Origin of the sequence: Streptomyces sp. BK79, assembly GCF_044142145.1 — a bacterium.
Lineage (GTDB): Bacteria > Actinomycetota > Actinomycetes > Streptomycetales > Streptomycetaceae > Streptomyces.
Window position 1 is genome coordinate 167,644 of record NZ_JBHVOC010000001.1, and the last position, 113,020, is coordinate 280,663.

Here is a 113,020-nt window from a genome sequence, read left to right on the forward strand (position 1 = left end):
CGAGGTACAGCGGATGTACTTCCAGTGCGACCCGGACGCGGACACCGAGGCGTACTCCGAGGACCGGCTGTGGGAGATCCTGCAGGCCCGGGTCCCCGGCACCACCCTCGCGGAGGGCCCCGTCTTCCAGCGCGACGTGCTGCGCTTCCGCAGTTTCGTCGCCCACGAGATGCGCCGCGGCCGGGTCGTCATCGTCGGGGACGCCGCCCACACCGTGCCGCCCACCGGCGCCAAGGGCATGAACCTCGCCGTCGCCGACGTCGTCCTGCTGACCGACGCCCTGCGCGCGCTGCTCCACGACAGGGACGAGACGCTGCTCGACGCCTTCCCCGACACCGCCCGCAAGCGCATCTGGAAGGCCCAGCACTTCTCCTGGTGGATGACGAGCATGCTGCACGTGCAGCCCGGGGCGAGCGACTTCGACCGGATGCGGCAGATCGGCGAACTCCGCACGGTCGTCGAGTCGGAAGCCGGCCGCACGTACCTCGCCGAGGCGTACACCGGCTGGCCGCTCGGCCGCACGTTCTGAGCCACCGGAACGCCTGTCGCAAACCGCTGATCTTGGCCGGTTTCATCCACTACAGTTCCCGCATGGACGTTCGAAGTGAACGTTCGGGAGGGGATACAGACATGGCGTTTCGCAAGTTCCTCAGCTCGCTGGGCATCAACGCGCCGAGCGTGGAGACCGTGCTGGGCAGCACCTCGGTGCGTCCGGGCGACAAGCTGCCGGCCAAGGTGACCGTGCAGGGCGGTGGGGCGGACGTGCAGATCGACCGCTTCGCGCTCGACGTCGTGACGCGGTTCGAGGACGACGAGAGCTCCGAGACCGGGTGGAACAACCCGGGGGTGCTGCTCACCTGGAAGCCCGGCAGCGGCGCGTTCACCCTGCACGCGGGGGAGACCCTCACTTGGGACGTGGAGTTCGACCTGCCCTGGGAGATGCCGCTGACCCACGCCCTGGGCAGCCCCGTCAAGGGCGGCCGGGCCGCGGTCCGCACCGAGCTGGCGGTCGACAACGCGGTGGACAAGGGGGACTTCGACGAGTTCGAGGTCCACGCGCTGCCGGCCCAGGACAGCATTCTGCGGGCCTACCTCGACCTCGGCTACCGGCTGGACGAGGCGGAGGTCAAGCACGGGGTGGTCAAGGGAGGGGACAACTCGAAGGCGAACCACTGGCAGGAGTTCGAGCTGTGGTTCCCGGTGGAGTCCGGCCGCAGCGGGCAGCTGGAGACCGCCTTCATCGCCCGGGAGGACTCGCTGGACCTCGTCATCGGCAGCACCGGGCCGCACGCCTTCTCCTACGCGCAGGCGGGCGACCAGGCTCAGGTCACCGCCTGGCTGAAGGCGCTGCTCAAGGCCCACGGCCTGTAGGACCGAAGTGACGGGGCGGGGACGCGGACTGCCGCGTCCCCGCCGCCGCGCCAGGTACCGAAGTACGCGGCAGGCGCGGACGTGAGCGGCGAAGTCGCCCCTAGTTCACGGCAGTCGGCCGCCCGGGGCCCGACTTCATGTGAAGCTTTCCCCATGACTCACCCGCGTGAAGACGTCAGGGCCCGGCTGCAGACCGATCGCCCGCACTCCGCCCGTGTCTGGAACTACCTGCTGGGCGGCAAGGACAACTACCCCGTCGACAGCGAGGCGGGTGAGGTGATCCTGAAGACGTTCCCGGAGTTCGCCGCCGTCGCGCGGCTGCAGCGGCGGTTCCTCGCGCGCGCCGTGCGCTTCCTCGCGGGCGAGGCCGGGATCCGTCAGTTCCTCGACATCGGCACCGGCCTGCCCACCGCCGACAACACGCACGAACTGGCCCAGCGCATCGCGCCGGAGAGCCGCATCGTGTACGTCGACAACGACCCGCTCGTCCTGGTGCACGCCCAGGCTCTGCTCACCAGCAGCGCCGAGGGCGCCTGCGCCTACGTCGACGCCGACGTCAGGGACCCGGAGCGGATCCTGTCCGAGGCCGCCGCGACCCTCGACCTCACCCGCCCGGTCGCCCTCACCATGCTGGGCATCATGGGGCAGCTCTCCGACGCCGACCGCCCCGCCGACCTGGTGAGCACGCTGATGTCGGCCCTGCCCCCGGGCAGTTACCTGGCCCTGAGCGACGGCACGAACACCAACGAGGCGCTCAACACGGCGGTCGGGGTCTACAACGGGCAGTCGGCCCACACCTACCACCTGCGCTCGCCGCAGGACATCGCCTCCTTCTTCGCCGGCCTGGATCTGGTGGAGCCGGGGGTCGTGCCCACGGCCACCTGGCGCCCGGACGCCGACCAGCCCGGGGAAGCCACGGCCGACGTCTCCGTCTGCGGGGTCGCGGTCAAGAAGTGACCTCCCGGTCCTCGTACGCGCTGAGGCTGTCGTCGGTGAAGGAGTACGGCGGCCAGGGACCCAGGAAGCGGATGCGGACGGCGGGCTCGCGGTTCTGCAGGTCGCTCAGCAGACCGCCCACCGTGTCGATGTCCTCGGTACGTACGAGCAGGGCGGCGGACAGGACACCCGTCTCGTCCGGCCCGGTGCGGGCGTGGCCGCGGTCGCGGAAGTCCTCGGCGACGGACAGCAGGGAGTGCCGCACCTGGGCGTGCAGGGCGTCGGCGAGCTGTCCCGTCACGTTCTTGGCCTGCTGTTCGCGCTGCTTGGCGAGCAGCCGGCGCATGCCGGCGGACCGGCCTTCCGCCATGCGCTCCTCGGCGGGTGCCCTCGGCTCGCGCGCCATGACGGCCGACCGGTCGACGGCGATCTCGACCCTGAGTTCGCCGCGCCCGTCCAGGGCCTCGAGCCGGGTGGTGATCTCCGGTGCCCGTTGCGTGATCCAGTGCGTCAGGCGCTGTTCGGCGGTCCGCCCGCCGGACGTGTCCGCGGGCGGTGCGCCGGAGAAGTCGCCGGCGGGGTCGTCGGAGGGCGGCTCGTCGGCGACCAGCACGTTGAAGGTCAGGGGCAGGAGACTGCCGGTGCGTTCCCACACCGTGGTCACGGCCTCGCTCTGCTCGCCGACCCAGCGGCGCACCTGTTCGTCACCGCCCTCGAAGGGCACGGGCGAGGCCTCGTGCACCAGGGCGGCGATCTCCGTACCGGGCGCGTGCAGCAGGCGGAGGGGACGGCCGTCGAGGCCGGTGACGCCGTCCGCCGCCCCCTCCCGGTGCGGGACGAGCGCGTAGACGTACAGTGCCGTGCCGTCGGTCATCCGCGTGTCTCCTCCGCCCAGCGCCGCGGGTTGATCAGCTTGTCCACGACGTCGTCCACCACCTCGTCCAGGCCCCGGTGCAGGTCGGCCACCGAGGAGGTGATGCCGTGGTCCTCCTTGATCTGCTCCATCGCCTCGTCCAGTTCCAGCAGAGCGTCCGCCAGGCGCTCCATCTCCTCCACGGTGAGGTCCTGGCCGTTCATGCGGCGCATGGCCTGGCGTTCCAGGGCCTCCTGGATGACCTCCACCAACGTGACCACGAGGGACAGCACCCCGTGCTTCAGGCTCTTCTCGTCAACGGTCAACGGCATGGTGCTCACCCCTCCACTCGCTGGGTCCGGACGGTCGTCCGGCCGGCTCCGCGGTCCCGGCCGCGCTCAGCGTCCGCGCCCAGGCCGCCGGGTCCTCGGCGGCCAGTCTCACCTCGCCGTGCGCGGCGGTCCGCAGCACCAGCACGCGGCCGTCGCCCGCCGGGCCCGGCTCGGGCGCCTGCCGCACCTCGGCGATGTCGGCCGTCGGCAGCACCAGAGCGGGCCGGGCGTCCATCGGCGACTTCCACGTCAGGCGGCCGGCGGTCAGCCGCCCCTGGCCGCCGCGCCACAACGCGTCGCTGCGGCGGGTCTCCTGGTACCAGAGATGCCCCTCGGCCAGGGGCTCCTCCTCGTCGGCGCCGTCGAACGGGTAGGGCCTGACGAAGCGTCCGCCGCACACGTCGTCGATCAGGTCCCTCAGCCTGGCCGGCTCCCGGGCCGACAGACGCGCCTCCTGACCGTCGGTGGTGGCCACCCGCAGCCGCAGCCGCTCCTCGCCGCCCACGGTGCGCTCGGACTCCAGTCGTACGGCCGCGACGGAATCGAGGTCGGCCTGCCAGAGGATCTCCCGTGGCTCCTCCCGCAGGACGACCAGACGCCGGTCCGTGAGGCAGACGGTGCCGGGGCGCCAGCCGGTGTAGACGCCCCCGGTCAGCAGATGGCCGCCGCTCATGCGGGAGACGACGGTCTCTCCGTCGCGCAGCTCCAGCGCGCGGCGTACGGCGGAACGCTCGGCCCACGCCCGGGTCGCCTCGTCCCAGTCGCGCATCATGCCGTACTCCAGCATCGTCTCCATCCCCGCGATCGCGGCCCGGACGCTGACACCGATCAGCGGGATGTCGGCCACGGCGACGATGAGGTCGAGGTGCAGGACGGCGCCCTTGTTGAGCAGTACTTCCACCAGGTCGTCCAAGGTGACACGCGGATCCCTGGTGGGCCGCATCGCCGGTTGTCCGGCCGTCATTCCCGACCGCTCCGCCGGGTGCGGTCCGCTTCCCGCGCGTCGAGCCCGGCGACGCGGTCGGCGTCGCCGAGCGCCTCGTCCTGCCCGTGCCGGAGGCGTGCCTGGGCGCTGCGCCAGCCGCACCAGGGGCACCATCGGTTCAGCAGTTGGTCGACGGGGGCCCGCTTGCCGCACTCCGGGCAGGTCTCCTTCTCCTCGCGGGCCTGCCGCCATGCGGCGGTCTCGGTGTCGGTGCCGGACGGGAACTCCAGTCCGTAGCGCGCGGCCGTCTCGAAGGAGGCGAGCGCCGCCCGCAGCCTGATGCCCAGCAGCTCCACGCCGGCCACGGAGACCATGATGTCGGCGTTGAGGACGAGACCCTTGTCGAGCAGGGTCTCGACCACGTGCGCCAGGCTGCCCTCACCGTCCCGGCTGGGCCGCAGCGGCGCCGGCCCGGTGGCCGACAGGGCGGGCGTCGCCGACCCGCGCCGCACGGCCGGAGGCGGGGCCGCGTTCCCGGCCGGTGTGCTCCCTTCCGAAAAGCTGCTCATGCCATGCGTGTGTCCGCTCCCCCGGCTCTCACACACCCCGGGGGCCCGGCACGCCCCGTCACGCCGGCGGTGCGGCCGGCGTCATCTGCGCCAGAACAGGTGGTGCGTCACGCCGCTCGGGCTGGGCACGACCTCCAGACGGAACCGGTCGAGCAGCTCGTCGGGGGTCTCCCAGAGCCGCAGTCCGGACCCGAGGGTCACCGGCGAGACCACCACGTGCAGGGTGTCGACGAGGTCGGCTTCGAGGAACTGACGGATGGTGGTGACGCCGCCGCCGAGCCGCACGTCCTTGCCCCGCGCCGCTTCCCTGGCTCGTGCGAGGACGGCGGCCGGGTCCCCGCCGACGAAGTGGAACGTGGTGTCGGAGAGCGTGACCGGCGGACGGGTGTGGTGGGTCATGACGAACACCGGCGTGCGGAACGGGGGCTCCTCCCCCCACCAGCCCTGCCACTCGTGGTCCTGCCAGGGTCCGCGCTGCGGTCCGAACTTGTTGCGGCCCATGATCTCGGCACCGATGTGGCGGGCGAAGTCCCGCGTGAAGTAGTCGTCGAGGCCCCGGCTTCCCCCGGGCTCCGTCCGCATGGGCCAGCTCGCCGTCGCTCCGGCCCACGCGAACAGCCGCTCGGCGTGGTCGAGGCCGAAGGGCCGCTCGAGGCTCTGGTGCTCGCCGGCGGCGATTCCGTCGCGCGAGACGTTGAAGTTCATGACTCTCAGCAGTTGGTCCACGGGGGTGTCCTCGCCTGGTCGTGTCGCATCGTCGTGCGGCGGGCGCCGCACACCCTTGCGTCGAACGAGGCGTGCCCGGATCGACACCGGCCGGCGTCGGGCTAGCGCACGAGACAGGGCCGCTTGGCGTCGAACTCCCAGTCCGGCACCAGGTACCGCATGCCGGCGGCGTCGTCCCGTGCGCCCAGAGCCTTCGTCCGGTAGAGCTCGTGGGCGGCCAGGAGCCGGTCCATGTCGAGTCGTACGCCGAGGCCGGGCGCCTTCGGGACGGCGATCTCGCCGCCGACGATGCGGGGCGGGTCGACGGTCAGGCGCTCCAGGCCCTCCTGCCATATCCAGTGCGTGTCCAGGGCGTTGTACGCGCCGGGGGCCGCGGCTCCGCAGTGCGTGACCATGGCGAGGGAGATGTCGAAGTGGTTGTTGGAGTGGCATCCCCAGGTCAGCCCCATCGCGTTGCACAGCTGTGCCACGCGGACCGAACCCTGCATCGTCCAGAAGTGGGGGTCGGCCAGCGGGATGGAGACCGACTGCAGGGCGAGCGCGTGGGTGAGCTGCCGCCAGTCGGTCGCGATCATGTTGGTCGCGGTGGGCAGGCCGGTGGCGCGGCGGAACTCGGCGAGCACCTCGCGCCCGGAGTAGCCGCCCTCGGCCCCGCAGGGGTCCTCGGCGTAGGCGAGCGTGCCGGCCAGCGGCGCGCAGAGTTCGACGGCTTCCCGCAGCGACCAGGCGCCGTTGGGGTCGAGGGTGATCCGGGCGTCGGGGAAGCGGTCCTTGAGCGCGCGTACGGCCCTGACCTCCTCGGCACCGTCCAGGACCCCGCCCTTCAGCTTGAAGTCCCGGAAGCCGTAGAGGTCGTAGGTGGCCTCCGCCTGCCGGACGATCGCCTCGGGGGTGAGCGCCTCCTCGTGCCGGATGCGGTACCAGTCGGTGTCCGCGTCGGGTTCGCGGACGTACTCCAGGTCGGTGCGGTCGGGGTCGCCGACGTAGAAGAGGTAGCCCAGCACCCGCACCGAGTCGCGCTGCCGGCCGTCGCCGAGGAGCGCGGCGACCGGTACGTCGAGGTGCTGGCCCAGGAGGTCCAGGAGCGCCGACTCGACGGCGGTGACCGCGTGGACGGTGGTGCGCAGGTCGAAGGTCTGGGCGCCGCGCCCGCCGGCGTCGCGGTCGGCGAAGCGGTCCCCGATCTCGCGCAGGACGCGCTTGTAGTCGCCGACCTTCGCGCCGGTCACGAGGGGCGCCGCGTCCCGCAGGGTCTGTGTGATCTTCTCGCCGCCCGGCACCTCGCCGAGGCCGGTGCGTCCCTCCGAGTCGGTCAGGACGACGACGTTGCGCGTGAAGTAGGGGCCGTGGGCGCCGGAGAGGTTCAGCTCCATGCAGTCCCGGCCCGCCACGGGATAGACGGAGAACGCGGTGACGGTCGGCTGGCTCGTGCTCATGTGTCCTTCTGACTCCTTGTACGGGGGGGGGTGAGGTCTACGTGTACGGAGGGACGAGGTCGGGGTCGACGGCGGTCACAGGCTGAGGATGTCCAGGGCCCACTCGGCCACCAGGACCCCGCCGAGGCCCAGGATCGCCAGCACGGTGGTGTAGGTGGTCCGGACCTTGATCGCTTGGATGACCGAGAGGTTGAAGTACTCCTTGAACAGCCAGAAACCGGGATCGTTGACGTGCGAGAAGGCGATCGAACCGCAGGAGACGGCGAGCACCATCATCTCCGGGTGCGCACCGCTGTCGGCGAGCAGGGGCAGCACCACCCCCGAGGCCGTGACGACGGCGACCGTCGCCGAGCCGAGGGCCACGCGGAGGATGGCCGCGATGAGCCACGCGAGTACGAGGGCGGATATGGACCAGGATTCGGTGGCGTCCTTGATGTAGTCGGAGATCCCGCCTTCGACCAGGACGTTCTTGAAGGCGCCGCCGGCCCCGATGACGAGCAGGATCATCGCCATGGACTTGACCGCCGAGGAGCAGGAGTCGCTGACCTCCGCGAGGCTCCGCCCCACCCGCGGTCCGAAGGCCCAGATGGCCAGGAGCAGCGCCAGCAGCAGCGCGATCGGGGCCGATCCGACGAACGCGACGGTGTTGAGCAGCGTGCTGTCGCCGGACGTGGCCATGTCGGTCACCGCCGCCCCCGCGATCAGGACGACGGGGAACAGCGCCACGCACAGCGACCAGCCGAGGCCGGGCATCTCCTCGTCGGTGAACTCGCGCTCGCTGACCAGGCCCTGGGGAATGGCGGGGTTCATCGCCCTGATGAAGGGCAGCCGCGGCCAGAGCAGCGCGACGAGGGCGCCGGCCGGCACGGCGATGAACAGACCGTAGAAGAGCGTCAGTCCGACGGAGGCGTCGAAGGTGGCCGCGACGGCGGTGGGGCCCGGGTGCGGCGGCAGGAAGCTGTGCATCGTGGACAGGGCGATGGACATGGGCAGTCCGACCCACAGCAGGTTCGCCCCGGTGACCCTGACCAGGGTGAAGGCGATGGGCACGACGATGATGAAGGCGACCTCGTAGAACATCGTCACGCCGATGAGCATCGAGGTGACGACCATCGCCACCTGGACCCAGCGCGGCCCGAAGGCGTCGAGGAGTTTGCCGGCTATGCGCTGGGCGGCGCCGGAGTCCCCCATGACGCGGCCGACCATGGCACCGAGGCCGATGGTGAGCATCGTGTCACCGATCTGGTCCCCGATGCCCTCGGCCAGGACGTCCGGGATGTCCGTCGCCGGGATGCCCTGGACCACGGCGACACCGACGGCCACCAGCAGCAGGGCGGCGAAGCCGTTCAGCTTCAGTCTGGTCATCAGGAGCAGCAGAACCAGGACGCTGATTCCCACTACGACAAGCGGCATGCAGTTCCCCTTTGAACTGTGGAACGAGGAGCCGACCCCGCACGCCGGGGAGGTGGCACGGCGCTCGTACGGGGCGGAGGCCGGGCCCAGTGGCCCGCCGGGTCGCACGCCCTTGTGTTCCTCGGGCGGTGGCTGCCTTGACCGTAGAGACGGTTCCGATGCACGTCCATGTCGAATTTTGTTGCTTGTCATACCTTTCTTGTATGGCGGTGCGGTGACGCCGACTTGTCAGGCGGATGTCACAGGTGCCGCAGCAACGCCTCGAGCGCCGGATTGTCGTTGTCCGGGCGCCATACGAGGCTCAGTTCGACCGGCTGCGGGTCGGGCAGGGCCACTTCGCGGAAGACGACCCCGCCGTAGCGCATCCGTGCCGCGGCCTCGGGCACGAGCGCGATGCCCCACCCACCGTCGACCAGGGCCAGGATGCTGTGCACCTGGGTGAGGTACTGGGCGAACAGGGGGCGGGTCCGCGCGGCCCGGAAGATGCTGATCAGCAGTTCGTGGAAGTAACGGGCCTCGATGGGCGAGTACATGAGGAACTCCTCGCCGTCGAAGTCCTCGACGCGCATCGGCCCGTCACCGGCGGCCAGCGGGTGCGCGGCGGGGAGGGCGGCCAGCAGTCCTTCGCGCAGTGCCGTGCGGGAGGAGAGGTCCGCGCCCGTGGTGGTCGGCCGGATCAGCCCGAGATCGAGCGAACCGTCGCTGAGCGCCTTCAACTGGTCGCGGGTGACGAGTTCCTGGAGCAGGATCTCCACACCGGGCAGCGCCGTCCGCGCGGTCTCCAGCAGGCCCCCCAGGGCGGAGTGGGCGCTGGCGGCCGTGAACCCGACGGCGATGGCCCCCGCCTCTCCGGTGGAGACCCGGCGGACGGCGAGCGTCGCGTGCTCGGACTGGCGCAGGATGCGGCGCGCCTCTCCCAGGAAGGCCCGACCGGCCGGGGTGAGTCGCACTCTGCGGTTGGTGCGGTCCAGCAACTGCACGCGCAGCTCGCTCTCCAGGAGCTGGATCTGCCGGCTCAGGGGCGGCTGCGTCATGTTCAGCCGCTCCGCGGCGCGGGTGAAGTGCAGTTCTTCGGCGACGGCCACGAAGCTCGTCAGCTGGGCGAGAGTGAACAACGATGCTCTCCAGGTATCGCGAGATCCAGAATCTGTGTTGGACGTGAATCATTCGCGACCGTAGCGTCGTCCACGAACGGACGTGAAGCGAGGGCTTCCCCGACCCGGCGCGGGCGGCGTCGACGACGGACAGCCGCGCCGCCCGCGCCGGCACCACCGCACCGCCCGTCCCGGACCTCGGAGCGACGGTGGCGGCACCGGCGCGCCCCGGGCGTCGTCCGTCGCGCCTCACCACGACCTCCAGGAGCACTCCATGACGTCCTTCACCCCGGAAGAACTCGGCCGCCGCATCGGCTCCGGTCTGCTGTCCTTCCCCGTGACCCACTTCCGCGACGACCTGTCCTTCGACGAGGACGCCTACCGGGAGAACATCGTCCGGCTGGCCGGGTACGACGTCGGCGGCCTCTTCGCCGCCGGCGGCACGGGCGAGTTCTTCTCCCTCACCCCCGCCGAGGTCGAACGCGTCGTGGCCGCCGCCGCCGGCAGCGCGCCCGACGGCACCCCGATCCTGGCCCCGGCCGGCTACGGAACGGCCACCGCCGTCGAGTTCGCCGCCGCCGCCGAGCGGGCCGGGGCCGACGGCGTCCTGCTGTTCCCGCCCTACCTCACCGAAGCCGGTCAGGAAGGGCTGGCCCGGCACGTCGAAGCCGTCTGCCGCGCCACCTCCCTCGGCGTCGTCGTCTACAGCCGTGCCAACGCGGTCTACTCCGCGGACACCGTCGCCCGGCTCGCCGACACCTGCCCCAACCTGGTGGGCTACAAGGACGGCGTCGGCGACATCGACACCATGACCCGCATCCACGCCCGTCTCGGCGCGCGCCTCACCTACATCGGCGGCCTGCCCACCGCCGAGACCTTCGCCCTGCCCTACCTCCAGCTCGGCGTGACGACCTACTCCTCGGCGATCTTCAACTTCCTGCCCCGGTTCGCCCTCGACTTCTACGCCGCCGTCCGCGAGCGCCGGCAGCCGGACGTCACGCGGATGCTGTCGGACTTCGTCCTCCCCTACACCGAGATCCGCAACCGTCAGGCCGGGTACGCGGTCAGCATCGTCAAGGCCGGTATGACGGCCACCGGTCACAGCGCGGGCCCGGTACGCCCCCCGCTGACCGACCTGAACCCCGCCGAGTTCGACGAACTCCGTGCGCTGATCGCCGCCCTGCCCGCCACCGCGGTCTGACCCGCCCTCACCGGCCGCCCGGTGGAGCGTAGGGCTGCAGGAGCTGGTCGACGGGCGCGTAGTCGTCGGTGAGCACCTGGGCGTCGCCGGTCCAGGAGGTGAGGTCGTCGTCGCCGGCGATCCTCCAGCCGGTGTCCCGGGCGTTCAGCGCCTCCTGGACCGCGCGCAGGTCGACCGGTCGCCGGGAGGCCAGCACCACCATGTTGCCGCCCTCGGGAGCGTTCGTCCGGTCGAGTCCGAGGTCGGCGGGGTCCCCGAGGAGGGCCACGTGCTCGAAGGTCTCGCCGAGGGTGGCCACTTCGGCGCGTGCGAAGGACAGGGCGCCGTGGTCGATGAGGTTGGCGACGTACAGGCCGTCCTCGTCGAGCACCCGCCGTACGTCGGTCATCGCCTCCGCCGTGGTCAGGTGCCACGGGACGCTGACGCCCCCGAAGGCGTCGCCGACGACGAGGTCACGGCTGCCGGCGTCCAGCCGCCGCAGGGCGAGCCTCCCGTCCTCGGCGCGCACGTCGATGCCGGCTCCGGGCCGCAGACCGAGCTGGTCGCGGTTGACGCGCACGACGCCGCTGTCGATCTCGGACACGAGGCTGCGCGTGCCGGGGCGCGTGGCGGCGAGGTAGCGGGGAAAGGTGAGCCCGCCGCCGCCCACGTGGTACGCGGTGAGCGGCTCCCCTTCGGCGAACGCGGTGTCGACCACCGACGCGAGGGCGCGTACGTACGTGAACTCCAGGTGGGTCGGGTCGTCGAGGTCGACGTAGGAGTGCCGCAGGCCGTCCAGTACGAGGGTGCGGCCGCCGCTCCGGTCGGGGTCCGCGACGACGCGTGCGCAGTGGTACCTGGTCTCCGTGTCGCAGGCACCCGGCGCGACCGTGGTGGCGAGGCCGCCTGCGACGACCGCGAGGACGAGGGCGGAGCTTCGCACGCGCCTGCGCGTCCGCCACTCGACCAGTGCGGAAGCGACCACCAGCAGGGCACCGAGGCCGATCAGGATGCCGCTGACCGGCAGCCGCGACACGAGGACGAAGCCGGTGAGGACGGTGCCGGCGATGGCACCGACGGTGCCGACGCCGGACAGCCGTCCGACCACCGTTCCGGTCTCGGCGAGGCTGGTGAGATGCAGCTTGGTCACCATGGGCGTCACCGCCGAGAGCAGCGCGCCCGGCAGCAGGATGGTCAGGGACGCGATCAGCAGGAGCATCACCGGCGCCCACTCGGCGGTGGCGCGCAGCACGGCGGGAGTGAGCGCCACGACCGCCCCGGACACGCCGAGCGAGGGGCCCAGGAGCCGGCGTGGGTCGACCTGGTCGGCGACACGTCCGCCCAGCCAGGAACCGAGGGCGATCGCGGTGAGGGCGATGCCGATCACCGTGGTGCTGGTCTCCAGGGTCAGGCCGAGGTAGGGCGCCAGGAGACGCAGCGCGACGATCTCGACCACCAGGACCGCCGCCGAGGAACCGAACACGAGCACGGCAGCCGTGCGGGGACCCATTCCGTGCGCGCTGGGCGGGCTTTCGGCGGGCGGCGAGGAAGACGGTCCGGTCACGGGCGACATCCTCGCACGCGGGCCGACCACCGACGGGAGTCGGGAGAATCCGGTCCCGGCGCCGGGCCACCGCCGCCCGGTCGCTCACGAGGGCTCATCCCTCGCCGCGTGACCTCATCACCGCCTTGTTCAGCGCCCACAGCGCGATGCCGATGGCCAGCAGCACTCCCGCCCGGACGTAGACGTGCGCGGGCCGGTCGGACAACGGACTGGCGAGGACCAGACTGGTGAGCGCGCCCAGCACCGGCAGCACGGTCGGCGTCCGGAAGTGCCGGTGCTCGACGCGGTCGCGGCGCAGGACCAGGACGGCGACGTTGACGACGGCGAAGACGCACAGGAGCAGGAACGCCGTGGTGTCGCCGAGGCCGGCGATCTCACCGGTGGACACCAGTCCGATGGCGAGGAGCGAGACGAAGACGATGCCGACGACCGGGGTGCGGCGCCGGGGAAGCACCCGCCCCAGAGCGCGCGGCAGGATGCGTTCGTTCGCCATGCCGTAGCAGAGGCGGGACGCCATCATGATGTTGATCAGTGCCGAGTTGGTGACCGCGAACAGGGCGATCAGGGCGAACAGCTTCGGCGGGAAGTCCAGCCCGCCGGCCTTGACGACCTCCAGCAGCGGCCCGCTGGAACCCTCCAGCACGCGGTGGTCGACGAGCAGTGAGGACACCAGGGCGACCAGGACGTAGATGGTCCCGGTCACCGCGACGCCGATGAAGATGGCACGCGGAAACGTGCGCGACGGGTCCTTCGTCTCCTCGGCCATGTTGACGGAGTCCTCGAAGCCCACGAAGGCGAAGAAGCCGAGAGCCGTCGCCCCCAGCACACTCGTGAGGAGCGCGTAGCCGCTGCCGTCCGCCTGGAACTCGGTGAGCCGGGCGGGCTCGCCCTCCCCCGTCAGGACGGCCCAGGCACCGACGGCGAGGATGATGAACAGGCCGGTCAGCTCGACCAAGGTGAGGACCACGTTGGTCTTCACCGACTCGGACACCCCGCGCAGGTTGAGGGCGGCCAGGGCGAGGATGAACAGGATCGCGACCAGCGTGGGCGGGAACAGCCCGGTGAACTCGGCGAGGTAGTCACCGCTGAAGGCGCGGGCCGCCGCGCTCGCCGAGGACAGGCCAGAGCACATGACCATGAAGGCGACGATGAAGGTGAGGAACGGCACCTTGAAGGCCTTCTGCGTGTACAGCGCCGCCCCCGCCGCCTGCGGGTACTTGCCGACGAGTTCGACGTACGAGGCCGCGGTCAGGACGGCCACCACGAACCCGATGACGAACGGCAGCCACAGCGCCCCGCCCACCTTGCCGGCGACCTGGCCGGTGGTGGCGTAGATGCCGGTCCCGAGGATGTCGCCGATGACGAAGAGGATCAGCAGCTTGGGACCGATGGCTCGCCGCAACGGGGTGTCGTCCGCGCCTCCCGGCGAGGCGGTGGCGTCTCTTTCGCCTGTGGTCACGAGTGCACTCCCTGAGGTGTTCGGCAGCTGAACAACGTCCTCCCTGCCCCCGGACCAGTGAGTCATGCCCCGGCGTCCCGCGGCCGGATACCCGCCTACGGGGCCTGTCCCGCCTCGGCGCCCGGGCGACGCCGCTCAGGGCCGGCGCCGCAGCGGCGGGGGCGGGGCGGGCGGCTGTCCGGACACACCGGTCAGCAGACGCGCGCAGACGTCACGGAGCTTCAGGTTGGTCTCCTGGGACAGGCGGCGCAGCAGGTCGAAGGCCTCCTGCGCGGTGCACTGGTGTTCCTGCATGACGGTGCCGACGGCCTGGTCGATCACGCTGCGGGAGGCCAGCGCCTCCTGCACCTCGTGGGCGAAGTCCTCCGCGTCCGCCAGTCGCTGAGCCAGCGCGATCCCGCCGCCGGCCTGGGCGGCGAACAGCGCCAGCGCGTGCCGGTCCTCGTCGGTGAAGGCGTCCGGGCCGACGGCGTAGAAGTTCAGCGCTCCGGCGGTGTGGGAGGCCGCCGGGATCGGCAGGGACAGCGAGGACCGGATGCCCAGGCCGGCCGCGAACCGCGGGTAGGCACCCCAGCGGGTCTCCGCGAGCGTGTCCGGGACGTGGACGGCCTCGCCCGTGCGCAGGGCCTGGAGGCAGGGGCCGTCGTCCTGGCCGTACTGCTTCTCGTCCAGCTTGTCCGCCACTCCCCCGGTGCTGACCACGGTCGTCGGCCGACGGCTCCGTTGCAGCGTCACCCCGCAGCCGTCGGCGCCCGAGGTGCTCACGGCGTCGTCCACCAGGTGCTTGAGGAACTCGTGTACGGAGGACGTCTCCAGCAGCCAGTCGATCATCCCGGCGCCCTGTTGGCGGCGTTCGGGCCGGTCCATCGTCCGTCACCTCCCACGGCGTCCGTCCAGCCGGCCGGTCACACCGTCCTGTTACCCGCTCAGGCCGGGATATGACATGCGAAGTCCCTTGCTAGGGTGGGCGGATGTCACCGGTCAGGCAGTTCCAGGTCACCTTCGACTGCGCGGAACCCGAGCGCGTCGCCCGCTTCTGGTGCGAGGCGCTGGGGTATGTCGTACCGCCGCCCCCGGAGGGTTTCGCCACGTGGGACGCCTACACTCACTCGCTGCCGCCCGAGGACAGGGGCAAGTGGTCCGTGTGCGTCGATCCCTCGGGCGTGGGGCCGCGGCTGTTTTTCCAGCGCGTTCCCGAGGGGAAAGCCGTCAAGAACCGGCTCCACCTCGACGTCCGGGTCGGCACCGGGCTCGTGGGTGAGGAGCGCCTGGCCACGCTCGAGGCCGAGTGCGCGCGGCTGGTGGCGCTCGGAGCGCGCCGCGTGCGGCTGCTGGTCGCCGACGAGGAGAACGAGTCGTGCCTGGTGATGCAGGACGTCGAGGGCAACGAGTTCTGTCTCGACTGAGTGGTCCCGCGGCCGCCCGGCTCGTGGTCGCGCTCCTCGAAGTCGACCCGTGTGGGTGAGCCTGTCCAGGGGGCGGTGGGGCAGGCGCCCCCGATGAGATTTCTCGGAACCAGTGAACGCCTCATGGAACAGTGGGCGGCCACCGTGTGGGACCGCGTCCTGCCGGCCAGGCCGACGCACGGCGAGGCCCTGACCACGCTGCTGCGGCAGTGCGACGACAACACGTTGATCGTCGGCCGGCAACGCGTCGTGGCGCCCAACGCGTTCGTGATCGAACTACTGCCCCCGATCCACCGGCGGATCGCGGCCAGCCCCCTGCCCGTGGCACCCGCCGTCGCCGACCACGTGCGTCGCCACGCCGCCGAACAGGGGTACACCTTCGCCGGCCCCGTCACGGTCGACCTGTGCCCCGCACCGGACGACGCGACCGACCGCTTCCGCGTCCGCAGCCGTATCGCTCCGGCCGAAGGACGGTGAGCGGTGAGCGGTGGGGCCAATCCTCCTCCGGCCGGCCGGGCCGTCGCGCCGCGGTGAGGGAACCGGCGCCCGGTCGAACAGCTCGCGGGGCTGTTCGACCGGGTCGTCCCGCTGTCAGGTCTGCGGCTGGAGGGCGGGGCCGAGTGAGGAGAACTTCTCCTTGCTGACGATCCGCCGGGGCGGCCACGTGATGTTCTTCGGCGGCCAGCTCTGCCCCGTCCGCTTCAGGAACCAGGCGGGCGGCTGGTACATCGGCGGCTCGTAGCCCTCCGGGAGAGCGGTCTTCCACTCCACGCCCTCGCGGCGCTTGTCGAACTCCTCCTTGAGGGCGCGCAGCAGTTCCGGTTTCACCAGCAGGTCGACGGCCGTCGCCGCCAGGTACTTGGCCGCCGCCCGGAGCGCGGCGTGTCCGGGCGCGGAACCGGCGCACGAAGCGGTGGACCAGGTGTGCATCTTCGTGCCGATGGGCGCCAGTGCCGCGCCCATGGAGACGGTGGGCACCTGCCAGCTGATGTCGGCGACGTCGGTGGACCCGCCGCCGAGGAAGACCGGGTTGGGCGGAGTCAGCTCGCTGATCGTGGCGTGCAGGCCCGACTCCGGAAGCCCCAGCGACTTCTGCAGCTCCTTGGCCAGCCGCTGGGCGTCGGCGGAGAACTCCGGCGGGCCGATCTGCCGCATGTTGTCGTACATCAGCTCGGCGAAGGCCTTGGAGGGGAGCTGGTTCCAGCAGGCGGACGTGATCCTGTGCTGCACCGAGGTGCGGCTGGCCTTGGCGGCGGCCTCGGAGACGGCGATCACCTTGTCCAGCAGGGAGTTGACCCGCTCGACGCTGCCCTCGCGGACGTAGTACGAGATCTGCGCGATCTCCGGGGTGACGTTCGGTATGTCCCCGCCGTTGTTGATGACCCAGTGCAGCCGGGCGGACGGGCCCATGCTCTCCTCGCGGAGGAACTCCGACATGGACGCCATCATGACGGCCGCGTCCAGCGCGCTCTTGTTGCCGAGCGGGGTGCCGCCGTGGCCCGCGACACCGAGGAACGTGAAGGTGACGGCGGTCATCGCGTTGGAGGTGCCCCAGCCGGTGGCGTTGCCGGTGGAGGGGTGCCAGTCGAGGAACGCGTCCAGGCCGTCGTACACGCCCCGGCTGACCGCGTACGTCTTGCCGATGAGCTGTTCCTCGGCGGTGGAGCCGAAGAACTTGACGGTCACGTCGAGGCGGTGGCGCCGGGCCGCCTCGGCGACGGCGGCGGCAGCGGCCGCGGCGGCGGTCCCGAGGGCGCAGTGGCCGCAGCCGTGGCCGGGGCCGTAGCCCGGCGCGAAGGGGTCGTGGACGTACTCCCGCGGGTCGTGCTCCCCGGCGCCGGCCTTCTGCGAGAGGCCGGGCAGGGCGTCGTACTCACCGCTGAACCCGATGACCGGGCCGCCCTTGCCCCGCCGGTAGGTCGCGGTGAAGGCGGTCGGGAAGCCCGCCGTGCCGAACTCGATGTCGAACCCCGCCTCGCGCAGGAAGTCGGCCTGCGCGAGGGAGGAGTTCCACTCCCTGAGGCTGAGTTCGGCCTGTTCCCAGATCTCGTCGTTGAGGCCCGTGATCCGTGCGGCGTTCCGGTCGATCCAGGCGAGCGCGGTCCGCTTGGCCGCCGAGTCCTCGGCCAGGCCCTCGGGGGGCGTGTACGCCGCCGCCTGTGCCTCGGTGACGCCCACGGTGCTGTCGGCGGTGGCCGCCATCGCCGGATCGGCCGTCGCGGTCACCGCCGTGGTGGCGATTCCGGCGGCGCCGAGCAGCTGCACGATCTGACGCCGGCTGAGACCCGCCGCGGCGGTGGCTTCGTGACTGTGCTCGTTGGGATCGTGCAGGTCGCACACGGGCGCCTCCGGTTCGGTTGGTGTGTACACGTACGGAAGGTGGCCCCGCGTACGATCCACTCCCCGCGTTACGGAGTCAAGAGGTCCGGATATCCGTGGCGTTACGCGTGTCACCCGAGGTCGAAGGGCCATCGGCCGGAGTGCCGGTCGCCCGCCGGGAGCGCATCGGGTCGAACCGGACGTCCCGCCACAGGGCGCGGTCGTGGGCGTCGGGGACGCCGCCGATGAGGAAGTCGGGAAGGGGGCTGCGGCCGCCCGAGGGCAGCCGCAGCGCGAACTGCCGCTCCGAGGGGTGGAGCACGTCGTCTATCGAGGCCCGCGCCGAGGCCACGGTGCCCCGTCCCCGTCCCCGTCCAGCATGCGGCGCGTGTGCGCGAGGAACGCCTCCAGGGCGAGTTCGAACGCGCGGTCCGACCGGTTCTCGCCGACCGCGTCCAGCGCCTCGGCCAGTCTTGGCGTCGCGGCGCCGTCGGCCACGTCCCACATCGTCTCGGGCGCGGCGAGGTCCAGGGCCGAGCCGAGGACGATGTCCTCCAGCGCGATGATGACCGGCATCACGTCGGCCACCGGGAACCCGGTGTCCAGGAGCAGCGTGACGGCTCGCTCGTACTGCTCCAGCACACGCGGAGCCCGCACGGGGGACGTCATCAGCAGCGGGATGGCCCTCGGGTGCGCGGCGAAGGCGGCCCGGTAGGAGCGGGCCCAGGCGGCGAGCGCCTCGTCCCAGGGCCGGACGTCCAGGGTGGTGATGTCCATGGCCTCCGCGACCCGCTCGCGCAGCAGCTCGACGATTCCGTCCCGGCCGTCCACATGGTGATACACCGACCCCGTCTGCACCCCCAGTCGGCGCGCGATCTGCGGCACGCTGAACTCGCCCCGCGCGTCCACGAGTTCGAGCGCCGTGGTGGTGATGCGCTCCCGGTCGAGCAGGGGCGTGCGCGGCCGTCCCATGGTGTCCCGTTCCCCCTCAAGGGTCTTCCCAGCTGTCTGAAGGAGAGGTTACATTGCGGAAACCGAAAGCCTTTAGGTTTATGGGCGCCGGACATCCCGCACGCCCGAACCCCCGTCCCGGCCCGCAGACAGAAGGGCTTCCGCCATGCCCGCCCACAACTCCAGCCCCGGCCCCGCCAACAGCCCCGGCCTCGCCCCCGGTCCCGGCCCCGGCCCCGTTCCCGCCGACAGCCCCGCGCCCTCCTCCGGAGTCCTGCGCTCCGGGTCGCTCGGCACCGCCGACATCGCCTTCTTCGTCGTCTCCGCCGCCGCCCCGCTGACCGTCATGGCGGGAGTCGCGCCGCTGGCGATCCTGCTCGGCGGGATCGGCGCCCCGGTGGGTTACCTCCTCGCCGGAATCACCCTCGCCGTCTTCGCCGTCGGGTTCACCACCATGAGCCGCCATGTCCGCGGCGGCGGCGCCTTCTACGCGTACATCACCCGCGGCCTGGGCCGGGGCGCCGGCGTCGGTGCCGCGATGCTCGCCCTCATCGGGTACAACGGCATGGAGATCGGCGTCTACGGCCTCCTGGGCTCCGCCGGCCAGGACACCGCCCACGCGCTGTTCGGCACCGACATCCCCTGGCTGCCCGTCTCCCTGGCCGGCCTCGTGCTGATCGCCTACGGCGGCTACCGCTCCATCGACTTCGGCGCCAAGCTCCTCGGCGTCCTGCTCGCCGCCGAGACCGGCATCCTCGTCCTGCTCGCCGCCGGGGTGCTCCTCGAAGGCGGCGCCCAAGGCCTCTCCCTCGACTCCTTCGCCCCGGACAACGTGCTGGTGCCGGGCACGGCGGCGGTCCTGGCCTTCGCCTTCGCCGCGTTCACCGGCTTCGAGTCGACCGTCATCTACCGGCGCGAAGCCCGCGACCCGGCCCGCACGGTGCCGCGCGCCACCTACCTCGCCGTCGGCTTCCTCGGCCTGTTCTACGCGTTCATCGTCTGGACGACGATCCAGGCGTTCGGCGACGCGGAGGTCGTGGAGGCCGCCGGAACCGACCCGACGGGGCTGTTCTTCTCCGCCATCACGACGTACGTGGGCGGGTGGGCGGCCGACGCGATGCACGTCCTCATCGTCACCAGCGTCCTGGCCTCCCTGCTCGCGTTCCACAACGCCATCAACCGCTACGGCCTCGCCCTGGCCGAGGAGGGCGTCCTGCCCAAGGCGCTGGCCCGCGTCCACCCGCGCCACAACTCGCCCTACGTCGTGGGCCTGTGGCAGACCGTCCTCGGTGCCGTCGTCGTCCTCGGCTTCGCCGCCGCGGGAGCCGACCCGTACGCGCAACTGCTGCTGTGGGTCAACACGCCGGGCATGCTCGGCCTGCTGGCGCTGCAACTGCTGGCCGCGCTCGCCGTCTTCTTCTACTTCCGGCGCGTCAGCCACCGCGAGGGCGTGCTGCGGACGGTGGTGGCACCCGTCGCCGCGGCCCTCCTCCTGGCGACCGCCATCGTTCTGGTGATCACCCACCTCGACCTGTTCACCGGCGCCTCCGCGACCGTGAACACCGTCCTCGCCGCGACGGTCCCCGCCGTCTTCGTGACCGGTCTGGGACTGGCCCGGTGGCTGCGCCGCGGCAGGCCGGAGGTCTACGCCCGCTTCGCCGCGGAACCCGCGGACGACACAGGGGACGACCACGCGGACGACCCCGCCGCCGAGGCCGCGCGGGCGACCGAGCGGACCGGCGTGACCGGCGCACGGGCGTCCCGGCCCCTCGGCTGACCCGCGGCCCGCACCGCCCCGAGCGGCCGGCGGGCCGGACCACCACCGCCACCGCCACCACCACCGCGCCCCACCGCACCCCACCTCCAGGAGAGCCCATGCCCACCGCCGACCTCGTCATCACCGGGGCCCGTGTCCGCACCCTCGACCCGGACCGCCCGTACGCCACCTCCGTGGCGGTCCGCGACGGGCTGATCGCCGCCGTGGGCGACGAGGACGACGTACACCCCTGGCGCGGAGCCGGCACCGAGACCGTGCACCTGGCCGGTGCCTGTCTCGTTCCGGGGCTGGTGGACGGTCACAGCCACCCCGTCTGGGGTCTGGAGATGACGACCGGCCTCGATCTGTCCGCGGTCGTGGACCTCGGCGGGCTGCGGGCCGCGCTCGCCGCCGCCGAGCGCGTCGACGGCTGGGTCATCGGCTTCGGCCTGGACCACAACGTCTTCGGCGGGCGCCCCGTCGACCGGGCGCTGATCGAGGACGTCCTCCCCGGGACGCCCGCCTTCCTGCGCCTGTACGACGGGCACTCGGCCCTGGTCACCGGGCCCGCCCTCGCGGCCGCCGGCGTCACCGGGCCGCGCACGTTCGCGCAGCGCGCGCACCTGGCCGCCGACGACGAGGGGCGGCTGACCGGGCATCTGGTCGAGCACGCCGCGATGGACCTGGTGGCCGCGGTGATGCCCCGGCCCTCCCACGCGGCCCGGCGGGCCCGGCTGACCGGGCTGCTGTCGGCCATGGCGGCCACCGGTCTCACCGGCGCCCATGTCATGGACGGGGGCGACCTCGACCTCGTCGGCTCCCTGGCCCGGGAGACCGTACTCCCGCTGCGGCTGCGCTTCGCGCCCTGGTGCATGCCGGGCGCGCGCCGGGAGGACCTGGAGGAACTCGTCGCCGTGCAGCGGCACTCCGGGCGCCACTGGCGGGTCGGCGGCGTCAAGTTCTTCATGGACGGCACCGTCGAGGGCGGCACCGCCTGGCTGGAGCACCCGGACTGCCACGGGCAGGGCACCGAGGCGTTCTGGCCCGACCCCTCGGCGTACGGCGACGCCGTGCGGTTCCTGCACCGCGCCGGCGTGCGGACCGCGACCCACGCGATCGGCGACGCCGCGGTGCGCCATGTCCTCGACACCGTGGAGGCCCTGGGACCGGACGCACGCTTCGTCCACCGCGTCGAACACCTCGAGACGGTGCCCGACGACACCGTCTCGCGCCTGGCCCGGCTGGGGGTCGTCGCCTCGATGCAGCCCCCGCACACCGGCTACACCCGGGCCGACCGGTCCGACGAGTGGTCGGTGCGGCTGGGCGAGGCGCGGGCCGCGCGCGCCTGGCGGCTGCGGGACCTGCGGGACGCGGGCGCCGTCGTCGCGCTCGGCTCGGACTGGCCCATCGCGCACCACGACGTACGTACCGTCCTGGCGACCGCGCGGGCACCGCGCGGCGCGGCCTCCTCCCGCGCCGGGCTCACCGGGCTCCAGGCACTGGAGGGCTGCACCACCCACGCGGCGCTCGCGGCCGGCGAGGCCGCCGTGGCCGGCCGCGTCGCCGAGGGGTTCCGGGCCGACCTGACCGCCCTGGGCCTCGATCCCGTCGAGGCGCCGGCCGACGAGGTCGCCGAGGCGCCGGTCCGCCTCACCGTGACCGGCGGGCACATCGTCCACCGGGGCGTCTGACGGCGAGCGTGCTCACGGCCGGGGGCCACCGCCCCCGGCCCGGCACGCGCGGCCGGCGTGCGCGGCGGAGGCGTCAGGTACCTCGGTGGTCCGGGAACGACACCCCGGTCAGCTCCTCGGACAGGCGCCAGACGCGCCGCGCGTCCTCGGTGCCGCGCAGGCGGGAGTACAGCCGCTGTTCGCCGGGAGGGCCGCCGAGGTGTCCGAGTCCGCTCAGCCCGAAGAGCAGGGCGCCCCGGGCGCCGGCGGCCGTCGCGGCGTGCAGGGCGGGCAGCTTCGCGGTCTCGACCGTCCCGAGGAGGATGCCGCGGGCGGACAGGGCGCTGATGAGCTTCCTGCCCACGGTCTCCCGGTCGCGGCCGACCTCGGGACGCGCGGCGAGCAGGTTCGTCGGGGCGACCCCGGGGTGGGCGAGGTTGCTGGTGACGCCCCAGCCGCCGGCCCGGCTGCGACGGTCCAGTTCGAGACCGAAGAGGCCCAGCGCGATCTTCGACTGGCTGTACGCCTTCATCCCGTCGTAGGAGCGTTCCCAGTTCGGGTCCTGCCAGTTGATGGCGTTCTGGTTCGCCGCGACGCTGATCTGCGACGTCACCCGGGCGCGGCCGGCGCGCAGCAGGGGCAGCAGGTGGGCGGTCAGCGCGAAGTGGCCGAGGTGGTTGGTGCCGAACTGCAGCTCGAACCCGTCGGCGGTCGTCCGCCGGTCGGGCGGGGTCATGACGCCGGCGTTGTTGATGAGGATGTGGATCGGGCCGCCCTGGGCCCGCAGGGTCTCGCCGAGGGCGGCGACGGAGGCGAGCGAGGACAGGTCGAGGGCGTGGAGCGACACCTTCGCGTGCGGGGTCGTCCGGCGGATCGCGGCGATCGCGGCCTCGCCCTTGGCGGGGTTGCGGACGGGCAGGAGCACTTCGGCCCCGGCCGCGGCGAGCCTGGTGGCGAGGCCGAGCCCGATGCCGTCGCTCGCTCCGGTGACGACGGCCCGCCTGCCGGACAGGTCGGGGACGGTGATGTCGATGGGCCCTCGTGGCATGTGCGTACTCCTTGGCAGTCGTGTCGTCGTCGCTTCCACCGTCGTGGACGACGGCACCCGCATCCAGGGCCGCTCGATCCACTGATACGTCACTCGAACGATCACCTGACGACCCCCTCCCGCCCGCGCGGCGACACGCTCGCCAAGGGGGGACCGGCAGGGCGTGGATACGCGGATCCGCGAGCGGTAGAAAGGGCGGTAGAAAGGGGGGCGGGGCAAGGGAGGCACGCATGGTGATCGACCGGGGCGGACTGGCGGAGTTCCTCCGGCGCCGCCGGGAGGCGCTGCAGCCGGAGGACGTCGGCCTCCCGCGCGGCCGACGCCGCAGGACGAGCGGGCTGCGGCGGGAGGAGGTGGCCGCGCTCTGCCACATGTCGACCGACTACTACGCGCGGCTCGAACGGGCCCGTGGTCCCCAGCCGTCCGAGCAGATGATCGCCTCCATCGCGCAGGGACTCCACCTCTCCCTCGACGAGCGCGACCACGTGTTCCGGCTCGCCGGCCACCACCCTCCCCCGCGGGGGGAGGCCGGCGAGCACATCAGCCCCGGCCTGCTGCGCATCCTCGACCGCCTGCAGGACACTCCCGCCGAGGTCGTCACCGAACTCGGCGAGACGCTGCGGCAGACCCCGCTGGGCGTCGCGCTCACCGGGGACCTGACGGCCTACACGGGCCCGGCCCGCAGCCTCGGCTACCGCTGGTTCACCGACCCCGCCGCGCGGCGGCTGTACGCCGCCGAGGAGCACCCGTTCCTCACCCGTATGTTCGCCTCGGGTCTGCGCGGGGTGGTCACCCTGCGCGGTCCCGGTTCCCGGGCGGCGCACCTCGCCGACCTGCTCCTCGCTCGGAGTCAGGAGTTCCGGGAGGTGTGGGACGACCACGAGGTCGGCATCCGCCCCAGGGAGGTGAAGCACTTCGAGCATCCCGAGCTGGGTGCGCTGGAACTGACCTGCCAGACCCTGCTCGACCCGGGCCCGGGGCACCACCTGCTCGTCTACACCGCCGTGCCCGGCAGCGAGAGCTACGAGAAGCTCCAGCTGCTGTCCGTCATCGGACCGCGGGCGCTCGGCCGGTGACCGGAGCTACTTGCTCCGCACCTCTCCCAGCGGGTCGGGGTCTTCCTCCAGGGCGGTGACCGCCGCCTTCCAGCCGGTCTCGTCGGCGTTGAGCGTGCTGTGCAGGTAGGCCGAGGTGAGCCGCTGGACCAGCGCGACGCGCGCGGGATTCTCGTCCGTCGTCTCGGCGACCTCGTACCCGCTGACGCCGCCGAGCGAGTGCTCCGCCCCGAACAGGGTGAGCAGGCTCTTGCTGCCCGGGCTGTGGGTGTAGCCGTCGGTGAACCAGTCCGGCCCGCGCGTGGACAGGTGGGACCGGTCGTGGTCTCCGGCGACGACGAGCGCGGGCGCGGTCATGGTGTCGAAGGACGGCCTCATGAAGGGGAAGTGCTCGGCGGCGAACGGGGTCAGGTCGTCGCCCAGGCCGGTCAGGGCGAGCAGCACGCCCGCCGTGACCCGGGGGTCGGACAGGTCCTCGCCGGGCGCGCCGTCCGCGCCGAGGACGCGGGCGCCCAGCAGCGTGCTGGCCGTCTGGGCTCCCCAGGAGTGGCCGGCCACGGCGACCCGGCTGTGGTCGAGGCGCCCCTGGAGTCCCGGAACCGATGCCTCCAGGACGTCGAGACCGTCCAGTACGCGCGTGAGGTCCTCTATGCGGGTACGCCAGATCCGCGGCGTACGGGGATCGTCGGCGGGCAGGCCGAGCGTCCTTGAGTCGAGGTGGGTGGGCTGCACGACCGCGAAGCCCTGAGCGGACCAGTGGTCGGCCAGAGGCGCGTAGCCGTTCATCGACCAGCCGAAGCCGTGCGAGAAGACGATGACGGGCACGTCACCGCCGGTCGCGGGGGCGGACACGCGGACCTGGAGATCCTCACCGCGGCCCGGGGCGGCCAGGACGACCGGCTTCGCGGACACCACCAGGGCGGGGGCACCTCCCGCGGTCTGCTGCGCGCTCGGGGTGTTCGAGTAGGACATGGACGTGCCTTTCCGTCAGGTGCTCCCTCGAAAGGAAACGGAACACTGTCCCACTTACGATACGGAACCGTGTTCCGCTTCGCAAGCCGGTCCCGGCCGGCCCCGCCCCCCGATCCGACCCCTTGACCTGAGTGGCCCGGGCCACTACTTTGCGATGAACTCCGGCCCAGGACTCGCGAAGGGGGGCGACCCACCGATGTACACCGTCTCCGACCTCGGTCGCCTCGCCCACTGCACGGTCTGGGTTCCCGGTCGAATCGCTCACGGCTGCTGAACCCGCCGTTCCGACGTGCCCGTCGAGGCACGTCCCTGGCTCCGCGCCCCCCTCTCCCCCGCCGCGTCGCTGCCGCGTGCCGTTGTGCGCCCGCTTCCTCGACGTGGCGCGTCCGAACACAGAAAGCTGCCTGGAATTGGCGAACATGATGAAGCGATCCGTCACGCACCGTAACGAGGGCCTGTCATGGTGACGGCGCGGGTCACGGTCAACGGAACGGACGCACCGATCTCACCGGCCGCGCCCCACACCACGGCGCTGGACTTCCTGCGCGAGCGCGGCCTCACCGGCACCAAGGAGGGCTGCGCGGAAGGCGAATGCGGTGCCTGTTCGGTACTCGTGGCCCGTCCCGGGACGGACAAGCCCACCGACTGGGTGGCCGTCAACGCCTGTCTGATCCCGGTCGCGGCGCTCGACGGCCAGGAGGTCGTCACCTCCGAAGGTCTCGCCACCCCCGGACGCCCCGGGACGCCGCCCGCCCTGCACCCGGTGCAGGAGGAGATGGCGGTCCGCGGCGGCTCCCAATGCGGTTACTGCACACCGGGATTCGTGTGCAGCATGGCCGCCGAGTACTACCGGCCCGACCGCTGCGCGCACGGGTCTCCGGCGGACACTGCCGCCCCTGACGCGGACGCGGGCACGGGCACGGGCGCGGGCGCGGGCGCGGGGACCGGCACCGGCACCGGCACCGGCACCGAGCACGGTCCCAACGGTTTTGACCTGCACGCGCTGAGCGGGAACCTGTGCCGCTGCACCGGCTACCGCCCGATCCGCGACGCCGCGTTCGCCGTCGGCACGCCCACCGACGACGACCCGCTGGCGCGGCGCCGCGAGCAGGCGCCGCCCGCACCGGTCGCCACCGAGTACACCGGGGCCGACAGCGCGTTCGTACGCAGGAGCACCTTGGCCGAGACGCTACGGTTGCTGCGCGAGCGGCCCGACGCGAAGGTGATCGCCGGCGCCACCGACTGGGGCGTCGAGGTGAACCTTCGGGCCAGGCGCGAGCGGTGCGTGGTGGCGGTCGACCGCCTGGCCGAGCTGCGAGAGCTGCGCGTCGAAACCGGCTTCCTCGAGATCGGGGCCGCGCTCACCCTCACCGAGATCGAACGCCGCCTCGACGGCGGGGTTCCCCTGCTGGCGGACCTCTTCCCCCAGTTCGCCTCCCGGCTGATCCGCAACAGCGCGACTCTCGGCGGCAACCTAGGCACCGGCTCTCCCATCGGTGACAGCCCGCCCGCGCTGCTCGCGCTGGAGGCGTCGGTGGTGCTCGCCGACGCCGACGGTGAGCGGGAGATCCCGCTGGCGGAGTACTTCACCGGCTACCGGCGAAGCGTGCGCCGGCCCGGCGAGCTGATCCGCGCGGTGCGTGTCCCGTTGCCACTCTCCCCGGTCACGGCCTTCCACAAGATCGCCAAGCGGCGCTTCGACGACATCTCCAGCGTGGCCGTCGCCTTCGCGCTCGACATCGAGGACGGCGTCGTCCGCAAGGCGCGCATCGGACTCGGCGGCGTGGCCGCCACCCCGGTCCGGGCCCTCGCCACCGAGGTGGCACTGGAGGGCGAGCCGTGGTCGGAGGCAACCGTCGAGGCCGCCGCGCGCGTGCTGCGGGGTGAGGGCACGCCGATGGACGACCACCGAGCCAGCTCCCTGTACCGCAGCGCGATGCTCGGCCAGAGCCTGAAGAAGCTGTACGCACGGACCATGAAGGGGGCCTGAGCCATGAGCAGGCTGTCCGAACGCCCCGAGAAGCCCGTCGTCGGTGTGTCGCTGCCGCACGAGAGCGCGTACCAGCACGTCACCGGGACCGCCCTCTACACCGACGACCTGGTGCAGCGCACCAAGGACGTGCTGCACGCCTACCCGGTGCAGGTCATGAGGGCCCACGGCCGGATCACCGCGATCCGTACCGCGCCCGCGCTCGAAGTACCGGGCGTGGTACGGGTGTTGACCGGCGCGGACGTGCCCGGCGTCAACGACGCCGGCATGAAGCACGACGAACCGCTCTTCCCCGACGAGGTCATGTTCCACGGCCACGCGGTCGCGTGGGTGCTCGGTGAGACCCTGGAGGCGGCCAGGCTCGGGGCCGCGGCCGTCGAGGTGGACCTGGAGGAGCTGCCCTCCCTGATCACGCTCCAGGAGGCGATCGCGGCCGGGAGCTTCCACGGCGCTCGGCCCGTGCTGCTGACCGGCGACGTCGACACCGGCTTCGCCGACTCGGCGCACGTGTTCAGCGGCGAGTTGCAGTTCTCCGACCAGGAGCACTTCTACCTCGAGACGCACGCGGCCCTGGCTCATGTCGACGAGGCCGGGCAGGTGTTCGTCCAGAGCAGCACCCAGCACCCTTCGGAGACGCAGGAGATCGTCGCGCACGTACTCGGCCTGCACAGTCACGAGGTGACCGTGCAGTGCCTGCGGATGGGCGGCGGCTTCGGCGGCAAGGAGATGCAGCCGCACGGCTTCGCGGCCGTCGCCGCACTGGGCGCCAGGCTCACCGGCCGGCCCGTGCGCGTCCGCCTCAACCGCACGCAGGACCTCACGATGTCCGGCAAGCGGCACGGCTTCCACGCCGGTTGGCGGATCGGCTTCGACGCGGAGGGCCGCATCCAGGCCCTGGACGCCACACTGACCGCGGACGGCGGCTGGAGCCTCGACCTGTCCGAACCGGTCGTGGCCCGTGCGCTCTGCCACATCGACAACACGTACTGGATCCCCAACGCCCGCGTCGCCGGCCGGATCGCACAGACCAACAAGGTCTCCAACACCGCCTTCCGCGGCTTCGGCGGACCGCAGGGCATGCTCGTGATCGAGGACATCATGGGCCGCTGCGCACCCCTGCTCGGCCTCGATCCGATGGAACTGCGCGAGCGCAACTTCTACCGGGAGGGTCACCACACGCCGTACGGGCAGAAGGTCACCCACCCCGAGCGGATCTCCGCGGTCTGGGCCCAGGTCAAGGAGGACGCGCACCTCGCCGACCGGCAGCGCGAGATCGCCGCCTTCAACGCCGCGCACCCGCACACCAAGCGCGGCCTGGCGCTCACCGGCATCAAGTTCGGCATCTCCTTCAACCTCACCGCCTTCAACCAGGGCGGCGCCCTCGTGCTGATCTACAAGGACGGCTCCGTCCTGATCAACCACGGCGGCACCGAGATGGGCCAGGGACTGCACACCAAGATGCTCCAGGTGGCCGCGACCACCCTGGGCATTCCGCTGCACAAGGTGCGCCTCGCCCCGACCCGCACCGACAAGGTCCCCAACACCTCGGCCACCGCGGCCAGTGCGGGCGCCGATCTGAACGGCGCCGCGGTGAAGAACGCCTGCGAGCAGCTGCGCGAGCGGCTTCTCCAGGTCGCGGCCACACAACTCGACGGGAACCCCTCGGACGTACGGATCACCGAAGGCGTCGCCCGCCGCCTCGGCAGCGACAAGGAGCTGGCCTGGGACGACCTGGTGCGCACCGCGTACCTCCAGCGGGTGCAGCTGTCCGCCGCCGGGTTCTACCGGACCGAGGGCCTGCACTGGGACGCGAAGGCCTTCCAGGGCTCGCCGTTCAAGTACTTCTCGTACGGCGCCGCCGCGACCGAGGTGGAGGTCGACGGGTTCACCGGCGCGTACCGGGTCCGGCGCGTGGACATCGTGCACGACGTCGGCGACAGCCTCTCGCCGATGATCGACATCGGCCAGGTGGAGGGCGGCTTCGTGCAGGGCGCGGGCTGGCTGACCCTGGAGGACATGCGCTGGGACGCGGGCGAGGGACCGCACCGGGGCCGGCTGCTCACCCAGGCCGCGAGCACGTACAAGCTGCCGAGTTTCTCGGAGATGCCCGAGGAGTTCCACGTCACGCTCATGGAGAACGCGACCGAAGAGGGCGCGGTCTACGGCTCCAAGGCGGTGGGGGAGCCTCCGCTGATGCTCGCCTTCTCGGTGCGGGAGGCGCTGCGGCAGGCCGCGGCCGCCTTCGGTCCGGGCGGTGTGAGCGTGGAACTGGCCTCGCCCGCGACACCGGAAGCGGTGTACTGGGCCGTCGAGTCGGTCCGCGGTGACGCGGCCGGTGAGGCCCGCACCGGCGTGGCAGCGCTGAGCGGTGCCTGACATGACGTGGATCGCCGCGGTCGCACGGCTTCGGGAACGCCGGGAACCGGGCGTGCTCGTGACCGTCGCGACCGTGCGCGGTCACGCCCCGCGCGAGGCCGGCGCGAAGCTCGTCGTGGGGCGCGGTGAGACCTGGGGGTCGATCGGCGGCGGCAACGTGGAGGCCGTGTCGATCGACCGCGCCCGGGAGTTGATCGCCGCGGGCACGGCGGAGCCGGAGCTGATGGACTTCGCCCTCAACGACAAGGTGACCAACCAGCACGGTGTGCAGTGCTGCGGCGGCACGGTCTCGGTGCTGTTCGAACCCCTTCCGGTGGTGCGGGCCGTGGCGGTCTTCGGCGTGGGCCACGTGGGGCTGGAGCTGGCGCGCGTTCTGGCGCGCCAGGATCTCGACCTCCATCTGATCGACAGCCGGTCCGACGTCCTCGCCGAGGAGCGGCTCGGTGTACTGGCGGACGCGGTCGCGCGGGTGCGGGTGCATCTCACGCCGCTGCTGCCCGAGGAGGTGCTGGCGGAACTGCCGCGCGGCACCCACGTGCTGATCATGACCCACGACCACGCCGAGGACGCCGCCCTGTGCGACGCCGCCTTGCGTACGCCCCATCTCGGCTCGATCGGCCTCATCGGGTCGGCGGCCAAGTGGGTACGGTTCCGCAAGCTCCTCGCCGCCGAGGGCGGACACGACGAAGCGGCCATCGCGCGGATCAGGACCCCGATCGGGCTGGCCGGTATCACCGGGAAGGAACCCGCGACCATTGCGGTGAGCGTCGCCGCCGACCTGCTGCGCGCCTTCGAGGCCGAGGGGAGCTGAACGGCCGGCACCCGCGCCGCGCGCCTCCGCCGTGCCGACATGCCAACATGCCGACACAGCGGCCCCCGCTCGGCGGTGGCCCCGGCCCACGGCGCCATGACCGATCGTCCCCCGGTGGACGGTCGGTCTCGTCGTTCGTCCGCAACTCCTGACCACCCCTTGCAACTTCGCGGCACGACGACAATGCTTACACGTGTAACCACGCAAGCCTTCTCCTCCCGATCACCACCTGAAGGGTTCCGTCCCGATGAAACTCCACGTCCACGAGCGCGGCTCCGGCGACAAGCTGGCCATACTCATACACGGCGCCATGTCCGACCACCGCACCTGGCACGCGGTCGAGGACCACCTCGTCGGCCTCGGCTACCGCGTCCTCGCCCCCGACCTGCGCGGACACGGCCGCAGCCCGCGCGGCGCGTACCGCCCCGAGCTGCTCGCCGACGACCTGGTGGAGTCACTGCCGACGGGTGCCGACGTGGCGATCGGCCACTCGATGGGCGGGCTGTCCCTCGCCCTCGCCGTCGCCCGCCTGCGGCCCGCCCGCGCCGTCTACTCCGACCCGGGGTTCCAGCTGAGCAACGTACCGGCCGGGGCGACGACGGGCATGCGGCAGATGGTCGCGTCCGCGACGGCCGAGAGCGTGCGGACGATGAACCCGCGCTGGTCGGACGAGGACGTGGCCGCCGAACTCGCGGGCTTCTCCCTCTTCGACCCCGCCTTCCTGGAGGCGACGCGCCGGTTCGAGCAGGACTACCTGCCCCCGTCCGCCGTCGTGCCGTCCCTGGTACAACTGGCCGATCCGAGCCTGTGCGTCGACGACCGGGCCGCGGCGCTGCTCGAGAAGCGCGGCTTCCAGGTGTGCGTGGTGCCGCGGACGGGGCACTGCGTCCACCGTGACGACCCGCAGGCCTTCCTCGACTCCCTGGACGGCTGGATCTGACGCCTCCGCAACGAGGACAGGGCCCCGTCGCCTCCCCCGGTACCGGGCGACGGGGCCCTTGCCATGGATGGGCGGCGGCGCCCGAGGGTGCGCCGCCCGCCGACGGTCCGCCTCAGCGTCCCCCGCGGACGAACCGCTCGAGCCGCCCGCTGTCCCGGCCGGCGTACGTACGGTCCGGGCCGACCGGGGTGACCGTCACGTGGCCCCGCTGGAGCAGGTCGAAGTCCGGCCGGCGCTTGGTCTCGGGACGACACGGGGGCGTGCCCTGCGCGCAGAGTTCACCGCCGATGGTGAAGGTGTCCCCCTGCGCCGCGTAACGGAACCTCACGAGCTTGCGCGTGCCCACCGAAGTCCACTCGGTGCTCTTGGGACGCTGTCCCTCCTCGTGGTGGGGGTAGTTGACGTTGACGACGAACTCCGTGGTGAGCAGGCCGCGTTCGCTCAGCTCACCGATGAACTTCGCCCCGAAACCGGCCGTGTCGCGGTACGTGTGGTCGGCGACATGGAGGGAGTCCGTGACGGCGGGGTCGTACGAGCTGTTCAGGGCGATCGCGGGCACGCCCTCGTCGATCGCGGCGAGCGCGGCGCCGACCGTGCCCGACTCGTTGACGACCGAGGCGACGTTCGGGCCGTAGTTGCTGCCGGTGACCACCAGGTCGGGGCCGTCCGTCCATCCGGCCTCGGCCGCCAGCCCGCCGCCGATGCCCAGGCGCACGGTGTCGGCGGGCGTCGCGCTCGGCGTGGCCGGCCCGCAGGGTGTGCTGCCCTTGCAGACTCCGTACACCGCGCCGCCGCCCGGCGCTCCCGAGCAGTCGTTCTGGTAGCCGGTCGGCAGTGTCGTCCGGCGCTGGACGGTCAGCCGGCCGCTGCCGGTGGCACTGGTGCCGGCGCCGCTCTGATTGGCCCAGGGCGCCATGACGACCACGTCCGCACCGGCCGCGCACAGGGCACGGCGAGCCTCGTAGAGACCCTTGCCGTCGGAGGCGTCGGGGCGGGCCATCTGCATGGAGTCGTCATTGCTGAGCAGGACGCGCAGCCCCGCCAGAGGGCGCCGGTCACGGTCGGCCTCGCGCCCGGGCGGGTCCTGGACGGCCTGTGCCTGGGCGCAGGTGAGCAGCACGGTGCCGGTGGCGGCGAGCGCGGTCAGAGTTCTGAGGCGGTTCATGTGGTCCTCCTGCGGACGGGGGGGGGTGGTTGGGTGGTGCGGTTCGGGGCGGCGCGGACTGGGCGGGCCGGGCTTGCGCGGGGTGCGGGGGGGCGTGCGGCGCGGACAGCGGCGGGCCGGGCGTGCGGGGGGGGGCGCGGGGAGGCGTGCGGGGCGGGCCGGGCGTGCGGGCGGCGGCGGACCGCTCAGCGCACCTTCCGCACCGGCAGTACGCCCAGCGCACCGATGAGGGAGATGGCCGCCGCGACGGGGAACAGCGCCCCGTAGCCGCCCGCGGCGACGATCCATCCGGCGACGGTGGGAGCCAGGATCTGGGGGCCGGCATTGGCGATGTTGATGACGCCCATGTCCTTGCCCGCGTCCGCCGTACGCGGCAGCACCTTGGTGATCAGCGCCATGTCCACGGCCATGTACACACCGAACGCCAGGCCGCCGACGATGTTGTAAGCGAGCATGCCCGCCTCGGTCGGCCACGCCATCGGCAGTCCCAACGCGAGTGCCGCCGCGATCCCGGAGGTGAGCACGAAGGGCTTGACCCTCCCGACCCGGTCCGCGATCGGACCGACCAGCAGGGCGGCGACGACCGTGCACAGCGCGTTGACGACCATCAGGAAGCCCTGGGTCGGCAGCAGGTCCTGCGGCGGGATCCCGATGTGCTCGGCGAGCAGATACATGTTGTACGTGAGCACGATCATGTAGCCGAGCATCACCCCGAGCCGCGACAGGAACGCCCAGCCGAAATCGGGGTGCCCCTTGGGACTGACCCAGAAGTTGCCGAGGAAGCCCTTGAGGGAGAAACGTTCCCTCGGCAGGGCGCGCGCGTCCCGGTCGGGTGAGACGACCACGAACACCAGGGCCGCCACGACGACGATCGCCGCGATCAGGTAGTAGCCCCTCTCACCGGCGAACCGGCCGCCGAAGCCGCCGATGACCCCGTCCAGACCGAACTTCTCGCCGGGCACCCCGCCGATGACCAGCGCGGCGGTGATCGTCCCGAGCGGCACGCCGAGCCCGACCAGCGCCGAGAAGGTGCCGTACCTGCCGACCGGTACGCGGTCGGGCATCGCGGCGGTCAGGGCGGCCTGGTAGCCGTTCATGATGAACTGCACCACGCCCCAGCTCAGCCCGAGCATGGCGATGCTCGCCGCGTGGGCCTGCATGACCAGCGCGAGTGCGCCGAGCAGCGCGCAGAACACGATCCACGGGGCGCGGCGCCCGAACCGGGAGCGGGTGCGGTCGGAGAGCTGGCCGAACACCGGGTTGCCGATGGTCGCGAGTACGGCGCCGGCGGTGCTGGCGGTGGACAGGGCGGTGGTGTCGTTCGTGCCGGTGATGTGCGCGACCTGGAGGGGGAGCAGGAAACCGCCCACCCCCATCCACAGCAGGTACAGCGCGACGTTGGCCAAGGGCAGGGTGAGGTGGAGCCGCCCGAGTCCGGGGTGACCGTCGGGCGCGCCGGCCTCGGCGGCCTGATCACCGGCCTCGGCGGCGTAGTCACCGGTTTTGACGGCGTCGTCACCGGCCGCGGCGGTCGCCGACGGGTTTTCAGGAAGTGAATGAGTCATGTGGGGCCCCTAGGAAGGCGGTGCCGGAGAAGCGGGACGCGGGTGGGGCTCGCGTTCGGCAGGAGCGTAGGTGACACGTGTAAGCATGGCTAGATGTCGTGCACCCCGCGATGATTTCGTTACTTGACGCCGAGAGGGTCGTGCGGAGGAGCCAGATGCCGCCGAGTGTTGAGAAGTCGAAGGCCCGTTGAGAAGTCGAAGGCCCGGCGCGCGGAACGGAGCGGCGCTCAGGCCGATTCGCGCGGGACGAGCGCCGTACGGAGCATCTCGTGCGTCTGGGGCGGCGTGCCGGGGGCACCGATCAGGCGGTCGAGCAGCCCGGCGATCTCCCGGGGCGGCAGGTAGTCCAACCGCACGGTCGTGAGCCGGGGCCGGAGCAGCCGGCCGATCAGCAGGTCGTCGGCGCCGACGACGGCGACGTCGGCCGGTACACGCCGCCCGCTGTCCTGCAAGGCGCGCACGGTGAGCGCGGCGAACTCGTCGTTGTACGCGAACAGCCCGTCGATCCCGGCCTCGGCGCACTCCCCCGCCCACCTCGTCGCCGCGTCCTCGTCGAGCGCGAGGTCCTGCCGTACGACGGTGGCGTCCCCCGCCCGCGCGGCCTTCTCGGCGCCCGCCAGCCGGGCCTCGGCGAACGCGCGCAGGGAGGTGTCGGCGGGGACGATGACGCCGAGGGTGCGGCGGCCGGCCGCGAGGAGGTGCTCCGCCGCGCGGAACCCGACCTGTTCCTCGTCGGTCACCAGCGCGTGCGCGCCGGGGACGGGCACCGGGCCGGCGCTGAGCACCACCTCGACGCCGGCCTTGTGCAGCACGGCGACGGCGTCCTCGTCCATGCTGTCGTCCATCAGCGACAGCACGGCGTCGGGCCGCAGTTCCGCCCAGCGCCGGCCGGCCTCGGCCCCCCGCGCCCCGGTGGGCCCGTAGAGCACGGCGGTGTGGCCCAGTTCGGCGAGCGCCTGCTGGAGTTGGGCGTAGGCCTGCGCGAACAGCGGGCCGACGGTGACCGCGGGCGCGGTGAGCAGGACGATGCCGCTGCGGCCGGCCCGCAGGGCCCGCGCCACGGCGTGCGGTACGTAACCGAGCTGCCGGGCCGCTTCGCGCACCCTCTCCCGGGTGGCCTCGCTGACCCGTCCGCCCTCGGTGTTGTTGAGGACGTACGAGACGGTGGCCCGGGAGACCCCCGCGACCCGTGCCACGTCACCGCTGGTGGGCGGGGTGCCGGCGGCGCGGGACGAGGATGCGGAGGCCATGGCGGTCATCATCGCAGACGAGCCGTGCACCGGGAGGTGCCGGGCGGGCCGGTCCGGTGTTGGCGGGCCGGGGCGGTGTTGCGCGAGCCGGGGCGGTGTTGGGCGGGCCGGTCCGGTGCCGGGCGGGCCGGTCCGGTGCGTCCTCGCGTACGACCGTCCCGCCGGGCGGCCTCAGGCCGGCTTGCGCCACACGGAGATGTGCTTCGCGGAGTCCTGGGTGAACGGCGACCCGTCCCAGTCCGCGACGCGGCGCTCCAGTTCCAGTCCGGCGATCCGTGCCATCAGGTCGAGTTCCGCCGGCCAGGCGTACCGGTGCCGGGACCGGTCGCGGCGGTAGTCGCCGTCGCCGCCGTCGCGGGTGAAGTGGTGCGAGACGAGGATCTGTTCGACCAGGTCGAAGGTGTCGAAGCCAAGGTGCCCGTCCGAGACGTCGAACGGCACCGCGACCTGTCCCGGCGGCAGGAACCTCAGCGGCGGCACGCCCAGCTCGATCACGAATCTGCCCCCGGGCACCAGATGACGTGCGGCGTTGCGGAAGCACTCGACCTGCTCGTCCTGTGTCAGCAGGTTGGAGATGGTGTTGTAGACGAGGTACACGAGGGTGAACTCGCCGGGGACGACGGTGGTGGCCATGTCCCCGAGGGTGACCGGGAGGGTCTCCTCGTCGATCTTGCGCCGCAGGACCGCCAGCATGTGCTCGGACAGTTCGATGCCCGCCACCGGCACGCCCCGCTGCCGAAGCGGGACGCCCACGCGTCCCGTGCCGATGGCGAACTCCAGGGCCCGGCCGTCCGCGGCGAGGCCGGCGAGGAAGGCGAGGGCGGGTTCCAGGACGCCGGGCGAGAACATCTCGGCATCCTCGGCGTCGTAGCGTTCGGCGGTCGCACGTGTCCACAGTTCGCTGCTCGTCACAGGCGCCCACTGTGCCGGGTACGAAGGCCGCTGTCGACGCGTTTTCCGCGCGCGGAACGGAGCGGGTTCACGTCCCGGTGCGCGGAGCGGGTTCACGTCCCGGTGCGCGGGGCCGCGACCGCGGTCCGGCGGCTCGCGGTCGTGTTGCCCCCGTACTGGCGCGGCGTACGGGCGGCGTCGTCAGACGGACCGTTCGGGAATGTCCGCCAGAACCTCTTCGGCGATGCCGACCAGGGCGCTGTCGTCGGGGAGGGCGCCGGACTCGCTCCAGACGGTGATGTCGTAGTAACCGCCCCGGTCGTCCCGCCCGAGGGCCACGGACAGCGTCCTGGCGAGGGGGCCCTGTTCGACCGGTCCGCCGGATCCGCCGCCGCTCGGACCGATGGTCAGCTTCATGGTGTGGTCCGAGGAGAGGAATGCGGGCCGGCCGAGCACCGTGAAGGGCTCGAACTCACCCTGGCCGCCCGTCCTCAGCAGCTTCACGTACTGGCCGATCGACAGTTCGTTGTACGTGGCCGAGACGTTGACGGTGTAGGTGGCGAAGGTGACCTCGGCCTCCGGCTGGGCCACCTTCCCGTCCGTCAGGGGCGCGGTGCCGCTGCTGCCGGACGCCGAGATCGCCCGCTCCCCGGGCGTTCCGAGGAGCTGTGCCAGATCGGGCCGGTACAGTGCCCGGCACAGCTCGGGACCGGTCACGGCCCCGGACGTCTTCGCGTAGGCCTTCGGCATTTCCTCCTCCTCCGCGCCCGGACACGAGGCGGGCCGTGGCGTGTGGTCGTCGGAGGGCAGCACCCTCGGGGCCACCCACACCGCGCCGGCGATGGCCGCGAACACGGCCACGGCCGCGAACGCCTGGCCCCACGCGTTGGGTTCCTTCCGCGAGGAGGCAGGAGCGGGACGCTGCGGGGGCAGGGCCTGCGCCGCCGCTCCGTCCGCGGAGGCGGACCCGCCCGGGTCCCGGCGGGCCCGCAGGGCGCGGACCACCGACCGGACGCGTACCGCGGTGAACACGAGGAACACCGCTCCGATGGCGGCGGCGATCCACTCGTCGTCGTGGAGGGCGAGATACAGGATGCGTACGCCGAGAACGGACCCGACCACGATCAACAGGGGCTCACGCACCCAGAACGGCAGGATGCGGAGGAGGAAACCGAGCACTCGGTGATCTCACCAGACCAAGATCGCGTCCGCCGTGATGGAGGCCATAATTCCGCCGCGCAGCCGGGTCGCTCGGCCACGACGAGCGACCCGGCCCGCCGCACATCGGCCGATGACAGGGCCGTCTTCCGCTCGGGGCGGGCGGGCGCTAATGTCCGCATTCCGCGAGTTGACCCACGAGGAGTTGAACGCATGGTCGGTCTGCCGAGCGCGCGTTGACGTAGTAGGCCGATCGGCCTGTCATCGCGTGCTGCCCCTGACGTCGCGGCACAGCGAGCCTTCTCCTGCCCGAACCGTCGGCGCGCCCTTGCGTGCGTCCGGTGGCGGGCCTCGTTGTCGGCAACCCGAGGGGTCCCCGTGCCGTCCGCTTCTTCCGCCGTATCCGATTCCGGTCGGCCCGTTCCGTCGAGCCTGTGGCGGAACAGCGACTTCCGCAGGCTCTGGGTGGGGCAGACCGCCTCCCAGCTCGGGGAGCACGCGGGCCTGGTCGTCCTTCCGCTCCTGGCCGTTGTGACGCTCCACGCCGGCCCCGCCGAACTGGGCGTCCTGCGCGCCGCGGGCCAGGCGCCGCTTCTGCTGCTCGCGCTCTTCGCCGGCGCGTGGGTGGACGGATGGCGTACGCGCACCGTCATGGTGCTGACCGACTTCGGCCGGTCCCTCGCTCTGGGTGCGGCCGCCGTGGCCGGCTTCTCCGGCTGGCTCGGCCTGCCCGCGCTCTTCGTGATCGCCTTCACCGTCGGGGCCCTCTCCGTGTTCTTCGACGTGGCCTACCAGGCGTCCCTGGTGCGTCTGGTGCGCCGTGATCAGCTGGTACGGGGCAACAGCGCGCTCGAGGGCAGCCGGTCCGCGGCTCAGATCGGCGGACCCGCGCTCGGCGGTGCGCTGGTGTCCCTGCTGTCGGCGCCGATCGCCGTCGCCTCCGGCGCGCTGTTCTTCGCGCTGTCGTTCCTGTCGATCCGACGGATGCGCCGGGCCGCCCCGGCCCCCGAGTCCCCTGAGCGCCAGGCGCACCCGGAGCACCCGGAGCACCGGAAGCACCCGGAATGTCACGGCAGTGTCTGGCGGCGGATCCAGGCGGGCTTCCGCTTCGTCGCCGGCGACTCCGCGCTGCGGACCGTGTGCGTGGCCTCGGCCGCCTTCCAGTTCTGCTTCGCGGCCGTGATGACCGTCTACCTGCTCTTCCTGCCGCGCGAACTGCACCTGTCCGGCGCCGCCGTCGGGCTGGCGCTCGCGGCGACGGGACCGGGCGCGCTCCTGGGGTCGGTGCTGGCCGCCCGCCTGCCGCGGCGGTTCGGGTACGGCCCCGTACTGGTGGCCGCGGCGGCGGTCGGCGACGGCGTCTTCCTGTGCGTACCCGCACTGCACGGCTCGCCCGCGGTGACCGTCCCGGTGCTGCTCGCCGTCAACTTCGTGTTCGGGACCGGAGGCCAACTGGTGAACGTGACGGTCATGGCGGTCCGGCAGACGGTCACCCCGGACGGCATGCAGGCCCGCGCGGCGGCGACGATCACGTTCGCCGGCATGGGGCTGTCCCCGCTCGGCTCCCTGCTCGGCGGGTTCCTCGCCGAGGAGTGGGGGGCGCGCGCCAGTCTCCTGGCGATGTCCGCGGGCATGCTGCTGTCACCGCTGGTGCTGGCGCTGTCCCCGCTCGCCCGCCTCGGGAGGACGCTCCCGGCCCCGCCCGGGACGCGCCGCTAACGGACCCCGCAGCTCCGAGAACCGGGACCCGGCAGCCGTCCATCAGGTGCCGCCGGGTGACTCGGAACCACCGCCGTCGAGGTCAGTCCGCGTACACGACGATGAGACACAGCACCGCGAACGGTACGACGGACGCGCCGAGCAGCGTCAGCGCCGCCGGGACCGCCGCCGTCAGCCGCTGTGTGCCCTTGCGCCGGCGGGAGAGGAACACCAGGCGGGCCGCGAGCGGCGGCAAGGCCACGACGGCGAGGAGGACGAGCATCGCCAGGAGGCTGCCGAGCGTGGTGGTGCCCGGGTCGGTGACCAGGCGCCAGGCGGTGCCGCCGAACACGACGGCTACCGCGGCCAGGAGAACGGACGCGAGCAGCGTCGCCACGGCGGCCGTCAGTCCTTCGGTCAGTCGCTCCGCACGCGTGTGCTTCCCGGACGCTTCCATGGCCCCCTCTCCCTCGTGCCCGTCGCGATGATCTCACGCGCGGGACCGGTGGACCCCGCCCGGCGGCCGGGCCCTCGCAGAGGTGAGCCGGAACAGCGGATTGGCGGCCGTGCGCGATGGGCAGGGACGCAGTGGTGTCATGCACACGACTGCCCGCACACGACTGCCCTTCCCCCACAAGGAGGTCGACCATGAACGTGCGAACCTCGACCGGCGGCCTGGCCGCGGCCCTGCTGTTGGCCCTCCCCCTGCTCGGCGGCCACGCCGTGGCCGCCGAACCGTCCACCGGCGCCACGCTCCCCCTGCCCGCCGCCCGGGTGCTCACCTACGACGCGAGCGGCTCCGCCGAGTTCGCCTCCGCGGTCGCCCGGGGCGCGGCCATCTGGAACGAGAGCGTCGACGGCGTGGAACTGCGCCCCGCCGCCTCCGGACAGCGCGCCAACATTCGGATCCTCGCCGACAACGGCTGGCCGCGCGCCCTGCCCACCTCCCTGGGCAACGGCACCGTCTACATCGGACGCCAGGCCGTGAACCAGGGCTACAGCACGGTGCGCATCTCCTCCCACGAGCTCGGTCACATCCTGGGCCTGCCGGACCGCAAGCCCGGCCCCTGCTCCAGCCTGATGTCGGGCTCCAGCGCGGGAGTCTCGTGCACCAATCCCTACCCGGACGCGGCCGAGAAGGCCGAGGTGGAGGACAACTTCCCGGCAGCGTCCCGAGCGCTCGCGCCCGTGCCCCGGGGGGTCGCGGCCGGGAACTGACCGGGAACACCATGTCGCCGCCGCTCCCCCGCCGCGCTCACGACGAGGGTGAGACGAAGACGCAGAACGGATGACCCGAGGGGTCCGCGAAGACGTACAACGGCTCCTCCGGGTCGTCGAAGCGGTCGAGCAGGAGTTCCGCGCCCAGCGACTCCGCCCGAAGACGCTGCCGGGTCAGCACCTCGACGCTGGGCACGGTGAGGTCGAGGTGCGCCTGCATCGGTACGTCGTGGGCCGGCCAGGTCGTGCGGGGGAGGCGCTCCACGAGCTGGAAGGCGAGGCGGTTCACTCCGTCGGGCGTGCGCAGCACGAGCCAGTCGGGCGCCTCGGACGCGCCGTCCGCCGGCGGCTCGTCCCCCGGCCGGTACGTGAGACCGAGCAGCTTCCGGTAGAACTCGGCCAGTTGCCGTGGATCGGTGGTGTCCAGCACGGTCTGCAGCAGCCGGGGGTACTCGTCCATGGGTCCTCCGCACGTCGCCGGTGTCTTCCGTCCCTCCGCCCCGTTCCCCCTGGGAGCGGATCCCCACCCGCGCCGGGCGGTCGGACACGGACCGGGTGCCGATCACCGAGGCCCGGTGGGCTGTCCGCGGGTCGCGCACTGGGGCGCCGTGGGCCCCGGGCCTAGGATCGGCGGCGTGGACATTCCCGAGGACCTGATCCTCCTTGAGCGGGCGGCGGAAGAGCAGCGGGCCCGGCTCGCCGGACTCGACGGCGAGGAGTTCGAGGCGCAGCACCGCGCCTGGCAGGAGGCCGCCCAGGCGGCGCAGGCGGCGATCGCCGACCACGCCACGGTCAGCGGCCAGTCGACGGAGGCCGTCGAGAGGGCGGTGAAGCACGCCGTCCGGCAGACGGAGGAGGACCCCGCCGGGTAGTCCGCGCGCACGGCACCGCGCCGTGGCGCGGGCCGTGTGTCCGGGTGGCTGCGTGCCGTGCCGTCCCCGGCGCGGCCGGCGGGGCCCCTTCGGTTCAGTGGTCGGAGTAGCTGAAGTCGCCCACGGTCCAGGCGCTGACGTCCTCGATCGCCACGCGGTACATCCCACCCGTCTCCGGGATCCCCACCGTGCCCTGGAGGATCCGGGCGACGTGGAAGTGCAGGTGCGTGGGCGGTCCGTCCTTCTTCACGGGGGTGTCGAAGACGGCGGAGAACGCGCTCAGCTGGGCGGAATCCGTCAGGACCTCCGACACCCGCTGCCGCCACACGGCTTCGGGAGCCAGGCGGCCGGTGATGACCGCGCCACCCGTGACCACGGTTAGGGACATCTGACTGCTGTGCCCGGACTCCACGAGGGCAGCGATGTCGATGATGAGCTCGTCAGGCTTCGGCATGGAACCGGATTCTATGCACCGGGCCGGCCCGGCGGCTCGGCCGAGGGCCCCGCACGGTGCGCGGACCCGCACAGGCCGGGGCACGCACGGGCGGTGTCCGCATAGAGTTCCCTCGGCACTGACACGGCTCGTGGGGGAGCGCATGAAGGCGGAGACGGTTCCGAGGTGGGCGTCGGCACTCGACTCGGTGGTGGTGTACGCGCAGGGCGCCCTCTGCCGTCGGCTCGCCCGTGGCGACGTGCCCGTGGACGGGCGGGTGCGGGTGACCGGTCTGCCGCGTTCGATGGACCCGGGTTCCCTGCGGGTGCGGGCCCTCGGCGCCACCGGGGTACGGGTCACCGAGGCCAGGGTGGAGGCCGAGGCCGTACCGCCGGGCAGCCGCCCGCTCGGCGCACTCCGGCGTGAGGTGGAACGGCTCAGCGATGCCCGGGAGGCCGTCCGGGCCCGCCGGGACCGGCAGCAGGGGCTGATCGACGAGGTGGCCGCGCTGCGCCCGGCGCCGCCTCCCCGCGACGACGAGGCTCCGCACCGCCGCACCCCCGTCGACGCGTGGCTGGCCCTCGCCGAGTTCGTCGACGACCGGCTGACCGCACTGCACACGCGCCTGCGCGAGGTGGAGGAGGAACTCCGGCGGATCGAGCACGACCTGGACGTCGCCGCGGACCGGCTCGCCCGCGCCTCCACCGACGCGCCCTCCGCGCGGGTCGAAACCACGCTGTGCGCGGCCGTGACCGTCACGGGGAGCGGTGGCACACCCGTCGAACTGGAGGTGGAGTACGGCGTTCCCGGCGCCGTGTGGGTGCCGGCCTACCGCCTCACCCACCGCCGGGGCGGAAGCGACGGGCGGCTGCTGCTGCGGGCGGCGATCGCGCAGCGCACCGGCGAGGACTGGAAGGACGTCCGCGTCTCGCTGGCCACGGCCGATCTGCGACGCCGCACCGAGGTCCCCCGGCTCCGTTCGATCCGCGTCGGGCGGGGCGAGCCCGCGCCCGCGTCGTCGGGGTGGCGTGAGCCGCCTCGCGGGCTGGCCGACCTCTTCCGCGGCTATGACGCGGCGGGACCACGTCCCGGCGCCGGTCGCTCCGCCATGGCTGTCCCGGACACCGTGACCGGCCCCGACACCGCGACCGTCCCGGACGGCATGGCCGCCGGGGCCGCTCGTCCCGCCGGTCTCCTTCCGCCCCCGCCCCCACCGGCGGCGGCGGGCTACGGTGCGCCTCCCTCCCCCGGCGCGCCCGCCGGCCCCGTGCTCGCGGCGTACGGCGGCCCGGCCCCCGGCCAGCCGCACCCGGCCGCCCGCCGGAAACAGGGTGCTCCCCGCACCGGTGACGGGCCCGGCGCGGCCGTTCCCGCGGCCCCGGCGGCCCCCGGACGTTCCGCGCCGCCCCCCGCAGCCGCCCCCGCCCCGCCGCCCGCCCCCGTGTCCGGGCCCCCGCGCCCCAGTGGCACCGAACTCGACTACGCGGCGCTGGTCCTGCAGGGCCCCGACGCCCCGCAGGACCGTCGCGGGCGGCTGTTCCCCGCCCCGGCCTCCGACCCGGCGACAGCCGATCACCGCCGCCGGGCCGAGACCGTCGCCGCGCTGCCCCTGCCCGGGAACGCCGTACGCCCCCGGGAATCGGCCGGTTCCTTCGACCACCGCTACGACGCCGCCGCCCGCGCCGACGTCCCCTCGGACGGCACGTGGCACACGATCACCGTCGGCGAGATGCCCGTCGGCCTGCGCACGGAGTACGTGTGCGTCCCGTCGGTGGAACAGACCGTCTACGCCACACTGGTCCTCTCCAACGCCACCGACCAGGCGCTGTTGGCCGGTCCGCTGGAGGTCGCGGCCGAGGGGGACTTCCTGCTGACCACCTCCCTGCCCACGCTCGCTCCGGGCGGCGAGCGCCGTGTGGGGCTCGGTCCCGACGAGGCCCTCGGTGTCACCCGTCGTACGAATGTGCACGAGTCCACCTCGGGGCTGCGCAACAACGTGACCGTGCTCGACCACCGCGTCCACGTGGAACTGGCCAACCGGCTCTCGGTTCCCGTGACCGTGGAGGTGCGCGAGCGCGTGCCGGTCACCTCCGACGCGGACGTCAGGATCGAGGAGAGGGCCGACTGGCAGGCGCCCGCGGACGGGCCCGAGTCCGGGCGGCACCCGTCCGGCACCCGCCTGTGGCGGGTCGAGCTGCCGGCCCGCGCCACCACCGCCCTCGACGGCGGCTACGTCATCCGCATCCCGTCCGGCAAGGCCCTGACCGGCGGAAACCGCAGGAGCTGACCCCTGATGACCACGATCCCGGACCCGATCGCCCTGCCCGTCACCGCCGTCACCTGCCTGGAGGACCGGGCGCAGGTCGAGCGGACCGCCGTGCTCGACCTCGCGGCCGGCACCCAGCGCCTGCGTCTCGGCCCGGTCAGCGCCCTCGCCGTCGACCACAGCCTGCACGCCGAACTGTCCGGCGACGCCCCGGCGACCGTGCTCGACGCCCGGGTCGTGCGCGCGTGGACACCACGGGGGCCGGAGCCCGCCGACGACGACTCCGCCCTCCGTCACCGTGTCAGGGACCTCGAAGAGGAGCAGCACGCGCTGGGGCAGCGGCGCGAGCGGCTGCACGCCCGCGTCGACCTCCTGGACCGTCTCGCCGCCGATCTGCTGCGGGAGATCAGCGAGGGCGCGGGCCTCGGCGAGGCCGACAGCGCCCGATGGGCCCGCGAACTGGACCGGGTCGACGAGGAACGCCACACCTCCGGCGAGCGACTGCGCGAGGCCGACACCCGGCTGTCCACGCTCGCCGCCGAACTCTCCGACGCCCGGCAGGCCCTGGAGCACGCGGAGACCGAAGCCGCCGAACTGGTCGGTCACATCGAACTGACCGTCCGGGCGGCCGCCGCCGGGACGGCCGGGCTGCGGGTCACCCACCTGGTCCCCTGCGCGCTGTGGCGGCCCGCCTACCGGGCCGTGCTCGACGGGGACTCGCTCACCCTGGACACGGACGCCATGGTCTGGCAGCGCACCGGCGAGGACTGGCCGGGCGTACGGCTGACCCTCTCGACGGCCCGCAGCGCGCTCGCCACCGACCCTCCCCGGCTCGCCGAGGACAGACTGACGCTCCGGGAGCGCTCCGCGGAGGAGCGCCGCACGGTCCAGGTCGAGCTGCGCGAGGAGGAGATCGCGGACCTCGGTCCCGCACCGGTCCAGGGCCTGCCGGGAGTCGAGGACGGCGGTGAGGTCCGGGTCCTGCGCTGCGACGCCCCGGTCTCGGTACCGTCCGACGGACGGGCCCACCGTGTGCCGCTCTCCTCCTTCGAGGCACCCGCGCGCAGCGAGTACGCCTGCTCCCCCGAGCTGTCCCCGCTGGTCGGCCGGCTGGTCGGGTTCGACAACCGCTCCGGCCACGCGCTGCTCGCCGGGCCGGTGGACCTGGTCAGCGGCAGTGGCTTCCTCGGTCGCGGCACGCTGGACTTCACCGCCCCCGGTGCCCGTGTCTCCCTCGCCTTCGGCAGCCGCGACGACCACCGGGTGGTGCGGCGGACCGAGGAGCGCCGCGACACGGCGGGGCTCACCCAGCGGACCGTGCTCACCCGCACCGTCCGGCTGCACCTCTCACGGTTCTCGGCGCCCGCCGAGCACGACGAGCACCTGGTCGTCGTCCGGGAGCGCGTCCCGGTCTCGGAGACGTCCGCGGTCCAGGTGAGCCTGGTCCGGGACGCCTGCTCCCCCGCTCCCGACGACGTCGACGCGGACGGCATCGTCCGCTGGAACGTCCCGCTCCCGCCGGGAGGCCGGCGCACCGTCGAACTGGTCTACGAGATCTCGGCGAACGCCAAGGTGCAGGGCCTGTGAACCGATGCCCGGTCAGCCTCGGGAGGCCGGGGTGAGCACGACGAAGTCCGCGTTCGACGGATCGAGGCAGACGGCCAGCCGGCCGACGCCCTCCGCGTCCTCCGGGCCCATCTGCACGCTGCCGCCGTGCTCGGTGACCGCGGCGACCGCGGCGTCGCAGTCGGCGACGGCGAAGACCGGATGCCAGTACGGCCGGCCGTTCGTCAGGGCGAGGTCCTGCTCGCGGAGCTCCATCACGCCGCCGTGCATCCGCTCCTCGGGCTGGCCGGCGGGGGTGATGAGGGAGTAGGTGCCCCCGCCGCCCGGCAGCTCCATGTCCCCGAACCGCCAGCCGAACACACCGCCGTAGAACTCCTTGGCCGCCGCCGCGTCGCTCGTGTACAGCTCGGTCCAGGACAGCGAACCCGGCTCGTCCACCAGCTCGACACCGCTGTTGGTACCCGGCTGCCAGACGGCGAACTGGCCGCCCGAGGGGTCGCTGTACTGGGCCATCCGGCCCCATTCGTCGAGATCCATCGGCGCCACCCGCACGGTGCCGCCGGCGCGCCGCACGGCCTCGGTCGTGGCGTCCGCGTCACTGACGCGGTAGTAGATCATCCAGGCGGGACGCGCGCCCTCCTCGGTGAGCTTGCCGAGCCCGGCGACGATCTTGCCGTCCTTGCGGAACATTCCGCCTTCCCCGTTCTCGTCGTCCCCCATGGACTCGTAGTCCCAGCCGAGCACGGCGCCGTAGAAGGCCGCCGTACCGGCGACGTCGGGGGTGCCGAGGTCGAGCCAGCAGGGGGATCCGGGGACGAAGTCAGTGGTGATCACGGCGATTCCCTTTCGCGGTCTGGGTGGGAACTCAGCGTGGCATCCCGCGCCGACAGCCGCCTGTCGTCAGCCGTGCTGCTCCGAGTAGTGCGCGCGCAGCAGGTCGGCGCCCCAGTCGTGGCGGACGTGGCGCCAGACGGAGTGGGCGTGGTTGCCGCCGTCCTGGGTGTTGTCGTACTCGATGAGCAGGTCCGGGCCCCGGACGCAGTAGTAGTGCCGGTCCCCGGGCGCGCGGCCGCCGGCCCAGGCGAAGGAGAGGAGATCCAGTCCTCGCGCCACCGTGTCGGACCAGCACTCCCGCGCGTACGCGGCGGGGGCCCGGTCGAGGTAGCGGCGCACCAGGCGCTCTAGCAGCCGCCGCTGGGCGGGCGTCATGTCGGCGTACGGCAGGCCGGTCGGCAGCAGGTCCGGGTCGGCGAAGGGATCGGCGCGGGTCAGGATGTCGTCCGGGGGCGCGGTGGAGAAGACCGCCTTCGCCCGCCGGCCGGCGTCCAGGCCGCTGACCAGTTCCCGGGCCAGGTCCTCCTCCGGCCCCAGCAGCCGGCGGCCGGCCTGCGGACCGTCCGTGATGTGCGCCGGCTCGGCGCCGACGAAGTGCGGCGTCACGCGGATCCCGGCGGCGGTGACCAGTACGTGTACGGCGAGGTGGTGGCCGTTCATCCGCCAGGCCCAGGGTCCGTCGCCGTCCGGATCCCCCAGCAGGCGCACCCAGTAGCGGTCGGCACCGGCGGCGCCGGCCGAGGCCCGGCGGTGCCGTTCCACCTCGATCGCCCCGCGCGCCAGTTCCGCGCCCGGGGCGCTGTGCGCCGCGTCGAGCAGCGCGTCGACCGCGGCACGCCGGCGCCCGTCGAGGCCCTCGGTGGGCAGACCGGGACGCGAGCCCGGGAGATAGGTCCACTCCGTCAGCTCGGGCGCGTCCAGGCGGGCGGGCCCCGCACGCAGCACCCTCACCTGCTCCGGGTCCAGTACGCGCAGCAGCGCGCGCACCGCCTCCCGCATCTCCGCGGCCGTCGTCGCCTGCGACTGGTGCTCGTCCACCGTTCCTCCTCCCCCGCGCGCCCGGTACGGCGCACTCGCGAGGCACTGTGGCCCCTCGTGGTCCATGGTGCGCCATCGGCTCTCGTCCGTCCCGCGGTCGGCCCGCTGTGATCGTCGTCATGGGGGGCAACCGAGGTTCGCGGACCTCGATTTCCGCGGGTGGGGCCGCCGGTGACGGACAACTTCGCGGCCGATCACGGTTGATAGCCTCCCGGGATGAACGCGACATTCGACGAAGCCGTCCGTGCCCGACTGCTCGCTCCCCACATCTGGTACGTCGGGACCGTGTTCGCCGACGGAGCCCCGCAGGTCAGCCCGATGTGGGTGGATCTGGAAGGGGAGAACGAGCTGACGTTCAACACGTCGGTGGGCCGGGCGAAGGAGGAGAACCTCCGCCGCGATCCCCGCGTGTACCTGTCGCACGCGGACGCCGCCGACCCCTTCGACCGGGTGCAGATCAGTGGCGTGGTATCCCGCTTCGTCGAGGGCGAGGAGGCACATGAACGGATGGACCGGCTGGCCCGGAAGTACCTGGGCAGCGAGCGCTTCGAGTGGATCATGCCGGGAGAGCGGCGGGTGGCGGTGATCGTGCGCCCGGTCAAGGTGCGGCACATCGTCGGGGTGGAGCGATTCCGGCCCGGCGGCCCCGTGCCCGCGTCCTGACCGCGGCGCCGCGAGGCGTACGCCACCCACCCTTCCGTGTCAGGTACGTGGTGAAACCACGTACCTCTTGTGAACGTGGCGCCCCTGTGCCGCGCCCTTCGTCACAGCATTGCTGCAAAGCAGCGAAGCCGAGGTGTCTCGACGCGGCCCGTCGAGGCCGATTTGCGCCCACACATCCGCCCAAAGCGGGATCGGCCAGGCCGGACAGTGGAGCAAGTTGCCAGTACGTGGACGGCTTTATGATCGTCAACGAACTACTGCCTCCGCGCCCGCCCTCTTTTCGCCGATCGCCCTTGGCGACCGCGAACACGGCCGGCCGAGCCGGCCGCGAGGCGGTGACGCATGTGAAGAAGGGTGAACCCCATGGCCCTCGGGCTGCTCCGTCGTCGGCGTTCCCGCGGCACCTCCGGTGCCGGGCCGAGCGTCTCGGTCCCTCTCCCGCCCGATGCCGGGGCGTTCGGCTTCGAGGTCGTCGACCCCATGGGCCAGCCCATGGGCGGTGCCGAGGTCACCGTGACCGCGCTGGACACTCACCGGACGGTGGCACGCGGGACGACCGACCCGCACGGGTACTTCATAGCGACGCTGCCTCCGGGCTCGTACAGCGTGATGACCGTCACCGAGGGCCTGGCCCCCGCACGGGAGAACCTCGACATCACCGCGGGGGTGGCCCAGCCCCTGATGCGCATCGCGCTGCAGCCCGCCCGTCAGCTGGAGCTCCCGACAGCCGGGACGTGGCTGTTCGACCCTCCCCACACGGCGATCCGGTTCATCGCCAAGCATGTGGGCATGGCCCACGTGCACGGCCGGTTCACCCGCTTCCAGGGCGGCATCCGGGTCGCACCGAACATGGCCGACTCGCACGTCTCGGTGCGCATCGACGCCGCCAGCATCACCACGGGCAACAAGACCCGTGACAACCACCTGCGTTCGGCCGACTTCCTGGACGCCGAGCGGTACCCGTTCATCGACTTCACCAGCACCCGGTTCGCCCACCGCGGCGGCTCCAAGTGGACGCTGCACGGCACGCTCACCATGCACGGCACCAGCCGCTCCGTCGGCCTCGACACGACCTACCTCGGGACGGTCAACGGAGGCTACGACCAGGAACTGCGCTGCGCGGCTCTCGCCAAGGCCGAACTCCACCGCGAGGACTTCACCCTCAACTGGCGCTCCATGCTGGCCCGGGGCATCGCCGTCGTCGGCCCGACCGTCCAACTGGAGCTGGACGTCCAGGCGATGTACCGCACCCACGACACGCCCACGCCTCCGGAGTAGGCCGGCGCGACCGGCACCGCCGCACCATGTTGATCTTGTGCAGCTTTGCGGTCGACCGCATGGAAGCCGGACGAGGCCGCACATCTCGCCGGGCGGCCTCGGACCGCCCCGTGATAGCACGGAGCGATCAGAAGGGGAAAGGGCTCACGATCATGGGTATCTTCAGCCGCCGTCAGACCGCGGTCATGGACTTGGACCCGGCCGACGGCACGGGCCTCGCCGCCGCGGAGCACGCGCCCCGGGGCGCCGCACTCGACCCCGCGCTTCGCGCGCTGACCGGGCGATGGACCATCGACCGCCCGCACAGCCGCATCGGGTTCTCGGTGCGGCACGCGATGGTCACGACGGTTCGCGGAGCGTTCGCCGACTACGACAGCGCGCTGTACTTCGACGGGGCTCGGCCCGCCGAGTCGCGGGCCGAACTCGTCATCCGGGTCGCCAGCGTCGACACGGGCGTGGAGCAGCGGGACGCGCACCTCGTGGGCCGCGACTTCTTCGACGCGCGCCGCTTCCCGGAGATGACGTTCCGCAGCACCTCCACCGTCCACGAGGGCGCGGAGAGCTTCCGCATGACCGGGGACCTGACGATCCGGGACGTCACCCGGCCCGTCGAGCTGCAACTCGACTACCTCGGCTCGGTGATGGACCCGTTCGGCTTCGAACGGGCCGGCTTCGACGGCACCACCACCATCGACCGCACGGAGTGGGGTCTGGTCTACAACCAGCGGCTGAAGGCGGGCGGGACCATGGTGAGCGAGAAGGTCCGCCTCCAGTTCGACATCTCGGCGGTGCGGGCGACGTCGTAGGCGGAAGGGGCGGACACCCCCACCCGCCCCACCCGCTCTGCTTGCCTTCTCATTTCCTTCACCATTTAGTCATACAGTCATCACGGATTCGGTATGCTCCCCGATGCTCCATAGGCACCATCAGGGGGGAACCCGTATGCGCGTCCACCGCACCCTGCCCGTCGCCGCGGCCATCGCCGCCGCCGGCGCGCTCACCTTCGCCGCCTCGCCGGCGCAGGCCGCCGAGTACTCATCGGCCCTGAAGATCAAGGGCGTTCAGTACGACGCTCCCGGCCGGGACTCCAACAAGTGCTCCGGCGGCAACACCAAGAACGAGTACCTGACGATCAAGAACTACTCGAAGACCGCCGTCGTGAACCTGAAGGGCTACGTCGTCAAGGACGCCGCCGGCAACAAGTTCACGTTCAAGAACAGCCACACCCTGCAGCCCGGCGACTACATAAGCCTGCGCGGCGGCCGGGGCACCGACTCCGACGCCAAGAACGTCGTCTACCGCCAGAACTGCAACTTCATCTGGAACAACGACAAGGACACCATCTACTTCTACAAGCCGTCCGGCGCCCGCGCCGACGTGCACGCCTACACCGAGAAGGCCAACGACCGCGACGGCAACGGCTACATCACCTACCACGGCTGACCACCGGCCGGCCCGCGCGGAGCGCCTCCGCGCGGGCTACCAGGGGTGCTCGCGCTCCCGCCCCTCGCGGACCTGCGGCCGTCCCGGGCCCTCGCCGTGGCCCGGCCCCCGGCCTTCCCTCAGGTCGGCCCACACACGCGCGGCCATTCCGTCGGCCTCGTCCTGCGGCGTCCCCGCCTGGACCAGGATGATCCCGCGGGACTGGTCCGGGAACGTGACCTCCCGCATCTCCGTACCCAGCGGGCCCATCGGCTCCTCCGACATGGCGGCCTCCCTTCGACGGCTCCGGCACACGGTAGAGGGCCCCCGCACCAGGATCGAGGACCCTCCGCCAGACGGGCTGCGGCCGTGTCGCCACGGACGGTCCCCGCCACGGACGGTACCGACACCGGCACGCTGGGTTCCGGGTTGCCAGGGCTCCGCCCGCGAAGGAGGGTGGAGGGATGGGTGGCAAGGACGGCCCCACGCTCATCTCGTCGGTGCAGCGGGCCTTTCGGCTCATGGAGGCCGTGGGCGCGCACGAGGGCGGCGTTCCGGCCAAGCAGCTGGCGCGCGAGACTGGGCTGGCCCTGGCCACGACCTACCACCTGCTGCGCACGATGGTGCACGACGGCTATGTGCGCAAACTCGACGACGGCACGTTCGTCCTCGGCGAGAAGCTGGGCGAGCTGCACGGAGGCAGCCGTGAACAGGCGGCGCTCAGCAGGGTCCGTCCGACGCTCACCGAGCTGCGCGACGGCCTGTCGGCAGCGGCGTACCTGACCTTCTACGAGGACGGCGAGATCCGCGTCGCCGAGGTCGTGGACGGACCGAAGGCGCCCCGGGTCGATCTGTGGGTCGGCTTCGAGGAGGCGGGGCACGCCACGGCGCTCGGCAAGTGCGTGCTGCGCGAGCTGGACGGCGAAGCCCGCGCCGACTACCTCTCCCGCCACACCATGAACGATCTCACCCCTCGCACCATCACCTACCCTGCGGAACTGCTACGGCGCCTCGACGCCGCGGGGCAGAGCCCGGCCGTCACCGACCTCGAGGAATACGCGCTGGGTACCGCGTGCGTCGCGGTACCCGTCCGCCAGGGGGACACGATCGGTTCACTGGGCATCTCCCTGCGCGCCCATCGCGCCTCCTGCCTCGAGGACGCCGTGACGACACTGGTCGCCACCGCGGAGCGGGTGTCCCGGCGGCTCTCGCTCACCATCTGAAAACCGGGCTCTTGTGACCCCGGGACCGCGTCCCGTCTCCTGGATGTACCGGAGAAAACGGACACCGTGGTGCGAGGGAGCGGAAACGTGAGTGATCAGAGCGTCGCAGGGCCGGTCGGCTGTCGTCTGACGAACGGCTGGACGGTCGTCCAGGCCGCCGGCGAGATCGACATCGCCTTCGCCCCCCTCGTGCGCTCCGCCGTGGTCCGGCTCCTCGCCGACGGCCACCGCCACTTCGTCCTCGACCTGTGCGACGCCCTGTTCCTGGACTCCGCGGGGCTCGGCATGATCGTCGCGCTCACCAAGCGCATCCGGGACCAGCACGGGTCGCTGCGCATCGCGTGCGCCGACGAGCGGCTCCTGCGCGTCTTCTCCCTCGGCGGCCTGCGCCCCGTCTACTCCTTCCACGACACTCCCGAGCAGGCGGCCGCCGAGCCCCCGAGCGCGGAGGGCCTGGCCGACTGGCCGCACGTACGGGGCGCCGGTGCCCCGGGGAGCAGCGCGCAGGGGACAGCGCCCTGAGGGATGGCCCCCGACGGCACGGGCACGGACCGGGGCTGCCAGAGTGGAAGGTCCACGACCGGCTCCGAGAGGACAGAACCGTTCACATGCGCCTGCTGCTCATTCGCCACGGCCAGACCCCGTCCAACCTCGGGCACCTCTTGGACACGGCGGAACCCGGGCCGGCGCTGACTCCGCTCGGGCAGCGGCAGGCAGCGGCCCTCCCGCAGGCGCTGGCGGGCGAGGAGATCGGCGCTCTGTACGCCTCCACCCTGGTCCGCACCCAGCTCACCGCCGCACCGCTGGCGGCCCGGCGGGGGCTGGAGGTCCGCGTGCGGGACGGCATCCGGGAGCTGTCCGCCGGCGATCTGGAGATGCGCGGTGACCGCAGCTCCATCGAGACCTATCTGAGCACCGCCTTCGCCTGGTCCGCGGGAGACACCGGCCTGCGCATGCCCGGCGGGGAGAACGGGGTGGAGGCCCTCCGGCGTTTCGACGCCGTCGTCGAGGAGGCCGCGGGCACGGGCGAGCGGACGGTGGCCATGGTCAGCCACGGCGCCGCGATCCGCATGTGGGTGGCGGCCCGCGCCGAGAACGTCGACGTCGCCTTCGCGTCGGCCCACGCGCTGGAGAACACCGGTGTCGTCATCCTCACCGGCGACCCCTCTAAGGGCTGGCGCGCCCTGACCTGGGCCGGTCGGACCGTCGCTCCCACCACCGGTGTCCCCGTGGCGGACAGCGGGCCCGCGGGGGAGACCGTCGACGGCGCGGAAGGCGTCGAGGACGTCGGCGCGTGAGCGGCCGACGTCGTCCGTGACGTTTCCCACTGGGTGACGGGGCACCGGTAACTCATGTGCGCTGTCGGCGACTTATCGCGTGTGTTCCGGGTCACCCACACGGTAGAGATGGGCAAAACGGACACGTCGCATGTTCAACAATGGCCGGTTCGCACTGCGTACAGAACACTCATAAGCGCCTTCAGTACGACAGTTCGGACCGAAAAGAGCATGCACGGCCATGACCCACTCCCCCGGAGCGCCTGAAGTACCCATACGCCCGCACACCGTTACCGCCGCCGAGGTGATCCCCGGCGACCTGCTCGCCCTGTCGCCCGAGGACGCGACGGGGCACCGGTGGCACGTCGTCACGCACACGCAGCCCACCTCCCCGGAGGTGATACGGGTCACGCTGCGGCCGCCGCTGGGCGGCGTGGACCACGAGCGGGACCTGCGGCGCGAGCAGCGGGTGACCGTCGCCGGGCGGCGGCTGGACGTGGCTGCCGTGCCGCACGTCAGCACGCCCGCCCTCGACGACGTGGTGTTCCGCGACGGCGACCGGGTCGGCTTCCTGCGGGCCGTCGACCCCCTGGCCGAGGAGGTGACGTACGTCCGGCGCTGGAGCGCCTGGCGCCCGGACACGGCCGACGGCTCGGGTGACCCCGTGACCGACGCCGACGTGCGCGGGTGGGCCGCCGGGGCCGACCGGGAGGGCAACGTCGTGCGGTACCGGCCCCGCCCGGTACGGGAGGCGGCGGCGGGCGGGCCGCGACGCGTCGTCGTCACCGGGCTCGGCGCCGTCACGCCGCTGGGCGTCGGTACCGGCGAGTTGTGGCGTGGGCTGCTCGAAGGACGGCACGGCATACGGGAGTTGACGGACGAGGAGTTCGACGGGCTGCCGGTGCGGATCGCCGGCACCGTGACGGCGGACCCGGCCGGGCTGCTGCCCCGCCGGGCGGCCCGCCGGATGAACCGCGCCGCGCAGTTCGCCGTGCTGGCCGCGCGCGAGGCGTGGGCCGACGCGGGGTATGCGGACGGCGGCACGCGCGAGAGCGGGCTCGACCCGGAGCGGGTCGGGGTGAGCCTCGGCGCCATCCTCGGGGACGCGTCGGTGCTCGTCGGCGGGGACCGCGGGCTGCGGGAGAAGGGGCCGCGCGGTGTCTCGCCGCTCACCACGCCCATGACGGTGCCCTCGCAGGCGGCCTCCCAGGTCTCGCTCGACCTGCACATCACCGGTGAGGCCCGCACCGTGACCAGCGCGTGCGCCTCCGGCACCGAGGCGATCGGCCAGGCCGTCGACCGCATCCGGTACGGCCGGGTCGACGTCGCCCTCGCGGGCGGCGCGGAGGCGGTCGTCACGCCGGCGATCATGGCGTCGTTCGCCGCCATGCGGGCCCTGGCCGAGGGCGACCCGGCGGCCGGCTCACCGTCCCGGCCGTTCGCCAAGGACCGTGACGGGTTCGTCAACGCCGAGGGGGCGGGCGTACTCGTCCTGGAGTCCGAGGAGCACGCCCGCGCCCGTGGGGCACGTGTCTACTGCGAGGCCGCCGGATGGGGGCTGTCCGCCGACGCCCACCACGTCGCGGCGCCGGATCCGTCCGGCGACGGCATCGCGCTCGCGCTGCGCCGGGCCGTGCGGGACGCGGGCGGCCGGCTGGAGGACGTCGTCCACGTCAACGCGCACGCCACGGCCACGATCGACGGGGACCTCGCCGAGGCGCGGGCCCTGCGGGGCGTACTGGGGCGGCGGGAGGTGCCGGTGACGGCGCTGAAGGGGCACATGGGGCACCTCCAGGGTGCCGCGGGCGGGGTCGAGGCCGTCGCCGCGGTGCTCACGCTGCACCACGGACTGGTGCCTCCCACGGTCGGCTGCGCCGAGGTCGACGACGCCGTCGAGCTGGACGTCGTCCGCGGCGCGCCGCGCGCCCTCCCGGTCACCGGCGACCTCGTCCTGAGCAACTCCTTCGGCTTCGGCGGCCACAACGCGGTCCTCGCCCTGCGCCGGGTGGGCCCCGCCCCGTCGTCGGGATGAGGTCCGCCGGCGCGCCGGCGGACCTCATCCGCTCCAGGTCAGGTCGGCGTGCACCATGTCGTGGTCCGAGTGGGCGGTGGGCCGCACGCGGTGCTCGAGCGGTGCCATGCCCCGCACGAAGACGTAGTCGAACTTGCTCCGCCAGTCGGTGGTCGGCCGGCACATGCCGGTGGACGCCGGACGGCACCGGGGGTCCGTGTCCGTGGCCAGGGCCCACATCGGAGCGAGTTCGGGAGCGTCCGGCACCGCGTTGAAGTCGCCGAGGGCGATGGCGCGGTCGTACCGGGCGACCTCCGCCGCGAGTACGCGGGCCTGGTCCGCGCGGACCGCTTCCTGACGTCGTTGGGCGAGGTGCGTGTTGAAGACCCGCACGGACCGGCCGTCCACCGTGGTGGTGACGGCCAGGTACCCCCGGTCCTCGGATCCGCCCTCGGGGTACTCGACGCTGACGCGGTCCGTCATCGGTGCCGCCGAGAGGATCGCCTGACCGAAGCCGCCCGGGCTCCAGGGCGCGCCTCCGCAGCGGCTCCGCTTCTCGAGGACCATGCCGTACTCGACGTGGTAGACCAGCCCGTGCAGGTTCTCCAGGTGCTCCCTGATCCCCTCGACGTCGCGCACGCACGCCTCTTGGAGACCGATGACCTGGGGCGCGTACCTGGCGATCTCCGCCGCCCGGTCGACGTTGCCCGTGTCGCAGGGGTTGCAGATGTTCCACGTCATGACCCGGTTCGCGACGACGTCGGGGGCGGCGTCGGCGGGCAGTGACCTGACGAAGAGGCCGCCGTCCGGCGCGCTGGGGCCGACGAGCATCATGCAGGCCACGACCAGGGCGCCCGCGAGCAATCCCGTGCCCTTTCCGAACACCCTCGCCTCCCCGTTGTGGACGTACGCGTCATCTCGCGTGTCTCCGCACGAGGTTACGGGACGGGACGGTCGGTGCCCCAGGCGCTCCGGGCACCTGCCGTGACTGAGCGCCCGCGCCGACGGGCAGGAAGCCCGGGGAGGACGACGGACTGCCGAGAGACCGAGGTGAGGACTGTGGTGACGCGTCGCACGGTGATCATGGCGGCCGGCGCCGGGACATGGGCGGCCGGAACGGCCGGGCGGACCGCCGGCGCTCCCCGGGCCGAGGAGGCGGACGTGACGGACGTACTGGTGGTCGTGGAGAAGGGGAGCCACTCGGTCGGTTTCTACGACGCCGCGTCGGGGCGGCGTCTGCGGACGGTGGGGCTGCCCGACCATCCGCACGAGATGGTCGTCGACTCGCGCCGGAAGCTGGCCTACGTGGGGCACTACGGGGTGCGCATGGCCTCGACCGTCGGGGAGGGCGGTGCCGCCGTCTTCGTCATCGACCTCGTGGAGCGCGCTCTCGTGCGGACCATCGACACCCGGCCGTTCAACCGGGTCCACGGCATGGGGATCGACGACCGGGACCGGCTCTACGCCCTGAGCGAGGAGAAGGCCGTCCTGCTCGGGTTCGACGATCCGGCCACCGACCTGGCACCGACCCGGGCGGTCCCCACCAACGGCGTGAAGACCCACCTGTTCACCCTCAGCCGGGACGGTGAACGCGCTTACGTGACCGGCCTGTTGTCCCACACCGTGAGCCTGGTGCGACCGCACGACGCCGCCGTCCCGCCGCGGGTGGTGACTCCGGGCCAGTTGCCCGAGAGCAGCTGCCTCGGTCCGGACGAGAAGACGCTGTACGTCGGGGCCCGCAGGAGTTCCGCGCTGGTCGCCCTGGACGCGCGCTCCCTGAAGGTGCTGCGCAGCCGGAAGGTGGGCGGAGACCCGTTGCGGGTCTACACCGTCGACGAGGACCGGCTGCTGGTGACGGACATCGTCGCCGACAGCCTCACCCTCTACAGCGCGGCACTGCGCCCGATCCGCTCCCTGCGCCTCGACGGGACTCCGGCCGCGGTGTCCTTCCACCCCCACCGGCCGCTCGCCTATGTGTCCCAGTTGGGCACCAACCGCGTGACCGTGGTCGACCTCGACCGGTTCGCCGTCGTCGGCGGCTTCGGCACCGGGCTGGAACCCGACTCCTCGGTGCTGCTGCCCGCGGCCTCGTAGCCGACCGGGCGCCGCGTCCGGGAAGGAGGCCGACCGTCCTGGCGGGTCCGGGTGTTCATCTCGAGGACGGGCGCTCGTTCCTTTGCGCCGGTGCGGCCTTTCACGGGGCGGCTCCAGGGTGGGATCACCTTGTCCGCCATGTCCGCGTCATGAAAGGACTCACTTCATGGCTCTGCCCGTCCGAGCCCGTTCCGCCGTCGGTCGCTTCGCACTGTTCACGGCGCTCACCGCCCTCGCGGCGGTCGTACCGCACCCGGCCGTCGCGGACGGTGGTCTGCCCGGTGTGCGGCCGGCCGCGGAGACCGCGCCCGTGTACGACGACGAGGCCGGCGGAAACGCGGACGCCGACGACCCGGCGATCTGGCGCAACCCGGCCGATCCGGACCGCAGCCTGGTCGTCACCACGGTCAAGGAGGGCGGCCTTCGCGTCTACGACCTCGACGCACGCGAAGTGCAGTCCGTGGCCGCCCCCGAGGCCCCCGGCCCGGACGACGCCCCCGGCCGGTTCAACAACGTCGACCTCCTGCACGGTGTGCGGCTCGGCTCCGAGAAGGCCGACCTGGCCGTCACCACGGACCGCGGCGGTGACCGGCTGCGGATCTACCGCATCGACGGCGACGACACGGCCGCGCCGCTCACCGACGTCACCGACCCCTCGGCGCCGGCGATCTTCTCCTCCTCGCAGGACGAGATCAACGAACAGCGCACCGCCTACGGCCTCGCCACCTGGACCGACCCCTCCAGCGGCCGTTCGTACGCGGTGGTGAGCCGGCGCGAGCGCACGTCGCTCAGCCTGCTGGAGCTGACCACGGGAACCGGCGGCACGGTCTCGTACCGCAAGGTGCGCACCCTGGAGCTGCCCTCGCGGTTCCGGCTGGGCGACGGCACCACCTGGGCCCCCTGCGGTGAGCCGGGTGAACTGCCCCAGGTCGAGGGCATGGTCGTCGATCCGGCGAACGGCACCCTGTACGCGGGGCAGGAGGACGTCGGCATCTGGCGCGTGGACGCCCGTCTCACCGGCGTACCGAGGCTGGTGGACAAGGTCCGTGAGTACGGGGTGCCCGGCACCTACGACGCCGGTACCGAGGAATGCGTGCCGGGTGAGGATCCGGGGTACGGCGGCCGGCGCCTGTCGGCGGACGTCGAGGGTCTCACCCTGCTCCACCAGGACGACGGGGACGGCTATCTGCTCGCGTCGAGCCAGGGCGACGACAGCTTCGCCGCGTACGACCGCGAACGGGACGAGGGCAACGAGTACGAGGGCGGCTTCCGGGTGACCGACGCCGCCGGCGCCCTCGACGCCACCCAGGAGAGCGACGGCGCCGCCGTGCTCGCCGAGCCGCTCGGAACGAGGTTCCCGCACGGTCTGCTCGTCGTCCAGGACGGCGACGACACGCCGGTGGAGACCGACCGCGAGGCGACGAACTTCAAGTTCGTGGACCTGAAGCCGGTGCTCGACGCCCTCGACGACTGACGCGACCGCTCGGCGCCGGGCCCGTCGGCGGTGTCAGCACCGCTGGGCTCCGGCGCCGGGCCGGGACCCCGGCCGCGCCCCAGCCGGTCGAGGCGTCCGTTCCGTACCCTGGCGGCATGCGCATGCGCCCCACGCTGAACTGGACCCCCGCCGAGGACCTGCCGCCGGGCACCACGGATCCGGAGCCGGTCGCCGACGCGCTGCGCGCCGGCGGTGTGCTGGTGCTCAGCGGGGCGGGCATCTCCACGGAGTCGGGCATCCCCGACTACCGGGGCGAGGGCGGGAGCCTGAGCCGGCACACCCCGATGACCTACCAGGACTTCACCGCCGACGCCGCGGCCCGGCGCCGGTACTGGGCCCGCAGCCACCTCGGCTGGCGCACCTTCGGGCGCGCCCGCCCCAACGCCGGGCACCGGGCGGTGGCCGCGTTCGGGCGGCACGGCCTGCTCACGGGCGTGATCACCCAGAACGTCGACGGCCTGCACCAGGCCGCCGGCAGCGAGGACGCCGTCGAACTCCACGGCAGCCTGGACCGAGTGGTCTGCCTGTCCTGCGGTGCCCCCAGCCCGCGCCGCGAACTGGCCCGGCGGCTGGAGGAGGCCAACCCCGGCTTCGCGCCGGTGGCCGCCGGCATCAACCCCGACGGCGACGCCGACCTCACCGACGCCCAGGTCGGCGACTTCCGCGTGGTGCCCTGCGCGGTCTGCGGCGGCATCCTCAAACCGGACGTGGTGTTCTTCGGCGAAGCCGTGCCGCCCTCGCGTGTCGAGCACTGCCGTGCCCTGGTCCGCGAGGCCGCCTCACTGCTGGTCCTGGGGTCCTCGCTGACGGTGATGTCCGGCCTCCGGTTCGTCCGTCAGGCGGCCGAGGCCGGCAAGCCGGTGCTGATCATCAACCGGGACCCCACCCGCGGCGACCGGCTCGCCCTCACCCGGGTGGCACTCCCGCTGGGCACCGCCCTCGTCACGGTGGCCGACCGGCTGGGCGTCGCCGTGGACGGTCAGTCCGCGGTCTAGCCGTGGACGGTGGGCCCGCTGTCCAGCCGTGGACGGTGGGCCCGCGGTCTCAGTCCTCCCGCGGAACCGCCATCTCCCCGAGCAGGGACCAGTCGTCCTGCGGGACGGTCGTGTTGACGATCCGGGGCGTTTCCACCAGATGGGGCGGCAGCGTCCTGCGGGCCTCGGCGAAGTGAGCGGAACCGACGTGAGCGGCGCCGGCCTCGTCATCGCGGAACGCTTCGACCAGCACGTACTCGGTCGGGTCCTCGACGCTGCGGGACCAGTCGAACCACAGGCACCCGGGCTCGCCGCGGGTCGCCTCGGTGAACGTACGGGTGATGTCGGGCCAGGCGTCGGCGTACTCGGGCCGGACGCGGAACCTGGCGGTGATGAAGATCATGGAAGGGCCTTTCGGATGGGCGGGCGACGGCCGGACCGCCGGGAAGCGGCCGGTCCGACGCTAGGGGAATCCAGGATGCCGCGCCCTCGGACGCGCCCGGCGAAGGGGCGTGGTCGCATGCCCCGTTCGGGGCGTACCGGGCGGGACCCGAGACGCCCACCGCCGCCCGCGGGCGGCGGCTCGCGAAGACGACGAGACGCAGGACCACGAAGCGCCCGATGCCCGCGAGGGCGGAGGCGCCCAGGTAGACGGCCTGTTCGAGCGTCGCGCCGGGCGTCGCGACGAGCTGCTGCAGCGCGAACATCGCCGCGCAGGTCACCGCGTACGCCGCGGCCGCCGAACCGGCCGACTGCGTGTGCTGGCGCCAGGTGGCGGGCCGGCCCGCGCCGAAGGTGAACCGGGCGTGCAGCTCGGTGGCCAGGATCGTGGAGGCCACGGTGATCAGGGCGTTGGCCAGGGCCCAGGGCATCCAGGCGGCGAGAGCCACCACGGCGAACGAGGAGGCGAGCCCCACTCCGCCCCCGCAGAGGACGAACCGCGCGAACGCCGTGAGGGCGCCGGGCACCGCCTGTCGTCGACTCTGTGCCGTCCGCATGGTCCACCATCCCCCCGCACCCACTCCGCCTGGTTTCTTATGATGGAAACGCTACGTTGCATTCATGGTTCTGGCAAAGCAATTACTGCACTAATCACTGATAATTGCAGGTCAGGGCAGAAAAATCGTTGCAGTGACCTCTTAATAACGCAACGGGCGTCCCATCACTTCATTGCAATGAACCAGCCGTGAACGCTACCCACGCCGTCGGTGCGACGCGTAACGTGCGGCCGCATGGACCCACGGCCCCCCTCGCCCATCGCGCCCCGCGCCGCCCGGCCCCGCGCCCGTGACCTCGGCATCGTCATCGGCCCCACACCCACCGGGCCCCTGAACGCGATCACCGACGTGCCGGGCGTACGCGTCGGACACACCACCGTCCGCCGGCCACCGGACCTGCACAGCGGAGTCACCGCCGTCGTGCCCGGACACGTCGGCCCCCACAGCCCCCTCCCGGCCGGGGTCTTCACCGGCAACGGCTACGGGAAGCTCATCGGCACCACCCAACTCGCCGAACTGGGCACCCTGGAGACGCCGATCCTGCTCACCTCCACCCTCTCGGCCTTCCGCGTCGCCGACGCCCTCGTCGGCTGGATGCTCCGACGGCCCGGCTGCGAGGAGGTACTGAGCCTCAATCCCGTGGTGGGCGAGTGCAACGACGGCTTCCTGTCCGACATCCGCGCCCGCCCCGTCCGCGAGGAACACGTCCACGCGGCGCTCGACGGGGCCACGGACGGACCGGTGGCCGAGGGATGCGTCGGCGCCGGAACGGGCACCGTCGCGTTGGGTTACAAGGCCGGCATCGGGACCGCGTCACGCACCACGGAGTCGGCCGGCCGCTCCTTCACGGCGGGCGTCCTGGTACAGGCGAACTTCGGCGGCACCCTGCGGGTCCTCGGCCGCACCCTCGCCGCGGGGCACGCCGACGACGGGACCGGCGGCCCGGTGCCGGCCGCCGACACCGGCTCCTGCATGATCGTCGTCGCGACGGACGCCCCGCTCGACTCCCGGCAGCTCACCCGTGTCGCCCGGCGCGCGGTGTTCGCCCTGGCCCGCACCGGCGCGGCCTACAGCCACGGCAGCGGCGACTACGCCATCGCGTTCGGCACGGCGCCCGGCACCGGCGCCCGTGTGGCGGACGCCGAACTCGGCCCCCTGTTCGAGGCCGTCCTCGACTGCGTCGAGGAAGCGGTGCTCAACTCCCTGCTCGCGGCGACCACGACCACCGGTTTCGGCGGCCGCACCGTGCCCGCGCTCCCGCCGGAACTCCTGTCCCGGTCGCCACGGACGGTCGCCCGGCACCCGCATTGCGGGCGTGGGGAGCCCGGCGGAGACTGAACCGGAAGGACGGGGGCCGAGACGGCCTGGAGTGATGGGCGATGGGCGACTACGCGGACCTGCCCGGTGTCAGGACCTGGTACGAGACAGAGGGGTCCGGTGATCCGCTGGTCCTGCTGCACGGCGGGTTCTGCACCAACGCCACCTGGGGTGCGCAGCGCGCCGACCTCGCCGCCGCGTACCGCCTCTTCCTGCCCGAGCGGCGCGCGCACGGACACACCCCCGACGTCGAGGGGCCCCTCTCGTACCAGGACATGGCCGACGACACGGCGGACTTCATGGACACGGTCGTGGGCGGGCCGGCGCATCTCGTCGGCTGGAGCGACGGGGGTGTCGTGGTGCTGCTCGTCGCCCTGGCCCGACCCGACCTGGTCCGCAAGGCCGTGGTGATCGGCGCCAACTTCCGGCCGGCCACCGAGTGCTTCGCCGAACCCTCGATGCTCGACGCGATGACGCCGGACGGCGACGATCTCGCGTTCTTCCGCGAGCTGTACCAGGCCGTCACGCCGGACGGGGCGGACCACTGGCCGGTGGTGGCGGCGAAGGTGCTCGACATGTGGCGCACCCAGCCGGCACTCACCACCGGGGACCTGGCGCGCGTCGAGGCGCCGGCCCTCGTCCTGGTGGGCGACGACGACCTCATGACGCTGGAGCACACGACCGCCCTGTACCGTGCCCTGCCCCGGTCGCAGCTGGCGGTGGTACCCGGCGCCTCCCACGTGGTCCCGCTGGAGAAGCCGGCCCTGGTCGACCGGCTGATCCTCGACCATCTCGGGCAGGACACCGTGGAGACGATGATGCCCGTACGGCGGGCCACAGGGCCATAAGGGTGGCCCGAGGTCGTGTCGGGCGGCCGCCGCCCGGCCGATTGGCCATCCTGGGCCGGAAGTGGCGCCCTCCCCCACGAGTAGGAGCACGGCCGATGCCGACGGACCCGGTTGGACGTTTCCTGGCGGCTCTGGACCCGGACCACCGGGACGCTGTCCGTGCCAGGCCTCGCGACGAGCAGGAGAGACTGGCGGAGAGCTGGGAACGGGAGCTGCTGGCGGACACCGATCTCGACACGCTCGACGAGTTGTCCCCGACGGCGGCGGAGGCCGAGGCCGCCCGACGGGTCATGGAGTCGGACACCCCCTAGGCCGGCGATCAGGTCACCGGGCGTCCTGACCCGACGTCCCCGTGTTGCCCGTGCCCCCGGCGTTCAGGTGCTGCAGCGCCTCGACCAGCTCCTGGCAGGCCCGCTCCACGGAACGCCTGGTGTTGAGCTGCTCGGTGATCACGGCGGACAGCAGGAGCGCGGTCAGCCCCAGGGTGCCGTTGAACGCCTGGAGCTTCATCATCGTCTCGATGTCGGAGAGCCCGCCGAAGGAACCGGCCTCCTGCCGGGCCGCGACGGTGGCCATCACGGAGGCGAAGAGGGCGCACGGCATGCCACCCGCCAGCTGGAAGCGCAGCGCGGCCCAGACCAGGATCGGATACACCAGGAAGAGGGCGCTGATCGGGCTGTAGACGACGAGCGGGACGAGCGCGCACACGACGACGGTGAGCCCCAGCGCCTCGCCCCACCGCCCGGACGGCGGGGGCCAGCGCGCCCGGTGCAGCAGGAGCAGCAGCGGCGTGACGATGACGACCCCCATGGCGTCGCCCACCCACCAGGCCAGCCAGACGAGCCATACGTTGTCGGTGGCCAGTTTGTCCGTGACGACGAGCATGCCGACGCCCGCGCCGGAACTGATCAGCATGGCCGTCAGCGCCCCGAGGAAGACCAGCGTGAGGCCGTCGCGCAGGCGGCTCAGGCTCACCCGGAATCCCACGGCTCGCAGCATCAGCCAGGCGCACACCGGCGCGGCGGTGTTGCCGGCCACGACCCCGACGGCCGAGGGTCCGGGGACGGTCAGGGACGCGACGACGAGCAGGGCGCCCAGGGCGATTCCCGGCACGCACCGGGGGCCGAACAGCAGCAGGCAGGCCACGGCGACGCCGCTGGGCGGCCAGATGGGGGTGACGATCGCACCGTCCGCGACGAGCTGCTGGGACAGCCCCAGTCTCCCCGCCGCGAGGTAGCAGGCGGCGACCAGCAGCGTCTCGCAGACGAGGACGACCGGTCGCGGCCAAGCACGGATACCCACCACAGCAGCCATCAGACACCGGTGCCGTCCCGGCGGCGAGGCGAGGCGGGCCCGGTGCGGCCCTACGGCGTAACGCCGCGCCCGTCGTGGCCGACGACGAGTACCGCCGCGTCGTCCTCGTGCCCCACCAGCTCCGCGTTCTTGAGCACGGCGGCCGCGAGCGCGTGCGCCTCCATGCCGGCGACGGCGGCGATGCCCGCCAGCCGTACGACCCGTGCGAGCCCTTCGTCGACGCTCAGCGAGGGGCCCTCCACCACCCCGTCGGTGAGCAGGACGAAGACGCCGCCGGTGTCGAGCTGGTACCGGGTGACCGGGTACTCGGTTCCCGCGAGGACGCCCAGCGGAGGTCCCCCTTCGTCCTCGGAGACGTCCGCCTTGCCGTCGGCCGTGGCCCAGACGCAGGGAATGTGCCCGGCCCGCGCGCTCTCCATGACGCCGGTCGCCGGGTCGAAGCGCATGAAGGTGCAGGTGGCGAAGAGGTCCTTGTTGAGGGAGAGGAGCAGCTCGTTCGTACAGGCGAGCAGGTCACCGGGCTCGCTCGTCACGGAGGCGAGCGCCCGCAGGCCGACGCGCACCTGCCCCATGAAGGCCGCCGCGTCGATGGCGTGGCCCTGCACGTCCCCGACGGAGAGGCCGATACGGCCGTCGGGGAGCACGAAGGCGTCGTACCAGTCGCCGCCCACGTTGAGTCCGGCGTAGGCGGGCGAGTAGCGGGCGGCGAGGTGGAAGCCGGGGACCACGGGGAGGTCCGCGGGCAGCATGTCGCGTTGCAGGGCGATCGCCAGCTCCACCTGGGAGCGACGCAGCTCGGCGAGTTCCCGTGCCTGCGTGGTCAGCGACGCCAGTCGGGCCAGCAGCTCTTCTCCGTCAGGTGCGGGACGCTTGCGGAACATCGACCACTCCCGGGCCAGGCGGCCGACGCCTTACGGGGCCGGACGGTCCCAGTTTCTCATTCGCCCCGCTCAGGGGCATGCCGAAGGCGTCCCGGCCGTCGCGTCCTCAGAACACCCACCGCGTGTGGGTGTAGACGCCCTCGTCGCGCCCGAATCCGTACGCGGTGTCCGGGGCCACGGCGAACACCACCGCCTCCCCGCTGCGGAACGTGTCGCCGATTCCGTGGAACGTGCCCTCGGGCGAGGTGATGTGGGGCCCGTACTTCGCCTCGTGCGCGGCGATGACCTCCTCCAGCAGCGCCGGATCGGTCACCGGCTCCGCCCTGCCCTCGACCACCAGGTCGCGTCCCTCGGTGAGCGAGTTGCCGCCGGTGGTGAGCGCGCAGTGCCCGTTATGGGCGAGGTTGCGGGCCTTCTGCTCCCCCGGGCCGGTGGAGAAGTACAGCACGCCGTCGTGCCAGGCGGCGATCACGGGCGTGACGTGCAGCCGGCCGTCGGGCCGGACCGTGGACACCCAGAAGATCTCGGCCGTCTCCAGCTGCTCCTGGGCGTCGGCCCACGGTGTGGCGGTCACTTCCGCCGCACCCGGGCGGGGATTGAGCGCGGAACTGTAGCGGGCGTCGAGTTCGGTCGTCGGTCGTCGCGTGGATCCGTGTGCCGGCATGGCGGGACTCCTTCCCCGTCCATGATGACCGGCCGCCGCGGTGGAGGCACGCCGCGCACGGCGAGCGGGGGACGGGTGCACGGATGCGCGGCGCACGGGTGCGCGGATGCACGGGTGTCACGACGATCAACTTAGGCTAGCCTTGCCTTCATGACGAAGGTCCGGCGGCTCATACCGCAGCACCCCAGAATGTTCCGTGCCCGCGTCCTGCGCACGGAACGCGTCTCCCCGTCCATGCACCGCGTGACCGTCACCGGGCCGGAGCTCGCCGAGTTCCCGTGGCTGGGGTACGACCACTGGTTCCGGCTGTTCCTCCAGCTGCCCCACCAGCGCCGGCTGCGCCTGCCGGAGTTCACCGGCTCCCAGTGGTGGCCGCCCTACCTCGCCATCCCCGAGGACGAACGGCCGCACTGCGCCAACTACTCGGTGGCCGGCTTCCGCCGGGAGGCGGCCGAGATGGACATCGACTTCGTGGTGCACCGCGGGCCCGGCGGCGAGATCGAGGGCAGAGCCGCGATCTGGGCCTGCGCCGCCGTCCCGGGAGACGCGCTCGCCGTGCTCGACCAGGGCGTCCTCTTCGACTGTCCGGGGGACGCCTCCGAGGTCACCGTCGTGGCCGACGAGACCGGGCTGCCCGCGGCGGCGGGCATCCTGCGCTCCCTGCCCGCGGACACCGTGGGGCGGCTGATCCAGGAGGTTCCCACCGCCGCCGACCGGCGCCAGCTGGACGGTCCGGCCGGCGTGACCGTCTCCTGGGTGGTGCGCCGGGACAGCACCGCCGTCCCCGGCGTGGCCGCGCTCGGCGAGCTGCGACGGCTCACCTCGGCCGACGCGTCGGGCTACGCCTTCGTGGTCGGCGAGTCGGCCCTGGCCACCGAGGGCCGCAGGCATCTGCACCGCCTGGGGCTGCCGAAGGAGCGCATCACCTTCTCGGGCTTCTGGAAGCACGACAGGGCGCAGGCCGCCTGAGCCCCGGGGTCCTCCGCTACTGGGCCTGTGACGCGATCTGGATGAGGTTGCCGCACGTGTCGTCGAAGACGGCGGTGGTGACGGGGCCCATCTCCAGGGGGCCCTGGGTGAAGCGCACCCCCAGGCCGCGCAGGCGCTCGTACTCCGCCTTGACGTCGTCGACGGCGAACTGGGCGAGCGGGATGCCGTCCGCGACGAGCGCGTCGCGGTAGGCCTTGACGGCCGGGTGGCCGGCGGGCTCCAGGAGGAGTTCGGTGCCGCCGGGCTCCTCGGGTGAGACGACGGTCAGCCACCGGTCCGTCTCCCCCACCGGCACGTCGTGCTTCTCCACGAAGCCGAGGATCTCGGTGTAGAAGCGCAGGGCCTTGGCCTGGTCGGTGACGAAGACGCTGGTCAGGTGGATCTTCATGGGGTGTGCTCCTCCGGTCGGGACGGGTCTGGCCTGAGCCATCGTTCGGTGATCCTGCGCAGCGGGGCGGGGTTCACCTCGTGGAACTTGTACCGGCCCTCCCGCCTGGTCTCGACGAGCCCGGCGGCTTCCAGCACGGCGAGGTGCTGGGAGACCGCCTGACGCGAGATGCCGAGCCCGTGCCTCATGCTCAGGCGCGAACAGATCTCGAACAGTGTCTGTCCGGACTTCTCCGTGAGCTCGTCGAGGATGGTGCGGCGGGTGGGGTCGGCCAGGGCTTTGAACAGGTCGTCGGCCACACCCTCAGCATAGGCAAGTGTTCACTTGCCTATCAAGTCGGCGCGGACCGTTGAGGCGCCCGGCTGGTACGCGTACTCACGACCCGTCCAGAACGGCGAGCGCTCCCGGCTATCCGTCCGCCGGGCGGCCGTCGACGTAGGTCGCCACCACCTCGATGTCCGCGATGCGCGAGGTGTCGACGCGCCGGGGATCGTCGCCGAGCACCACCAGGTCGGCGCGCTTGCCCGGGGTGAGCGTGCCGAGGTCGTCCTCCCAGTGGCAGGCGAGGGCGCCGGCGACCGTGTACGCGTGGAGGGCCTCGTCGACGGTGATCCCTTCGGCGGGGCCGATCCGCCGGCCGGACCCGGAGGCGCGCTCGACCATGAACTGGACGGCGCGCAGCGGGGACCCGTCCGTGACGGGGCGGTCGGAGCTGCCGACCAGCGGGATGCCGTGGTCCAGGAAGGACCTGCCCCGATAGAGCCACGCGGCCCGTTCCCCGCCCATGATCGCCGCGTAGTCGTCGCCGAAGGAGTGCAGGAAGGTGGGCTGCACGACCGCGCTCACGCCCAGCCGGGCCAGGCGCGGGAGCTGGTCGGGGCGGACCAGGCCGGCGTGCTCGACGCGGTGCCGGGCGCCGGGGCGGGGCCGCAGGCGCTGGGCCCGCTCCAGGGCGTCCAGCGCGACGTCCACCGCGCGGTCGCCGATCGCGTGGACGGCGAGCTGCCAGCCGGCGAGGTGACCGTCCACGATGGTGTCGGCGAGGACGTCCGGGTCGTCCTGCAACTGGCCCGCGTGGTCCAGGCCGACGTAGGGAGCGCTGAGCGCGGCGGTCCGGGCCATCATGCCGCCGTCGGTGAAGACCTTCAGCGCGCCCACGGACAGCCGCGCGTCGCCGAACCCGGTGCGCAGGCCGAGGTCGAGGGCCCGGGGGATGCCGTCGGCCTCGTGGGCGGCGACCCGGTGCAGCCGGTCCGCGGACACCATGAGCTGTACGCGCAGCGGCAACATCCCCCGCTCCCGGGCGAGTTGGTAGGCGCCCAGCTCGACGGGGCTGTGTCCCAGCAGGGTCCCGCCGATGCCCGCCTCTGCGACGGCGGTGACGCCCTCGCCCAGGCAGGTGCGGGCGGCCCGTCCGACGGCCTCGGCCACCTCCTCCTGGGAGTACGGAAGCCGCAGCGCGCGAGCGGCGCCCATGGCGCCCTCGGCGAGGAAGCCGTCGTCGTGCGGGACGTCGGCGGGGAGCAGGTCGAGGACGGCGGAGTTGACGACGCAGCCGTGCCCGGAGTCGTGCGTCACGTACAGCTTGCGGCCGTGGCTGACCTTGTCCAGCTCGGCCGCGGTCAGATGGCGGCCGAGCACCCGCTGGTCGTAGCCGGCGATGCTCACCCAGGCGCCGGGCGAGCCGGTGCGGGTGACGGCGTCCTCGATGACGGCCAGCACATCGTCGACGCGGGTGCGTCCCGCGATGCTCGGGGTGTTCTGCTTCAGCCCGGTCCAGGCCAGGTGGACGTGGGCGTCGATGAACCCGGGCAGCACGGTGGCGCCGCCCAGGTCGACGACCTCGCGGGCGGGCAGCGCGGTCGCCGCCTCGTCGAGGCCCACGATCCGGCCCCGCCAGATGCCCAGGTCGTGGGCGATCGGGTGGCCGGGGTCCATGGTCAGGAAGCGGGCGTTGGTGAGGCGGGTGCAGACCATCGGCGTCAGGCGTCCATGGACTCGGCGAGGGAACGTGGGCGCAGGTCCGTCCAGTTGGCCTCGACGTACTCCAGGCAGGCGTCCCTGCTGCTCTCTTCGAGGGCGACCGTCCACCCTCCGGGCACCTCGGCGAAGGACGGCCAGAGCGAGTGCTGGCCCTCGTCGTTCACGAGGACCAGGAAACGGCCGTCGGGGTCGTCGAACGGGTTGGTGCTCATACGCGCCGCCTCCCAGTACGTTAGGTTAGCCTCGCCTCACGTGAAGTGAGCTTAGCCTTCTCGGATTTCGCTCCACAAGGAGACGTTCATGAGGATGGTGGGGGAAGGCGCCTTCGCCGCGTTCGGGATCTCCGGCGCGCCGGGCACCGAGGCCTTCTGGACGGCCGTGCGGACACCCGTGTCGGTTCCCGGCGGCGACGGCTGGACGACCCTGTTCCTGTGGCGCGGGTCCGAGCCGGTGAGCGTCGGCTTCGAGAGCTGGTCCGACCCGGTCCCCCTGCGCCGGTGGGCCGACACGGACTGCTGGTACGCCGAGGTGCGGATGCCCGCCCGACTGCGGGTGACGTACTGGTTCGTCACGGACGAGGGCGCCCGCGCCGACCCGCTCAACCCCGCCGGCGCCGGCGGTGACCGGTCCGTCGCCGCGACCCCGGACACCCCCGCCCAGCCGCACTGGCCCGGCCTCGGGGCCACGGACGTCCTGCCCCTGCCGCCCGCCCGGATCCGCTGGACCTGCGAACGGCTCGGCGGACGGCGTACGGTGCGGATCCACCCGGTGGGCGGCGGCGGACCCGTGGTCCTGCTGCTGGACGGGGACGACTGGCTGTACCTGCACCCGGCGGCGACCGCCTTCGAGTCGGCCCACGCGGCCGGCGAGATGCCCGCGGTGACCCTCGTCTTCCTGCCCGCCAAGGACAGACAGGCCGAGTTCGGCTGCCGGCCCGACCTGTGGCGGGCGGTCCGGGACGAACTGCTGCCCCTGGTGGCGGGGAGCGGCGTACCCGCCGACCCGGACCGGCTGGTGGTGGCGGGGCAGAGCCTCGGCGGGCTCGGCGCCCTGTACGCGGCCCTGGAGTTCCCGGAGCTGGTGTCCCGCGTGGCCTGCCAGTCGGCGTCGTTCTGGTGGACACCGGACGCCGCCCGCCTCGCGGACCCGCTGGGCGGTCCGGTCGGCGGCGTGCTCGCCGCGCGCCTGCGCGAGGGTGCCGATCTGTCCGGCCTGCGGGCCGCCTTCGACGTGGGGGAACACGAGACGCGGATGCTCCCCCACTGCGCGCTGGTGGAGACCCTGACCGAACAGGCCGGGGCCACCGTGCGGGTCTCCCGGTCCCCCGCTCACCACGACCGGGCGGGCTGGCGGCACGCCCTGCTCCGGGACGTCGCCTGGGCGCTCGCCTGAGCCGGGTCACCGGGCGACGGCCAGGCAGTAGTCCTCGTCGGTGGCGAGCAGGTTGCGGTGGGTGTCCTCGGCGGTGACGACGCCGTCGTCCAGGACGAGGACCCGGTCGGCCGCGTCCAGCAGGGCGGGGCTGCTGGTGATCACGAGGGTGGTGCGGCCCCGGCGCAGCTTCGCGACGTTGCGGGCGATGAGCTGTTCGGTGACCGCGTCGACGGCCGTGGTGGGGTCGCGCAGGACGAGCACGTCGGGGTCGGCGGCCAGGGCGCGGGCCAGGGACAGCCGTTGACGCTGGCCGCCGGACAGGTTCGCGCCGCGGTCCCGGACGGCGTGGTCGAGTCCCTCGCGGTGCAGGGCGACGACGTCCGTCAGCATGGACGCCTCGACGGCCTCGGGGACCGACCGGCTGGTGCCCGACGGGTCGATGTTGGTGCGCAGGGTGCCCGCGAAGATCTCCCCGTCGTACGGGTTGACCAGCATGTGCTCGCGGACGGCCTCGGCCGACAGGTCCGCGAGTGCCTTGCCGCCGACCCGTACGACGCCCTCGTACGCGTCCGGTGGGACGTGCAGGGCGAGGACCGACGCGAGGTCGGCCGCCGCGCGCGGCTGGTACGCGGCGATCGCCACGAACTCCCCGGCGGCCACCCGGAATCGCAGATCGCGCAGGGCGCCGTGGCGCAGGCCGTCGACTTCTAGGTCGCCGCCCGGGGCCGGCCGCCCCTGGCCGGGGGCCGCCACCGGCGGCGCGGTCAGGACCAGCGCCATGCGCTCGGCGGACGCACGCGCGATCATGACGTACTTCGGCATCTCGGAGAACAGCTTCAGCGGTTCCATGATGAACTGCGCGAGCCCCACCGCCATGACCAGCTCACCGATGGTGATCCGGCCGTCGAACGCGAGCCAGCCGGCCGTCAGGGTCACGGCGGCGGCGAGGACGGCGTTGAGGGCCAGCGCGGTGCCCGCGTACACGCCGTTGACGCGCGCGACGGTGATCGCCTGGTGCTTCGCCTCCGTGCTCACCTCGCGGTAGGAGCGGAACGCCGCGTGGTTGCCGCCGAAGCCGTGCAGCGGGCGCAGGCCGATGATCAGGTCGGCGACCTTCGCGCCCGCCCGCGCCACCCGGGCCTGCTGCTCGCGGGTGCTGGAGCCGATCCGCTTCGACATCACGCTGAGGACCGACAGGATCGCCACGGTGCCCACGATGACGAGCAGTCCGAGGCGGATGTCGGCGAGACCCAGCGCGGTCGCTGCGATCACCACGGCGACCAGTGAGCTGACCAGCAGCGGCACCACCTCGATGATGTCCGCGGTCTGGTCGGCGTCCTCGGTGGCGATGGTCAGCACCTCGCCGGACTTGAGGTCGACGTCCCTGGCCACCGGCTGGAGGCCGCAGGCCGCGACCCGTACCCGCCAGCGGTGTGCCTCGGTCGTGTTGGCCTTCTGCAGAACGCGCATCCCGAAGCGCCACGACAGCGACACGGTCGTGATGATCACGGCCAGCGCGGCGACCGACAGGCCGAGCGAGGCGGGAGTGCGGTCCCGCATCGTGTGTTCGACGATCAGGCCGAGGGCGATGGGGAAGGCGGTCTCACCGGCCTGGTAGAGGCCCATGAGGACGGTGCCCCAGGTCATGGCGCCGATGTTGCGGCGCAGCGCGGTGCGCAGGATGTCGGCGCCCGGGCGGGGCCGCCGCTGGTCAGGAGTGGTCATCGAGGTGGCGGGCAATCGCTTCCGGGGTGCGCAGGGTCATCAGGTCGCGGATGGTGATCACTGGACCGTACTCCCGTCGGAGCAGGCCCGTCAGCCGGACCGCCAGCATGGAGTGTCCCCCGAGGGACACGAAGTCGCTCACCGCGCTCACCTCGTCGTCGTCCAGGTCCAGTGCCTCGGCGAAGCACGCGCACACCACGGTCTCGGTCCCGGTCCTCGGACCGCGCTCCCCGGCCGTGGTGAGCGCGCCCAGCGGTTTGGCCTCGGGCAGGGCCTTGGTGCCGGCCTTCCCGTTCACGGTCAGCGGGATGCCGTCGACCTGGGCGTAGTGGGTGGGGCGCAGGAAGTCCGGCAGCGCGGCGCCCACCTCGGTGGCGACCGCGGCCAGGTCCGCGCCGTCCAGCACGAGGTAGGCGGCGAGCCGGTACGCCCCGTCGACCTGGGGGTCGGCCTGGGCCACGGCGGCGACGAAGCGCACCGCCGGGTGCGCCGCGAACGCGGCCTCGACCTCGCCCGGTTCGACCCGGTGGCCCCGGATCTTGACCTGCTGGTCGGTGCGGCCCAGGTACGTCAGGTTCCCGTCGGGCCGGCGCTCCACCAGGTCACCGGTGCGGTACATGCGCTCGCCGGGGGCGCCGAAGGGGCAGGCGACGAAGCGGTGCGCGCTCTGGGCGGGCTGTCCCAGATAGCCGCGCGCGATGCCGACGCCCGCCACGTACAGCTCCCCGGGGACGCCGTCGGGCACCGGCCGCAGCCACGGGTCCAGGACGTACACGTCCGTGTTGTCGATGGCCACGCCCACCACCGGGTCCGGGCACTCGAAGGTGCCGACGCCGAGGGTGTTGATGGTGTACTCGGTGGGCCCGTACAGGTTGTAGCCGACGGTGCCCTCGGTCTCGGCGAGCCGCCGCCACAGCGACGGGGTGACGGCCTCGCCGCCCAGCAGCACCAGCGCCGGCCGCCGCCGGGGGTCGTCGAGCAGTCCCTCGGCGAGGAGTTGCTGGGCGTAGGTCGGGGTCACGTTGACGACGTCGACGCCGTGCTCCAGGCAGTACGCGACGAGCCTCGGCGCGTCCCGGCGCAGTTCCTCGTCGCAGATGTGCACCTCGTGGCCGTCGGCGAGCCACAGCAGTTCCTCCCACGACATGTCGAACGCGAACGACACGGTGTGCGCGATCCGGAAGACCCGGTGGCCGTGGTCCGCCAGCACCGGCTCGAAGATCCGGCGCTGGTGGTTGAGCAGCATGTTGGTGAGTCCGGCGTACTCGGTCACCACGCCCTTGGGCTTCCCCGTCGATCCGGAGGTGTAGATGATGTAGGCGGGGTGGCGCAGGCGGTCCGGGTCGTCGGGCGAGAACGTCGCGAACGGTTCGGCCGCGGGCAGTGGCCGGTCCAGCTCGATCAGGTCGCCGGTCAGCCGTGGGGAGACGGCGGCGACGGTGAGGATCACGTCCGGGCGGGCGTCCGCGACGATCGCGGCGATCCGCTCGTCGGGGTGGTCCAGTTCCAGCGGCACGTACGCGGCGCCGGTGCGCAGTACGGCGAACAGGGCCACGATCGAGTCGAGGGACCGGGGGATCGCGAGGCCCACGGTCCTCCCGGGGCCGATGCCGCGCCCGGCCAGCACACCGGCCACCGCGCGGCTGCGGTCCCGGAGTTCGGCGAAGGTCAGAGTGGCGCCGTGGGCGACGAGCGCCACCCGGCTCGGGGCGCGGTCCGCGGCGAGGTCGAACCGGTCGACGACGGTGTCCGTGCCGATGCCGGTGCGTGCGGCGCGCTCCGGCGTGGGACCCGGTATCCGCAACGCGCCGACCGGCCCGGCCGACCGGGCCAGCTCGTCGAGCACGTTCAGGTAGTCGTCGAGGAGCCGGCCGGCGGTGCCGGTGTCGTCGTCGCGGTGCTCCAGCTTGACGGTCAGCCGGTCGCCGGGGGTGACGACCCAGGTGAAGGGGTAGTGGGTGGAGTCGCCGGCCCGCACGGAGGTGATGCCGTGCCGGGCGTTCATCTCGGCGAAGGCGTCCGGGTCCAGGAAGTTCTGGAGCACGAACAGGTTGTCGAAGAGGGTGTCGTGGCCGCCGGCCCGCTGGATCTCGCCGAGGCCGAGGTGCTCGTGCTCCATGGCCTCGACGCGGGCCGCCTGCACCGCCGTCAGGTAGGCGCCGACCGTGTCGTGCGGTCGTGCCCGCGTCCACATGGGCACCGTGTTGAGCAGGACGCCGACGATGCCGGACAGGCCCTCGCCCTCGCGCCCGGAGACGGTGACGCCGAACACGGCGTCGCCCCGGCCGGTACGGGCGCCGAGGAGCAGCCCGAACGCGCCGGTCAGAACCGTGTTCAGGGTGACGCCGTGGGTCCTGGCGGCGTCCCGCAGCCGCTGTGACCGGGCGGCGGTGAGCGTGCGCACGTGGGTGCGCGGCAGGGCGTCGGACGGCGCGGGCGCCGGTCCGGCGAGCAGCGTCGGGCCGGGGAGGCCGGCGAGGTGCCGGGCCCAGAAGCGTTCCGACGCGGCCGTGTCCCTGGCGTCGAGGGCCCGGGCGTACTCCTCGAAGGCGGGCGTGGCCGGGACCGCGGCCGGCGGCTCGCCCGCGAGGACGGACTCATAGGCCGCGAACAGGTCCCGCAGCACGATCTCGCGGGACCAGCCGTCCCACAGCAGCAGGTGATAGCTGAGCAGCAGCCCGTCGCGGTCGCCGGGCAGCCGCACCACGGTCAGCCGGACCAGCGGTGGCGCACCGGGGTCGAAGCCCGTCTCCCGGTCCCGGGCCCGCAGGGCCTCGGCCTCCGCCTCGGTCGCCGCTTCGGCCGTGCGGACGTCGACCCGCCGGCCCGCCGCGAGGACCTGGACGGGGTTTCCGTCGTCGTCGGTGGTGAAACCGGCGCCCACGACCGGGTGCCGGGCCATCACGTACGCCATCGCGTCGGCCAGCGCGCCGGTGTCCAGGCGGCGGTCGAAGGTGAACCAGCTCTGCGCGACGTAGTGTCCGGCCGGGCCCGTCAGCTGGGTCTGGAAGAACAGGCCTCGCTGGAGCGGGGTGACCGGCGCGGTGCGCTCGGCCGTCGCGGCGGCGTCCGCGAGGCGCTCCAGCGCGGCGGTCCAGTGCTCGGTGATCTCGTCGGGGACGCCCTCGGCGAGGGTGAAGGCCGCGTGCAGGCTGCCGGTGGCCGCGTCGGTCCAGGCGTCGACCTCGACGGCGTAGGGGCTGCCCTGCTCGCCGCGGGTCAGGCGCAGGGCCCCGGACTCGCCGCCGCGGCCGAGGTAGTTGAACAGCACCTGCGGACGGGCGGTGCTCAGCAGGGGCGCCGTCTGCGGGTCGAGGTACCTGAGCTGCCCGTAGGCGACGTGCCCGCGCTCGTCCGGCCGGCGTGCGGCGACCTCGCGCGCGGCGGCCACGGGGTCGGTGTGGGCGGTGAGCCGCACGGGCGCGACGGCGGTGAACCAGCCGACCGTGCGGGTGTAGTCGTGGTGGGCGAGGGCGGGGACCCGGCCGTGGGTCTCCAGGTCGATCGCCAGGTCGGTGGGCGACGGCTGGATGCCGGTCAGCGCGGTGCGCAGGGCGCCGCACAGCAGCTCGGTGGGTCCCACGCCGAGCGCGGTGGGCGCGGCGCGGGTCACGAGGTCGCTCGCCCCGGGCGGGAGCACGACCGTCCTCTCGCGCGCCGTCCCGCCCGACGGCAGCGGTGCGGGTGCCTGGAGCGTGCTGATCCAGTGGGCGAGGTCCCCGGCCGCGTGGGCGGCACGGTACGTCAGTGCCTCGGCGTACTCGGCGTAGGACGTGGTCGGCGGCGGCAGGGGTGCCCCGCGCATCGCGGTGGCGAGGTCGTCGAGCAGGACCAGCCAGGACACCGCGTCGACGGCGAGGTGGTGCACGGTGACCACCAGCGTCCGGGTCGTCTCCAGCCACGCGAAGGCGATGACGTTCCCGGACTCGGGATCGAGGCGGCCGGCGGCTTCGTCGGCGACGGCGGTCGCGTCGGTCAGGTCCGTCCGGGCGACGGTCACCTCGCGACCGGGGTCGGTGCGCAGAGACCACACCCCGTGCGCGACGCGCAGCGCGAGGCGCAGCGCCGGGTGCGCGGCGACGACGGCCCGCGCGGCGCGTTCGGCGTCGGCGAAGCCCGTGCCCTCGGGGGCCGGCACCGTCCTGGCCTGGGCGAACCGAGTGAGGGAGCCGCCCAGTTCGCGCTGGCGCAGCATGATGGGCGTCGGGGGCAGCGGGCCGTCCTCGCGGCGGGCCGGCGCGGGCTCCTGGGCCGGCCGGGTGAGCGTCGCCAGGTGCGCGGCGAGCGCGCGCGGTGTCCTGAGCAGGAAGACGTCCCGTGGTGTGACGGGCAGTCCGAGCGCCCGGGCGCGGTTGACCACGGTGATGGCGACGATGCTGTCGCCGCCCGCCGTGAAGAAGTCGGTGTCGGGGTGCGCGGCGGAGCCGGGGAGCGTGCCGGCGTAGATCTCCACCAGGGCGGCGAGTGCGGAGGCGGCCGCCGGGGTCTCGTGGTCGGTCTCGCCATGGAGCGGCTCATGGAGCGGCGAGGCGGCTCGGTGCGGCCCGGCGTCGCTTTCGCAGGCCGTCTCCGCGCGGGCCCTGGACTCCAGAGCCTCGCGGTCGAGTTTGCCGTTGACCGTCAGCGGCAGGGCGTCGAGCGGGAGTGACCGGCTCGGCACCATGTGCGCGGGCAGCTTCGCCGACAGGAGGGTGGCGAGATCGCCGGACGGACGGCCCACGACGTGTGCGACCAGGTGGTCGCCGCCGTCCGCCACCGTGACGGCCGCGTCCCGCACGCCGTCGAGTTCCCGGATCGCGGACTCGACCTCGCCCAGCTCGACCCGGAAGCCCTTGAGCTGGACCTGGTCGTCGGCGCGGCCGGCGAACTCCAGCTCGCCGTCGAGCGTACGACGGGCCAGGTCACCGGTGTGGTACATGCGGGAGCCGTCGCCGGCGAACGGGTCGGCGACGAACCGGCCGGCGGTGAGTCCGGGCCGGCCCAGGTAGCCGAGCGACACCTGGTCACCGGCGACGTACACGGCGCCGACCCGGCCCGGCGGCACCGGCCGGAGCCGCTCGTCGAGGAGGTGGGTGACGAGGCCGGGCAGCGGGCCGCCGATCGGGCTGGCGCCGCCGTCGGCGGTGAAGTCCGCGTCGGTGAGAACCCGGTGGGTGACGTGGACGGTGGTCTCGGTGATGCCGTACATGTTGACCAGTTCGGGCCTGCCGGTGCCGTGCCGGTCGACCCAGTCGCGCAGCCGTCCGAGGTCCAGGGCCTCGCCGCCGAAGACGACCCGGCGCAGTGCGGGCAGCGGCTCACCGAGGTGCCGGTCGGCCTCGACGAACCGGTAGAACGCCGACGGCGTCTGGTTGAGGACGGTCACCCCGCGCTCCCGGACCAGGCGGTGGAAGTCGAGCGGGGAGCGGGTCAGTCCGTACTCCGGGACCAGCAGTTCGCCGCCGTGGACGAGCGCGCCCCACAGCTCCCAGACGGCGAAGTCGAAGGAGTAGGAGTGGAACTGGACCCACACGTCGTCGGGGCCGAAGTCCATGTGCGGCCGGGTGCGGGCGAGCAGCGTCACGACGGCGGAGTGCGGGACGACGACGCCCTTGGGCCGGCCGGTCGATCCGGAGGTGTAGATCACGTAGGCGGGGTCGTGCGGGCGGGCCGGCCGTCGCGGTGCGGTGGCGGCCGGCGGCGGCTCCTCCCCCTGCACCAGCACGCGGGCCGTCGGCGTCCCGGCCCGGGACAGCAGGTGGGTGAAGCGCTCGCGGTGGTCCGGGTCCACGAGGACGACCTGCGGGGCGGCGTCGGCGAGGACGTACTCCAGCCGCTCGTCCGGGTGGGCCGGGTCCAGCGGCACATAGGCGCCGCCGGCAGTGACGACCGCGACCAGGGCGACGACCTGCTCGACGGAGCGCGGGACGGCGACGGCGACGCGCTGTCCGGGGCCGACGCCCGCCGCGCGCAGGACCACTGCCAGGTCCTGTGCGGCGCGGGCGAGTCCGCCGTAGGTCAGGGAGCGGGTGGCGCCGTCGAGGGCGCACTGGGTGACGGCGGTGGCGGCCGGGTCCCTGCGTGCGGCGGCGTCGAACAGTGCGCCCAGGGTCGTCGGGGCGACCGGCTCGGGGTGCCGGGTGCTGCCCTGGGCGGCCGGCTCGCCGATCGGGGCGTCCGGGCGGGTGAGGAGTCCGGTGAGGGTCCGGGTGAACGTGCGCAGGATGCCGTGGGCGCCCGCCTCGCGCAGCAGCGCGCCGTCGTGGATCAGGTTGAAGCGCGGGCGGCCGTCGGGCGTGCGTTCCACCACCAGGGTCAACGGGTAGTGCGGGGCGCCCTCGTTGACGACGCCGGTGACGACGAGCGTGTCGCCGGGCCGCCGGAGGCCCTCCACGTCGGCCGGTACGTCGAACACCACCAGGGTGTCGAACAGGGCGCCGAGGCCGGTCCGGCGCGTGATCCCGGCGAGCGAGACGTGCTGGTGCGGCCGGACCGCGCTCATGTGCGCGCCGACCGAGGCGAGCAGGTCGCGGGCCGTGGTGGTGCCCGACCAACGGGCGCGCACGGGAATGGTGTTGATCAGCAGGCCGACCATGTCCTCGACGCCGGGGACGTCCGCGTCGCGTCCGGACACCGTGGAGCCGAACACCACGTCCGTGCCGTGCAGGATGCCGCCCAGTGTGACCGCCCATGCGCTGTGCACGGCGACGCTCAGCGGCACGCCGGCCGACCGGGCGGCGGCGTCGATGTCGTCCGCCGGCTCCACGGTGGCGTCGGCGAACCGGTCGGAGGGGATGTGTCCCTCGGCGACCAGCGAGGGACCGGGCAGTCCGGCGAGTTGCTCGCGCCACACCTCCTCGCTCGCCTGGTCGTCGCGTGCGGCGAGCAGGCGTACGTAGTCGGGGAAGCCGCCGAGCGGATAGGTGCTCCCCGGCGCGTGGTACTCGGCCAGCAGCGTGCGGAGCATCGGCATCACCGACCAGCCGTCGGCGATGATGTGGTGCACGGTCTGCACCAGGACGTCGTGGCCGGGGCCGCCGCGCACCAGGGTGTACCGCATCAGCGGGCCGGTGGCCAGGTCGAACCCGGTGCGGCGGTCCCGTTCGGCCAGGGCGCGGATCTCGTCGTCGGTGATGCCGGGCCGGTCCAGTGTGGTGAACGGCGCCTCGACGCCGCTCTCCAGTACGCAGACCACGCGGCCGTCGGCGAGGGCCGTGAACCGCGCGGCCAGGTTCGGGTGGAGCGTCAGCAGCCGGGTGGCCGCCGCCGCGAGCCGGCCGGCGTCCACCTCGCCGTCCAGGGTCAGCAGTTGCTGCTCGACGTAGCTGCCCGTCCCGTCGTCGTACGCGGAGTGGAAGTACAGGCCCTCCTGCAACGGGGTCAGCGGCAGGATGTCCCGCAGTGCCGGGCCGTCCAGGGCGTCGACGTCGGCCTGGGTGAGCGGCAGCGGGCGGAAGTCGCCGGGCGAGTGGCCGCCCCGGTCCAGCGCGGCCAGCCCGGCCAGGGCCTCGCGGAAGTACGCGCCGAGCGTCGCGATGTCGTCGTCGGTGAACATCCCGTCGGGCCAGGAGAGGGTGGTGACCAGCTCGTATCCGCCGGTCGGAGCGGGTTCGGCGATCGCGTTGAACTCCAGGGGCCGCGGCAGGCGCATCCTCGGATCGCGCCGTTCCCCCAACTGTCCCGTCGTGCGGGCGAGTTGCCAGTCCGCCGAGGTCCCGGCCTCGAAGCGGCCCAGGTAGTTGAAGAGCACCTGGGGCGCGGGGGCGTCGAACTCCACTCCGGCCAGGTACCTGAGGGCGCCGTAGGAGACGCCGTTGCCGGGGACCCGGGCCAGGTCGTCCTTGACCGCCTTCAGGGCGGCGGCCAGGTAGGCGGGTGCGGTGAGGTCGTCGGCCGTGCCGGGGTCGACGGTCACCGGGAACAGGGTGGTGAACCAGCCCACGGTCCTGGACAGTTCCGGCTCGAACCCGGCGGTGGGCGCCACGAACGCGGGCTCGCGGCCGTGTCCTTCGAGTTCGACGTACGCGAACGTCTGGTCCTGGCCGAGGTCACGGCGCCGGCGGGCGAGGGCGACGGCCAGGGCGGTCAGCAGCACGTCGTTGACGCCCGCGTGGAACTTCGCCGGGATCTCGCCCAGCAGCGCGGCGGTCACCTCGGGGCCGACCGACACGGTCCGCACCCGCTCCCGTGCCACGGTGTCGGCCGCGGTCAGCGCGCGCCGGCCCAGCGGTGCGTCCGCTCCCGGCAGGGGGCGCCGGTAGTAGGAGCCGTCCGCGTCGAAGGCCGCGCGTTCCAGGAGCTGGGTCCAGCGCCTGAAGGACGTGCCCGTCGGGGGCAGTTCGACCGGTGCGCGGGAGGCGAACTGCCGCCACGCCGTGGCCAGGTCCTCCATCAGGACGCGCCAGGACACGCCGTCGATCACCGTGTGGTGGACGACGAGGACCAGGTGCCGTGCCGTGCGGCGCCAGACGGTGCGGAGCATCGCGCCGCCCTCCGGGTCCAGCGCCCGGGTGGCGAGGGCGACGCACGCGTCCAGCGGCCGGTCGCTCTCCTGCCACCGCGCGGCCTCGTGGCCCGGCCGGTCCGCCGGGTCCGGGTCCGGGATGTCGAAGCTCCAGCGGTCGCCGCGCACCAGCCTGGCCCTCAGCATGGGGTGCCGGGCGACCACGGCCGCGAGGATCGCGTCGAGCCCCTCGGCTGTCAGGTCCGCCGGGGTGTTGAGCACCACCGACTGCACGAAGCCGTCCACGGCGTCCGTGGTCTCGCCGAGCCACCGCAGAACGGGTGAGCCGGCGACGGGGCCGGTCGGCACGTCCCGGGGGTCCACGCGGGCGGTGTCCTCGCGGCTCGCCACCGCCGCGAGCGCGCCCAGGGTGCTGTGGGTGAAGATCTGGCGCGCCGTGACGTGGAGACCGGCGTCGCGCAGGGCGGCGAGCAGCGAGATCGCGAGGATACTGTCCCCGCCGAGCCGGAAGAAGTCCTGGTCGACGCCGACCTCGTCCAGCCGGAGCAGGGCCGCGGCCGCCGCGCACACCGCGCGCTCGCTCTCGGTGGCGGGCGGCACGACCAGGGCCCCGGCGGTCTCCGGTTCGGGCAGAGCCTGCCGGTCGAGCTTGCCGTTCGCGGTGAGCGGGAACTCCGTCAGCACCACGACGTGGGCGGGCACCATGTACTCCACCATGTGCTCGCCGGCCCACGCCTCGACGTCGTCCGCCCGCAGGTCGTCGTGGCCGGCGGCGGGGATCACGTACCCCACCAGGTACGTGCCGCCGGCCGCGTTCCTCTTCGCGACGACGCAGGTGTGGCGGACCCGGGGGTGTTCCGCGAGGCCGGCCTCGACGTCCTCGATCTCCAGGCGCATCCCGCGGATCTTGACCTGGTTGTCGGCCCGGCCGAGGAAGTCCAGGGAGCCGTCGGGGGCGAAGCGCGCGAGGTCACCGGTCCGGTAGAGCCGGGAGCCGTCGTCGGCGAAGGGGTTCGCCACGAACCGGGACGCCGTCAGGCCGGGGGCGCCCACGTAGCCGCGTCCCAGGAGGAGGCCGCCGACGTACAGTTCGCCGCCGACGCCGACCGGGACCGGGCGCAGTTCGTCGTCGAGGACGTACAGCTGCGTGTTGGGGTTGGCCCGGCCGATCGACGTGGACAGGCGCTCGGCCGCGCCCCGGTAGACGACGTGCGAGACACCGATGGTCGTCTCGGCCGGGCCGTAGCCGTGGTACAGGGGGATGTCGAGCCGGGTGCGGAACCGTTCGTACAGCTCGGGGGTGAGCACCTCGCCGCCGCACCAGACGTGCCGCAGGCTGTCGAGGCGCCCGGAGTCGCCGGCCATCTCCAGCAGCACGTCCAGCATGGACGACACGAGGTAGGTGAAGGTGACGCGCTGTCCGGCGATCACGTCCAGCAGGTGGTGCGGGTCGCGTTCGCCGCCGGGCCGCAGGACGACCAGCCGGGCGCCGGACACCAGCGGCAGGAAGATCTCGTTGACGGAGATGTCGAAGGACAGCGGCGCCTTGAACAGCGACGCGTCGTCGGGTCCGAAGCCGAGGATCTCGTGGACCTGCCACAGCAGGCGCTCGCTGATCGCCTCGTGCCGGATCATCGCGCCCTTGGGCCGCCCGGTCGAACCGGAGGTGAAGATCACGTAGGCCAGCGCGTCCCCGGGGACGGTGACCGGGGCGCCGTCGGCGGGGAGGGAGCCGAAACGCCAGTCGCCGAGGTCGACGGGCACGGCTTCCGGTTCGTCCGGGGTGCGCGTGCCCGAGGCGTTGAGCTGCACCACCACGCGGGCGTCCTCGATGACGGCGGCCCGGCGGGCGGCGGGCCAGTGGGGATCGAGCGGTACGAACGCGCAGCCCGCCTGGAGTACTCCGAGGAGCCCGATCACCAGGTCGGCGGAGCGTTCCAGACTGACACCGACGACCTGTTCGGCGGTCAGCCCCCGCCCGACGAGGTGGTGGGCCAGCTGGGCGGACAGCCCGGCCGCCTCACGGTAGGTCAGCGACCGGTGCTCGTCGACGACGGCGACGGCGTCGGGCCGGGTACGCGCCTGTTCGCGGAACATCTCGACCAGGGTCGGGCGGACCCGTGCGGCCTCGGTCGCGTTCCACTCGGCCAGCTGTGCCCGCCGCGCCGCCGTACTGGACGGTCCGACGGTGCCGAGCGGGCGGTTCGGGAAGTCGGCGAGGTCGTCCAGGGCGAGCTGGGCGTCGTGCGGTGCGACGCCGTCCGGGAGCGCGATGCCGCTCCCGTCCGCCGTGACGTCCCAGCCGGCGCGCCCCGGGCCGCCCTGGTCGGCCCGGGCGAGTACGGCGGCGAACGGGGTGTCGGGGGTGAGGTCGATGCCGTCGGGCCCGCGTCCCGTCGCCCAGTAGGAGAGCCCGATCGCGCAGGCCCGGGCGATGGTCCGGTCGGGGAAGTCGCCCACGCGCCGGCGTATGCCGGTCAGGTGCCTGGGGGAAAGCCGTATGAGACGAGCGCTCGGTTCCGTCATCGAAGAGTCGACGCCCCTTCCAGATCATGAAGGAAGGTCAGCCGGTCAGCCGACCTGACTACCCTCTCGCCAGGCCCGCCACAGCCGCGCGTACCGGCCGCCCAGGGCCACCAGGTCCTCGTGCGTGCCCTGCTCCACCACACGCCCCGCGTCCAGCACCGCGATCCGGTCGGCCGCCGTCGCCTGGGTCAGCCGGTGGGCGACGAACAGCGTGGTCCGGCCCGCGCAGGCCGCCAGCACCGCCCGTTCCAGTGCGGCCGCCCCCTCGCTGCCGGCCTCCGCGGTCGACTCGTCGAGCACCACCACGGGCGAGGGGCTCAGCACCAGCCGGGCCAGCGCGATCTGGGCGACCTTGGTGACGTCGAGGCGCTCACCGCCCTCCCCGACCCGGGTGTGCAGTCCTTCGGGCAGGGCTTCCACCCATCCGTCGGCGCCCACCGTGCGCAGCGCGTCGACGAGTTCGGCGTCGGTGGCCCCGGGCGCGGCCAGCCGCAGGTCGTCGGCGAGCGGACCGGAGAACACGTGCGTCTCCTGGGTCAGGATGCTCACCAGGGCCCGCGCCCCGGCCTCGTCGACATCGGCGAGATCGACCGGACCGACGCGCACCGAACCGGCCTGCGGTGTCCCGATGCCCGCGACCAGCGCGGCCAGGGTGCTCTTGCCGGCGCCCGTCGCCCCCACCAGGGCGAGCGAACCGCCCGCCGGGATGGTCAGGTCGACGTCCCTGAGGACCGGTTCCCCGGCCCCGGGGTAGCGGAACGTCAGCCCTTGCACGGTCACCGGGTGGGGCACGGCCCGCGCCGGGGCGACGGACGCGTCCCCCACCAGCCGGTCCTCGGTGTCCTCCCCGAGCACCCCGACCAGCCGGGTGAGACTGGCACCCGACTTCTGCGCCTCGTCGAAGGTGAACATGATGGCGCCCAGCGGGGTGAACAGCCGGTGGAACAGCAGCGGCGCCGCCGACACCTCGCCGAGGCTCGCGGCGCCGGCCTCCAGCAGGGCGTACCCCACCACGATGATCAGGGTGAGCCCGATGAACTCGGCGCGGTTCTCCCGGCCGACGAAGCGGCCGAAGAACCGGAACACCTCGATGCCGAGGTCGCGCACCCGCCACGACTCGGTGGTGACCTGCTCGCGGAAGGCGCCCTCGAGCCGGTAGGCGCGGACCGTGTCGATCCCGTTCAGACCGCTGATCAGGGCCTGGGCGCGGTCGGCCTGCGCCACCCGCTGCCTGCGGTAGAGCGGGGCGGACCTCGGGAGGTACCAGCGCAGGGCCAGCGCGTACGCGGGCAGCGCGCCGGCGCCCGCGAGGCCGAGCCGCCAGTCCAGCCCGAACATGCCGGCCGTGGCGATGGCCACCAGGACCCCCGCCGAGAACACCGTGGGGACGGCCGTCCGGATGCCCTTGGAGATCACCGCGACGTCGTCACCGACCCTGGACAGCACGTCCCCCCGGCCCACCTGCTCGATCCGCGCGCTGGGCATCCCCAGCACCGCCCGGACGGCACCCTCCCGCAGCCGCGCGAGGAGATCGGCGCCCAGCCGCCCGATGAGGTAGGTCGACACCGCGGTGGCCACCGCGCCGAGCAGCGCGGCGGCCGCCATCAGGGCTCCGACGGTGACCAGGACCGAGCGCGGCTCCTCCTCGACCGCCGCGTCGACCACCCGGCCCAGCAGGAGCACCGGGAGCACTTGGAGCGCCGCGCCGGCCACGGTGGTGAGCACGGTGGCCGCCGTGAGCCAGGGCATCTCGCGGCAGTGCGCCGCGACCCATCCGGTGGCCTCCCGCCCGGTCGCCGTGCGCAGGGCGGCCGGGGCGGGACGGGTGTCGGTGCCGCTCACACCTGCCCGGCCGACTTGACGAGCTGGTCGATCGCGTACGGCATCGACAGCAGGGTTCCCTGCGAGATGGCCGCACCGACCGCCGGGCCCTCGCTGTCCAGCAGGTACGACACCTTGCCGTTCTTGACGACGTCCAGGTTGGCGAACAGCTCGAACTTCTTCAGCGCGTCCTGGTCCGCCTTGTCGTTGATGACGAAGACGCGGTCGACGTCCACCAGGTCGACGCGCTCGGGGGAGAGCGTGGTGTAGAAGTCACCGCCCGCGACCTTGTCGATCTCGGTCTGGTACGTGAAACCGATGCCCGTCGTGAGCCGTCCGCGCACGTCGGTGGAGGTGAACGGCGCGACCGAGTCCTTGTACCAGGAGAGCACCACGGCCTTCTGGCCGGCGAATTCGGGGTGGGCCTTCTTGGCGGCGTCGAGTCGGCCCTGGATGTCCGCGACCATCTTCTCGCCCTCCTCGGCCTTGCCGAGCGCCTTGGCGATGTGCAGGGCGTTGTCCTGCCAGGGCGCGCTGAAGGGCTCCTTCTCCGCCTTGGTGCGGCCGACCGTGGGAGCGATCTTGGACAGCTTGTCGTAGGCGGCCTGGTCGATCTCGGAGTAGACCGCGATGATCAGGTCCGGCCGCAGGGCGGCGATCTTCTCGTAGTTGGGGCCCGAGTCGCCGTTCTTCATGATGACCTCGGGCTTCGTGTCACCCCACTTGTCCTTCACCCAGGGCCACTGGGTGTTGATGTCGGGGCTCTGGCCGGCCGGGTTCGGGTACTGGTCGACCATGCCGACCGGCTTGATGCCGAACGCCAGGACCGTCTGGTCGTCCGTGTAGCCGACGGTGACGACCCGCTCGGGGGCCTCGGTGACCTTCGTGGTGCCGAACGCGTGCTCCACGGCGACCGGGAAGGCGCCCGCGGCGGTGGAGCTGTCGCCTCCCGCCTGGTCCGCCGGGTCGCCCGGGTCGTCGGAGTCGGAACCGCATCCGGCGAGGAGGCCCACGCCCAGCGTGGCGGCGGACAGCGCCGCGGCCAGCCTCCGCCAGGTCTTCGTACGGGTCGTTCCAAGTAGGAGCATCCGGGGATCCCTTGCTCTCGCACCGTCCACTGCGCCCCGTCCAAGGGCAGCAAACCTTACCGCGACCCAGTGAGGTTAGCCTACCCTCACTGACCAACTATCGTGATCCTCAGCCGAGTTCGGCGTGCGCGCGTCCGATCGGCACGATCAGCGGCCGGTCCCCCACCGGGTCGTCGATCACCTTGGCCCGCAGGCCGAACGCCTCGTGCAGCAACTCGGCGGTGATCACGTCACGCGGGTGCCCCTGCGCCAGAACCGCCCCCTCCCGCATCACCACGAGGTGGTCGCTGTAGCGCGTGGCCAGATTGAGGTCGTGCAGGACCATGACCACGGTGCACCCCGACTCGTGCAGGTCGTCGACCAGGTCCAGTACGTCGATCGCGTGGGCCAGGTCCAGATACGTGGTCGGCTCGTCCAGCAGCAGGAGGTCGGTGCCCTGGGCCAGGGTCATCGAGATCCAGACGCGCTGGCGCTGGCCGCCGGAGAGCGAGTCGACGGGGCGGTCGGCGAGGTCGGACACCCCGGTCATGGCCAGGGCACGCTCGACCACGGCGGCGTCGTCCGACGACCACTGCCGCAACCAGCTCTGGTGCGGATGACGCCCCCTGGCCACCAGGTCGGACACCGTCAGCCCGTCCGGGGCGACCGGCGCCTGCGGCAGCAGGCCCAGCTTCCTGGCCACGTCCCTGGTCCTGAGGGTGACGATGTCCTCGCCGTCCAGCACCACCGTCCCGCTGCTGGGCTTGAGCAGGCGGGACAGGGTCCGCAACAGGGTCGACTTTCCGCAGCCGTTGGGGCCGATGATGGTCGTGATCACCCCGGGCGGGATCGCCACGTCGAGCCCCTCGATGACGGTCCGGGCGCCGTAGCCGACCGTGACGCCCCTGGCCGCCAGCCGCGAGGCCGCACCGGCCCCGGGCTCTGCTCCGGTGATGGACTGAACGACCACAGGGCGCCCCCTCTTTAGGCTTGCCTCACTTTGTACCAGCTATCGGCGGTTGGCCCGCACCAGTAGATATACGAGGAAGGGTCCGCCGATCGCGGCGGTGACCACGCCGACCGGCAGCGAGACGGGCAGGGCCGTGCGGGCGACCAGGTCCGAGCCGATCAGCAGCAGCGCGCCGAAGAGGCCGGAGGCCGCCAACGGTGGTGTCGGGCAGCGCGCCAGACGCATCGCCACCTGCGGTGCGACCAGCGCGACGAACGGGACCGGGCCCGCCGCGCTCACGGCCACGCCCGCGAGCAGCACCGCGCACAGCAGCAGCACCGCCCGCACCGCCGAGTACCGGACGCCCAGCCCCGCGGCGATCTCGTCGCCGAACTGCAGGGGCTTGAACTGGAAGGCGGCACAGGAGACCACGGCCAGCAGGGCAAGCGTGCCCCACAGCGCGATCCAGACCTCGTTCCACGACCGGTTGTCCAGTGAGCCGACCAGCCAGGCCTGGGCCCGGGCCACGTCCCCGATGTCGGCGGTGACCAGCAGCCAGGTGGTGAGCGACTGCATCACCGCGTTCACCGAGATGCCGATGAGGATGAGCCGGAAGCCGTCGACGCCCCGGCGCCACGCCAGGAAGTAGACCAGCAGACCGGTGCCGAGACCGCCGGCCAGCGCGGCCGCGGACAGGCCCACGGTGTCGCCGACCACCGCGGCGGTGCCGCCCGACACGGTCACCAGGAACACGGCGACCGCGCTCGCGCCGCTGGTGACGCCCAGGACGTCGGGGCTGGCCAGGGGGTTGCGCGCGAGGGACTGCGTGAGGGCACCGGAGACGCCGAGCGCGACGCCCACGACGAGGCCGGCGAGGGCGCGGGGCAGGCGCAGGTCCATGATGACGAACTCGTCGACCTGCTCACCCCGGCCGAAGAGGGTGGCGACCACCCGGGGCAGGCCGATGGGGAAGTCCCCGACACCGATGGACAGGCAGAACACCAGGAAGGCCGCCGCCGCCAGGAGCAGCGTCACGCAGGCGAGCCAGGGCCGCCAGACGAACGACACCCGGCCGAGCCGCACGCCGGGCGTCAAGGACGGCTTCCCGCCCGCCCCGTTCTGCTTCCCGCCCGTCCCGTACGGCTTCCCGACCGCCCCGTACGACTTCCCGCCCGCCTCATGCCGCTCCTCGGCGGTCCCCCGTGCTTTCGCTTCGGACCCGTTCGGCTCCACATGCGCCCCGTTCACGCGTTCTTGAACTTCCCGCGCCACACCAGGGCCGCGAAGAACGGAGCCCCGAGCAGAGCGACGAGGACACCGGCGTCCAACTCCCCCGGCCGCACCACCAGGCGCCCGACGATGTCGCAGACCAGCAGCACGACGGCTCCCAGCAGACCCGCGTACGGCACCAGCCAGCGGTAGTCCGGCCCGGTCAGGTACCGGGCCACGTGGGCCACCATGAGGCCGATGAAGGCGATGGGTCCGCATGCCGCCGTCGCCGCTCCCGCCAGCAGGGTGATGGCGACGATGCCGACGGTCCGGGTCCGCGCCGTGTTCACGCCCAGGCCCCGCGCCACGTCGTCCCCGAGGTTGAGCAGGTTGACGGCGGGCAGCGTGGTGAGCGCCATCACCAGGCCGACCGCGACGAACGCGGTCACCGGCCAGATGACGTCGAATCCGACGCCGACCAGCGACCCCGCGTTCCAGAACCGCAGCGCGTTCAGCGAGGCGTTGTCCGTCAGCGCCACCGCCGTGGTCATGGCCGCCAGGAACACGGTGACGCCCTGCCCGGCCAGGGCGAGCGTCAGCGGATTGCCGGCGCCCCGGCCGATGCTCGCCAGCCCGAACACGACGACACCGGCGAGGGCCGCCCCCAGGAAGGCGAACCAGACGTACTGGAACGGGCTGGTGAACCCGAACAGGGCGATCCCCGACACCACGGCGAACGAGGCGCCGGAGTTCACCCCCAGCAGGCCGGTGTCCGCGATCGGGTTGCGCGTGTACCCCTGGATCAGCGCCCCGCCGGTCCCCAGGGCGACGCCCGCCACGATCGCGAGGACCGTGCGGGGCACCCGTACGGTCCGCACGATGAGCCTGATCTCGGTGAGACGCTGGTCGGGTTCGGGCGCCGCGAACAGGCCGTGCCAGACCTCCGCGGGAGTCAGCGCGCGGGCGCCGACGGCGAGCGACGCCGCCCCGGCCGCCACGAGCACCACCGCGAGCACCCCCAGACCCGCAACCCGCCGTCGGCGGGCCTTTGTTGAGCCCCGGGGCGTGGGGCGTTCCACCGCAGTCGTGGTCATGGCGACGTACACTAACGCGCGGCCCTGCCGGTTCCGTCGGCGACGGTCCGGGCCTCGTCGGAAGCGGACTTCAGGCCCCGCTCGAGGAGGGATTCCAGGATCTCGCCGACCCTGACGGCGGTGTTGGACAGCAGGGACGACGTGATGCCGTGCGTGTGCTCCGTGCCGCCCTGGAGGTACAGGCCGCAGCGCAGGCCGGGGTCCGTCGCGATCCGGTAGTCGCGTTCGACGCGCACCCGGCCCTCGTCGTCGCGCAGGCAGCGGTCCGCGACCTCACCGAGGAGGCCGAGGGGATCGGTGGGGACGTAGCCGGTGGCGAACACCACGATGTCCGCGTCCAGGAGCGTCTCCTCCCCGCTGACCAGGGATGTCACGGTGGCACGGACCCGGTCCGGCGTCTCCTTGACGCCGGTGAGCCGGGACACGTTGAGGAAGCGCAGCCGCTCGGTGCCGAGGACCTTCTCCTGGTAGGTCCGCCGGTACAGGTCGTCGATCAGGTCGAGGTCCACCACGGAGTAGTTGGTGTTGGCGTGGTAGTCCATCAGCCGGCGCTTGACGCTGCCGGGCGCGGCGAAGTACTCGTCGACCGCCTCGGGGTCGAAGATCCGGTTGGCGAAGCCGCTGTCGTCGGCGGGGCTGTAGCCGTAACGGGTGAAGACCGCGCAGACCTCGGCACGGGGAAAGCGGCGGTGCAGGTAGGCGACGTTCTCGGCGGCGCTCTGACCGGCACCGACGACCACGAACCGGGAGGGGGACGTGCCCTCCAACGCGTCGACGCGGGACAGCAGTTCGGAGTTGTGCCAGACGCGGTCGCCCCGCTCGACGCCCTCCGGCATGCGGGGACGCAGTCCGGTGCCGAGGACGAGGTTGCGGGCCCGGTGGACCTCCAGCCCCTCCCCCGAGCGGACCGTCACCTCCAGTTCCTCCACGGTCCCGTCGCGGACCACGGGTGCGACGCCGACGACCTCGTGGCCGTAGGAGACCAGGCTGTCGACCTTGGCCGCGGCCCACTCGAAGTAGTCGTGGAACTCCACCCGCAGGGGGAAGAGGTTCTTGTGGTTGACGAAGTCGATCAGCCGTCCCTTGCTCTGCAGGTAGCAGAGGAAACTGAACTCGCTGGACGGATTGCGGAGGGTGACCAGGTCCTTGAGGAAGGACACCTGCATGGTCGCGTCGTCGATGAGCATGCCGCGGTGCCAGCCGAAACGCGGCTGTTGCTCGAAGAAGCGGGCGGAGACCGCCGCCTGCCCGCCGGCCCGTGCGTCGTGTTCCCGCAGCGCGATCGCCATGGCGACATTGGACGGTCCGAAGCCGATGCCAATGAGGTCGTGGACCGGTGTCGCGTCATCAGGAAGAACCTGTGACATGTCACTCCCATCGTGCGGAACAGTCGCCTGTCAGGCGTGGGGGATTGCCGGAATGGGACGTGCCGACGGAACCTCCCCGCCGGAAACTTAGGCAAGGCTAAGCTCATAATGAGAGGCTGTCGATAGGGCGGGACATGGTTCGGCACCCGCCAACTACGGCCTGATTCCGGGGGTGTTGTGGACTAAGGGAAGCCTTGCTTTACTTGCCGGGCCGCGTCCCCTGCCCGAGGAGGAACCCCATGCGGGTCGTCATGTTCGGCTACCAGACCTGGGGGCACCGGACCCTGCGGGCGCTCCTGGACTCCGAACACGACGTGGTGCTGGTGGTGACGCACCCCAAGAGCGAGCACGCGTACGAGAAGATCTGGAGCGACTCCGTCGCCGACCTGGCCACGGAGCACGGCGTTCCGGTCCTGCTCCGCAACCGCCCCGACGACGAGGAACTGTTCCAGCGCCTCAAGGAGGCGGACCCGGACGTCATCGTGGCCAACAACTGGCGGACGTGGATTCCCCCGCGCGTCTTCGGTCTCCCGCGCCACGGCACGCTCAACGTCCACGACTCACTGCTGCCGAAGTACGCCGGCTTCTCCCCGCTGATCTGGGCGCTGATCAACGGCGAGACCGAAGTGGGCGTCACCGCGCACCTCATGAACGAGGAGCTCGACGCCGGCGACATCGTCCGGCAGGAGGCGGTACCGGTCGGACCGGCGGACACCGCCACCGACCTCTTCCACAAGACCGTCGCCCTCATCGCCCCGGTCACCATCGGCGCACTCGATCTCATCGCCGCCGGACAGACGGAGTTCACCCCGCAGGACCGGTCCCGGGCGAGCTTCTTCCACAAGCGCGCCGAGGAGGACATCCGCATCGACTGGTCCTGGCCGGCGCCGGACCTGGAGCGCCTGGTCCGGGCCCAGTCCGATCCGTACCCCAGCGCCTTCACCTTCCACCGGGGCAGGCGGCTCGAGATCCTCGCCGCCGTGGTCTCCCAGGGCCGTTACGGCGGTACGCCTGGCCGGGTCTTCTACCGGGAGGGCGACGGCGTGGTCATCGTCGCCGGAGCGGACGCGCGCACCGGCCGCAACCACGGCCTGGCCCTCACGCGCGTCCGGACCGAGGACGGCCGGGAGCTGTCCGCGACGGAGTACTTCACGTCCATGGGCGGCTATCTGACCAGCCACCCCTGACGACCGGCGGCGCCGGTCGCGCCGTCAGCCACCGCTCTTGCGCCGGAACGAGCGCTGGCTCGCGGCCGGACCGTGCGCGCCGCGGATCTTCGACGCGTCACCGCTCGACGCGCGCGCCGCGGCCTCCGCCTGCTGGCCGCGCTTGCGCGCCAGGGCCTCGCGGAACTTGCCCTTCAGGTCGTACTGACCATTCTCGTCGGGCGTCAGGGCGGGGCTTTCGGAAGCGGCCGACTCCGAACCTTCTCGGGGGGAATTCTCTGCAGTCATGGCGACCTCCTGGGTTCGGACAACAGGAGCACAGCTTGTCATGCCTGTCGGCGTCCGGCGTCCGAATTACCTCCCGCCCGTGCCGGTAACCCAGCAAATCAAATGTTCCCGGCATACCTGACCTTCCGGATATGTCACCCCTGCTACTACCCCGAGGCGGCTGTCAGTCCCGGAGTTCCGCGAGGCGCCGGAGGTCGTCCTGGAGCGACTCCCGCTCCTGGGCGGTGAGTTCCACGGCGCCCGCCCGGAGGGCCGCCGTCCGGGCGGTCTCCCGGTCGCCGAGACGCCCGGCGAGGTCCGCGCGGAGCACGAGGAGGCGGACCAGTTGCGCCGGGGTGGGCCGCTCCCCCTCGATGCGCAGCACCCGGTCGACGACCTTCGCGGCGCCGGACGGGTCGTCCTTCGAGTCGGCGAGGAGCGCCGCGTGGTGCAGCGCGCGGGCGAAGGTCTCCTCGGGTGCGGGGCGGTGGCGCGGGTCCTCGCCCGTCGGCTGCCCGACGCGGACGCAGTTTCCGCCCGGATCGGTCATGAGGAACTGCCGCACGCCGTACGACATGTCCTTGAGCGGCCCGATGCGCGGCAGCCCACGCGAGGGGATCCTCCCGTACGCCGCTTTGAGCCCCGCCCGGAAGGCGGCGTACAGCCCGTCGACGTCGTCGGTCAGGACGTAGCACGTGCTGACCGACCCGGCCGGTTCGAACTGCCTCATCCCGAAGAACTGCAGTTCGATGCCGCCGCGAGCCACGACCGCGTACGGGTTGGGGCTCCGCTGCCGATACGTCACCTCGAAGCCGAGGGCGGTGTAGAAGTCGAGAACGGGCTGGAGGGTTTGGCACGGCAGGATCGGAATCGTCTTCTCGGCCATACGCCCACTCTAGTCAACGTTGACTACACGGGGTGCGGACCGGGCGGAATCGCCCACGCCCGGCCCCCTGCCTAAGGTTGACCGGGCCGAAGGGAACTGGATTCCGTGCCTAGCGCGGGAAGGAGGGCGCCATGGCGCGCAGTGTCGAGTCGATCCGGCGAGCCGTCCTGGGCACCGCCGGCGCCGTACTGGTGGTCGTCGGCGTCGCCCTGCTGGTGCTGCCGGGCCCGGGTCTGCTGCTCGTCTTCGCCGGGGTGGTGCTGCTGTCCCGTGCCGTCCCGGCGCTGGACCGGTTCGTGACCCCGGTCCGCGAGCGGGCGATGCGCGCGGCCGAGGAGAGCGTGTCCTCTCCCTGGCGTATCGCCGGCTCGGTCCTGGCGGGGCTCTTCCTCGTCGGCGCGGGTGTGGTGTGGGGCGTCGTCCCCCAGGTGCCGTACTCCGGATGGGCCACCGGGGCGAGCCTGATCATTTCCGGCCTCGTCCTGTTCGCCCTGCTCGCCTGGAGCCACCGCCGCGTCCGGGCGGCCCGTCGCGACTCGGCGACGGCCTCGGGGTGACGGCGGACGGCGGGCGAGAGGCGCCCGTCACCAGGGTGGTGCGGGCCGCCGGGGCCGTGGGCGCCCGCTGGTAAACTGGGGGCTCACGCTTCGAGGCGCCCGGGTCCGTACCGAGGGGTACGGGCCCGGTGGCGTTCCCGGGCGCCTGATCAGGAAGGTCCCCCATTGAACGCGAAGCGGTCACCGTCCCCCGACGCCTCCCGGACCGACGTGTCCGGGCGAACGGCACCACCGGCGTCGGCGGAACGGCCGCCGGCCGCTTCGTTCGCCGCGCTGGGGCTGCCGCCCGCCCTGCTGGAGACGCTGACCGGACTCGGGGTGACGGAGCCCTTCCCGATCCAGGCGGCGACCCTGCCCGACGCGCTGGCCGGCCGTGACGTGCTCGGCCGCGCCCGGACCGGCTCCGGCAAGACGCTGGCCTTCGGGCTCGCCCTGCTCGCCCGCACGGCGGGCCGGCGGGCCGCGTCGAAGCGTCCGCTCGCGCTGGTCCTGGTGTCGACGCGGGAACTCGCCCAGCAGGTGACCGACGCCCTCACCCCGTACGCGCGGGCGGTGGACGTGCGACTGGCGACGGTGGTCGGCGGGCTCTCGATCAACCGGCAGGCGGCCGAGCTGAAGAGCGGCGCCGACGTGGTCGTCGCGACGCCCGGACGGCTGGCCGACCTGGTGTCGCGCCGCGACTGCCACCTGAGCGACGTGCGGGTCACGGTCCTGGACGAGGCGGACCAGATGTGCGACCTGGGGTTCCTGCCGCAGGTCACCGGCATCCTGGACCAGGTGCCCTCCGACGGCCAGCGGATGCTGTTCTCGGCCACCCTCGACCAGGACGTCGACCAGCTGGTGCGGAGCCATCTGCAGGACCCGGTGCGGGTGTCGGTCGACCCGGCGTCGGCGTCGGTCAGCACCATGGAGCACCACGTCCTGACCGTTCACCCCGCCGACAAGTACGCGACCGCGACGGAGATCGCCGCGCGGGACGGCCGGGTGCTGATGTTCCTGGACACCAAGGCCGCGGTCGACCGGTTCACGCGGCACCTGCGTTCCAGCGGGGTCCAGGCCGCCGCCCTGCACAGCGGGAAGTCGCAGCCGCAGCGCACGCACACGCTCGGCCGGTTCGTGGACGGCGACATCACCGTGCTGGTGGCCACCAACGTCGCGGCCCGCGGCATCCACGTCGACGCGCTCGACCTCGTCGTGAACGTCGACCCGCCCGCCGACGCCAAGGACTACCTGCACCGCGGCGGGCGTACGGCGCGCGCCGGCCGGTCCGGACGCGTGGTCACCCTGGTCACGCCGGACGAGCGGCGCGAGGTCAGCCGGATGATGTCCGAGGCCGGGATCCGGCCGACCGTCACCCCCGTGCGCTCCGGCGAGCAGAAGCTGACCACCCTCACCGGTGCGAAGCGCCCGCCGGCCGGGGCGACCCCCAGCGGCAACCTGCCCTTCCGGGGCCTCGGCGCCCGGTCGGGCCGTCCCGCGAAGGAGTCCCGCAAGACCGCCGAGGCCCGCAGGACCGCGGAGGCGCGTGCGGCGGCCCGGGTGCGCAAGGGCCGCTGATCCGCGGCTTTCCCGGACCGAGAGGTTTAGTCCGGGGACTTTGAACACAGCGATGACAAAGTATGGACATGTCAAGCGTAAGTCTCCTACCTTGGCGGCGGAACCGCAGTCGTACCGCACGAGACCGGAGCGACATCCGGCACGGTCCGGTCCCCACGCCCTGGAGGACCCTTGCGTCAACGCCTGTTCTCGCGTGCCCGAAGACACCTCATCCTGCTTCTGACCTCAGCCGTGTCCGTCGGCGGCGTCCTGGCCGCACCCACGTCCTCCGCCGCCCCCTCCGACATCCCGCCCCAGGAACCCGGCGTCACCCTGCGGGTGTTCGACGTGCAGACGCCGCTGAACGAGCTGTGCACCCTCAAGCCCGGCCAGACCCCCAACCACGACAAGCTGATGCCGACGGTCGACTGGTCGACCACGGCCGACTTCGGCGGGATCGCCGACAACTTCGTCTCGGAGGCCTCCGGTTACCTGGTCGCACCGCGCGACGGCACCTACGCGTTCCGGCTCACCAGTGACGACGGGTCACGCCTGAGCCTTCGCGGGACCACCGTGATCGACCACGACGGGCTGCACGGCGCGGAGCCGAAGGACGGCGTGGCCGAACTGACCGCGGGAGCGCATCCGCTGCGGATCGAGCACTTCGACCGCGGCGGCGGGCAGCAACTGCGGCTCGCCTGGAAACCGCCGGGCGAGAGCGAGTTCACCGTCGTGCCCCGCGAGGCACTCAGCACCGACGCCGGCGTGGTCCGGGTGACGGCGCCCGGCCGCAAGGAGTGCGAGGCCGGCCGCGACACCCCCGGCGACGGCCTGCCCCTGACCTCCGTGCGCCCCGACCTCACCCTCACCGACCTGCGCCCCGACGGGTTCGAACCGCAGGTCACCGGCATGGACTGGCTGCCCGACGGACGCCTCGCGCTCAGCACGTGGGGCGGCACCGACAACGTTGCCGGAGAGGTCTATCTGCTCGGCAACGTCACCGGTGCGACCAGCCGCGACAAGGTCACCGTCGAGAAGGTGGCGAGCGGGCTGCGCGAGCCCATGGGCGTCAAGTACGTCGACGGCTCGCTCTACGTGTCGCAGAAGCACGAACTGACCCGGCTGGTCGACCGGGACGGCGACGACGTGACCGACGAGCACCGCACGGTCGCCACCTGGCCGTACGGGGGCAACTTCCACGAGTTCGCGTTCGGCCTGCTCTACCGCGACGGCCACTTCTACGTGAACCTCTCCGTCGCCATCGACTACGGCGGCGCGACCACCACCCCGCAGCCCGCGCCCGGTCGCGGAACGACGTACAAGATCGACAAGAGGACGGGGAAGATCAGTCCGGTCGCGGGCGGGCTGCGCACGCCCAACGGCATCGGCTGGGGGCCGGGCGGCGACCTGTTCGCCACGGACAACCAGGGCGGGTGGCTGCCCTCCTCGAAGCTGGTCCACATCAAGCAGGACCGCTTCTTCAACCACTACACCGAGCCCGCCGGCCCCTTCGAGGGCTCCCCCGTCACCGAACCCGTGCTGTGGCTGCCGCAGAACGAGATCGGCAACTCGCCCTCCACGCCGCTGTACCTCAAGGAGGGCCGGTTCGCGGGCCAGATGCTCATCGGCGACGTCACCTACGGCGGTCTGCAACGCGCCTACCTGGAGAAGGTGAAGGGCCAGTACCAGGGCGCCGTGTTCCGCTACACGCAGGGCCTGGAGGCCGGTGTCAACCGCATCACCCTCGGCCCCGACGGGGCGGTGTACGCGGGCGGCCTCGGCGCCGACGGCAACTGGGGGCAGGAGGGCAAGCTCAGGTTCGGTCTGCAGAAGCTGACGCCGAACGGCGGCGACACCTTCGACATCCAGCGGATGCGGGCCGTGCCCGGCGGCTTCGACCTGACGTACACCCAGCCGCTGTCCGCCGAGACCGCGGCGGACCTCGCCGCCCGCTACGAGGTCGAGCAGTGGGGTTACACGCCGACCGCCGACTACGGCGGCCCGAAGATCGCCGAGGAGGACCTGGCGGTGCGCTCGGCGACGCTCTCCGACGACGGCCGCACCGTCCGGCTGCGATTGGACGGCCTCCAGGCGGACCGCGTGGTGCACGTCCGCTCGCCCCGCCCCTTCGCGTCGGCGTCCGGTGAGACGCTGTGGAGCACCGAGGCCTGGTACACGCTCAACGAGATGCCCGGCAAGCAGCCGCCGCCGGCCACCCTCTACGAGGCCGAGGAGGCGACCCTGACCGGGAAGGCCGGGATCAACACCGACCACACCGGCTACTCCGGCAGCGGCTTCGTCGACCGCTACGCCACCGAGGGCAAGGTCGCCACGACGTTCGACGTCACGGTCCCGAAGTCCGGCACCTACGACGTGAACCTGCGCTACTCCAACGGCCCGAACCCGTATCAGGGCACCAAGTCCCTCTCCCTGTACGTCAACGGGAAGAAGGCGCGGCAGACGGCACTCGCCTCCACCGGGGACTGGGACACCTGGTCCACCCGGACCGAGGCGCTGCGGCTGCGCGCCGGCCACAACACCGTCTCCTACCGGTACGACCCCGGTGACACCGGCCACGTCAACCTCGACCTGATCACCGTGCACCCGCGGGGCGCCCGCGTCGGCCTCTTCGACGGCACCGCCGCCTCGCAGGAGCAGTGGCAGCACACGGACGGGCGGCGCGTGGCCTGGCCGCTGACCGAGGAGAAGTCGATGGAGGTGTGCTGCGGCGACATCCGCACCAAGGACGCCTACCAGGACTTCAAGCTGCACGTGGAGTTCCGCGTCCCGCTGCTGCCGTCCGACGTGACCGGACAGGACCGCGGCAACAGCGGCATCTTCCTCCAGGACCGCTACGAGCTGCAGATCCTCGACTCCTACGGCGACACCTCACCGGCCACCGACGAGGCAGGGGCGATCTACCTGAAGAAGGCGCCGGACGTCAACGCCGCGGCGGCCCCCGAGGCGTGGCAGACGTACGACATCGTCTTCCGGGCGGCCCGCTACGACGAGGAGGGCCGCAAGACCGCCGACGCCCGGGTGACGGTGGTCTGGAACGGCGAGAAGGTCCACGACGACATCGCCCTCGACGGTCCGACCGCGTCGGGCCGGGCGGAGACACCTGCCGCCGGGGCGATCCGCCTGCAGGACCACGGGAACAAGGTCCGGTTCCGCGACATCAGGGTGGAACCGCTGACCTGACCGGGGCACGTGCGGGGCGGTCCATGACGGCCGCCCCGCACGTGCGCGCCCGCACACCGGTCGGCCCGGATCCCCCGGACGCCTCTGGGTAGGCTGAGTGGGAAACCCGCTGGAAATCGAACAAGGAGCGGAATTGAGCGAGCCGGCGTCCATCGACGTGCAACTGGAGATCGCCCGGGAACTGGAGGTCGCGGAGACCTTCGACGCCGAGCGGGAGATCGAGCGCCGGGTGGCCTTCCTGGCCGAGCGGCTGACCTCGACCGGTCTGCGCTCCCTGGTGCTCGGCATCAGCGGCGGCGTCGACTCGACCACCGCGGGCCGGCTGTGCCAGCTCGCAGTCGAGCGGGCCCGGGCGGAGGGGCACGAGGCGCGCTTCTACGCGATGCGGCTGCCGTACGGCGTCCAGGCCGACGAGCACGACGCCCAGCTCGCGCTCTCCTTCATCCAGGCCGACCACGTACTGACCGTGGACATCAAGCCCGCCAGCGACGCCGCCCTCGCGGCCCTGCTCGCCGGTGATGTGGCCTTCCGCGACGACCGGCACCAGGACTTCGTGCAGGGCAACGTCAAGGCCAGGCAGCGCATGATCGTCCAGTACGCCGTGGCCGGCGCGCACGACGGACTGGTCGTCGGCACCGACCACGCCGCCGAGGCGGTCTCCGGTTTCTTCACCAAGTTCGGTGACGGCGCCGCCGACCTCGTGCCGCTGACCGGTCTCACCAAGCGCCGCGTGCGCGCCGTCGCGGACGCGCTGGGCGCCCCCGCCGAGCTGGTGCGCAAGGTCCCGACGGCCGACCTGGAGACCCTCGACCCCGGCAAGGCCGACGAGGACGCCCTCGGTGTCACCTACGAGGAGATCGACGACTTCCTGGAGGGCAAGCCGGTGGACGAGCAGACCTTCGAGAAGATCCTCACCCGGTACCGCCTGACCGACCACAAGCGCCGGCTGCCCATCGGTCCGTGACCCACGGGAGCTGCCCGTGACGGGCGCTCCGGCGGATGGCCGCCCTTCAAGTGCGACGTGTCGCTTACGCCCCTAATGTGTCGATGGACGGGCTCGGACAGTCGACAGCCGGTTCATCCGGCGAAGGGCGGGCTTCCATGGCCGAACGGCTCAAGCGGTCCGGCATGCTCGGCGAACTGTCGGCCGAGTTCGCCGGCACGATGATCCTGATCCTCTTCGGATGCGGCGTGGTGGCCCAAGTGGCCGCGGGCGGGGCCCTGACGGACCCGGCCGGCGGCCTCGGCGACCACGACAGCATCGCCTGGGCGTGGGGTCTCGGCGTCACCCTGGGCGTCTACGTGGCCGCGCGGCTGAGCGGCGCCCACCTCAACCCCGCCGTGACCGTGGCCCTCGCCGCGTTCAAGGGGTTCCCGTGGCGCAAGGTGGCGCCCTACGCGCTGGCTCAGACGGCCGGCGCCTTCGTGGCCGCGCTCCTGGTCCGCTGGAACTACACCGAGGCGCTGGCGAAGGCCGATCCCGGCCACACCATCAAGACGCAGACGGTGTTCTCCACGCTCCCCGCGAACGGGAACGCCGCGCTCCCGGTCCACGAGTGGGGCGCCTTCCGCGACCAGGTCATCGGCACCGCCATCCTGCTGCTGCTGATCATGGCGATCACGGACCTGCTGAACACGCCGCCGGGCGCGAACCTCGCCCCGTTCGTCATCGGCCTGGTCGTGGTCGCCATCGGCATGGCCTTCGGCACCAACGCCGGCTACGCCATCAACCCCGCCCGCGACCTCGGCCCCCGGCTGGCCAGCTTCCTGACCGGCTACGGCGGGGCGTGGCGGGACCAGTACGGGAATCTCTACTTCTGGGTCCCGATCGTCGGCCCGCTGATCGGTGGCCTGCTCGGGGCGGGTCTGTACAAGGTTTTCGTCGGCCGGTTCCTGCCCACGGCGGAGCCCGAGCCGACGGGGCGCGTTCCGGCGCCAGCGGACTGACACCGGCCGGAGAGGCGGCACAGCATGGCGGACTTCATCGGCGCGGTGGACCAGGGGACCACCAGCACCCGATTCATGATCTTCGATCACGGCGGCAACGAGGTGGCCAAGCACCAGTTGGAGCACGCCCAGATCCTGCCCCGCTCCGGGTGGGTCGAGCACGACCCGGTGGAGATCTGGGAGCGCACCAACTCGGTGATGCAGAACGCCCTGCGCTTCAGCGGCCTGTCCGGGACCGACCTGGCGGCCATCGGCATCACCAACCAGCGGGAGACCACGGTGGTCTGGGACCGGCGCACCGGCCGCCCGTACTACAACGCCATCGTGTGGCAGGACACCCGGACCGACGCGATCGCGGCGAACCTGGAGCGTTCGGGCCGGGGCGACGTCATCCGCCGCAAGGCCGGTCTGCCGCCGGCGACGTACTTCTCGGCGGGCAAGATCCAGTGGATCCTGGAGAACGTCGAGGGTGTCCGGGAGGCGGCCGAGGCGGGGCACGCCGTCTTCGGCAACACGGACGCCTGGGTCCTGTGGAACCTGACCGGCGGTCCCGACGGCGGCATCCACGCCACCGACGTGACCAACGCGAGCCGCACCATGCTGATGGACCTGGAGACGCTCGACTGGGACGACGAGCTGCTGGGCTTCTTCGGCATCCCCCGGGCGATGCTCCCCGCCATCAACCCCTCGTCGCACGCGCAGGCGTACGGGGTGACCCGGTCCTCCCGGCCGCTGCGGGCCGCCGTCCCCATCGGCGGCGTGCTCGGCGACCAGCAGGCGGCCACCGTCGGGCAGGTCTGCTTCGCGCCCGGCGAGGCCAAGAACACCTACGGCACCGGCAACTTCCTGGTGCTCAACACCGGCACCGAACTGGTCCGCTCGCGCCATGGTCTGCTGACGACCGTGGCCTATCAATTCGGCGACAGCCCGGTGGTCTACGCGCTGGAGGGTTCCATCGCGGTGACCGGGTCCGCCGTGCAGTGGCTGCGCGACCAGATGAAGGTCATCAAGACCGCCGCCGAGAGCGAGGACCTCGCCCGCACCGTCGAGGACAACGGCGGCATGTACTTCGTCCCCGCCTTCTCCGGTCTGTTCGCGCCCTACTGGCGTTCCGACGCCCGGGGCGCGATCGTCGGCCTCGCCCGGTACAACGACAACGCCCATCTGGCACGCGCGACGCTGGAGGCCATCTGCTACCAGAGCCGCGACGTCGTCGAGGCCATGGAGCAGGACTCCGGGGTCCATCTCGACGTGCTGAAGGTCGACGGGGGCGTGACCGCCAACGACCTCTGCATGCAGATCCAGGCCGACGTGCTCGGTGTGCCGGTCAGCCGGCCGGTCGTCGCGGAGACCACCGCGCTCGGTGCGGCGTACGCGGCGGGTCTGGCCATGGGCTTCTGGCGGGACACCGAGGAACTGCGCACCCACTGGCACGAGTCCAGGCGCTGGGAGCCCCAGTGGTCCGAGGACCGGCGCGCGCAGGGGTACGCCGGGTGGAAGGCGGCGGTGGAGCGCACGCTCGACTGGGTCAAGGTGCCGTGAACCGCCACCGGCCGCGTATCTGACGGAGCGTCGGGCGCCAGGGCCCCGGGTCACTCCGGTGGCCCCGGCCGGTGGACGGCGGGCGTGCCCATAGGGTGATCCCCATGTCTGCCAGATTGAGTTCCGCGAGGACGCGCGCCGGCCTCCGCACCACAGCGCGTCTCTCCGCCGACGCGCTGCTCATACTTGTCATGCTCGCGGTGTCCCTGTGGGTCCTCGGCCGTATGTGGTCCATCGTGTGGCCGCTGATAGTCGGCCTGCTCCTGACCACGCTGACCTGGCCCTCGGCCCGCTTCCTGCGACGGCACGGATGGCCGCCCGCGCTGGCCGCGGCCGTGGTGACCGTGGCGTTCCTGCTGGTGGTCGCGGGCGTCGTGGCGCTCATCGCGGTACCGATGTCCTCCCAGACCGACGAGTTGACCGACGGCGTGGTGCAGGGCATCGACCGGCTGCGCGACTGGGCGGCGGGACCGCCGCTGAACATCGACGACGACCAGATCACCGGTGCGCTCGACTCCGGGATGGCCCGCGTCCAGGACAGCGTCGGCAGCGTGGTCACCACGGTGGCGACCGGTCTGAGCAGCGTCGTCAACGGCCTGATCACCGCGGTCCTGGCCCTCTTCCTGATGTTCTTCTTCCTCAAGGACGGGCCGCGTTTCCTGCCGTGGCTCACCCGTCAGCTGCCCGGCCGGCTGGCCACCGACGTCCCGGCCGTCGCCCTGCGCGGCTGGGAGACCCTGGGTTCCTTCGTCCGCTCGCAGGCGCTGGTCGGGCTGCTCGACGCCGTCTTCATCGGCCTCGGGCTGTGGATCCTGGACGTGCCCCTGGTCCTGCCGCTGGCGGTGCTGACGTTCGTCTCCGCGTTCGTGCCCATCGTGGGTGCCCTGTTCGCGGGCTTCGTCGCGGTGCTGATCGCGCTGGTGTCGAACGGTCTGACGGACGCGCTGATCGTGCTCGCCATCATCGTGGTGGTGCAGCAGCTGGAGGGCAACGTGTTCCAGCCCATGATCCAGAGTCGTGGGCTCGGTCTGCACGCGGCGGTGATCCTGCTGGCGGTGACGCTGGGCGGCAGCCTGGCCGGGATCGTGGGCAGTCTGCTCGCCGTGCCGGTCGCCGCGCTGATCGCGGTGGTCTGGAACTACGTCCGCGAGCAGCTCCTCGAACCGGAGGAGCCCGCGCCGGCCGACGCCTGACAGCCGGTCGGCGGCGCTGCTAGCTTGCGGGCGTGGATCTCTTCTCGCGTTCCTGGACGGCCCTGCGCGCCGCGGTCGCCGGACTCCCGGACGCGGCCTTCGCACGGCCGTCCGGCTGCGCCGGCTGGCTCGTCCGGGACCTGGTGTGTCATCTCGTCCTCGACGCCCAGGACGTCCTGATCACCCTCGCCACCCCCGCGACGACGCGGCCGACCCGGGACGCGGTGACGTACTGGGAGGTCGTCGCGCCACCGGCCGGGGACGACCCGCTGGACGCGCTAGTCGTCCGCCTGGCCGCGGCGTACGAGGAGCCGTGGCTGCTCAGGTTCCACCTCGACGACGTGGGTTCGGCCGCCGGCCGCGCGGCCGGACTCGCGGACCCCGCGGCCCTCGTCGCCACCCGGGACCAGGTGCTCACGGCGGGGGACTACCTGTCGGCGTACGTCCTGGAGTGGACCCTGCACCACCTCGACCTGATCGCGCACCTCCCGGACGCCCCGGGGCCGCCCGCGGAAGGGCTCGCGCGGTCGCGCGAACTGCTGGAGGGGATCGCCGGGGAGATGTTCCCCCGGTCGTTCTCCGACCGGGACGCGCTGCTGGTGGGCACCGGACGACGGACGCCGAGCGAGGCGGAGCGGGCGGCACTGGGCGGGACGGCCGCGCGGCTCCCCTTCGCCGTCGGCTGATCCCGGCGGCGCGCAACCGGCTGGCCCCGGGGCCCGGGGTCAGCCGATCGGACGACACGGTCGTCGTCCGTCCGGGGCGCCGGACGGAGCCGGTACGCCGACCGGCGGCCGGTCGCCGCGGGCCGAGACTGGAGGCACCTCGCCCCTCGACACCGCGGAGCTGTTGCGCCATGACCGCCCAGTCACCCACCCCGCACGACCTCGCCCTGCTGGCCGCGGCCCGGCGCGGCGACACCGACGCCGTCCACGCGGCGCTGCTGGCGGGCGCCGACGTGGAGGCACGCGACGAGGAGGGCCGCACGGCACTGCTGCGGACCGCCCTGGACGACCGGGTCGCCGTCGCCGAGGTGCTGGTCGCGGCGGGCGCGGACGTCAACGCGCAGGACGCCCACGAGGACAGCGCGTGGCTGGTCACCGGGGTCACGGGCAGCGTCGCCATGATGCGGGCCCTGCTGCCCGGCCGCCCGGACGTGACGCTGACCAACCGTTTCGGCGGGGTCTCGGTCATCCCGGCGAGCGAACGCGGCCACGCGGCGTACGTACGGGCGGTGCTCGCCGGGACGGACACCGACGTCGACCACGTCAACCGGCTCGGCTGGACGGCGCTTCTGGAGGCCGTCATCCTCGGGGACGGCGAGCGCCCGCACCAGGAGGTGGTGGAGGCCCTGCTCGAAGCGGGCGCCGATCCGTCGCTGCCGGACGGCGACGGTGTCACCGCCCGGGCCCACGCCGAGCGCCGGGGCTTCCACGCGTTGGCGCGGATACTGCGCCGGGCCGAGTCCCAGGCCGCCGGCGCCGGGCAGAAGGGGGCGCGGCGATGACCCGGCGGGCCCTCGCGGGGTCCCTCGCCGTGCTGGCCGCCGTCACGGCGACGCTGGCCGGCTGCGCGTCCGGCGGCGGCACCGGTACGTCCGCGCCGACGCCGTCCGGCCCCTCCACCGCCTCCACCGCGGCGCCCGCGCGGACGCCGGGCGCCGGCACCGGGTCCGGACCGGCCCGCACGCCTGAAGGCACCCTGCTGGTCACGGACTTCGGCGCCGACACCGTCACCTTCGTCGACCCCGCCCGCGAGGGCGCCGGGGCCGCCCTGGGCTCCGTGCGGGTCGGAACGGCCCCCTACGGTGTCGCCCTCGGGGACGACGGCACGGCGTGGGTGGCCACCGCGGAAGGCGTCGCGGCCGTGGACACGCGTACCCGTGAGCGCACCGCCCTGATCCCGTACACGACCGACACGGGCCCCGTGACCACCGGCGAGTACCGGGGCGGCGGCATGGGCATCGCCCTGTCCCCGGACGGCAGCCGCGTATACGTCGGCGTCAACGTCCCCGGCGGCGAGGGAACGCTGGAGGTCGTCGACACCGAGCGGCGCGAGGTGACGAGGACGGTGCCGGTCGGCCGCCGGCCCTTCGACGTCGACGTCTCGCGCGACGGCCGGCACGTCTACGCCACCAACCACGACTCCTTCGACGTCACCGTCGTCGACACCGGCGACTGGGCGACGCGTCGCGTCGAGGTCGCCCCGTACGGCACCGAGGGCGGGCTCGGCTCCTGGCTCAAGCCGCACTACACCGCCGTACGCCCCTCGGACGGGGCGCTGCTGCTGCCGTTCGAGGGCGAACGCCTCGCCGTGGTCGACCCCCTGACCGGCAGGGTGCGGATCGAGGCCATGACCGCCGACACCCACCAGCACGGCGCCGCGGTCGGTGACGACGGCACGCTCTACGTCGTCGGCACCGGACCGATCGACCCCTCCGAGGACCGGGGCCCGTCCCTGACCGTCCGCTCGCCCGGCGGTGACGAGCGGGTCATCCCCCTGGACGGCCCGCACGAGACCGTCGTCCCCTCGGCGGACGGCCGCACCGCCTACGTCACCGGCGGCTTCACGCGCGAGGGCTACTGGAACGGCCTGAGCGTCGTCGACACCGGCACGGGCCGGGTGACGCGCCTGCCCGTGGGCGAACGGCCGCTCGGCATCGTGATCCTCTGAAGGCCGCCCGCGCCGCCGTCCGGTTGCTACGTTGAGCGTCATCCTGATCACTGAGCTGAGGGGACACCATGCCGGCCGACGGCCCGTACGAGATCCTGGACGACCGCTTCCGCACCGGACGCTGCGCGAACGGCGACAGCAGGCTGGAAGTCCTGCACGACGGCTGCCGCTGGGCCGAGGGCCCGCTGTACGTCCCCGCCTGGCGCCAGCTGCTGTGGAGCGACATCCCCAACGACCGCATCCTGCGCTGGGACGAGGCCACCGGCGCCGTCGGTGTCTTCCGCTCCCCGGCCGGGCACAGCAACGGCAACACCCTCGACCGGCGAGGCCGCCTGGTCACCTGCGAACAGGGCAACCGCCGCGTCACCCGCACCGAGCCGGACGGCACCGTGACCGTCCTCGCCGACCGCTACGACGGCAAGCGGCTCAACAGCCCGAACGACTCCGTCGTGCGCTCCGACGGCACCATCTGGTTCTCCGACCCGGACTTCGGGATCACCAGCGACTACGAGGGTCATCGCGCCGAGCCCGAGATCGGCGCGTGCCACCTGTACCGGATCGACCCGGTGTCGGGGGAGGTCAGCCTGGCCGCCGACGGCTTCGAGGGACCCAACGGCGTCATCCTGTCCCCCGACGAGAGCCGCTTGTACGTGTCCGACTCCCGGGCCGCCCGGATCCGGGTGTTCGACGTCGGTGCGGACGGCACGCTGTCCGGCGGCAAGGTCTTCGCCGAGGGCCGGGGCGTGCACTTCGACAACATCCGCTTCGACGACGAGGGCCGCCTGTGGGCCGCGGCCCTGGACGACGGCGTCCACTGCTACGACCCCGACGGCACCCTCATCGGCAGGCTGCGGGTGCCCGAGCCCGTCTCCAACATCGCCTTCGGCGGCCCGAAGAACAACCGCCTGTTCATCACGGCCACCACCTCCCTGTACTCCCTGGTGATGGCGGTGACCGGCGCGCCGCGCGTGTAGGGGGTGCCGCCCGGTACAGGTCGCGCAGCAGGGCGATCTCGGCTCCGTGGTGGAGCACCTCCTGATTCACCCACCACACGATGTCGATGAACGGTTCCTCCGCGTCGCTGCCGTGGGGGTACGTGCACAGGCCGACGGTGTCCAGCGCTGCGTCGTCGACGCCGAGCAGCGCCCGGCGCCAGGCGGCGGCTCCCGCCCCGAAGTCCGCGACGGCCGCCGCCGCGTCCGGGGCGACCACGACGTCGTCCCGGGTGAGGGTGCGGGTGCCGATGGTGTGATCGGCGCGCAGCAGGAGCATCTCGGAGAGGTGGCTCAGCCGCCACGCGAGGGTCGTGAAGGGCGCCGGGGAGGGGTGCGGGTAGGGCGCCGCGTCCCTCCCCAGGTCACCGGCTCCGGCGCCGGCCAGGAAGGTCGCGCGGGGCCCCGGTCCGTCCGCGCGCCGCCGTACCGACCAGCAGCCGGGCACCGGCTCCCAGAAGTACTCCTCGTCCGTCATCGGGCTCACCGCGGCCGGCGTACCGTCGCCGCTGTCCACGGCCGGTCCCGCCAGGCGGCCGGTGAGGCGTTCGCAGGCGAAGTCGAACTGCTCCAGCAACGGGGCCAGACGGGACGGGGGCATCGCGCACTCCTCCACGAACGGGACGGTTCCCCGAAGGGGACGACGGCCTTGTCGGTCCGACAGCGTGGCACATCAGTCCGGCGTCCCGCGCTCCCTTTCTGATCACGGACGACCGGGGCGGTCGCGAAAGGGCGAACCGGTGTACGGGAAAAGGCCGTTGCGGCGTAGGTTGTGCGCAAGCATCCATGCCTCGGCTGAAAGACGGACCGTACTCATGAGCGACCCTGTGACGACTCCAGGCCCCGCGGCGCACCAGAAGATCGACACCTCGGTGCCGCACTCGGCCCGGATCTGGAACTACTGGCTGGGCGGGAAGGACAACTACCCGGTCGACGAGGACGCCGGCGACGCGTACACCGCCGTCTTCCCCGGCATCGTCACGATCGCCCGCAGCAGCCGCGCCTTCCTGCGCCGCAACATCGCGTACCTGGTGGCCGAGGCGGGGATCCGGCAGTTCCTCGACATCGGGACCGGTCTGCCGACCGCCGACAACACCCACGAGGTCGCCCAGCGGATCGCCCCCGAGACCAGGATCGTCTACGTCGACAACGACCCGATGGTCCTCGCGCACGCCCGCGCGCTGCTCTACTCCGCCCCCGAGGGGGCGACCGCCTACATCGACGCCGACGTGCTCGACCCCGGCAGTGTCCTGCGGGAAGCCGCGAAGACCCTGGACTTCGAGCGGCCCGTCGCCCTCATCCTCAGCAACATCCTGGGTCACATCGCCGACTACGACCAGGCCCGCTCCGTCGTCACCCGGCTGATGGAGGCGCTCCCGTCCGGCAGCTACCTCTCGATCAACGACGGCTCACGGGGCATCGACCCCGGCTTCGAGGCGGCCCAGGACGCCTACAACGAGAGCGGCGCCGCACCGTACGTCCTGCGCACGGTGGAGGAGATCACGGCGTTCTTCGAGGGTCTGGAGCTCGTGGAGCCCGGTGTCGTCCCGGTCCCGCAGTGGCGGCCGGACGCCGACTCGCCCGCCGGGGGGACCATCGCCGAGCACGGCGGCCTCGCCCGCAAGCCGTGACGCCCTGACGGCGGCGGCGCGTGCCGCTCCGTGACGTGCGCGGGCCCGGTGCCCGGGAACCACTCGGTTCCCGGGCACCGGGCCTGTTGCGCTGTCTCCCGGTCAGGCGGGGGTGATGTTCTCCGCCTGCGGGCCCTTCTGGCCCTGGGTGATGTCGAAGGTGACGGCCTGGCCTTCCTGCAGCTCGCGGTAGCCCTGGGCGTTGATGTTGGAGTAGTGCGCGAAGACGTCGGGACCGCCGCCGTCCTGCGCGATGAAGCCGAAGCCCTTTTCAGAGTTGAACCACTTGACAGTTCCGCTGGCCATGCCTTTTGCCTTTCAGCCGATATCGGATCCGCACCGCGCGAACCCGGAGGTGGTCGTCCTGGTCCTCCGGCATTGCACAGCAAACCGCCCGCACTCCGGGCGGGCGGTCTGGGCGAACCACGACATCTGCTGCTGACGCTACACGGCATGTCCGAGCCTCACCAGTGAGTAAGGCGGGTGAGCGGCAACGATGTTGCGTCCGGGGGACGGGACGGCGTGCCGCCGCGGCACCCGACGCCTCGGGCCGAACGCCCGGGGTGGACCGTTTCGCCCGGCTAGGGGGGCCTCGTTACCGCTGCGTGCGCCAAACGGAGGAGACGGCGGGGCGGCGGCACGACCCGGTTCCGTTAATGGTCAAGCAATGAGTAGTCCACATACGGAGTCGGAGATTCGATATGACCGTCAGGAAAGCGCTGGCCCTGGTGATCGGCGCGGTCGTGTGCACCGGCCTGCTGGGAACCGGCTGCGGCCGGCCGCCGGGCACCTCCTCCCTGGACTCGCAGACGCCCGGCACGTCCGCGTCGGGCCCGGTGTCCCCGCGGCCCGCTCCCCCGCGCGCGTTCCCCCGCCCCCTGCCCGGGCTCGGCCCGACCACACGGGCCCGGGTCCCCGACGCCACCCGGCAGGTCCTCGTGGTCACCGGCGCGACGGAGACCTCGTCCCGGGCTCGAGTGGTGCTCTACGAGCAGCGGCCCGCGCGGGGCTGGCGCGCCGTCGCCGGGCCGTGGCCCGCCCACAACGGCCTGCGCGGCTGGACCGACGACCACTGGGCGGGCGACCTGCACACCCCGACCGGCGTCTTCCGGCTCAGCGACGCCGGGGGCCGCCTCCCCGACCCCGGGACCCGGCTCCCCTACGACCAGGATCCGGAGTTCGCCGTGTCGGGCACCGGGCATCTCGGTGAACCGCTGGAGGGGTCGTTCGACTACGTGATCGCCATCGACTACAACCGGGTCCCCGGCACCACCCCGCTGGACAAGACCCGCCCACTGGGTGAGGACAGGGGCGGCGGGGTCTGGATCCACGTGGACCACGACGGACCGACCAACGCCTGCGTCTCCCTGAGCGAGGAGCACATGCGCACGCTGCTGACCACCTTGGATCCGGACAAGGAGCCGGTCGTCGTCATGGGCCCGGAGTCGGTGCTGGCGCAGTAGAGCGCCCCCCGGCGTACGTCCACGCGCCGTAGACGCCCGGTGCGACCCGGCGGCGGAGCGGTGCGTCCGCCGGACCGGGCCGGGCGTACCGGTTCGGAGCACGCGGGCTTGACGGGGCGGGCCCGGCTCGGCCTACTGAAGGCACCACTGGGCGTGTTCGGGGGACCGGTCCGGTGTCGGCCCGTAGGTGAGCCCCCGCCGGGACGCAGGTCAGGAGTCCGCCAGTGCGGCGACGATGGGCAGCGGCAGGGGTCGCACCGCTTTGGGCGCCGCTGATCCTCGCCGGCCCCGGGCCCGCGGTGACGTCCGGGACCGACCCCGGCGGAGCGGCTCGCGCACCGGCCAGGACCCGGTCCCCGTGCGTCCCCGTCCCGCGGGTCCTGCGCTGCTGAGCGGCGGCAGTACCGACGAGGCCCGCGCCGCCCGGCCCGCGTACCGTCCGCCGAGTCGCGGTGTCCGGCAGGGCCTCGTGTGTCCGGAGATCCGACGACGCAGGAGGCAGGCGAATGTCCACCAGACGCATGGACGTGGTCCGGGCGGCCGAGCTCGGCACCGACGACCGGAAGGCGTGGCGGGAGATCAGAGCGGCGTCCGGCGCCCCGGCGAACCCGTTCATGGACCCGGCGTTCACCGCGGCGGTCGGGCTGGTCCGGCCGCGGGCCGCGGTCGCGGTGCTGCGGGAGGACGGATGCCCGGTCGGCTACTTCCCGTACGAGCGGGGTCCGGCGGGGCACGGGCGGGCGGTCGGGCTCGGGGTGTCGGACAGCCAGGGCGCCGTGCTGCGCCCGGGCATCCGCCTCGACGCCCGTGCGCTGCTGCGCGCCTGCGCCCTGTCCACCTGGGAGTTCGACAACCTGGAGGCCGGCCAGGACCCGTTCTTACCCCACACGACCGAGGAACTGGCCTCCCCGGTCGTCGACATCGGTGACGGATTCGAGCCGTACACGCGGACCCTGCGGCACAGCTCGCCGGGGTTCTTCAAGCAGGTGCGGGCCAAGGAGCGGAGACTGGCCCGTCAGGTCGGCACGGTGCGCTTCGTGTACGACGACCCCGACCCCGGGGCGTTGCGCACGCTCATGGCGTGGAAGTCGGCGCAGTACCGGCGCACCGGCCGGCGGGACCGGTTCGCGCAGGCGTGGATCACCCGGCTGGTGGAGCGGCTGGCCCGCGGCGACGACCCCGGCTGCCGTGGGGTGCTGTCCGTGCTCTACGCCGCCGAACGGCCCGTGGCGGCCCACTTCGGGCTGTGTTCGCCCACCGTGCTGTCCTGGTGGTTCCCGGCGTACGACCGGGCGTACGGCAAGTACTCCCCCGGGCTGCTGCTGTTGCTGCGGATGCTGGAGGCGGCCGCCGCCCACGGGATCGGGATGGTGGACCTGGGCAGCGGGCCCGCGCGGTACAAGGAGTCGTTCAAGACGGGCGACATACGGGTGTACGAGGGTGCGGTGGTCCGCCCGGTGCCGGGTGGCGCCCTCTACCGGCTGGCGCGGGATCCGGTGCGCGGCGCCCGCCGGTTTGTGCGCGACCGGCCGGCGCTGGCCCGGGCCGCCGCCCGGACACTGGAGGAGGCCGGCCGGCTGCGCCGCCCCTGAGGCGGCGAGCGGGTCTGCGCACGGGCCGCCGGGCGGGTCCTGCGCGCGGCCCGCGCCCGGTGCGTCCCCCGCCATGGCGGACGGCCGGCCGCCGTACGCCGTGGCGGGGCGGGGCTACCGCGCTCAGCCGACGGGCGGCATGTCCGTGGGCGTCGAGTCGAGGCCGGCCCTGCGCTCCCGCCAGGCGCCCCGGGTGAAGTCCGGGATCTCCACCGGACGGCCGCCCTTGGCCAGCGACGCGACGCTCAGGGGGACGGGCGAGCACCAGGCGGCCGAGTCGTAGACGTCGATGTCCGGCACCAGCCCGGCCCGCATCAACTGGACGGTGCGCCACTGCAGGACGTAGTCCATGCCGCCGTGGCCGCCGTTGTTGGCGGCGTCGTCGCCGACCTTCCGCCACAGCCAGTGGTCGTACTCCTTGCGGTAGGTCTCGAAGTCGCGCCAGCTGTGGCCGCTGTGGTCCGGTTCGACGTAGATCCGGGCGCCGGTCGGGGCGGGGCCCGCGTAGTCCTCGACGATCCCCCGGCTGCCGGCCAGGGTGTTGATCCGGCTGTACGGGCGGGGCGAGCTCACGTCGTGCTCCGCGCGGATCGTCCTGCCCCCGGCCGTCTCGATCATGCAGGTGACCAGGTCACCGTTGATGTACGTCTCCTTCCAGGAGGGGTGGTCCCGGGGGACGAACCGTGCGCGGTAGTCGGCCAGTCCCCTGGGAGCGGTCGCGGTGGCGCGCAGGGTGGTCATGCGGTCGCCGCGGTTGACGTCCATGGCCGCCGCGATCGGGGCGAGCCCGTGCATGGGGTAGAAGGAGGCGGTGGAGCGGGTGTGCCACAGACGTCGCCAGGAGTCGGTGTAGTACGTGTCGGAGAAGAGGAGTTCGCGCAGGTCGTGGAGGTAGCCTCCGTGGCCGTTGGTGATGTCTCCGAACAGGCCGTCGTGCGCGGCCTTGAGCATGGCCAGTTCGTTGCGGCCGTAGTTGCAGTTCTCGGAGAGCCACAGGTGTCTGCGGGTGCGTTCCGAGGTGTCGACGAGGTCCCACAGCTGGCGCAGTTCCGTCGCGACGGGCAGTTCCACCAGGGCGTGCTTGCCGCTGAGCAGCGCCGCGCGGCCCTGCTCGTAGTGGAACTCCCAGGGTGTGGCGATGTACACCAGGTCGATGTCGTCCCGCTTCAGCATCTCGGCGTAGGAGTCGGCGGAGCCACCGTACTCGGCGGGGCGCGGGTGGCCCTTGCCCGCCAGGCGGTCCGCGGCGCGCCGGGCGCGGTCGGCGCGGATGTCGCAGACGGCGGTCACGGTGCAGCCGGGCACGGCCGCCCATCCCGTGATCATGCCGCCGCCCCGGTTGCCGAGGCCGATGACGCCGACGCGGACGGTGCGGTGGGCTTCGAACGGGACGCCGATCATCGACTTCTGGCCGGGCCTGCGGCGCGGTGCCTGTCCGGCCGCCGACGCGGCGGGCGCGGACGCGGTCATCCCGGCCGCGAGCGCGCCGGTGGCGACGGCGCCGCCCAGGAGAAGTCGGCGTGAGACAGCGGGAATTTCGGACATGACGGCAACACTCCTCGTGGGGCGGGCGGCATCACGGGCGGGGCGGTGTCGGGCGCGGTCGAGCTGTCGAACCGGTTCGGGCACGACTCTGGAGCGTCAGCCGTTGCATGTCAATACGTGCTCGGTACGAAGCATTTCCGAGCACTTCCGCGCACTACGGTGCCGTCACATGCCGTCCTGCACGACTCCGCGCGTCGAGAGGGTGACGGGATCCCCGTTGGTGAAGTCACCCGGCGGGATGCCCGGATGATGCCCCTCGGGCGCGGGCGGTGTCCGGTCGCGCGGGCCCAGGGTGAGCCGGGAGACGATGCGGTAGCGGTCGCCGCGG

The 113,020-nt window shown here is 72.8% G+C and carries 99 protein-coding genes and 1 pseudogene (2 of these 100 running past the window's edge); 49 read left to right on the forward strand and 51 right to left on the reverse strand.

The window, feature by feature from the left end; translation table 11 throughout:
* From ACFIF2_RS00785 to ACFIF2_RS00795, 3 genes are all read left to right on the forward strand, one after another.
* Positions 1 to 529, forward strand: partial view of a 4-hydroxybenzoate 3-monooxygenase gene (locus ACFIF2_RS00785; protein WP_395570448.1) — the 3' portion only. The gene continues 650 nt to the left of window position 1, outside the view; the window shows 529 of its 1,179 coding nt (coding positions 651-1,179); the start codon falls outside the window, past its left edge; the stop codon is at positions 527 to 529.
* A gap of 101 nt (positions 530 to 630) precedes the next feature.
* On the forward strand, positions 631 to 1,371 hold the full coding sequence (locus tag ACFIF2_RS00790) for a sporulation protein (RefSeq protein ID WP_395570449.1): 741 nt from the start codon (positions 631 to 633) through the stop codon (positions 1,369 to 1,371).
* A 153-nt stretch (positions 1,372 to 1,524) separates the two neighbouring features.
* On the forward strand, positions 1,525 to 2,328 hold the full coding sequence (locus ACFIF2_RS00795) for an SAM-dependent methyltransferase (protein WP_395570450.1): 804 nt from the start codon (positions 1,525 to 1,527) through the stop codon (positions 2,326 to 2,328).
* On the opposite strand, the gene ACFIF2_RS00800 is transcribed toward ACFIF2_RS00795, so the two are convergent.
* The 8 genes from ACFIF2_RS00800 to ACFIF2_RS00835 form a co-directional block, all read right to left on the reverse strand.
* Entirely contained in the window at positions 2,318 to 3,181 is an 864-nt protein-coding gene (locus ACFIF2_RS00800; RefSeq protein ID WP_395570451.1) for a GvpL/GvpF family gas vesicle protein, read from the reverse strand. The two genes, ACFIF2_RS00795 and ACFIF2_RS00800, sit on opposite strands and share 11 nt — an antisense overlap.
* Complete coding sequence (locus tag ACFIF2_RS00805; RefSeq protein ID WP_395570452.1) at positions 3,178 to 3,492, reverse strand: gas vesicle protein K; 315 nt, start codon at positions 3,490 to 3,492, stop codon at positions 3,178 to 3,180. Before ACFIF2_RS00805 ends, ACFIF2_RS00800 begins: the two co-directional genes overlap by 4 nt.
* Positions 3,476 to 4,456 carry a gas vesicle protein gene (locus ACFIF2_RS00810; RefSeq protein WP_395570453.1) on the reverse strand — a complete coding sequence of 327 codons (981 nt, stop codon included), beginning with the start codon at positions 4,454 to 4,456 and terminating at the stop codon, positions 3,476 to 3,478. The genes ACFIF2_RS00805 and ACFIF2_RS00810 overlap by 17 nt, the downstream gene beginning before the upstream one ends.
* Positions 4,453 to 4,986: a gas vesicle protein gene (locus ACFIF2_RS00815; RefSeq protein WP_395570454.1), complete on the reverse strand. Its 534-nt coding sequence runs from the start codon at positions 4,984 to 4,986 to the stop codon at positions 4,453 to 4,455. The genes ACFIF2_RS00810 and ACFIF2_RS00815 overlap by 4 nt, the downstream gene beginning before the upstream one ends.
* Before the next feature lie 81 nt (positions 4,987 to 5,067).
* Positions 5,068 to 5,712, reverse strand: coding sequence for a dihydrofolate reductase family protein (locus ACFIF2_RS00820; protein ID WP_395570455.1), 645 nt, complete (start codon positions 5,710 to 5,712; stop codon positions 5,068 to 5,070).
* 101 nt (positions 5,713 to 5,813) lie between these two features.
* Entirely contained in the window at positions 5,814 to 7,148 is a 1,335-nt protein-coding gene (locus tag ACFIF2_RS00825) for an enolase C-terminal domain-like protein (protein WP_395570456.1), read from the reverse strand.
* 75 nt (positions 7,149 to 7,223) lie between these two features.
* Positions 7,224 to 8,561, reverse strand: coding sequence for a gluconate:H+ symporter (locus ACFIF2_RS00830; RefSeq protein ID WP_395570457.1), 1,338 nt, complete (start codon positions 8,559 to 8,561; stop codon positions 7,224 to 7,226).
* Positions 8,562 to 8,800: 239 nt separating this feature from the next.
* Positions 8,801 to 9,676, reverse strand: coding sequence for a LysR substrate-binding domain-containing protein (locus ACFIF2_RS00835; protein ID WP_395570458.1), 876 nt, complete (start codon positions 9,674 to 9,676; stop codon positions 8,801 to 8,803).
* Positions 9,677 to 9,929: 253 nt separating this feature from the next.
* Here ACFIF2_RS00835 and kdgD point away from each other — a divergent pair, with 253 nt between their 5' ends.
* Entirely contained in the window at positions 9,930 to 10,856 is a 927-nt protein-coding gene (gene kdgD, locus ACFIF2_RS00840; RefSeq protein ID WP_395570459.1) for a 5-dehydro-4-deoxyglucarate dehydratase, read from the forward strand.
* Between the two features lie 7 nt (positions 10,857 to 10,863).
* Here the strand turns inward: kdgD and ACFIF2_RS00845 are convergent, their stop codons facing one another.
* The 3 genes from ACFIF2_RS00845 to ACFIF2_RS00855 form a co-directional block, all read right to left on the reverse strand.
* Entirely contained in the window at positions 10,864 to 12,345 is a 1,482-nt protein-coding gene (locus ACFIF2_RS00845) for a fused MFS/spermidine synthase (protein ID WP_395570697.1), read from the reverse strand.
* A gap of 148 nt (positions 12,346 to 12,493) precedes the next feature.
* Positions 12,494 to 13,858 (reverse strand): APC family permease, encoded by a 1,365-nt coding sequence (locus ACFIF2_RS00850; RefSeq protein WP_395570460.1) that lies wholly within the window; start codon positions 13,856 to 13,858, stop codon positions 12,494 to 12,496.
* A gap of 135 nt (positions 13,859 to 13,993) precedes the next feature.
* The gene (locus tag ACFIF2_RS00855; protein WP_395570461.1) at positions 13,994 to 14,725 is read right to left on the reverse strand and encodes a GAF and ANTAR domain-containing protein; all 732 of its coding nucleotides are present in this window, start codon (positions 14,723 to 14,725) and stop codon (positions 13,994 to 13,996) included.
* 104 nt (positions 14,726 to 14,829) lie between these two features.
* Between ACFIF2_RS00855 and ACFIF2_RS00860 the strand changes: the two genes are divergently transcribed.
* Both ACFIF2_RS00860 and ACFIF2_RS00865 read left to right on the forward strand, forming a co-directional pair.
* Complete coding sequence (locus tag ACFIF2_RS00860) at positions 14,830 to 15,264, forward strand: VOC family protein (protein ID WP_395570462.1); 435 nt, start codon at positions 14,830 to 14,832, stop codon at positions 15,262 to 15,264.
* Positions 15,265 to 15,357: 93 nt separating this feature from the next.
* A complete protein-coding gene (locus ACFIF2_RS00865; RefSeq protein WP_395570463.1) occupies positions 15,358 to 15,741 on the forward strand; it encodes an FhaA domain-containing protein in 384 nt (127 codons plus the stop codon).
* A gap of 114 nt (positions 15,742 to 15,855) precedes the next feature.
* Here ACFIF2_RS00865 and ACFIF2_RS00870 read toward each other — a convergent pair whose 3' ends face one another.
* From ACFIF2_RS00870 to ACFIF2_RS00880, 3 genes are read right to left on the reverse strand one after another with little or no spacing between them, the layout of a single operon-like run.
* Positions 15,856 to 17,634, reverse strand: a complete 1,779-nt coding sequence (locus ACFIF2_RS00870; RefSeq protein ID WP_395570464.1) for an amidohydrolase — start codon at positions 17,632 to 17,634, stop codon at positions 15,856 to 15,858.
* Positions 17,635 to 17,680: 46 nt separating this feature from the next.
* Positions 17,681 to 17,905, reverse strand: a complete 225-nt coding sequence (locus ACFIF2_RS00875) for a hypothetical protein (protein ID WP_395570465.1) — start codon at positions 17,903 to 17,905, stop codon at positions 17,681 to 17,683.
* Positions 17,906 to 17,910: 5 nt separating this feature from the next.
* Entirely contained in the window at positions 17,911 to 18,555 is a 645-nt protein-coding gene (locus tag ACFIF2_RS00880) for a TetR/AcrR family transcriptional regulator (RefSeq protein ID WP_395570466.1), read from the reverse strand.
* Between the two features lie 145 nt (positions 18,556 to 18,700).
* Here ACFIF2_RS00880 and ACFIF2_RS00885 point away from each other — a divergent pair, with 145 nt between their 5' ends.
* Both ACFIF2_RS00885 and ACFIF2_RS00890 read left to right on the forward strand, forming a co-directional pair.
* A complete protein-coding gene (locus tag ACFIF2_RS00885) occupies positions 18,701 to 20,311 on the forward strand; it encodes an APC family permease (RefSeq protein WP_395570467.1) in 1,611 nt (536 codons plus the stop codon).
* 98 nt (positions 20,312 to 20,409) lie between these two features.
* A complete protein-coding gene (locus ACFIF2_RS00890) occupies positions 20,410 to 21,981 on the forward strand; it encodes an amidohydrolase (protein WP_395570468.1) in 1,572 nt (523 codons plus the stop codon).
* 73 nt (positions 21,982 to 22,054) lie between these two features.
* On the opposite strand, the gene ACFIF2_RS00895 is transcribed toward ACFIF2_RS00890, so the two are convergent.
* The gene (locus ACFIF2_RS00895; protein ID WP_395570469.1) at positions 22,055 to 23,008 is read right to left on the reverse strand and encodes an SDR family oxidoreductase; all 954 of its coding nucleotides are present in this window, start codon (positions 23,006 to 23,008) and stop codon (positions 22,055 to 22,057) included.
* A gap of 230 nt (positions 23,009 to 23,238) precedes the next feature.
* Between ACFIF2_RS00895 and ACFIF2_RS00900 the strand changes: the two genes are divergently transcribed.
* The gene (locus tag ACFIF2_RS00900) at positions 23,239 to 24,084 is read left to right on the forward strand and encodes a helix-turn-helix transcriptional regulator (RefSeq protein ID WP_395570470.1); all 846 of its coding nucleotides are present in this window, start codon (positions 23,239 to 23,241) and stop codon (positions 24,082 to 24,084) included.
* Between the two features lie 6 nt (positions 24,085 to 24,090).
* Here the strand turns inward: ACFIF2_RS00900 and ACFIF2_RS00905 are convergent, their stop codons facing one another.
* Positions 24,091 to 25,035 carry an alpha/beta hydrolase family protein gene (locus tag ACFIF2_RS00905; protein ID WP_395570471.1) on the reverse strand — a complete coding sequence of 315 codons (945 nt, stop codon included), beginning with the start codon at positions 25,033 to 25,035 and terminating at the stop codon, positions 24,091 to 24,093.
* Between the two features lie 460 nt (positions 25,036 to 25,495).
* Here ACFIF2_RS00905 and ACFIF2_RS00910 point away from each other — a divergent pair, with 460 nt between their 5' ends.
* The 4 genes from ACFIF2_RS00910 (at position 25,496) to ACFIF2_RS00925 (ending at position 31,152) form a co-directional block, all read left to right on the forward strand.
* The gene (locus ACFIF2_RS00910) at positions 25,496 to 27,025 is read left to right on the forward strand and encodes a xanthine dehydrogenase small subunit (RefSeq protein WP_395570472.1); all 1,530 of its coding nucleotides are present in this window, start codon (positions 25,496 to 25,498) and stop codon (positions 27,023 to 27,025) included.
* A 3-nt stretch (positions 27,026 to 27,028) separates the two neighbouring features.
* Positions 27,029 to 29,401, forward strand: a complete 2,373-nt coding sequence (gene xdhB / locus ACFIF2_RS00915) for a xanthine dehydrogenase molybdopterin binding subunit (RefSeq protein ID WP_395570473.1) — start codon at positions 27,029 to 27,031, stop codon at positions 29,399 to 29,401.
* A gap of 1 nt (position 29,402) precedes the next feature.
* Positions 29,403 to 30,212, forward strand: a complete 810-nt coding sequence (gene xdhC / locus ACFIF2_RS00920; protein WP_395570474.1) for a xanthine dehydrogenase accessory protein XdhC — start codon at positions 29,403 to 29,405, stop codon at positions 30,210 to 30,212.
* A 247-nt stretch (positions 30,213 to 30,459) separates the two neighbouring features.
* Positions 30,460 to 31,152: an alpha/beta fold hydrolase gene (locus ACFIF2_RS00925; protein WP_395570475.1), complete on the forward strand. Its 693-nt coding sequence runs from the start codon at positions 30,460 to 30,462 to the stop codon at positions 31,150 to 31,152.
* Positions 31,153 to 31,264: 112 nt separating this feature from the next.
* Here the strand turns inward: ACFIF2_RS00925 and surE are convergent, their stop codons facing one another.
* The 5 genes from surE to ACFIF2_RS00950 all read right to left on the reverse strand — a co-directional run bounded on the left by surE (position 31,265) and on the right by ACFIF2_RS00950 (position 37,202).
* Complete coding sequence (surE, locus tag ACFIF2_RS00930; RefSeq protein ID WP_395570476.1) at positions 31,265 to 32,317, reverse strand: 5'/3'-nucleotidase SurE; 1,053 nt, start codon at positions 32,315 to 32,317, stop codon at positions 31,265 to 31,267.
* A gap of 185 nt (positions 32,318 to 32,502) precedes the next feature.
* Positions 32,503 to 33,882, reverse strand: a complete 1,380-nt coding sequence (locus ACFIF2_RS00935; RefSeq protein WP_395570477.1) for an MFS transporter — start codon at positions 33,880 to 33,882, stop codon at positions 32,503 to 32,505.
* A gap of 227 nt (positions 33,883 to 34,109) precedes the next feature.
* The gene (locus ACFIF2_RS00940) at positions 34,110 to 35,132 is read right to left on the reverse strand and encodes a LacI family DNA-binding transcriptional regulator (RefSeq protein WP_395570478.1); all 1,023 of its coding nucleotides are present in this window, start codon (positions 35,130 to 35,132) and stop codon (positions 34,110 to 34,112) included.
* Between the two features lie 171 nt (positions 35,133 to 35,303).
* Entirely contained in the window at positions 35,304 to 36,044 is a 741-nt protein-coding gene (locus ACFIF2_RS00945) for a class I SAM-dependent DNA methyltransferase (RefSeq protein WP_395570479.1), read from the reverse strand.
* 180 nt (positions 36,045 to 36,224) lie between these two features.
* Positions 36,225 to 37,202 (reverse strand): DUF6215 domain-containing protein, encoded by a 978-nt coding sequence (locus ACFIF2_RS00950; RefSeq protein WP_395570480.1) that lies wholly within the window; start codon positions 37,200 to 37,202, stop codon positions 36,225 to 36,227.
* Between the two features lie 357 nt (positions 37,203 to 37,559).
* Between ACFIF2_RS00950 and ACFIF2_RS00955 the strand changes: the two genes are divergently transcribed.
* Entirely contained in the window at positions 37,560 to 38,900 is a 1,341-nt protein-coding gene (locus tag ACFIF2_RS00955; protein WP_395570481.1) for an MFS transporter, read from the forward strand.
* 82 nt (positions 38,901 to 38,982) lie between these two features.
* On the opposite strand, the gene ACFIF2_RS00960 is transcribed toward ACFIF2_RS00955, so the two are convergent.
* Positions 38,983 to 39,336, reverse strand: a complete 354-nt coding sequence (locus ACFIF2_RS00960; protein ID WP_395570482.1) for a hypothetical protein — start codon at positions 39,334 to 39,336, stop codon at positions 38,983 to 38,985.
* 191 nt (positions 39,337 to 39,527) lie between these two features.
* On the opposite strand from ACFIF2_RS00960, the gene ACFIF2_RS00965 reads away from it, so the two are divergent.
* Complete coding sequence (locus ACFIF2_RS00965; protein ID WP_395570483.1) at positions 39,528 to 40,097, forward strand: snapalysin family zinc-dependent metalloprotease; 570 nt, start codon at positions 39,528 to 39,530, stop codon at positions 40,095 to 40,097.
* Positions 40,098 to 40,134: 37 nt separating this feature from the next.
* Here the strand turns inward: ACFIF2_RS00965 and ACFIF2_RS00970 are convergent, their stop codons facing one another.
* Positions 40,135 to 40,557 carry a VOC family protein gene (locus ACFIF2_RS00970; protein WP_395570484.1) on the reverse strand — a complete coding sequence of 141 codons (423 nt, stop codon included), beginning with the start codon at positions 40,555 to 40,557 and terminating at the stop codon, positions 40,135 to 40,137.
* A gap of 175 nt (positions 40,558 to 40,732) precedes the next feature.
* Between ACFIF2_RS00970 and ACFIF2_RS00975 the strand changes: the two genes are divergently transcribed.
* Positions 40,733 to 40,969, forward strand: a complete 237-nt coding sequence (locus ACFIF2_RS00975; RefSeq protein WP_395570485.1) for a hypothetical protein — start codon at positions 40,733 to 40,735, stop codon at positions 40,967 to 40,969.
* A 94-nt stretch (positions 40,970 to 41,063) separates the two neighbouring features.
* On the opposite strand, the gene ACFIF2_RS00980 is transcribed toward ACFIF2_RS00975, so the two are convergent.
* Complete coding sequence (locus ACFIF2_RS00980) at positions 41,064 to 41,423, reverse strand: hypothetical protein (protein WP_395570486.1); 360 nt, start codon at positions 41,421 to 41,423, stop codon at positions 41,064 to 41,066.
* Between the two features lie 142 nt (positions 41,424 to 41,565).
* On the opposite strand from ACFIF2_RS00980, the gene ACFIF2_RS00985 reads away from it, so the two are divergent.
* Complete coding sequence (locus ACFIF2_RS00985; protein WP_395570487.1) at positions 41,566 to 43,689, forward strand: DUF4139 domain-containing protein; 2,124 nt, start codon at positions 41,566 to 41,568, stop codon at positions 43,687 to 43,689.
* Between the two features lie 6 nt (positions 43,690 to 43,695).
* Positions 43,696 to 45,255, forward strand: coding sequence for a mucoidy inhibitor MuiA family protein (locus ACFIF2_RS00990; RefSeq protein WP_395570488.1), 1,560 nt, complete (start codon positions 43,696 to 43,698; stop codon positions 45,253 to 45,255).
* A gap of 12 nt (positions 45,256 to 45,267) precedes the next feature.
* Here ACFIF2_RS00990 and ACFIF2_RS00995 read toward each other — a convergent pair whose 3' ends face one another.
* Positions 45,268 to 46,068 (reverse strand): VOC family protein, encoded by an 801-nt coding sequence (locus tag ACFIF2_RS00995; RefSeq protein WP_395570489.1) that lies wholly within the window; start codon positions 46,066 to 46,068, stop codon positions 45,268 to 45,270.
* 66 nt (positions 46,069 to 46,134) lie between these two features.
* Positions 46,135 to 47,106 carry a DUF3500 domain-containing protein gene (locus ACFIF2_RS01000; RefSeq protein WP_395570490.1) on the reverse strand — a complete coding sequence of 324 codons (972 nt, stop codon included), beginning with the start codon at positions 47,104 to 47,106 and terminating at the stop codon, positions 46,135 to 46,137.
* Between the two features lie 216 nt (positions 47,107 to 47,322).
* Here ACFIF2_RS01000 and ACFIF2_RS01005 point away from each other — a divergent pair, with 216 nt between their 5' ends.
* From ACFIF2_RS01005 to ACFIF2_RS01020, 4 genes are all read left to right on the forward strand, one after another.
* Positions 47,323 to 47,769, forward strand: coding sequence for a TIGR03618 family F420-dependent PPOX class oxidoreductase (locus tag ACFIF2_RS01005; RefSeq protein WP_395570491.1), 447 nt, complete (start codon positions 47,323 to 47,325; stop codon positions 47,767 to 47,769).
* A gap of 363 nt (positions 47,770 to 48,132) precedes the next feature.
* The gene (locus ACFIF2_RS01010; protein ID WP_395570492.1) at positions 48,133 to 49,047 is read left to right on the forward strand and encodes a YceI family protein; all 915 of its coding nucleotides are present in this window, start codon (positions 48,133 to 48,135) and stop codon (positions 49,045 to 49,047) included.
* 152 nt (positions 49,048 to 49,199) lie between these two features.
* Positions 49,200 to 49,853 (forward strand): YceI family protein, encoded by a 654-nt coding sequence (locus tag ACFIF2_RS01015; protein ID WP_395570493.1) that lies wholly within the window; start codon positions 49,200 to 49,202, stop codon positions 49,851 to 49,853.
* Positions 49,854 to 49,989: 136 nt separating this feature from the next.
* Positions 49,990 to 50,490 carry a lamin tail domain-containing protein gene (locus ACFIF2_RS01020; RefSeq protein WP_395570494.1) on the forward strand — a complete coding sequence of 167 codons (501 nt, stop codon included), beginning with the start codon at positions 49,990 to 49,992 and terminating at the stop codon, positions 50,488 to 50,490.
* 36 nt (positions 50,491 to 50,526) lie between these two features.
* On the opposite strand, the gene ACFIF2_RS01025 is transcribed toward ACFIF2_RS01020, so the two are convergent.
* The gene (locus tag ACFIF2_RS01025) at positions 50,527 to 50,754 is read right to left on the reverse strand and encodes a hypothetical protein (protein WP_395570495.1); all 228 of its coding nucleotides are present in this window, start codon (positions 50,752 to 50,754) and stop codon (positions 50,527 to 50,529) included.
* A 179-nt stretch (positions 50,755 to 50,933) separates the two neighbouring features.
* Between ACFIF2_RS01025 and ACFIF2_RS01030 the strand changes: the two genes are divergently transcribed.
* The 4 genes from ACFIF2_RS01030 (at position 50,934) to ACFIF2_RS01045 (ending at position 55,001) form a co-directional block, all read left to right on the forward strand.
* Positions 50,934 to 51,692: an IclR family transcriptional regulator gene (locus ACFIF2_RS01030; protein WP_395570496.1), complete on the forward strand. Its 759-nt coding sequence runs from the start codon at positions 50,934 to 50,936 to the stop codon at positions 51,690 to 51,692.
* Positions 51,693 to 51,779: 87 nt separating this feature from the next.
* A complete protein-coding gene (locus ACFIF2_RS01035) occupies positions 51,780 to 52,214 on the forward strand; it encodes an STAS domain-containing protein (protein ID WP_395570497.1) in 435 nt (144 codons plus the stop codon).
* Positions 52,215 to 52,300: 86 nt separating this feature from the next.
* Complete coding sequence (locus tag ACFIF2_RS01040) at positions 52,301 to 52,990, forward strand: histidine phosphatase family protein (RefSeq protein ID WP_395570498.1); 690 nt, start codon at positions 52,301 to 52,303, stop codon at positions 52,988 to 52,990.
* Between the two features lie 220 nt (positions 52,991 to 53,210).
* Positions 53,211 to 55,001: a beta-ketoacyl-[acyl-carrier-protein] synthase family protein gene (locus tag ACFIF2_RS01045; protein ID WP_395570499.1), complete on the forward strand. Its 1,791-nt coding sequence runs from the start codon at positions 53,211 to 53,213 to the stop codon at positions 54,999 to 55,001.
* A gap of 24 nt (positions 55,002 to 55,025) precedes the next feature.
* Here the strand turns inward: ACFIF2_RS01045 and ACFIF2_RS01050 are convergent, their stop codons facing one another.
* The gene (locus ACFIF2_RS01050; protein ID WP_395570500.1) at positions 55,026 to 55,865 is read right to left on the reverse strand and encodes an endonuclease/exonuclease/phosphatase family protein; all 840 of its coding nucleotides are present in this window, start codon (positions 55,863 to 55,865) and stop codon (positions 55,026 to 55,028) included.
* A gap of 177 nt (positions 55,866 to 56,042) precedes the next feature.
* Between ACFIF2_RS01050 and ACFIF2_RS01055 the strand changes: the two genes are divergently transcribed.
* From ACFIF2_RS01055 to ACFIF2_RS01065, 3 genes are all read left to right on the forward strand, one after another.
* Positions 56,043 to 57,074, forward strand: a complete 1,032-nt coding sequence (locus ACFIF2_RS01055; protein ID WP_395570501.1) for a YncE family protein — start codon at positions 56,043 to 56,045, stop codon at positions 57,072 to 57,074.
* A 166-nt stretch (positions 57,075 to 57,240) separates the two neighbouring features.
* Positions 57,241 to 58,548: a phytase gene (locus ACFIF2_RS01060; RefSeq protein ID WP_395570502.1), complete on the forward strand. Its 1,308-nt coding sequence runs from the start codon at positions 57,241 to 57,243 to the stop codon at positions 58,546 to 58,548.
* Positions 58,549 to 58,664: 116 nt separating this feature from the next.
* The gene (locus ACFIF2_RS01065; RefSeq protein WP_395570503.1) at positions 58,665 to 59,564 is read left to right on the forward strand and encodes an NAD-dependent protein deacetylase; all 900 of its coding nucleotides are present in this window, start codon (positions 58,665 to 58,667) and stop codon (positions 59,562 to 59,564) included.
* A gap of 49 nt (positions 59,565 to 59,613) precedes the next feature.
* Here the strand turns inward: ACFIF2_RS01065 and ACFIF2_RS01070 are convergent, their stop codons facing one another.
* Both ACFIF2_RS01070 and ACFIF2_RS01075 read right to left on the reverse strand, forming a co-directional pair.
* Complete coding sequence (locus ACFIF2_RS01070) at positions 59,614 to 59,946, reverse strand: putative quinol monooxygenase (RefSeq protein ID WP_395570504.1); 333 nt, start codon at positions 59,944 to 59,946, stop codon at positions 59,614 to 59,616.
* A 136-nt stretch (positions 59,947 to 60,082) separates the two neighbouring features.
* Positions 60,083 to 60,541: pseudogene (locus ACFIF2_RS01075) on the reverse strand (GtrA family protein); the annotation flags it as partial.
* 234 nt (positions 60,542 to 60,775) lie between these two features.
* On the opposite strand from ACFIF2_RS01075, the gene ACFIF2_RS01080 reads away from it, so the two are divergent.
* The 3 genes from ACFIF2_RS01080 (at position 60,776) to ACFIF2_RS01090 (ending at position 63,017) form a co-directional block, all read left to right on the forward strand.
* Positions 60,776 to 61,879 carry a P1 family peptidase gene (locus ACFIF2_RS01080; protein ID WP_395570505.1) on the forward strand — a complete coding sequence of 368 codons (1,104 nt, stop codon included), beginning with the start codon at positions 60,776 to 60,778 and terminating at the stop codon, positions 61,877 to 61,879.
* A 41-nt stretch (positions 61,880 to 61,920) separates the two neighbouring features.
* A complete protein-coding gene (locus ACFIF2_RS01085; protein WP_395570506.1) occupies positions 61,921 to 62,706 on the forward strand; it encodes an alpha/beta fold hydrolase in 786 nt (261 codons plus the stop codon).
* A 95-nt stretch (positions 62,707 to 62,801) separates the two neighbouring features.
* Positions 62,802 to 63,017, forward strand: coding sequence for a hypothetical protein (locus tag ACFIF2_RS01090; protein ID WP_395570507.1), 216 nt, complete (start codon positions 62,802 to 62,804; stop codon positions 63,015 to 63,017).
* 13 nt (positions 63,018 to 63,030) lie between these two features.
* Here the strand turns inward: ACFIF2_RS01090 and ACFIF2_RS01095 are convergent, their stop codons facing one another.
* The 3 genes from ACFIF2_RS01095 to ACFIF2_RS01105 form a co-directional block, all read right to left on the reverse strand.
* The gene (locus ACFIF2_RS01095; RefSeq protein WP_395570508.1) at positions 63,031 to 64,020 is read right to left on the reverse strand and encodes an MASE1 domain-containing protein; all 990 of its coding nucleotides are present in this window, start codon (positions 64,018 to 64,020) and stop codon (positions 63,031 to 63,033) included.
* A gap of 50 nt (positions 64,021 to 64,070) precedes the next feature.
* The gene (locus ACFIF2_RS01100; protein WP_395570509.1) at positions 64,071 to 64,901 is read right to left on the reverse strand and encodes a PP2C family protein-serine/threonine phosphatase; all 831 of its coding nucleotides are present in this window, start codon (positions 64,899 to 64,901) and stop codon (positions 64,071 to 64,073) included.
* A gap of 106 nt (positions 64,902 to 65,007) precedes the next feature.
* Positions 65,008 to 65,565 (reverse strand): pyridoxamine 5'-phosphate oxidase family protein, encoded by a 558-nt coding sequence (locus ACFIF2_RS01105; RefSeq protein WP_395570510.1) that lies wholly within the window; start codon positions 65,563 to 65,565, stop codon positions 65,008 to 65,010.
* Between the two features lie 150 nt (positions 65,566 to 65,715).
* Here ACFIF2_RS01105 and ACFIF2_RS01110 point away from each other — a divergent pair, with 150 nt between their 5' ends.
* Complete coding sequence (locus ACFIF2_RS01110; protein WP_395570511.1) at positions 65,716 to 66,534, forward strand: siderophore-interacting protein; 819 nt, start codon at positions 65,716 to 65,718, stop codon at positions 66,532 to 66,534.
* A 16-nt stretch (positions 66,535 to 66,550) separates the two neighbouring features.
* On the opposite strand, the gene ACFIF2_RS01115 is transcribed toward ACFIF2_RS01110, so the two are convergent.
* The 4 genes from ACFIF2_RS01115 to ACFIF2_RS01130 form a co-directional block, all read right to left on the reverse strand.
* Positions 66,551 to 66,943 (reverse strand): VOC family protein, encoded by a 393-nt coding sequence (locus ACFIF2_RS01115; protein ID WP_395570512.1) that lies wholly within the window; start codon positions 66,941 to 66,943, stop codon positions 66,551 to 66,553.
* Complete coding sequence (locus ACFIF2_RS01120) at positions 66,940 to 67,242, reverse strand: ArsR/SmtB family transcription factor (protein ID WP_395570513.1); 303 nt, start codon at positions 67,240 to 67,242, stop codon at positions 66,940 to 66,942. The genes ACFIF2_RS01115 and ACFIF2_RS01120 overlap by 4 nt, the downstream gene beginning before the upstream one ends.
* Before the next feature lie 109 nt (positions 67,243 to 67,351).
* Positions 67,352 to 68,920, reverse strand: coding sequence for an amidohydrolase (locus tag ACFIF2_RS01125; protein ID WP_395570514.1), 1,569 nt, complete (start codon positions 68,918 to 68,920; stop codon positions 67,352 to 67,354).
* A 5-nt stretch (positions 68,921 to 68,925) separates the two neighbouring features.
* Positions 68,926 to 69,138, reverse strand: coding sequence for an MbtH family protein (locus tag ACFIF2_RS01130; protein ID WP_395570515.1), 213 nt, complete (start codon positions 69,136 to 69,138; stop codon positions 68,926 to 68,928).
* Between the two features lie 88 nt (positions 69,139 to 69,226).
* On the opposite strand from ACFIF2_RS01130, the gene ACFIF2_RS01135 reads away from it, so the two are divergent.
* Positions 69,227 to 70,318 carry an alpha/beta hydrolase-fold protein gene (locus tag ACFIF2_RS01135; protein ID WP_395570516.1) on the forward strand — a complete coding sequence of 364 codons (1,092 nt, stop codon included), beginning with the start codon at positions 69,227 to 69,229 and terminating at the stop codon, positions 70,316 to 70,318.
* A gap of 6 nt (positions 70,319 to 70,324) precedes the next feature.
* On the opposite strand, the gene ACFIF2_RS01140 is transcribed toward ACFIF2_RS01135, so the two are convergent.
* The 8 genes from ACFIF2_RS01140 to ACFIF2_RS01175 form a co-directional block, all read right to left on the reverse strand.
* On the reverse strand, positions 70,325 to 72,025 hold the full coding sequence (locus tag ACFIF2_RS01140) for an ABC transporter ATP-binding protein (protein ID WP_395570517.1): 1,701 nt from the start codon (positions 72,023 to 72,025) through the stop codon (positions 70,325 to 70,327).
* The gene (locus ACFIF2_RS01145; protein WP_395570518.1) at positions 72,012 to 82,994 is read right to left on the reverse strand and encodes an amino acid adenylation domain-containing protein; all 10,983 of its coding nucleotides are present in this window, start codon (positions 82,992 to 82,994) and stop codon (positions 72,012 to 72,014) included. Before ACFIF2_RS01145 ends, ACFIF2_RS01140 begins: the two co-directional genes overlap by 14 nt.
* A 45-nt stretch (positions 82,995 to 83,039) precedes the next feature.
* Positions 83,040 to 84,836, reverse strand: coding sequence for an ABC transporter ATP-binding protein (locus ACFIF2_RS01150; RefSeq protein ID WP_395570519.1), 1,797 nt, complete (start codon positions 84,834 to 84,836; stop codon positions 83,040 to 83,042).
* Positions 84,833 to 85,903 (reverse strand): iron-siderophore ABC transporter substrate-binding protein, encoded by a 1,071-nt coding sequence (locus ACFIF2_RS01155; RefSeq protein WP_395570520.1) that lies wholly within the window; start codon positions 85,901 to 85,903, stop codon positions 84,833 to 84,835. The genes ACFIF2_RS01150 and ACFIF2_RS01155 overlap by 4 nt, the downstream gene beginning before the upstream one ends.
* Before the next feature lie 109 nt (positions 85,904 to 86,012).
* A complete protein-coding gene (locus ACFIF2_RS01160; protein WP_395570521.1) occupies positions 86,013 to 86,852 on the reverse strand; it encodes an ABC transporter ATP-binding protein in 840 nt (279 codons plus the stop codon).
* Positions 86,853 to 86,891: 39 nt separating this feature from the next.
* Positions 86,892 to 87,926 (reverse strand): FecCD family ABC transporter permease, encoded by a 1,035-nt coding sequence (locus ACFIF2_RS01165; RefSeq protein ID WP_395570522.1) that lies wholly within the window; start codon positions 87,924 to 87,926, stop codon positions 86,892 to 86,894.
* Between the two features lie 149 nt (positions 87,927 to 88,075).
* On the reverse strand, positions 88,076 to 89,134 hold the full coding sequence (locus ACFIF2_RS01170) for a FecCD family ABC transporter permease (protein ID WP_395570523.1): 1,059 nt from the start codon (positions 89,132 to 89,134) through the stop codon (positions 88,076 to 88,078).
* A gap of 11 nt (positions 89,135 to 89,145) precedes the next feature.
* Positions 89,146 to 90,501, reverse strand: a complete 1,356-nt coding sequence (locus ACFIF2_RS01175) for a lysine N(6)-hydroxylase/L-ornithine N(5)-oxygenase family protein (RefSeq protein ID WP_395570524.1) — start codon at positions 90,499 to 90,501, stop codon at positions 89,146 to 89,148.
* 239 nt (positions 90,502 to 90,740) lie between these two features.
* Here ACFIF2_RS01175 and ACFIF2_RS01180 point away from each other — a divergent pair, with 239 nt between their 5' ends.
* Positions 90,741 to 91,688, forward strand: coding sequence for a methionyl-tRNA formyltransferase (locus tag ACFIF2_RS01180; RefSeq protein WP_395570525.1), 948 nt, complete (start codon positions 90,741 to 90,743; stop codon positions 91,686 to 91,688).
* Positions 91,689 to 91,712: 24 nt separating this feature from the next.
* Here the strand turns inward: ACFIF2_RS01180 and ACFIF2_RS01185 are convergent, their stop codons facing one another.
* Both ACFIF2_RS01185 and ACFIF2_RS01190 read right to left on the reverse strand, forming a co-directional pair.
* A complete protein-coding gene (locus tag ACFIF2_RS01185) occupies positions 91,713 to 91,955 on the reverse strand; it encodes a DUF5302 domain-containing protein (protein ID WP_395570526.1) in 243 nt (80 codons plus the stop codon).
* Between the two features lie 163 nt (positions 91,956 to 92,118).
* On the reverse strand, positions 92,119 to 92,820 hold the full coding sequence (locus ACFIF2_RS01190) for a bleomycin resistance protein (RefSeq protein ID WP_395570527.1): 702 nt from the start codon (positions 92,818 to 92,820) through the stop codon (positions 92,119 to 92,121).
* Positions 92,821 to 92,951: 131 nt separating this feature from the next.
* Between ACFIF2_RS01190 and ACFIF2_RS01195 the strand changes: the two genes are divergently transcribed.
* The 11 genes from ACFIF2_RS01195 to ACFIF2_RS01245 all read left to right on the forward strand — a co-directional run bounded on the left by ACFIF2_RS01195 (position 92,952) and on the right by ACFIF2_RS01245 (position 106,443).
* Positions 92,952 to 93,377, forward strand: a complete 426-nt coding sequence (locus tag ACFIF2_RS01195; RefSeq protein ID WP_395570528.1) for a PGPGW domain-containing protein — start codon at positions 92,952 to 92,954, stop codon at positions 93,375 to 93,377.
* Positions 93,378 to 93,587: 210 nt separating this feature from the next.
* Positions 93,588 to 94,934 (forward strand): DEAD/DEAH box helicase, encoded by a 1,347-nt coding sequence (locus ACFIF2_RS01200; protein WP_395570698.1) that lies wholly within the window; start codon positions 93,588 to 93,590, stop codon positions 94,932 to 94,934.
* Positions 94,935 to 95,105: 171 nt separating this feature from the next.
* Entirely contained in the window at positions 95,106 to 98,114 is a 3,009-nt protein-coding gene (locus ACFIF2_RS01205) for a family 16 glycoside hydrolase (RefSeq protein WP_395570529.1), read from the forward strand.
* A gap of 133 nt (positions 98,115 to 98,247) precedes the next feature.
* The gene (gene nadE / locus ACFIF2_RS01210) at positions 98,248 to 99,078 is read left to right on the forward strand and encodes an ammonia-dependent NAD(+) synthetase (RefSeq protein WP_395570530.1); all 831 of its coding nucleotides are present in this window, start codon (positions 98,248 to 98,250) and stop codon (positions 99,076 to 99,078) included.
* Positions 99,079 to 99,215: 137 nt separating this feature from the next.
* Positions 99,216 to 100,061, forward strand: coding sequence for an MIP/aquaporin family protein (locus ACFIF2_RS01215; protein WP_395570531.1), 846 nt, complete (start codon positions 99,216 to 99,218; stop codon positions 100,059 to 100,061).
* 24 nt (positions 100,062 to 100,085) lie between these two features.
* Entirely contained in the window at positions 100,086 to 101,603 is a 1,518-nt protein-coding gene (gene glpK / locus ACFIF2_RS01220) for a glycerol kinase GlpK (RefSeq protein WP_395570532.1), read from the forward strand.
* Between the two features lie 104 nt (positions 101,604 to 101,707).
* Complete coding sequence (locus ACFIF2_RS01225) at positions 101,708 to 102,796, forward strand: AI-2E family transporter (RefSeq protein WP_395570533.1); 1,089 nt, start codon at positions 101,708 to 101,710, stop codon at positions 102,794 to 102,796.
* A 32-nt stretch (positions 102,797 to 102,828) separates the two neighbouring features.
* Complete coding sequence (locus ACFIF2_RS01230; RefSeq protein ID WP_395570534.1) at positions 102,829 to 103,482, forward strand: maleylpyruvate isomerase N-terminal domain-containing protein; 654 nt, start codon at positions 102,829 to 102,831, stop codon at positions 103,480 to 103,482.
* Between the two features lie 170 nt (positions 103,483 to 103,652).
* Positions 103,653 to 104,303 (forward strand): ankyrin repeat domain-containing protein, encoded by a 651-nt coding sequence (locus ACFIF2_RS01235; protein ID WP_395570535.1) that lies wholly within the window; start codon positions 103,653 to 103,655, stop codon positions 104,301 to 104,303.
* Positions 104,300 to 105,469, forward strand: a complete 1,170-nt coding sequence (locus ACFIF2_RS01240) for a hypothetical protein (RefSeq protein ID WP_395570536.1) — start codon at positions 104,300 to 104,302, stop codon at positions 105,467 to 105,469. Before ACFIF2_RS01235 ends, ACFIF2_RS01240 begins: the two co-directional genes overlap by 4 nt.
* A 68-nt stretch (positions 105,470 to 105,537) precedes the next feature.
* On the forward strand, positions 105,538 to 106,443 hold the full coding sequence (locus tag ACFIF2_RS01245) for an SMP-30/gluconolactonase/LRE family protein (RefSeq protein ID WP_395570537.1): 906 nt from the start codon (positions 105,538 to 105,540) through the stop codon (positions 106,441 to 106,443).
* Here the strand turns inward: ACFIF2_RS01245 and ACFIF2_RS01250 are convergent.
* A complete protein-coding gene (locus tag ACFIF2_RS01250; protein WP_395570538.1) occupies positions 106,382 to 107,062 on the reverse strand; it encodes a DinB family protein in 681 nt (226 codons plus the stop codon). The two genes, ACFIF2_RS01245 and ACFIF2_RS01250, sit on opposite strands and share 62 nt — an antisense overlap.
* A gap of 214 nt (positions 107,063 to 107,276) precedes the next feature.
* On the opposite strand from ACFIF2_RS01250, the gene ACFIF2_RS01255 reads away from it, so the two are divergent.
* Positions 107,277 to 108,092: an SAM-dependent methyltransferase gene (locus ACFIF2_RS01255; protein WP_395570539.1), complete on the forward strand. Its 816-nt coding sequence runs from the start codon at positions 107,277 to 107,279 to the stop codon at positions 108,090 to 108,092.
* Between the two features lie 102 nt (positions 108,093 to 108,194).
* On the opposite strand, the gene ACFIF2_RS01260 is transcribed toward ACFIF2_RS01255, so the two are convergent.
* A complete protein-coding gene (locus ACFIF2_RS01260) occupies positions 108,195 to 108,398 on the reverse strand; it encodes a cold-shock protein (RefSeq protein ID WP_003978336.1) in 204 nt (67 codons plus the stop codon).
* 395 nt (positions 108,399 to 108,793) lie between these two features.
* Here ACFIF2_RS01260 and ACFIF2_RS01265 point away from each other — a divergent pair, with 395 nt between their 5' ends.
* Positions 108,794 to 109,555 carry a L,D-transpeptidase family protein gene (locus ACFIF2_RS01265; protein WP_395570540.1) on the forward strand — a complete coding sequence of 254 codons (762 nt, stop codon included), beginning with the start codon at positions 108,794 to 108,796 and terminating at the stop codon, positions 109,553 to 109,555.
* A 506-nt stretch (positions 109,556 to 110,061) separates the two neighbouring features.
* Entirely contained in the window at positions 110,062 to 111,147 is a 1,086-nt protein-coding gene (locus ACFIF2_RS01270; RefSeq protein ID WP_395570541.1) for a GNAT family N-acetyltransferase, read from the forward strand.
* 123 nt (positions 111,148 to 111,270) lie between these two features.
* Here ACFIF2_RS01270 and ACFIF2_RS01275 read toward each other — a convergent pair whose 3' ends face one another.
* A complete protein-coding gene (locus ACFIF2_RS01275) occupies positions 111,271 to 112,692 on the reverse strand; it encodes a Gfo/Idh/MocA family protein (RefSeq protein ID WP_395570542.1) in 1,422 nt (473 codons plus the stop codon).
* 165 nt (positions 112,693 to 112,857) lie between these two features.
* Positions 112,858 to 113,020: the 3' portion of a GntR family transcriptional regulator gene (locus ACFIF2_RS01280; protein ID WP_395570699.1), read on the reverse strand. The gene runs 683 nt beyond the window's last position; 163 of the gene's 846 nt are visible here — the last part of the coding sequence; its start codon lies beyond the right edge, outside the window — the gene reads right to left on this strand; its stop codon occupies positions 112,858 to 112,860.

Coding starts and splice junctions, on each gene's coding strand:
- ACFIF2_RS00790 (WP_395570449.1), top strand. CDS start 631: ATGGCGTTTCGCAAGTTCCTCAGCTCGCTGGGCATCAACGCGCCGAGC.
- ACFIF2_RS00795 (WP_395570450.1), top strand. CDS start 1,525: ATGACTCACCCGCGTGAAGACGTCAGGGCCCGGCTGCAGACCGATCGC.
- ACFIF2_RS00800 (WP_395570451.1), bottom strand. CDS start 3,181: ATGACCGACGGCACGGCACTGTACGTCTACGCGCTCGTCCCGCACCGG.
- ACFIF2_RS00805 (WP_395570452.1), bottom strand. CDS start 3,492: ATGCCGTTGACCGTTGACGAGAAGAGCCTGAAGCACGGGGTGCTGTCC.
- ACFIF2_RS00810 (WP_395570453.1), bottom strand. CDS start 4,456: ATGACGGCCGGACAACCGGCGATGCGGCCCACCAGGGATCCGCGTGTC.
- ACFIF2_RS00815 (WP_395570454.1), bottom strand. CDS start 4,986: ATGAGCAGCTTTTCGGAAGGGAGCACACCGGCCGGGAACGCGGCCCCG.
- ACFIF2_RS00825 (WP_395570456.1), bottom strand. CDS start 7,148: ATGAGCACGAGCCAGCCGACCGTCACCGCGTTCTCCGTCTATCCCGTG.
- ACFIF2_RS00830 (WP_395570457.1), bottom strand. CDS start 8,561: ATGCCGCTTGTCGTAGTGGGAATCAGCGTCCTGGTTCTGCTGCTCCTG.
- kdgD (WP_395570459.1), top strand. CDS start 9,930: ATGACGTCCTTCACCCCGGAAGAACTCGGCCGCCGCATCGGCTCCGGT.
- ACFIF2_RS00845 (WP_395570697.1), bottom strand. CDS start 12,345: ATGGGTCCCCGCACGGCTGCCGTGCTCGTGTTCGGTTCCTCGGCGGCG.
- ACFIF2_RS00855 (WP_395570461.1), bottom strand. CDS start 14,725: ATGGACCGGCCCGAACGCCGCCAACAGGGCGCCGGGATGATCGACTGG.
- ACFIF2_RS00860 (WP_395570462.1), top strand. CDS start 14,830: ATGTCACCGGTCAGGCAGTTCCAGGTCACCTTCGACTGCGCGGAACCC.
- ACFIF2_RS00865 (WP_395570463.1), top strand. CDS start 15,358: ATGAGATTTCTCGGAACCAGTGAACGCCTCATGGAACAGTGGGCGGCC.
- ACFIF2_RS00880 (WP_395570466.1), bottom strand. CDS start 18,555: ATGGGACGGCCGCGCACGCCCCTGCTCGACCGGGAGCGCATCACCACC.
- ACFIF2_RS00885 (WP_395570467.1), top strand. CDS start 18,701: ATGCCCGCCCACAACTCCAGCCCCGGCCCCGCCAACAGCCCCGGCCTC.
- ACFIF2_RS00890 (WP_395570468.1), top strand. CDS start 20,410: ATGCCCACCGCCGACCTCGTCATCACCGGGGCCCGTGTCCGCACCCTC.
- ACFIF2_RS00895 (WP_395570469.1), bottom strand. CDS start 23,008: ATGCCACGAGGGCCCATCGACATCACCGTCCCCGACCTGTCCGGCAGG.
- ACFIF2_RS00900 (WP_395570470.1), top strand. CDS start 23,239: ATGGTGATCGACCGGGGCGGACTGGCGGAGTTCCTCCGGCGCCGCCGG.
- ACFIF2_RS00905 (WP_395570471.1), bottom strand. CDS start 25,035: ATGTCCTACTCGAACACCCCGAGCGCGCAGCAGACCGCGGGAGGTGCC.
- ACFIF2_RS00910 (WP_395570472.1), top strand. CDS start 25,496: ATGGTGACGGCGCGGGTCACGGTCAACGGAACGGACGCACCGATCTCA.
- xdhB (WP_395570473.1), top strand. CDS start 27,029: ATGAGCAGGCTGTCCGAACGCCCCGAGAAGCCCGTCGTCGGTGTGTCG.
- xdhC (WP_395570474.1), top strand. CDS start 29,403: ATGACGTGGATCGCCGCGGTCGCACGGCTTCGGGAACGCCGGGAACCG.
- ACFIF2_RS00925 (WP_395570475.1), top strand. CDS start 30,460: ATGAAACTCCACGTCCACGAGCGCGGCTCCGGCGACAAGCTGGCCATA.
- surE (WP_395570476.1), bottom strand. CDS start 32,317: ATGAACCGCCTCAGAACTCTGACCGCGCTCGCCGCCACCGGCACCGTG.
- ACFIF2_RS00935 (WP_395570477.1), bottom strand. CDS start 33,882: ATGACTCATTCACTTCCTGAAAACCCGTCGGCGACCGCCGCGGCCGGT.
- ACFIF2_RS00940 (WP_395570478.1), bottom strand. CDS start 35,132: ATGGCCTCCGCATCCTCGTCCCGCGCCGCCGGCACCCCGCCCACCAGC.
- ACFIF2_RS00960 (WP_395570482.1), bottom strand. CDS start 39,336: ATGGAAGCGTCCGGGAAGCACACGCGTGCGGAGCGACTGACCGAAGGA.
- ACFIF2_RS00965 (WP_395570483.1), top strand. CDS start 39,528: ATGAACGTGCGAACCTCGACCGGCGGCCTGGCCGCGGCCCTGCTGTTG.
- ACFIF2_RS00970 (WP_395570484.1), bottom strand. CDS start 40,557: ATGGACGAGTACCCCCGGCTGCTGCAGACCGTGCTGGACACCACCGAT.
- ACFIF2_RS00980 (WP_395570486.1), bottom strand. CDS start 41,423: ATGCCGAAGCCTGACGAGCTCATCATCGACATCGCTGCCCTCGTGGAG.
- ACFIF2_RS00985 (WP_395570487.1), top strand. CDS start 41,566: ATGAAGGCGGAGACGGTTCCGAGGTGGGCGTCGGCACTCGACTCGGTG.
- ACFIF2_RS00990 (WP_395570488.1), top strand. CDS start 43,696: ATGACCACGATCCCGGACCCGATCGCCCTGCCCGTCACCGCCGTCACC.
- ACFIF2_RS01005 (WP_395570491.1), top strand. CDS start 47,323: ATGAACGCGACATTCGACGAAGCCGTCCGTGCCCGACTGCTCGCTCCC.
- ACFIF2_RS01010 (WP_395570492.1), top strand. CDS start 48,133: ATGGCCCTCGGGCTGCTCCGTCGTCGGCGTTCCCGCGGCACCTCCGGT.
- ACFIF2_RS01015 (WP_395570493.1), top strand. CDS start 49,200: ATGGGTATCTTCAGCCGCCGTCAGACCGCGGTCATGGACTTGGACCCG.
- ACFIF2_RS01020 (WP_395570494.1), top strand. CDS start 49,990: ATGCGCGTCCACCGCACCCTGCCCGTCGCCGCGGCCATCGCCGCCGCC.
- ACFIF2_RS01025 (WP_395570495.1), bottom strand. CDS start 50,754: ATGTCGGAGGAGCCGATGGGCCCGCTGGGTACGGAGATGCGGGAGGTC.
- ACFIF2_RS01030 (WP_395570496.1), top strand. CDS start 50,934: ATGGGTGGCAAGGACGGCCCCACGCTCATCTCGTCGGTGCAGCGGGCC.
- ACFIF2_RS01040 (WP_395570498.1), top strand. CDS start 52,301: ATGCGCCTGCTGCTCATTCGCCACGGCCAGACCCCGTCCAACCTCGGG.
- ACFIF2_RS01045 (WP_395570499.1), top strand. CDS start 53,211: ATGACCCACTCCCCCGGAGCGCCTGAAGTACCCATACGCCCGCACACC.
- ACFIF2_RS01060 (WP_395570502.1), top strand. CDS start 57,241: ATGGCTCTGCCCGTCCGAGCCCGTTCCGCCGTCGGTCGCTTCGCACTG.
- ACFIF2_RS01065 (WP_395570503.1), top strand. CDS start 58,665: ATGCGCATGCGCCCCACGCTGAACTGGACCCCCGCCGAGGACCTGCCG.
- ACFIF2_RS01070 (WP_395570504.1), bottom strand. CDS start 59,946: ATGATCTTCATCACCGCCAGGTTCCGCGTCCGGCCCGAGTACGCCGAC.
- ACFIF2_RS01080 (WP_395570505.1), top strand. CDS start 60,776: ATGGACCCACGGCCCCCCTCGCCCATCGCGCCCCGCGCCGCCCGGCCC.
- ACFIF2_RS01085 (WP_395570506.1), top strand. CDS start 61,921: ATGGGCGACTACGCGGACCTGCCCGGTGTCAGGACCTGGTACGAGACA.
- ACFIF2_RS01090 (WP_395570507.1), top strand. CDS start 62,802: ATGCCGACGGACCCGGTTGGACGTTTCCTGGCGGCTCTGGACCCGGAC.
- ACFIF2_RS01095 (WP_395570508.1), bottom strand. CDS start 64,020: ATGGCTGCTGTGGTGGGTATCCGTGCTTGGCCGCGACCGGTCGTCCTC.
- ACFIF2_RS01100 (WP_395570509.1), bottom strand. CDS start 64,901: ATGTTCCGCAAGCGTCCCGCACCTGACGGAGAAGAGCTGCTGGCCCGA.
- ACFIF2_RS01105 (WP_395570510.1), bottom strand. CDS start 65,565: ATGCCGGCACACGGATCCACGCGACGACCGACGACCGAACTCGACGCC.
- ACFIF2_RS01110 (WP_395570511.1), top strand. CDS start 65,716: ATGACGAAGGTCCGGCGGCTCATACCGCAGCACCCCAGAATGTTCCGT.
- ACFIF2_RS01115 (WP_395570512.1), bottom strand. CDS start 66,943: ATGAAGATCCACCTGACCAGCGTCTTCGTCACCGACCAGGCCAAGGCC.
- ACFIF2_RS01125 (WP_395570514.1), bottom strand. CDS start 68,920: ATGGTCTGCACCCGCCTCACCAACGCCCGCTTCCTGACCATGGACCCC.
- ACFIF2_RS01130 (WP_395570515.1), bottom strand. CDS start 69,138: ATGAGCACCAACCCGTTCGACGACCCCGACGGCCGTTTCCTGGTCCTC.
- ACFIF2_RS01135 (WP_395570516.1), top strand. CDS start 69,227: ATGAGGATGGTGGGGGAAGGCGCCTTCGCCGCGTTCGGGATCTCCGGC.
- ACFIF2_RS01140 (WP_395570517.1), bottom strand. CDS start 72,025: ATGACCACTCCTGACCAGCGGCGGCCCCGCCCGGGCGCCGACATCCTG.
- ACFIF2_RS01145 (WP_395570518.1), bottom strand. CDS start 82,994: ATGACGGAACCGAGCGCTCGTCTCATACGGCTTTCCCCCAGGCACCTG.
- ACFIF2_RS01155 (WP_395570520.1), bottom strand. CDS start 85,903: ATGCTCCTACTTGGAACGACCCGTACGAAGACCTGGCGGAGGCTGGCC.
- ACFIF2_RS01170 (WP_395570523.1), bottom strand. CDS start 89,134: ATGACCACGACTGCGGTGGAACGCCCCACGCCCCGGGGCTCAACAAAG.
- ACFIF2_RS01175 (WP_395570524.1), bottom strand. CDS start 90,501: ATGTCACAGGTTCTTCCTGATGACGCGACACCGGTCCACGACCTCATT.
- ACFIF2_RS01180 (WP_395570525.1), top strand. CDS start 90,741: ATGCGGGTCGTCATGTTCGGCTACCAGACCTGGGGGCACCGGACCCTG.
- ACFIF2_RS01185 (WP_395570526.1), bottom strand. CDS start 91,955: ATGACTGCAGAGAATTCCCCCCGAGAAGGTTCGGAGTCGGCCGCTTCC.
- ACFIF2_RS01190 (WP_395570527.1), bottom strand. CDS start 92,820: ATGGCCGAGAAGACGATTCCGATCCTGCCGTGCCAAACCCTCCAGCCC.
- ACFIF2_RS01195 (WP_395570528.1), top strand. CDS start 92,952: ATGGCGCGCAGTGTCGAGTCGATCCGGCGAGCCGTCCTGGGCACCGCC.
- ACFIF2_RS01215 (WP_395570531.1), top strand. CDS start 99,216: ATGGCCGAACGGCTCAAGCGGTCCGGCATGCTCGGCGAACTGTCGGCC.
- glpK (WP_395570532.1), top strand. CDS start 100,086: ATGGCGGACTTCATCGGCGCGGTGGACCAGGGGACCACCAGCACCCGA.
- ACFIF2_RS01225 (WP_395570533.1), top strand. CDS start 101,708: ATGTCTGCCAGATTGAGTTCCGCGAGGACGCGCGCCGGCCTCCGCACC.
- ACFIF2_RS01235 (WP_395570535.1), top strand. CDS start 103,653: ATGACCGCCCAGTCACCCACCCCGCACGACCTCGCCCTGCTGGCCGCG.
- ACFIF2_RS01240 (WP_395570536.1), top strand. CDS start 104,300: ATGACCCGGCGGGCCCTCGCGGGGTCCCTCGCCGTGCTGGCCGCCGTC.
- ACFIF2_RS01245 (WP_395570537.1), top strand. CDS start 105,538: ATGCCGGCCGACGGCCCGTACGAGATCCTGGACGACCGCTTCCGCACC.
- ACFIF2_RS01250 (WP_395570538.1), bottom strand. CDS start 107,062: ATGCCCCCGTCCCGTCTGGCCCCGTTGCTGGAGCAGTTCGACTTCGCC.
- ACFIF2_RS01255 (WP_395570539.1), top strand. CDS start 107,277: ATGAGCGACCCTGTGACGACTCCAGGCCCCGCGGCGCACCAGAAGATC.
- ACFIF2_RS01260 (WP_003978336.1), bottom strand. CDS start 108,398: ATGGCCAGCGGAACTGTCAAGTGGTTCAACTCTGAAAAGGGCTTCGGC.
- ACFIF2_RS01265 (WP_395570540.1), top strand. CDS start 108,794: ATGACCGTCAGGAAAGCGCTGGCCCTGGTGATCGGCGCGGTCGTGTGC.
- ACFIF2_RS01270 (WP_395570541.1), top strand. CDS start 110,062: ATGTCCACCAGACGCATGGACGTGGTCCGGGCGGCCGAGCTCGGCACC.
- ACFIF2_RS01275 (WP_395570542.1), bottom strand. CDS start 112,692: ATGTCCGAAATTCCCGCTGTCTCACGCCGACTTCTCCTGGGCGGCGCC.